Genomic DNA, 115343 nt, shown 5'->3' with positions numbered 1-115343 from the left:
CGATTTTCATTTCCGGATCAGTCGAAAGATCTTCCACATCTTGTTGATTAATACTAACCGTAGTAAATTTAAGGAACCTTGGAATGATTTTTCCCGAATCATTTGCGATGTTTGGGTTCAAATACACACAATAAGTTGTTCTGTGGCTAAGCTTCTTTTCCGGTGTAAATGTATATACAAACGACTTTATGCCATTTGAAATATCAAGAGTGTTTATTAACTTCTCTTTTCCCTTTTCTCCATCTTTTCCGTGTTCTCCGAAAAACGTTATCAATGGTTGAGTTTTAGATAAAGATTCATCACTTCTGATGTCAATTAATATTTGATAACCCACAGGTACCCGAGTCATATCTTCAGCTGGAAGAAAGTGTTCTTTAGTCCAATCCCTTTTCGTATCTGTCGGATCATACAATTTCTCCGAACCCTTTGGAATGAGATACATTTTTGCCATATATGGCCTATTTCTATTTTCCTCAATAGAGGTTTGCATAGTCCCAGGAGTGGAAGCAGCAGATTGACTTGTGGCTTCTTCTTTAGTTGAAGGCTGGCTTGGATCAACCGTCTCATTAAGGGCAGCCGATTGTGTAACTTTATTCCGTTCGGTCACTGTAGTCCTAACAGTAAAGGACTGATCAACACTATTACTAACTCCATCCTTATCGGTGACGAAAAAGGTAAGAGTATGGGGCCCCTCACTGAAATCCCCTGAATAAGAGAAGTCAGCATCTTTATCCTTCGGTGTGATTGAAAGCTTTCCATCCAATGTCATCTCTTTAGGCTGCTCTGAATCACCTGGCAGCTGTTCGAATACCTTTATTGTAAGTAGGTCCGGAGTAGTAGATTCACTGGAAATTTTCCCGGTTAATTCAACCGTTGAAACATTAAACACTGCTCCTTCATCAGGTGTATTCATGGATATTTCCGGGACACCTGTTGCAGAAAGAACATTTGTTTGAGGAGAATATAAAAGGAGGGAACTAAGAAAAACGCTCCAAATAACGATGTATGTGAATAACTTTCGTTTGACGTTCATCCTTTTCATGATATTCATCCTTTTCTCTTTGCCTAAAAAGCAAATGGCTTTTTTATTTGCTAAACGGGTGCTTTTGCTTTTCTTAATTATATCAAGTGAATTAACATTAATTATCGTCGTTAAGTTAAATCTTTTTGACAATTTGTCTCCTAGCTGGAATAATAAAACAAGGCAGTAATAATGACTATTACTACCTTGTTTACCTTACATCCGTTTTTTGGTGAGCTAACGAATAGTGCGGCTATTTGTTAGCTTTTTTTTAGCGGATTTTTGTTTTTCCGCTATAATCTCCACCTGGGACTACAGTAACACCAGGAATCGTATGTGTTGATTGGTGACAAGCCCAACAAACAGCCATGTTGGTGAACTTCTTGTTAGAAGAACCGCCAGCACTTACATCTTTCATGTAATCTTTGGCAACTGCTTCAGTCCAGCCTTTACCACCTTGTGCAGGTGTTTTCGTTAAATCAGCAATTGTTTTTCCAGCAGTATCCATCAACGTGGTAATATCTGTACCGTGAGCATAGTGACAAGCTGCACAGTTTCTGCCTTGTGAGCTGGAGTTAGAAGTATGCGTGTAAAGGAAATCATGATTGGTGTTTCCTGGCGCTTTGTCCTTATTACTATTTCTACCAGCACTTCTGCTAGCAGCATAATCATCATGACAAGCTGCGCAGAATTGAGAATAGTTTACTTTGTCAGCATTGTCCTTAGGACCAATGGATGTGGTGATTTTTAGTCCTGAATTTGTTGTCGATTTATTTATGTCAGCATAAGCAGGATCTTCAGTTAAAGCAAGGTTAATGGTTTTAATTCCATTTTGAACAGGTACCTTTACTCCACCCACAGTACCATAAGCAAATGGCGTATTACCGATCACATTTTCTTTTAATAATCTGTCATTGACAGATCCGTGCGGGTTATGACAGCTTGAACATGTTAATTCGTTTGTATCTTTATTGGTATAGGCACCAGGAGCAGCACCATTTTTGATTCCTGATGATACATTATGCATGGATTCACTTTCATGGGATTCGCTGAAAATTCCGGCTCCACTTGCTTTTTTGACGTTATAAAAGCCCAATGTACCGTCATGACAGGATAAACACATATCATATTCGGCGTTTTTGAATTTAACTAATTTAGCATCAGCACCATTATGTGTACTGTGACAGTTAGCACAAGAGTTTGTATTGTTTTGGAAATTACCATGTGTTCTATGTGCATTTACTTGCCCGAAGTTATCAACTGTGCCGATATTAATTCCTTCTGCCGGGTTGCTTGGTGTTGGGGTGAAATTTCCTTCTGCAGACGCCAAGGCAGCAAACATGCTTAGCAAAACTAGCGTCAACAATGCCGAAAAGCCTAATTTAATCTTGCTCATTTCTAAAAACCTCCCAAATTTCTTTCTCTCTCTCTTTTTTTATCTATCAATAATCTAAAACGGTCGATCGTATTTTTTCGCATCACCTCCTTTAATGTAAGGCTGTGTTAAAAGTGAATGTTGATTTCCGTTCCAGGCGCTTCGCGTTCCGCGGGGCGGGCGGTGAGCCTCCTCGGCGAATTGCGTGCCTGCGGGGTCTCACCTGTCCCGCTGCTCCCGCAGGAGTCTCGCGCCTTCCACTCCAATCAACATTGTGCTAAAAAATCAACAATATTCTTTAACAACAGCCTAATGTAAAATAGAAGATTAATAGAAGACTGAAATTCTTTGGTTAATCGTATCTGTTACGAAAATGGCGTCTCGTTCGTCTATAAATAAGCCGTTAGGTAAGTAAAGCTGACCGTTGTCTGTTCCCATTCCTCCTAATACCCGGACTTCCTTTCCATCCTTGTCATAGGCATAAATATTATGGGATAAATTACTTACCACATAAACAGTGCCTTTGGAATCAACTCCTACGCCCCTTGGATTAACAAAAATCGGTTCACCTTTTCCATCCGTGGAGCCATTAATGATTCTGATAAACTTTCCGTCTTTATCAAAAACTTGAACGCGGTTATTACCGGAATCAGTGACATAAATATGATTATCTTTATCGACAGCTACGGCGTTAGGAGCAATGAACATGCCCTCTTCTTGACCAGCGCCGCCAATTTCCATCAATTTTTTGCCTTCTAAATTAAAGACAAACAACTTGTTTTCTTTAATATCGGTGACATACAACTTTTCTCCGTAGATGCGCAATCCTCCTGGCGACTTAATCGCCTTTTCTTGATCAGGGAAATAGTTAATAAATTCACCTTTGTTATTAAAAATGGAAATGTTGCCATTATATAAATCAGCTACATAAATATTTTCATTTTTATCGCCTGAAATTCCGTACGGGAATTGCAATTGGCCTTTTTCTGTGCCTGCTTTCCCAAATTTCAAGACATTATTTCCAGATTGATCAAATACCTGTACTTGATTGTTATTTGTATCGGTAACGTAAAGGAGCTCGCCAATTTTGGCAACATCCATTGGTTTATTCAGTGGAGCATCGAAGCTGCCATAGAAAGACTGTCTAAATTCAGGTTCACCGCCAACAGGGTTTGCTTTCGCCACGATGGGTTTCAGTGTTGGTCCTAAATCAAAAAAGGTGATGCCCGTGAATAGTGCTGCAGAAAGTACAACCATTGTACTCATCCATATATATACAGTTGTCTTTTTCAATTCTAGTCATCTCCTTTTATTTGCTGTCTTTCGTTTTGGCTGCTAATCTAGTTAACGCTTCTGATGCCGGTTTATAAAGAGGGTCGTAACTCAATGCCTTTTTGTAGAGCTCCTCGGCATCAGTCACTTTTCCTTGATCCTCTGCTACCCTGCCAATCTCAAAGATAATATCATTATTAACTGGCATTAGTTTGTTTGCTTCATCAAGAGATGCCAGGGCATCTTTGTACATTTTTAATTTTCGATAAACCATTCCTTCTAATAAATAGCCCTTATAGTCTTTCGGGGCTAATTCTACTGCCTTTTTGGATTGCTTTAGAGCATCGTCATAGCGCTTTTCATCGTTATAAACAACCCCTAAGTTGAAATACGCTCCGACATTCTTCTTATCTAAATCAATGGCAATTAATAATTGTTTAATAGCATCCTCATTCTGACCTTTTAAATTATAGGAATAACCTAAGTTAACCCGGTGTTCAGGATTGTTGGGTTCTTTACTAACCTGGCCTTCATAAAAGGCAATTTGTTGGTCGATTCTGCTTAGGTCCTTATTTGACCAGATAAATTTGTCACAAATTAAATATCCACCAATCAAGCTTATAAGTAAGGTTGAAATGATGAGCGATAATCCTTGTAACTTTGTAAAGCGGTCTTTTCGTTTCATTTCACGTGTATTTTTGTTGGATTCAGGCTTTTCGATAATCGGGAGTTCTTGGGCTTCCATAAGGATCCTCCTCAAAAAATTCTTATTCATTGCTATTATGGACTAGCCCAAAGATTTGCATAGGCTAGTCTTTATTGCTTTTGTGGCAGCTTGTGCAAGTTTTTTCTGCATGGCAGGTATAGCATCTTGCTTCCGGTTTCTTCACATTCTCCACAGGTATCGGGTGACGGTCACGCCAATTATTTCGATGTTTCATCTGGTGACATGTAGAACAATTAACCGTATTGTCACTAGCAGTATTGGATCGATTAGGCTCATGGCAGGTATAGCATTTTTCTTCGTTTTTACTTGCTTGTGCTCCATGGCTGCCGATAAACGATTGCGTATGGCTTGCAGGACGTGTTTTGTGACAGGCCTGGCAAAAAGTATTTTCTTTTGCATATGTGTGTTCGTTTTTGTTTGATTGCCCGCTATCTTGGTTTAAATATTTGTCAATCACAGAGACCTCTTCATACCCTTCTAACGTCGCTGTAGACATATACTTATGACATGCATTGCAATCCTTTAAGTCTGTTTTCGCGATGATGCCATGCGTTTTCGTTTTGAAATCTGCCTTTTTATGGCTGTCCGGAACCATTCCGGTCGTGTGGCACGCACTGCATTCCGTGGTTATCTTTCTTGCAATATGACAATCCATACACGTTTCCATTTTTGGACGAATGAATTTCAGATCCGCCATCGCCGCTTTACCGACCTTGCTATCCCATTTATCATAGTCAGTCTTGAAGGTCATATTTCGGTCGGCAATTTCCCCATGGGCAACATTGCTATGGCATTGTGTGCACTTAATTTTTTTATCTGTATGCTGTTGATGGGGAATAATGATATCCCCTGATGCTGAGACTTCACGCGTTGCCATATTATGACACTTTTCACATTTACTATTTAAAATTTCTTTCGGCATGCGAATGATCGCTGCTGTTGTCACTTGTTCATTTCGTAAACCCTTGATAACTCCGTCTGCTTTATCCTTCGCTATCTGCTTAATCCCAGGCTCAGTATGGCATTTTACACAATCCACTTCGCTATGGGTGGAGGCTTTCCATGTATAATACTCTGGCTTCATCTCATGACAGGATGAGCAAAACTTTGAGCTTGAGGTTGCATGTAGCCCGTAAACTCCGATAATGAAGAATAGGACTAGAAACAACAATGTTAAGGTTGCAATTTTAATTAACATATAGCGATAACGAGGAGGGAACCGCAGCTGTTTTTTCTCATCATTCATAAAAGCGTCCCTCCAGATTAAAAATTTTATTATTTTGTTTTATCATCTTTAAAACCAGTTCTGTGGCAGTATTGACAATAAACATCTGTGGGTGCTTTTACATTGCCTGAGTCAGCTTTTGGCTTATCACGATCATGGCAGACAAAGCATTCTGCTTTCTGGTCATTTGTTTTTGCATTGGCCGCATGAGATGTTAACCATTGATTGCTATCCCCATGTCCTTTAGGACGGTCGGAGTGACAGGCGCTGCAGAATTTATTTGTTCTAGCTTGATCTTTTACCACTGTCAGGTTAGGTGTATATTTACTTGCTTTTGTTTCCTGCTCTTTCATTTTCAGTAATGACATAATGTCTTCTTTTGGAATTTCTCTTGCCCATTTAGAATCTTGGTGACAGTTCACACATTTATCAAGCTGTTGAACCGCAGTACCACCATGATTTCCACTCCAATCAGCTGCTTGGTGCGTCTTTGGAATTTCTGTTTGTTTGTGGCATGTTTTACATTCCATCGAAATCTTAACGTCTTTCTTTTGCTTTCCAATTGCTTGTAAAATTATTTCCTGGTTTTTTTCATCATGTGCTGCTGCCGTTTCATCTTCCTTCGTTTCCGTTGATGCGGCTTCACCAGATGCTTTTTTCGCTTGTTCGTCCAGCTTGTGCTGGACTTCTTCCGGATTTGGCGGAACGTTGTAAGCAACCTCTTTCCATGGTTCTTCACCGTTGTTTACTTTCTCATGGCAGTCAATACAAGAGCCCATGTTAGGTCTCAAGTATTTCTCCTCCATTAGCTTTTCAGCATTTTCCTTTGTCCAATGGCCGCGAACCTCTTCGGTATTAATTCCGCGGGCAGCGATTTTGGCATGCACAACCCCTGCATGACAGGTAATACAAGGAATATCCTTTTCAATATGACCTTTATGATTCACTTTTAAGTCACCAGATGCAGTGACAAGGCGGTTCTTGGAGTGACATTGTAAGCAGTTCTCGTTAGAAACGGCTTCTTCTTCCGTTTGAACAATTTGTTCAGGTATGCCTGTTACATGGTAGTAAACCTCTTTCATTGATTTCATTTTGTGGGTAATCATGTTGGTAAACCCAGGCTTAATATGACATTGAACACAGGAAATATTACTATGCGCACTCGCTGTAAACGTTGAATACTCAGGTGCCATCTCGTGACAGCTTGAACAGAATGATGGCGAGTTGGTTAAGGAAAGCACTCCGTATCCACCGCCGAAAACAACAATACAACCAACGAGTGAAACGAATAACAGCTTCCACCGGTTGACTGGATTCTTCCAATCTATATTTCTGAACTTTTGCCAAAGTCTGCGAATCAGGCCAACTTTCTTTTTATTTTCTCTTGTTTCGGGATCTGTCTCTTTATTTTTCTTTTTCCCCCAAATGGCCACTATACTCACCCTTCCCATTTTGGTTTTGATTCTCTATTTATTTTCCATATTAACCTCTCTAAAGGTAGTATCTAACATTGTAAGATTATAATCCAATGTACAATTTGTGAATATTTTTTCATAATGATTAATCTTCTCTTTTTCACTAAAAACAACATATAAACGTTGTTATTTCAGGGTTACATTAGCACTATCTTTATAGTATTAACTGACACATAAATGTATTTTTATATAAAATAATTAATATTTATTCAATCATCATTTAAGTTTGAAAGAGATTATTCGGATCCGCTATGAATTATCCGTAAAACGCTACTACTCTGACATATTTGTCTAAAAATCGAACATTGTTCTAAAGTCTGCTGTTAGGGGAGTTTGTCAAATTTTGCTTCCCTGCTAACATTGTTGTCACTGAATTACGGAAGTGGTAAGATAAATAGGGAAATTATCGAATGATTTTGACAGATTTTTTTGAAAAAGTGAATTTTGACACTCGAAAAAAAGGAGCGTTCATCATTGATGGGGATTTTAAATAAAGTATTTGATCTGAACAAACGCGAGCTAAAGCGTTTAGACAAGATAGCTGTGAAAATTGACGCACTTGCTGCTGAAACAGAAAGGCTTACAAACGATCAGCTTCGTGAAAAAACGGAAGAGTTCAAGGCACGTTATCAAAAGGGGGAAACCCTTGACGACCTGCAAGTTGAAGCATTTGCCGTTGTTCGTGAAGGTGCTCGCCGTGTGCTTGGTCTGTATCCATATCATGTTCAATTAATGGGAGGTATTTCTCTTCATGAAGGGAATATTTCCGAGATGAAAACTGGTGAAGGTAAAACATTAACGGCAACCATGCCGGTGTACTTGAATGCCCTTTCTGGCAAGGGTGTTCACGTTGTTACGGTCAACGAATACTTGGCAAGCCGTGACGCTACCGAAATGGGCCAGCTATATGAATTTTTAGGATTAACGGTTGGATTGAATTTAAACAGCATGGATAAGGATGAGAAGCAGGCAGCCTACGCTTGTGATATTACCTATGGTACGAACAACGAATTTGGCTTTGATTACCTGCGTGACAACATGGTCCTTTATAAAGAGCAAAAAGTACAGCGTCCACTGTTTTATGCGGTCATTGATGAGGTTGACTCGATTTTAATTGATGAAGCGCGGACACCACTGATCATTTCAGGTTCAGCGCAAAAGTCGGCTGTCCTTTATATCCAGGCTAATGCCTTTGTCCGGGTCCTGGAGAAGGATACAGATTATACGTATGATGAGAAAACAAAGGGTGTTATGCTGACCGAAGAAGGGATTAGCAAAGCCGAAAAAGCATTCGGGATTGAAAACCTGTTTGACATGTCTCATGTAACCTTAAACCACCATATTAACCAGGCATTGAAAGCGAATGTCAGTATGCACCTTGATATTGATTATGTTGTCCAAGAAGGCGAAATTATCATTGTCGACCAATTTACTGGCCGTTTGATGAAGGGACGCCGCTATAGTGAAGGCCTGCACCAAGCGATTGAGGCAAAAGAAGGCCTTGAGGTCCAAAACGAAAGTATGACGATGGCAACCATTACGTTCCAAAACTACTTCCGTATGTATGAAAAATTGGCTGGTATGACCGGTACAGCAAAAACGGAAGAAGAAGAATTCCGCAATATTTATAATATGAATGTTATTGTCATTCCTACTAACAAACCAATTGCTCGTGATGACCGTCCCGATTTAATTTACTCCTCGATGGATGGCAAGTTCCGTGCGGTTGTCGAAGATATTGCTGAGCGTAATCAAAAAGGCCAGCCGGTGCTGGTTGGTACGGTGGCGATTGAAACATCTGAACTGATTTCTACTTATTTGTTTAAAAAGCGGATTCATCACAATGTCTTGAATGCGAAAAATCATGAACGTGAGGCAGAAATCATTGCCGAAGCCGGTCACAAAGGTTCCGTTACGATTGCGACGAACATGGCCGGTCGTGGTACGGACATTAAGCTTGGCGAAGGAGTTATTGAACTCGGCGGTCTTGCGGTAATTGGTACTGAACGCCACGAAAGCAGACGGATCGATAACCAGCTCCGCGGACGTTCAGGCCGTCAAGGCGATCCAGGTATTACTCAGTTCTATTTATCTATGGAAGATGAGCTCATGCGCCGCTTCGGATCTGATAATATGAAAACGATGATGGAAAAACTCGGCATGGATGATAATCAGCCGATTCAAAGTAAGATGGTGTCCCGTGCCGTTGAATCTGCGCAAAAACGCGTAGAGGGCAATAACTTTGACGCTCGTAAACAGCTGCTGCAATATGATGATGTTCTCCGTCAGCAGCGTGAAATTATTTACACGCAGCGTGATGAAGTGTTAGAATCTGAGAATCTTCGCGACATTGTTCAGAAAATGATCTTAAACTCGATCCAGCGTAATGTCGAAACATATGCTTCCCGCCATGAGAATGAAGAAGATTGGAACCTGCAAGGGATTGTCGATTACGTCCATGGGGCTCTGCTTCATGAGGGCGATATGAGCGTGGAAGACTTTAAGGGCAAGGATACCGACGAAATTGTTGACACTATTTTCGCTAAAGTGAAGGAACGCTACGAGGAGAAAGAACAAATTCTTTATCCAGAGCAAATGCGCGAATTCGAGAAGGTCGTTACGCTGCGTGCGGTTGACTCTAAATGGATTGACCACATTGACGCCATGGATCAGCTTCGTCAAGGTATCCACTTGCGCGCTTACGGACAAATCGATCCGCTTCGAGAATATCAGCATGAGGGCTTTGCGATGTTTGAGGCAATGGTGCAATCGATTGAAGATGAGGCTGCTATGTACATCATGAAGGCCGAAATCCGCAACAATCTGGAGCGTGAAGAGGTAGCAAAAGGGCAAGCGATGAATCCGAAAGATGATGGCGAACCCGTTAAGAAAAAACCGAAAGTTAACCAAGTTAACGTCGGCCGCAACGATCCATGCATCTGCGGCAGCGGCAAAAAGTATAAGAATTGCTGCGGTGCGGTGAAATAATCTTGGTTTGAAGTTGAATTCTAGGCCGTGAAATAATCTAGCTTTGATGTTAACATGCTTTAGAGTTGCAGAATTGAGTTTATTTTGGGGGCTGGCAAGCATTTTGCCGGCTCCTTTTGTGCTTTCATGGGTTTGGTTCAAACTCTATGTTTATTATCTTCAAAGGAGGTGTCGTCCTGGAACAAGAATCTTTTCATCTGATTGGATTTGAGGTCCTAGGCAGAAATGGACTTTAAGGTTACCGTCACACATTCATTAATTTCAGCTCACTCAATACGCAGCCTGTTGGCCTCCTATGAGATTGCAGATGTAATTAGCTGTGATTTTTTAACAAGGGGTTTAAACGATAGTTATGTGATCACAACAGATTCCGTGAAGTATATTTTCCGAGTTTACCGCCATAATTGGAGAAGCGAATCCGACATTCTTTTTGAAATCGATGCTCTAAATTATTTTAAAAAAGCTGGTATCCCGGTATCATCCCCGATAAATACAGTGGAGGGAAATTGGGTTATTGCCCTTCACGCACCTGAAGGAATTAGATATGGGGTATTATTTACCTATTCCCCTGGCGAAAGACCAGTAATTAGCGAAGCAAATTGTTTCACAATCGGCAGGTCGTTAGCCGAACTGCATAAGCATTCAAGTTCGTTCCATTCCGCTCACAGGAGAAATTTCGACTTAGATATGCAGCACCTTTTGGACGAGCCTCTCACGTATCTTTCTCCAGTGCTAGAAAAGGTTTTACATCGGGAAAATTCGTTGAAGGATATCGTCGAAAAAATAAAAAGTGAATTTTCGGGCATAAAGCTTGAATATGGATTTTGTCACGGTGATTTCCATAACTTTAATATGCACATTGACGATCAGAAACTTGAAGTCTTTGATTTTGATTGCTGTGGCTTTGGCTATCGTGCCTATGATATAGCCGTCTTTTGGTGGAATTTAAAAAATAACTACCCTAACCAAGAAAAAGCTTGCTGGGATGAATTTTTAAATGGGTATCTTAGCAAAAAAAATATCCAAGAAGCAGACTTAAAAAGTTTATCCCTTTTTATTTCAGTTAGAAGGATTTGGCTGCTGGGGACGATGATAAAAAATGAGGATGTTTGGGGTACAAATTGGATAAATGAGACCAATCTAAATCGGTTTTTTTTAGATATAGAGCAGGATCAGCAACAATATACTCTGCTATGAACTAAGATCCTGTGTGATTTGTGGATGCTCTCCGAATTTCGTGAACATAAAACATAGAGTTATCCACATGGGGATAACTCTATGTTTGGGCTTATTTTGATATTGGAAAACCTGCATGGTACTTTCTTTCAGAAAAAATGCTGCCCCGGCATGCGGAGCAGCGTTCTCATTCGTTATTGAGCTTCAATTAACCCGTAGCGGCCGTCTTTTCGTTTGTAAACGACGTTTGTACGATTTGTGTCTGCATTGTTGAATACATAGAAATTATGTCCAAGCATGTTCATTTGCAGGATTGCTTCTTCACTGTCCATTGGCTTGAGATCAAAGTGCTTTGTACGAACTACTTCTAATTCGTCTTCATCAACTTCATGAACCTCTGAATGTTCAGAAACGGCAAAGGTAATTGGAAAATCACCTTTTTCACGGAATTTACGGTTTACCTTTGTTTTGTGTTTGCGAATTTGGCGCTCAAGCTTGTCAGAAACTAAGTCAATCCCCGCATACATATCTACGTTTGTTTCCTCTGCACGTAATACTAGTTGCTGCATTGGAATGGTTACCTCTACTTTTGAAGTTTTATCTTGATAAAATTTTAGATTCACATTTACCTTTGCATCTGGAGCTTCGGTAAAATACCGTTCCAATTTTGAAATTTTCTTTTCTACATACTCTCTAATTGCTGGAGTTACCTCAATGTTTTCACCACGAACGTAATATTTCATTTGTGGACTCCTCCTTTTGTTAAGGCTATGTGATAATAATTCTATCTTGCCCTATGATTATCCTGCTAAATCCGGATAAAAATTTTGTCGAATTTTTGACAAAAACGACTGGCAAATAGTAAAAATGTTTTTGATGACCTTTGACTTTAGTAGGCAATGTTTACTAAAATGAAAGATTGTTCTTCTTAATTATAATTGTAAGTGGGATAATTTTCTACAAAAACGCTCACAAGGTGGTTACATTTGCTCATTACACCTGCAACTACCAGATGTCATCCGTCTATCTTGCAATCGTTAGCGATTGGATTCTTGCTGCACCTGCCGCTTTCAAAAGTTTTGCTGCGTGCCTTAGTGTTGAACCTGTTGTATAAATATCGTCTACAAGGACAACTGTTTTTCCTTCTAAAGATATATCAGTTTCAACCGTGAAGACTTGTGGAAGATGGATGCGCTCTGACCTTGATTTCTTTGATTGTTTTTCTAAGTGAATTCGGGTAAGCAGTTCTGATGGCGGAAAGCCTGATTCAATCAGCAGTGCGGCCGCCTGATTAAACCCCCGCTCAACAAGGCGCTCCCTGCTTAATGGAATCGGTACAAGTAAATCTGGAGCTATTCTGGCAAGCACATCTTTGAAAAATGGCGCAAACAACTTCGCCAGTACATAATCACCGCGAAATTTAAACATTGCTATCACTTCTTTTAAAAAATCATTATAGAGGAAAAGAGAGCTGTTTTTGTCGAGGAAGCCCTGCCACTCGGGATCTTCCTCCCATCGGAAGCAGTCATGGCATAAATCACCGTTGCGGAATTTTTCATCGAGCAAACAAAAGGGCCTGCCGCAAATTCTGCATGCCTCACCGTCAATTTTTTCAAGCCTTCTTTCACATGTGGAGCAGATGAGGGTTTCTTTTTCTAATGAGAATAACGCCCCCCAGCCTAAGTTTGGACGGATTGTTTCATGACAGATTAAACAGCGGTCTTGTGGGAAAAGATTCATCGATTACTTTCTCCCTTCATTTGAAGTGATAGATTATCGGTCGAGTAAGCCACGTTTTACGCCCTCCCGATTCATTTCGATTATTTGCCTTCTGGCTTTTATCATTTCTTCGGTTTTTCCGTAATGAAAAAAGGTTACCATTCCGTTCGGATGTTCTTTACTCCTCCCCGCCCTTCCGGCGATTTGCACCAAAGCACTTTCTGTAAAAATAGAATCTTCCGCACCGATAACGGCTACATCGATATTCGGAAAGGTGACCCCGCGTTCGAGGATGGTCGTCGTCAATAGCAGCGGGATTTCTTTGGCACGCATTTTTTGGACCTTTTCTTTCCGGTCAGGATCCTCCGCATGTACGGCTTCAATGGTTGGCTCGAACTGGCGGAGGATTGGGAGTGCTTTTTCCATTAAACGGATATGAGGGAAGAAGACGAGTGCTTGCTTATTTGCTTGGAGTCGCTCATTTATCCAACTGAGGACATTTGCCGGCAGCATGTCCTTATGGAGCCGCTTTTGCCAGTTGCCGCACCAGACAAATTCCGGCACCGGGAGTGGATGGCGATGGAATCGTGCTGGTATAGTGGTAAAGGCTCTCTTGCCGCTGCGGCACTCTCGCTGCCATTTTTCATTTGGCGTCGCTGTCAGGTATATAATCGCGGAGACCTGTTTCCGCGCCTGGATAGCGGCATGCTGGAGCGATTCCTCGACTGTATAAGGAAAGGCGTCGACCTCGTCTAAAATCAGTGCATCAAAGGCCTGGTAAAATCGAAGCAGCTGGTGCGTGGTTGCGATTGTGAGTGGTGCAAATAGATGGCGGTCTTCGCTGCCGCCGTAAAGCGAGGCAACGGTAATCTCCGGGAATGCAGCCTTCAGTCTTGGCGTAAGTTCGAGAACAACATCTGTTCTCGGGGTAGCGATGCAGATTCTTTTTTTCGCAGCAAGAGCGGTCTCGATACCGGCGAAAAGAACTTCCGTTTTTCCCGCTCCGCAAACAGCCCAGACTAGATGGTCTTGATTTTGGTGAATAGCCTCGACCACACGATTTGATGCCTCCAACTGCCCCTGTGAAAGCGTCCCCTGCCATTGGCTGTTGTTTGCAGGAAGAATGGTGTCAGGCACCGGGCCATTCCAGCCCACAAGTGGAGTGCATGCACTGATTCTTCCCATCATGATACACTGGCGGCAATAGCGGCAGGTTTCTCCACAGCGGGCGCAGGGGTAGGAAGCGAACCATTGTGGATCCTTGTTTCCACAGCGCGCGCATGCCGGCTGTTTTCCTTTGTAAACAATCCCTTGCCGGTATGTTACATATCCATTTTCATAATGTGACTGAATTTCATTTAGCGGGAATGGAATATCGTCAAGAAGGAGCTGTTTTCCGGTCAAAAGCAGCTGAAGTTTGCGGTTATATTGGTAGTCTGGGTTGAGCGGCGGCGGCTGGATGGCTGGGATTTGCGAGATTGGCAGTGAATCTTCGATTGTGTTGCTAGAGAATAATATTCCATCTTTTATGGTAAACCGCATGTTGCCACCTTCTTTGGACTTAATTGATATTTACGATTTTTGGTTTTTCCTGTTGCAGGTAAATCTAATCTAATGAGAATCTTTTGCGATGTATGGATAGTTGGGAGGTGCAGGAAGCTTCGAAACTCAAAGTTGGTAATCGTTGGGCCAAATAAGTGGAAGTGGTCACTGAGGGCATCTAGATGGGCATCTTTTGAAGAAGTGTTGCAGACGGAACAAGTCCATTTCCCTCTGTTGTATGTCATCGGGATGTGCCGGCATGTTTCAATTGGGCAACAAACCCCGCTGCGAATATCTTTTTTTGTTAGGTTATATTCTTGTAAAATGTGAATCAGTTTTGGGCTATGCTCACTTAAGAGCAGTTGTCCTATTTGGGTGAGGGTCTGGGTATCCACTCTTTCATGATTAAATCGTTGTTCTATGCTCTCAATTTTATTAAAAAGATCTCTTCCTTTACAGACTTTGCTGAAATCGGTTCGATCTCCAGGATTGGTTTTTAAAATTGTTTTTGTTGCACTTTTGAAAAAAACAAGATGCTCAATCGGCAGTAAATTCAGTCCGTTTTTAACCAGCCATTTTCTAAGGAGGGATTGGAGCCGTTGTGCTTGGACACGCGGGTCCTCAAATGATTCTTCTGTCCCGTCATCATTTTGACGAATCAGCTGTTTAAAGATATTATCAAAAAGCAATGTACCGAGAATATTTTTTGCTTCGATGATTAGGATAAGGTTTTGGGATAGGAGAAGGGTATCAATTTGAAAGTGAATACCATTGACTTGGAGTTGGAGGTCGTGGAAGATAAGGTATTTTTCTTGTGGAAGTTCTTTTACGTAATTGGCTAATGCAATTTCGCCCCAGTATCCAGCCCATCTCTTGGCTAGATCTCTCTCAATTTCTTGATATCGCCTATGGCCAGCGATTAGGCGATTTTTTAATATTTCGGTTAATAATAGCCGTTGGGGAGGTGTTAGTTCTTTCATATTCAATTTATTCGTCACTCCATTTTCTTGGAAATATTTTTACTTTGGATGGATTCTGCATTTCATGGCGAACTTCCTGCTTATTTGTCGAAGACTTTGTGAAGGTTTTATGTCATTTGCATTTCTGTATGGGGGTTCTGCTAGTTTCGAGCCGGGATCTGCTAGTTTCAAGCCTGGATCTCGCCAAACTGAACGGGATTCTCGCCAAACTGAACGGCATTCTCGCCAAACTAGGAACTTATTTCGCCAACTTTCTCTTTGATTTCGCCAAACTCGCTCTCGATCTCGCCATACCCTTTTTATTACNAGGAACTTATCAACTTTCTCTTTGATTTCGCCAAACTCGCTCTCGATCTCGCCATACCCTTTTTATTACCTATTTTTCTGGCCAAGACTCCGATTTTTCAAGAGTTTTGGGCACGCTTATCGATGATTTCGCCAACTCAAGCCGGGATTCTCGCCAAACTGAACGGCATTCTCGCCAAACTAGGAACTTATTTCGCCAACTTTCTCTTTGATTTCGCCAAACTCGCTCTCGATCTCGCCATACCCTTTTTATTACCTATTTTTCTGGCCAAGACTCCGATTTTTCAAGAGTTTTGGGCACGCTTATCGATGATTTCGCCAACTCAAGCCGGGATTCTCGCCAAACTGAACGGCATTCTCGCCAAACTAGGAACTTATTTCGCCAACTTTCTCTTTGATTTCGCCAAACTCGCTCTCGATCTCGCCATACCCTTTTTATTACCTATTTTTCTGGCCAAGACTCCGATTTTTCAAGAGTTTTGGGCACGCTTATCGATGATTTCGCCAACTCAAGCCGGGATTTCGCCAAACTGAACGGGATTCTCGCCAAACTAGGAACTTATTTCGCCAACTATCTCTTTAATTTCGCCAAACTCACACTCGATCTCGCCAAACCCTTTTTATTACCTATTTTTCTGGCCAAGACTCCGATTTTTCAAGAGTTTTGGGAACGCTTATCAATGATTTCGCCAACTCAAGCCGGAATTTCGCCAAACTGAACGGGATTCCCGCCAAACTGAGAACTTATTTCGCCAACTTTCTCTTTGATTCCGCCAAACTCACACTCGATCTCGCCATACCCTTTTTATTACCTATTTTTCTGGCCAAGACTCCGATTTTTCAAGAGTTTTGGGCACGCTAATCGATGATTTCGCCAACTCGTGCTGGGATTTCGCCAAACTGAACGGGATTCTCGCCAAACTGAGAACTTATTTCGCCAACTTTCTCTTTGATTTCGCCAAACTCGCTCTCGATCTCGCCAAACAGACTGTCAATCTCGCCAAACTGTTATTATTACCTTTTTTAATCTAACTGAGACACCGATCCTTTGTAGGTGAGGTGAGCTCCAAATTGATGTTTATGGAACAAAAAAACATCCCAACCAGAGGCCGGGATGGCAGTGCAGGAACTTTTCTGTTATTTTTTCATCCAGCCCATGCCCATTGAGCCTTCGCCGAGGTGGGTGCCGATGACGGCTCCGAAGTAGCCGATGGAGAACTCAACGTTGGGGTACAGGGCTGCTAACTCGTTCTGCCATTCCTTCGCCTCTTCCTCACGGTTGGCGTGAATGATGACAGCTTTGTAGGCAGATCCGCTGGCCACATCCACGTCGAGCAGGTCCACTATTCGTTTCATCGCTTTTTTTCGGGTGCGGATTTTTTCAAACGGAACAATGGTCTTGTCGACGAAGTGGAGCAGTGGTTTGACCTGCAGGAGGCTGCCGATGAAGGCCGCGGCTCCTGAAAGGCGGCCGCCGCGCTGCAAATGTGCCAAGTCATCGACCATGAAATACGCACGGGCCGATTGTTTTAAATCTTCAAGTCGACTGATAATCGCCTCTGGCTCCTCGCCTCTTGCCGCCCACTCAGCTGCTTCTATCGCGTAGAAGCCTTGCACCATGCAGCTGATTTCCGAATCAAATGGATAAACCTTGATGCCTTCAACCATCGTGCTTGCCGTTACGGCTCCCTGATACGTGCCGCTGATTCCACTGGAAAGGTGAACACAAATAACAGCATCGTATTCGATGGCTAGCTGCTCAAAGAGCGCAACAAATTGACCAATCGGCGGCTGAGAGGTAGTTGGCAGCTTCTTTGTTTTTACCTCTTCGTAAAACTGGCTCCAAGTAATATCGATTTCTTCCCGATAAACTTCGTTTCCAAAAATAACATTTAACGGGATCATATGTATATTCCATTTATCGCGTAATTCTTTCGGTATGTACGCGGTGCTATCTGTGACAACTGCCGTCCTCATAACTGTTTGTACCATCCTTGTTTTTTTCTGCAACTGTTTGTATTTTATTTTATATGAAAGCGAATAAAATTGCATTATTTTGGGTAACTATTTCCTAAGTATGAAAAAAGAGCATGCGTCTCGGCATGCTCTTCACTCTATTTCACATAATTATCGGACTTCAACCCAGCCATTTTTGATTGCAACGACCACGGCTTGGGTTCGGTCGTTTACGTTCATTTTTTGCAGAATGTTTGATACGTGGTTTTTGACCGTTTTTTCACTGATAAATAAGGCCTCACCGATTCCGCGGTTGCTTTTTCCATCTGCAAGCATTTGCAGCACTTCGCATTCGCGTCGTGTTAATAAATGGAGTGGACGGCGGATTTCAAGTGTTGGCATATATCCGCCACCGCCACCGACTCCTGCAGCTAATTTACGATATTCGTTGACTAAATTGTGGGTAACCTTTGGATGCAAATAGGAACCGCCATCAGCCACGACACGGACTGCTTCAATCAAAGCATCAGCGTCCATTTCTTTTAATAGATAGCCTCTTGCACCTGTTTTTAAGGCATGGGTTACATAGTTTTCATCATCATGAATTGACAGAATGATAACCTTTGTATCCGGGTATTTTTCAATTAACTCACGGGTTGCCTCAACCCCGTTCATTTGCGGCATATTGATATCCATAATAACGACATCTGGCAGATTTTCTTGCACAAGGCCTAATGCTTCGCTTCCATCATCGCCTTCAGCAACAACTTGGAATGATTTTTCAAACTCTAGTATTCTCTTTACGCCTTCTCTGAATAGTTGGTGATCGTCAATAATGACAATTTTGGTAGTCAATTGCTACGCCCCCTAATCTTTCATTAGTTTTATTAGTCATAGAAATGATATCAATTTCATTTAGTTGTTTAATGGAACCTGAATTAATACAGCAGTTCCTTTGCCAATTTTTGAATCAAAAGTGAGTTCACCGTCTAGCAGGTCGACTCGCTCTCTCATTCCGATTATTCCAAAGGACTCTGGTTTCTTTTGGGTAGTATCAAAACCGGAACCATTGTCCTTGACCAACACGGTAATTGCAGCATTCGTAATTTCTAATCTTACTTTGATTTCACAAGCATTTGCGTGTTTCAGCGCATTTTGTACGGATTCCTGAATCATTCGGAACAGTGCAACCTCATACTTAGTTGGAAGGCGGCGTTCTAGCCCGATATTCACAAACTCAATTTTTGAGTGATTATGATATTCTTCGATTGTTTGTAAATATTTTCTTAGGGTAGGGACAAGGCCTAAATCATCCAATGCCATTGGACGCAAGTCATAAATAATTCGCCGGACTTCGTAGAGTGCAGAGCGGACCATTATTTTGAAGCTGGTAATCTCAGAAAAGGCCTCTTCTACTCCCTTCTCGCGATATACCCGCTCTATTAAATCAGAGCGCATGATAACGTTGGCAAGCATTTGTGCCGGTCCATCGTGAATCTCCCTTGAAAGCCGCTTGCGTTCTTCTTCCTGTGCTTCAATGATTTTTAAGCCGAAGTCTTGTTTGGCTTTGGCATTTTCCAAAGCTTTACCGACCTGCTTTAAATCACTCGTTAAATAATTCATGACAACAGATATTTGCGAAATCAACTGGTCCGCACGATCAATCGTTTCATCCAAACCGATTAGTCTCCGCTCAAGATCATCCCTTTTTTCCAAAAGCTGCTTCTTATACTGCCAGTTAATGGAAAGGTCCATTTGGAGCTGATGAGCCTTTTCGTAGGCATCCCGGACCTCACCCTCCGAATATTTTTTGAAATTCATACTAACCTCGGAAAGCATAACCCGCGCTTCTAGCACCTGATTTTCAAGCTGCTGGCCTTCTTCATTTAATTTGACCATCATTTGCTTAATTGATTTCAATTCATTCGTCATATTTTCGTAGTCTGTTCGACATTGTTCGCCAATTCGAAATATGTCCGATTTACTACATGTAACCGTGTCAATCATTTCTTCGCGAATTTCATCAATCGATTTTGTATTAATTTGCTCAATTTTCATTGTTTTTCCCTCCGGGGAGATTTTTTCCCTTTAGGCCTTCTAACTCATTTTACCTTGGCTTGTAACAATTTACTAACATTAGCACTTTAAAATATAGACTAATGGCTCGGCATTCGAGAAAAAGTAGTATAATAATAGTATTATTTCTACTTCATTTCTCCTGTTAAAGTAAACTTTTTTATTAAAGCTGGCACAATCCAATTAAGCCTATTATACCATTCGAAGGTTACTGACATATTAAAGGTATATTACACAAATATTTTTTTGAAAAAACTTACTAACATATAACTGTTTAATTTCCCCAATTATAAAAGAAGGAAGGAGCTTACTATGCTGAGCCGCTATTGTACAGTGAAACAATCTGGAAACCACGAAATTACTATCCAAAAATCGCGTTTTATCGCCCATATTAAAAGGGTTGAATCAGAAGTAGAAGCGCAGGAATTCATTCAGGCAATTAAGAAGCAGCATTGGAATGCCACCCATAACTGCTCTGCCTATCTCATTGGCGAGCAAGATCAGATTCAAAAGGCGAACGACGACGGAGAACCAAGCGGCACAGCCGGTGTTCCCATTCTTGAAGTTCTGAAAAAAAGAAACCTGAAGGACACTGCAGTTGTTGTCACCCGCTACTTTGGCGGGATTAAATTGGGTGCAGGAGGTCTCATCCGAGCCTACGGAAAAGCAACATCAACAGGTCTGGACTCGGTTGGCATTGTCGAAAGAAAACTAACACAAATCGTCCATGTGAAAATTGATTACACTTGGCTTGGGAAAATTGAAAAGGAACTGCGGTCATCGGTATACAAAATTAAAGAAATACATTACTTAGATACCGTTGAAGTAGAAACTTTTGTTGACGAAAGCAGTGTCCAAACCTTTATGGATTGGATGATTGAACTGACCAATGGCCAATGCACCATGAAAAAAGGCGAAACCGTCTATCTTGAGGAAGATTATGTAAGCTATTCTTAAGAAAGATTATATTCGTTTTGATAGGAGAAAACAATTGGGAAAAAAATCATAGGAAAGTGGAACGAGGAGCCTGTCCCCTCGTCCCATTTAGGAGCGGTTTTTGTTTAGTGTGCGGACGATGTTTAGTAATGGGCGGTTGTTTTGGCCCATTAGGCCGATTTTTTCGGCAATTATTTCAATTAGTAAGACGACAATCCCAATTAATACAAGTGCCCCGCCGATTTTAGCTTGGGAATAAATGACTGCAACTAATCCGAAAAAGGCGGCCATAGCATAAATGAGTAACACGGTTTGCCGGTGTGAATAGCCCATACGGAGCATGCAGTGATGGAGATGAGATTTATCCGGTGCTGATAAGGGCTGTTTGTTAATGATTCTTCTGATAATCGCGAAAATAGTGTCGGAAATCGGCACTCCCAGGATGATCACTGGAATAACAAAGGAAATAAAGGTAACATTTTTAAAGCCTAGGAGCGAAAGGACCGAAATGATAAACCCTAAAAAAAGCGCGCCTGTATCCCCCATGAAAATCTTTGCAGGGTGGAAATTATAAATCAGAAACCCGAGGGTACTGGCAAGGACTATTAAGCCAACGGCTACTACGTAAAAATTCCCCTGAATAATCGCCATTCCTGAAATCGTAATTAAGGCAATCGAAGATACCCCTGCTGCCAAGCCATCAAGGCCGTCAATTAAGTTAATGGCATTGGTGATGCCGACAATCCACAGAATCGTAAAAGGGATACTTAAAAATCCAAATTGGAGTTGCCCGCCAAATGGGAGGTTAATAAATACCATTTGTAAATCCCCTATAAAAACAACAACACAGGCGGCTGCTAATTGCCCGAGGAGCTTATACTTGGCAGGTAATTCAAATATATCATCACAAAAGCCAGTTATGATAATGAGCAGAGAGCCAAGCAAAATCGACCATGAAAATGGGCTTTCTGGTCTTAACAAGATAATACCGATCATAAAACTTATAAATATAGCTAAGCCCCCAAGCCTTGGCATTATCTTCTGATGAACCTTTCGCTGATTCGGACGATCAGTGGCCCCAACCATAAAGGCAAATTTTTTTATCAGTGGTGTAATAAGAATGGAGACGGCAAAACATACTATCAAGGTAAGATAAAGCATCAAAAATCCTCCTTGTTAGTCAGTTTGTCCATTAAAGCTGTATAGAAAACAAAGAATTAATAGTAAAAAACGGAAAAAAATATTAATAAAAAGGCTATGTTAAAGAACATTGTTGATTTTGAGCACAATGTTGCTCTACGTTTCAGGTGCGAGACTCCTGCGGGAGCAGCGGGACAGGTGAGACCCCGCAGGCGCTTGATTCGCCGAGGAGGCTCACCGCCCGCCCCGCGGAATGCGAAGCACCTGGAACGGAAATCAACATTCACTTTTACCACATCCAATAAAAAAGAGGCAATTCCCGAAGGAAATGCCTCTTTTTCTGGAAACGGATTACTTAATCCAAGCTCCGTCTTTACCTACTTTGTATTTGCCGATTGTAGTGTTAGCAGCCATGCTTCCATCATTGTAGAGGAAGTACCACTTTGCACCGACTTGGATCCAGCCTGTTTTCATTTCACCAGATGATGCAAGGTAATACCACTTGTTATTTACCTTTACCCAGCCTGATTGCATGGCACCAGATGATGCAAGGTAATACCAAGTATTCCCATCTTTTACCCAACCTGTTTGCATAGCACCAGATGATGCAAGGTAGTACCAAGTCTTACCGTCTTTCACCCAGCCAGTTTGCATCGCTCCAGTTGAAGCAAGTAAATACCACTTATTGCTCAATTTGATCCAGCCAGTTTGCATGGCGCCAGATGATGCAAGGTAATACCAAGTTTTTCCGTCTTTGATCCATCCAGTTTGCATGACACCGGATTTATTAAAGAAATACCACTTGCCATCAACTTTAGCCCAGTTAACTTTCATATCACCGTTAACTTGGTCTAGTAAGTACCAATTGTTGTTTTCTTTGTACCAGCCAGTTTGCATTTCTCCACTAGATGCAAGATAGTACCATTTAGCACCATCTAAATACCATCCAGTTTTCATAGTTCCATCTTCATTATAGAAGTACCATTTGCCATCTGTTTTAACCCAGCCAGTTTGATCAGGTACAGGAGTAGGAACCTCATCTAACTTTTGAACACGTCCTTCAATTTCGGCAGTGAAACCTTTAGGCAATGTTTTGAAATACGCAACAAACTCATCTAAATCGACACCAGCTGTTACGCGATTTTTACCTTCGCGAAGAACGGTAAATCCATCGCCGCCGTCTGCCATAAAGTTATTAACCGTTATTGAATATTCTGCTTTAGGATCAATTTTCTTTCCATTTGGAAGGTAAATATCAAGAACTTTTTCACCATAATCCTTTTTATTTGTCCAAGTGTAGCGAAGACCGGAAATAGCCATAATCTTGTCATAGCTTGGCGGTGCTTGGAATTGTTGATTCAATAAGATTCTAACTTGTTCACCGGTAATCTTCATTGTCACGTTATCATTACCGAATGGCATAACCTTGAATAAATCACCCCAAGTAACAACACCTTGAGGTACTGGGTTACGAATACCCCCAGAATTCATGAATGCAAAATCAGTATGATTAATTGTACGCATTCCGTCAGCAATCACGTTACCTAGTACAGATTCACCGTCTGGATTAGCCGCTTTGCTTAGTTCTGCACCAGTTTCACCCACTGGTTTGCTTACGATTGGTTTAATATCTTCTTGATAGCCATCAAGCTTGGCTTTGACTTTTGCATCCGGAGTAATCTTCGCATGATCAGTCATTACAATTTCTGCTTGTGAAGCTACGATGTCTTTCGTTACTGGGTCAATCGTTAAATTTACATCAGAGAACGCTTGACCATAAGAATAGGCTTGAACTAGTAGTTTTTCCTTACCAGTGTCATCTTTCACTTTTGCATTTAAATAAGCATGATCATGCGCTCCAAAGATTACGTCAACCTCTGAGTCGACTTTCTTAGCGATATCAACTACATCTCCAGTTGCGCCTGTTCCGTCAGTTTTAGAAGAACCCGCATTGTGGGCAAGAACTACAATTGATTTGATCCCTTGTTCTTTTAATTCTTTTGTATACTTGTTAATCGCTGTTACTTCATCAGTGAATTTAACGCCTGCTACACCGCTCGGAATAACAATCGTTGGTGTACTAGTAGTAACAACACCGATAAAACCAATTTTAACGCCATCTACTTCTTTTACTACATATGGAGGTAAAATAGGCTTATTTGTCTTTTCATCCACTACGTTAGCTACAGTGTATTTCATATCTGCGCCTGTAAACTTACCATATTTTTCTTCATATTGTTTTGTTTTCTCATGGCTTCCACCATTAATTAAACGCAGCATTTCGGCAACGCCTTCATCAAATTCATGGTTACCGATTGTACCTACGTCCATACCGATTTCATTCATGAAACGGATTGTTGGCTCGTCTTGTAATAATGCAGATACTGGAGGACTTGCACCGACAAGGTCACCTGCTTGAACCATTAGTGTATTAGCAGGATTAGTTGCTTTGCGATCCTTCAAGTAAGCAGCTAGATATTCAATACCACCTACTACGGATGTAACATTACCTTGTGCATCTTTATTGGTTTTCCACGTGTCAAGCTGACCATGGAAATCGTTGATGCCTAGTAATTGAACATGAACATTTTGATCTAATTCAAATAGCTCGTATCCTGGTTTTGTTGTTGATGCTCCAAGGTCTTTTACATTTGGCTGTTGCGCAAGGTATGCCTTAGCATCAGGAGCAGAGTGGAATACTAATTTTGCTTTTCCGCCAACTGGAGCAATTCTCCAGTTGTTGTCCGCTACCGGATTAATCGTACCTTTTTCCGAAATATAATCCATTAAAATTTGGCGATTTTCGAATGGAGAATCGACAACAACTTTTGCGTCTTTTAGCTCAGCGAGACCGCCGCTTCCGCCAGCGCGGTAGTTATTTGTAGCTACAATGAATTTTTGAGCTGGATCAACAGCCTTACCATCAAGCAATGTTAAGTTAATGATTCTTTGTCCAACAGGTTTTGTTACATCAATTTCGTATTTAACACCATCAATAACATCATAGTTGTACGGACGGAAATCATAATCAAGTAAATCTTGGTTTCCATCTTTACTCGGGTCGATTGTTTTGAATTGTGAAGCCGAAATTTCTAACCAGCGCTTCACTTGGTCACCGTTAACCTCTACAGCTTTTAAGGTATTATCGAACAAATACAAATCAGCTGCACTCTTGATAGCGACATCACCTTTTGGAATGTTCGTATAATCGCCGACACCGCCACGGCCGCCTTTAAATGGTGCTGCTGCTGAAAGAACAGGAACATTCTTATATTCTGGTGCATTTGCATTAATCCATTTTTTCACGTAATCCATTTGGGCTGCGTTAACAATTTGCGTTGACGCATCATCCATTACGCGGGTGAAGAAGCTGTGCATTGGAATATCAGTTTCACCGATTTTTCCTCGTACATAGTTGACAGTAGCATCATGGACATTTTTCACATCAGCAACGATTTTTTCATCTAAAGCCGTGTTTGCAGATACAGGACGGTTAACTGATTTAGAGTTTGCCTTATCAACGGCCCACTTTCCATGTGCATCCTGAACAAGCGCTAAATCAAGAACGCCGAGGTTATTTCCCCAGAAACCGGCTTCAACAGCTTGTACACCATTAATTTTTCCATTCGTATTATCGATGTTAGCTTTGCCGTTAAAGCCAGCATCTCCAGGGAAGTTCACGTGAGCATGACCAAATAACATCGCATCGATGCCAGGAACTTTGGTTAAATCATATACAGCATTTTCAGCTTCTTCTTTACCTTCTTCGTCGATATCACAGCCAGAGTGCGCAATCGCTACAATTACATCTGCGCCTTCTGCTCTCATTTTTGGAATGAATTTGTTTGCTTCCTTGACAATATCCTTCGTAATGACTTTCCCAGAAAGGTTATCCTTATCCCATCGCATGATTTGCGGTGGTGCAAAGCCGATTACCCCAACCTTAATGACATGCTCGTTCCCAGTATCATCTTTAATTGTTTTAGACAGGATTTTATAAGGGGTAAAATAGTTAACATCATTGGTAGGATCGTTATCATGATCGTCTTTATAGATGTTAGCGTTTACAATCGGGAACTGAACTTCCTCTAAAACATCATTCAAATAGTCCAAACCATAGTTGAACTCATGGTTTCCAACGATACCTGCATCATATTTCAAATAATTCATTGCTTTGTAAATAGGATGAGTTTCATCTGGTGCTAATCTTTTTACTTTCGCAACATAACTGGCAAGTGGATTCCCTTGTATTGTGTCACCAGCATCAAAAAGCATCGAGTTCGTTTTTTCAGACCTAGCTTCTTTGATTAACGTTGCTGTTTTTGCTAGTCCATAATCTGTTACCGGTGCATCTTTGAAATAATCATACGGCATGACATTGGAATGCAGATCCGTAGTTTCCAAGATACGAAGAGTTGCAGTACCTGTGCCTTCTGCTTTTGCTGCATGTGGGAAAATATTCAATGGAACAATTGAAAGCGCTAACGCGACAGCTAAAGAACCATTAAGCATACGTTTCTTTATGCTTCTATTAATCTTTCTCTTCACATTCTTTCCGCCCTTCGACAAAATATTTTTTATTACAAGATTAATTCTACTAATTTTCATTAGAGTTTAATAGTCCTTTTTAAAAATTTTTACAAGATTTTAATAGATAATCTATAGATATTAGTTAGCTGAATTTTCATAATGTTAAGTTATTTTTGAGAAAAAAGGCTTGTTCACTCATGTAACCAAGACACGGATTTTGTCGTCTATTAGAATGTGATTCTTGCGGAAGAATAGTATAGAAGATTGGTATTTTTCAATATTCGACACAAAAATTCAATTTACGTAGTGGCTAAAAAGGAGTAAAATAAAAGCTGGTCTTTAGCTATGATAATGTAAATTAATGATATTTTAATAAAAGGAGAAATCATATGACCGAATTTCAACGCTCAGCGCGGGTAAGCCAGAAGAAAAAGGGGCGGAAAAAACGAATCTTTATCTGGATTTTCGTACCATTACTAATCGTTGTCTTAAGCGGCGCTGGATATGCGACTTTTTTACTTAATAAAGCTGAATCTGTTATTAATAAATCGTATAAACCAGTAAATACAACTTCAAAACGGGCAACCCAAGTTAATCCGGATATGGATAACATCTCCATTCTCCTTATGGGCGTTGATGCGGCTAAAAGCCGAGAAAAACAATACGGAGAAGCCATTAGAACAGATGCCTTACTTGTTGCTACCCTCAACAAAAAGGAGAAATCTGTTAAGCTGTTAAGCATTCCGCGTGATTCCTATGTTCATATTCCTGAAAAAGACACGTATACAAAAATTAATCATGCCCATGCATACGGTGGAGCGAAGTTGACAATTGAGACCGTACAGGAGCTTCTCGATATTCCAATTGATTATTATGTGAAAATCAACTTTTATGCATTTATTGATGTTGTTAATGCTCTAGGCGGGATTGAGGCCGATGTTCCTTATGCGATTTCAGAAAAAGATTCCGAAGATAACCACAATGCAATCCGCTTAAAACCTGGTGTTCAAACATTAACAGGCGAGCAGGCACTTGCACTAGCCAGAACTCGGCATAAAGATACCGATGTTATGCGCGGGATGAGACAGCAGGAGATTATTAAGTCGATTTTTAAAAAGGCACTTTCCGTTGGCTCCTTTTCTAAACACGCGGACATGATTGATGCGGTTGGCAGCAATATGGAAACAAATATGTCGTTCAATGATATGAAATCCTTGATGGATTATGGACTTGCTGGCAGCGGCTTAACGATTGACACCTTGAACCTTAAGGGTGATGATGAATATATCAATAAAATTTACTACTATAAGCTTGATAAACAAAATCTTGAAGAGACAAAATCGATTCTCAAAGCGCATCTTGGTACCGATTCGGCTGCTTCTGAAACCAGCACTAATGCTTCCCATGCCAATGCTCAAAGTAACGGAGATTCATCGACAAGCTCTAACTAAAGCAAAAAGCCGCATCACGCGATAGTGATGCGGCTTTTTTTTGCTTCAATCTTCAAGGCATGAGCTGTCCAGTTCTCTCGCATAAATTCTAACAGCTTCGCTAAACAGTTTTCAGCTCCTTTTCGCTAAATGTCCATTTCTTGTTTAATAGAAAATTTATTGCCAAGCCAATACATGTTGAAATTATCTGAGCTGCGGAGGAATGAATATCCATGTATCTAACCAATATGTAAAGACATATTGTCGTAAAGCCCAGTGTTAGAAAATTAACAACCATGAATTTAATTACAAGAGATAGCCTTCTTGATTTTGCTTGGAACACCCAATTCTTATTCAAAAAAAAGCTGTTCATCATCCCTAATCCATACGCTATGATATTAGCAGCAATATAGTTCATTCCAAAGTACACAAAAACAGTAAAGCTTCCTATTGTAATAAGTGTATTTACAATACCAACAACCCCAAATTTAAGGAATTTTTTCATAGTAATTTGCCCCTATTGTACCTGCGATATAACTATTCTACCCATTTTTTAGTTTCTTAGGATAGATGAGGAAAAAGTTACGTAGAGTGTCCAGTGGTATTCGATTTACAAATGCCTAAAAAGCTTTTCAATCTTCTTGGAAAGACTAAAAGAGCCTGACCACCTCAGGTCAGGCTCTTCCATATTCATCTATTCCGTTCTGAAGTGACGAGTAGAACGCGCATCATTTTGAGTAATGGCCGATAATTTTTTCCAGCAAGGCCAATCATTTCGGCAAACAGTTCAATCATGATCAAAAGAATCACAATGAAGAAAAAACCGCCGAGAAGCTTTGCTTGTGAAAAGATGATGGCCGCAAGTCCAAAGAAGGCTGCCATCGCATAAATCATTAAGACTGTCTGGCGATGGGTAAAGCCTATTCTGAGCAGGCAGTGATGCAAATGTGATTTATCCGGCGCCGATAATGGCTTTTTATTAATAATTCGGCGAATGATCGCAAAGAAGGTGTCAGAAATCGGCACACCAAGAATAATAATAGGGACGATAAAAGAAATCAGGGTGACGTTTTTAAAGCCCAGAAGCGATAATACCGAAATCATATAGCCCAAGAATAAGGCACCTGTATCCCCCATAAAGATTTTTGCCGGATGGAAATTGTAAATTAAGAATCCAAGTGTACTTGCCAGTACAATCGAGGCTACGGCTGTTACATAGCCATCTCCCATAATAATGGCCATCCCAGAAATGGTAATCAAGGCGATGGAAGATACTCCTGCAGCTAGGCCGTCCAAGCCGTCAATCAAATTAATCGCATTAGTGATACCGACAATCCAAATAATCGTCATTGGAATACTAAAATAACCAAATTCAATGTGCCCTCCGAATGGCAGGTTAATAAATTGAACATGTACTCCGCCCCAAATGACCACAATGGCGGCGGCAGCTATTTGGGCGATAAGTTTAACTTTCGCTGAAAGCTCGATTATATCATCTAGTATTCCCGTAATGACAATGATAATACTTCCAATAATAATCGATAGAGCATAAGGATCTTCTGGTCGAAGCACCAGCATACCGATAATGAAGCTTAGGTAAATTGCAAGTCCGCCAAGGCGCGGCATAATTTTCTGATGAACTTTTCGGTGATTTGGTTTATCTGTTGCCCCAATTTTGAAAGCTAGTTTTTTAACTAATGGTGTAAGCAGGATTGAACTGATAAAGCATATAATCAGGGTGATGTAGATCATTATGATCCTCCTCGAAACTATTTGCCTATTTAAACAACTTGCAAACAAGCATAATGAAGTAACTTTATATATACTTAAAAATTAGTTATCTATTTAATAACCATTTGTAAACTTTGTAAACTAACGTACCATGTTGGATTATAACACAGCTAGCCTCTATTTAAAATAGATATTATAAGTCAATCAAGTTACTAAATATTTCATATATTGCATAATTACTAATTTAATAGAAGAAAATCGATAAAAAGGGCATCTTTTTCAGCCCTTTTGCTTTTGTAATTGATAGAGGTTGATTACTTTATCTGTCATAATATTTTGGTCATTTTCCTTCGCCATTTCTAAGCCTTTGCGAATTAGGTTTTGTTTCAGCTCTTCAGACTCTAAGACGGTTTGAAGGGCGTTTTTCAGCTCAGCGGGATTTTTTGCTTCAACAAGCATCCCGTTCTCTTGTTGGAGTAGGTACTTTAATCCGCCTACATTCGAGCCAACCACCGGCGTCCCGCACGCCATTGCTTCTAAGGCGACCAGACCAAACCCCTCAAGATGGGAAGGAAGCACAAATACTTCCGCAGCAGCCATCCATAAAGCAACTTCCGCTTGCTGTTTCGTCCCCAGAAAATGAACACTTTCTTTTAATCCTGTTTCCGCTATCATGGTTTCAAGTTTTCGAAAATAGCCTTGGTCCTTATTCGATCCAATTATGTACAATTCATAATCAGGCTGATCCTTCTTAAGTACTGCGAAGGCTTCAACCAGGTCATTAAGACCCTTTTGCTCAATAATATTGCCAACAAACAACAGCGGCGTTTTATTTTGCGGAATCTCAAGGCGCAAGCGAGCCGCTGACTTATCCACTACTTTAAATACATCCAGATTAACACCCATATTAATGAGGGAAAGCTTGTCGCGCGAGACCCCAAATTCTATTTCTAGTGTCGTGTATAATTCCTGGCCAACAGCAATGATGTGATCAGCTTCTGCTAAAATGGTTTTGGTCATATTAAATATACGACCGCTTTTTTTCGCCATTTTGTCAATATCGCCGCCATGGGCCGTAACAATAAACCTAGCTCCAAAAAACTTTTTGTACCATTTTGCCAGCCAGCCGCTCGGAAATACATAATGTGCGTGGACAACTGATGTTCTGCTTCCTTTAAAAAGTAAATGGACTAGAAATCCGAATGCCCACTTTCCATATTTCTTAAGCAAATTCAGTTTACCTTTATTTGGGTTATCAATCGCAATTACATCAACGGCTAAACCTTTATTTCTTAGTGCTTCTACTTGATTTTGCACAAAGATGCCAAAGCTTTTATGTTCGTTCGTCGGATACATATTTGAGATGACTGTTACTTTATTCTTCATATTTTCTCCTACTGCTTTAATATAAATGTCAATCATTCATCCTAATATATCATGAAATTTGACGAAAAACAGCATGGAAAGGTTACAAAACGCAGAATTTCTACCAAAATTTACTGCTTCCTGCAATGATTTAAACGGATTTGCCGTATATGGAGAATATTGAGATTTGGTGAATTCGATATAGAAAACTCGCCGATTGGCGGTTCATGAGGCATAGTTGCACATATGCCTGATAAGTAAGTTATACCTCCTTATCGGTCAAAAAAGGAGACTCTTTAGAAATCCGAAAATTAGCGAATTTTTATGAGTCTCCTTTTGATTATGCAAATTTAAACTTTATTGTTAATTTCATAGCCATTCGGATTCATTTCCTGCCATTTCCATGAGTCCAGACACATTTCTTCAATTCCTCTTTGGGCCACCCAGCCTAGCAAGGTTTTGGCCTTTTTAGAGTCTGCGTAGCAAACTGCTATATCTCCGGGCCTTCTTTCAACAATCTTATAAGGAATTTCTACACCGGCGGCCTTTTCAAAGGCTTTAACAAGCTCTAAGACACTATAGCCATCACCCGTTCCTAGATTATAAGCCTCTACTCCACTAGTTGATATTACCCGCTCCAGTGCCTTTAAATGCCCATGCGCAAGGTCAACGACATGGATGTAATCTCTTACACCAGTCCCGTCAACGGTTGGATAATCATTGCCAAACACTTGCAGCTCTTTTAATTTTCCAACGGCTACTTGAGTGATATAGGGCATTAAATTATTGGGAATATCGTTTGGATCCTCGCCAATCTTTCCGCTCGCGTGTGCTCCGATTGGATTAAAGTAACGCAATAAGGCAATGCTCCAACTATTATCGGCAATATATAAATCCTTTAATATTTCTTCAATCATTAATTTTGTCCGGCCGTAAGGATTTGTTGCACTCAGTGAGAAATCTTCTGAAATCGGAACTCGTTCAGGCATGCCGTAAACCGTTGCCGAAGAACTAAACACTAGGTTTTTTACAGCAAACTTGGTCATGACTTCACAGAGTATGAGGGTTCCTGAAATATTATTATGATAATAATGGAGGGGGATAGATACCGATTCCCCTACCGCCTTTAACCCGGCAAAATGGATTACAGCGTCGATTTGGTTGGCCGAAAATACGTCTTCGAGACCCTCACGATCAAGCAAATCCATTTCATAAAACAGGAAGTCTTTACCCGTTATCTCTTTTACTCTAGCTAATGATTCAGGCTTACTATTAGAGAAATTATCGATAACAATTATTTCTTTGCCTCCATTTAACAGTTCGACACATGTATGACTGCCAATATAACCAGCTCCGCCCGTCACTAATATAGCCATGACTTATTCCCCCCTCATATCCTTAAATTAATTAACCAATTTAAGTGGTTTTCCTATTTATGTTTCAATGTGTCCGCCGAAAGCCATGATGATAAATTATACCATGAAATTTGATGAATAAACACAGCATAAAAGGTACATTGCCGTTGTTGAAAGCAAAACAAGCCTATCACCTTATGGTAAAGGGTTCCTCGCTTTTATTATTGATTGAATCCATTGCTGTTTCTTTATTTACAGTTTTATTAGCTTCCTCGTCAGTTGGCGGGGGCTGTGAATCTTCCGCTTGTGCTTCAATCAATGCTCCATCCTTATCAAAGCTATATTGCTTCCCTTCAATAGTTTGTGAGCCTGTTACCATCTCTCCGTTGGTGTCTAGATAGTACTTCTTACCCTTATCCTGAATCCAGCCGGTTTGCATCACTCCATCACTATTAAGGTAATACCATTTGTTATCCACCTTGACCCAGCCGATTTGCATAGCGCCATTGCTTTGAAGGTAATACCATCTTCCTTTCACTTTGATCCAGCCGGTTTGCATCGCCCCATCATTATTAAGGTAATACCATTTGCTATCAACCTTTATCCAGCCTGTCTGCATAGCTCCATCATCATTCAGATAATACCATGTTCCTTTCACCATGACCCAGCCGGTTTGCATCGCTCCATTACGATTAAGGAAATACCATTTTCCTTTCACTTTGACCCAGCCTGTCTGCATAGCTCCATCATCATTCAGATAATACCATATCCCTTTCACTTTGACCCAGCCGGTCTTCATAATCCCATTGGCATCAAGATAATACCATTTCCCCTCATCTTTAATCCAACCTGTTTGATTGATGCCATTCTGATAAAAGAACTTCTGTTCATTCTTTTGCACCCATCCCTCATTGCTGCTCTGGCACCGTTTAATGAAGCCATCCCAGCGAGGCAGTAAATTTCGGGGGCAGTTCTTACCCGTCCAATGCTTATGAGGCACAATATAATCAATCGATATTTTAAATCGGCTCATTAAATATTGGACGACTTCGATAGTATTGGAAACCGTCTTCTCGTAATCTCCATCTGCATTCACACACATTTCGATATGAATTGACGTTCGATTTCCCGGTCCATTTCGCCCATCGCCAGCAGCCCAAGCCACCTCATCAAACGGGATTGACTGGATAACTTCGTGGTCATCGATTTGCAAATGCCAGGAGGCTGTACGGTCATTGCCGCGCTGCTGTAGCCTCGCATGTGCCGCAGCATTCGCGCTAGCGGCGGTATTATCGGTTTCATGGATTGTAATGTATTTTGGCGTCAATGCTAGGCCCGGCCGAGTGCTCGTGTTGGAAACAGGAATGAGTCGTTGAATAATATTCATGGCTAATCCTCTCCTTTATATATTATTTATGCAAAAAGGGAGCATTTGGTCAGGGCTTAGGCTTAATTCAGGACTTTCTTCATGCTATTTCAAAGAAAGAGGCAAAACAACAACTAAATTCAACTGAATTTTAAATCCCTATGGAATAAGGTATAATGGAACCACTATCATATAAAGGGGCAAGAACATGTCAGTTAAACATTTATTTCGGAAGGGTGTTAAAGCCATAAAGCAAAATGGCTTGCAAAACACCTTTCAAAAAACGCAAAGAAGACTACTCACTAAAATGGGTGTTAATCGAATCTTCAAACAGGAAAACGTTCAGCTAAACGATGTTTACCAACAAATAATCGATCTTTATAAACATAAAGAAATTACCGGATTCGTTATTTTAACATCTGGCCGTGAATTTGAAGAATTGTATAACCAACGGACGATCAACCTGGCAAAATACTTAGCTGAACAGGGGTTTGCCGTCCTCTTTGTCGCTTGGCAATGGGACGATCAGGAAAAGCTGCAAAAGAGCTACCAAAAGGTTTACAAGAATATCTTCCAGGTTCCGGTTTACGACTTCACGTACCATCTCGAAAAATTGGCGATGCTTGATGAGATCAGTAATAAAACGTATATCACGACCTTCCCTGCCAAGCTATTTTATGGAAGCACAGACCAACTTAAAAGATCTGGTTATAAAATTGTTTATGACATCATGGATGAATGGGAAGAATTCTATAAAACAGGAGATGCATCATGGTACAATCGTGGCATCGAAGAGTCATTTGTGCGATTAGCCAATCTTGTTACCGTGGTTTCCCAGCCATTAAAAGATAAATTTTCTGTTATTAGAAATGACATTGATGTGATTGGCAATGGGTATAATCCAGTCTTGTCCGGTAAAGGGAATATCTCTTTACGCCAGGAACTGCCAGATGGAAAAATTCATATCGGTTACTTTGGACACCTCACACCTTCATGGTTTGATTGGGATCTCATTTTTGCCTTAGCAAAAAATGAGCAGTTCTATTTCCACTTTATCGGTCATGGCGCGCCAGAAGAAATTTTAGCGAAGATAGAATCACTTCCCAACTGTAAGTTTTATGGGAAGGTACATCCAAGTGAGCTTCAAACTTTTGTTGAAAAATGGCATATCGGGATTATACCTTTTAAGCCAAGTAAACTATCAGATGCAGTAGACCCGATTAAAATATATGAATACTTATATTTTGGATTACCGACCGTTTCAACTGGAATTCCTCATATCGGAACATATCCTTTAGTTACACACTGCCAAAGTGAATTAGAAGTAAAGGAAACGATTTTAAAGGATTATCAGCAATTGCTTGATTCACAGCTGCAATACAAGGATTTAGAAGCCTTTTTGGAGAAAACAACATGGGATGAGCGTTTCGCGGAACTAGTAAAAAGACTGAATTCTATCCAATGATAAGGCTGTGTTAGAGAACATTGTTGATTTTGAACACAATGTTGATTGGAGAGGAAGGTGCGAGACTCCTGCGGGAGCAGCGGGACAGGTGAGACCCCGCAGGCGCTTGATTCGCCGAGGAGGCTCANATCAACATTCAAACAAAGCAAATAAAAAAGAGCGGCACTGTCTAACAGTTGCCGCTCTTCCTTAATTAATCAGGGATTTATATAATTGTTTGTAAGCAGAAATCATAATTTGGTTACTGAACTTTTCAGTAAAGTCTTGCTGGGCCTGATGCTCGATGGCAAGACGCTTTTCTGGATGATCAATTAATGTCGTCACCCGATCAACAAATGCTTGAACATCCTTTTTTTCAACAAGAAAGCCGTTAACATTGTCCTGAATCACTTCCGCTGTATTTCCAACGTCCGTTACGACGACTGCTTTCCCGTAGGCCATTGCTTCTAGGAGCGTAAGCGGCGCACCCTCCCATAGGGAGGTCATTGCAAAAATGTCGATAACCTTAAACAATTCATTTACTTTGGAAACATGGCCGATAAATCTTATATTCTCAACACCCTCGGCAATACTTCGTAAGGATTGGCTATATTCTTGCGAACCTTCTCCTGGTATTAAAAAGACAAGCTGATCATATTTTTGATTTAACATCTTCGCAGCTTCAATGAAGTATTCTAACCCCTTTTGAACATCAATTCGTGAGAGCGTACTAATAACGAACGAGTTCTCGGGCAGCCCAAGTTCTCTTTTCAACTCTTCCTTCGGCCGTTCTGTCGGTGACACTCTTTCTGAATCAATTGAATTTCTTATGACAACCGCTTTCTTCTTATTCATGACTTTAAAATTAGCGAAATTGAAATTTTCAACCGTTTTTGAAACGGACACAATCGAGTCCACGAGATTAAGGTAAAAGCTATACTTCAATCTCCCCCATGGGTTTTCGAAAAAATGATAGGTGTTATGGGTTGTTTCGATTACTTTCACACCTGCTAGTTTGGCCGCAAGTATTCCCTCAAAGGAAAAATGGACTTGAACGAGATCAAATTGTCCTTCCTTTATATAGTTTTTCAACTTATTGATTCTAGGGATATTCTTTGGTTCATTGATTTCATTGCAGATAAAGCCATTTTCTTTAAGACGGTCAGCAACAACACCGCCTTTAAAGCAGGCTACACTTGCTTCAAACTCCTGATCATTCGTATTTTTGACAAGATTGTAGATAACCTCTTCTAAACCGCCTTTATCAAGCGAATCACATACATGAAGTACCTTTGTTTTTTTCATTAAAAATTACCTCTTTACTATATTTACACCATAACTTATAAATTATTTTCCTTTAACTTTTGCGCCATAAAATCAAGTAATCCATCTCTAAGTTCTTTTTTTTGCAAGGCAAACTCGATAGTTGTTTCAATAAAACCAAGCTTTTCTCCGACATCATACCGTTTGCCCTCAAATTCATAGGCAAACACGCGCTGAATTTCGTTTAGCTTCTGAATCGCATCCGTCAGCTGTATTTCCCCGCCGGCACCAATTTCTTGTTTATCAAGAAACATGAAAATTTCCGGCGTCAAGATGTACCTGCCAATGATTGCAAGATTCGATGGCGCTGTTCCTGGGCTTGGTTTTTCTACAAATTGGCGCACCTGGTATCTTCTCTTATCTTGTTCCAATGGATCAATGACACCGTAGCGATGTGTTTCTGTTTCGGCTACCTGCATAACCCCAATTACTGAGGAAAGAGTATGTTCATATTCATTAATCAGCTGGCGCAAACATGGCGTTTCTGCTTGGACAATATCATCACCCAAAAGAACAGCAAAGGGTTCATCACCAATGAAATTTCTTGCGCACCAGACAGCATGCCCAAGACCCCTTGGCTCCTTTTGACGGATGTAATGAATATCAACTAGATTCGATGAGGCTTGAACTTTTTCTAGGAGCTCAAACTTTTCCTTTTCAAATAATGTCTGTTCCAGTTCAAAAGCATGATCAAAATGATCTTCAATCGACCTTTTCCCTTTTCCAGTAACAATAATAATATCTTCAATCCCCGATTCTATTGCTTCTTCAACTATGTATTGGATTGTAGGTTTATCGACGATAGGAAGCATTTCTTTCGGCATTGCTTTAGTTGCCGGTAAGAATCGAGTACCAAGACCCGCTGCAGGAATAATTGCTTTTCTAACTTTTTTCATCTCGAAATCCCCTCTTTATTTTTTATATTTTGTAAATTAATTTTCTAAGCAGAATTTATGACCTTACTTTCATTATTCCACAAGAGGAAAATTATGACAAGAATCCCCCAAAAATACAAACGACCTTTCCCAAAAGGTTGGAAAAGGTCCTTTTCATAAATTATACATTTTCTTTCTTATTAAGATATCTAAAGGCATATCCGAGAATGATAAAGTAGTACATCGTAAAGGCATCATTTTCAAGGATATTATAGACTGCCCCGCTTACTACTGCAGCAATAATAAAATAGATAATAATGGGCGAAAATTCATAATCCTTTCTCAGATCCCAAGTTATTTTCATAAGGAAAAAGACAAAGGCGGCTAGAAGAAGGATTCCGATAACGCCTGTTTCCGCAATAACCTGTGTATATTGGTTATCAGAATAAAAATTTCCAATTATCCCATATTGTTTATAAATTGGTGATGAATAAATTAGGGTTGCAGCTCCCCCAAATGTTCCAAATCCATACCCCATTAATGGTCGATCCTTTAAAACTTCCAACGATTTTTTAAAATAGTATACTCTTCCGTCTGCATTACTCAGCGCACGATTTTCAGCAGAAAAGGCACCAGAGAATCGGTCAATACCGCTGCCATTATCATATTCTTCCCCATCTCCCGTTTCAGTTCCTCCCTCAATTGCATGAGATTGATTGGTTTCAACGTAATTAGTGACTTTTCCAACACCAAAAAATAATAGGGTTGCTGAAATTCCGATAATCACCAATGGAATCAAAAACTTAATTCTTTTCGAAACCACCATATATACGGGTAAAAAGACGATGACTGCTAAAAGTGCTCCTCGAGAATAGGTCAGCAGAAAAGCCGTTGCAATCAGAATGAGGCTGGTAAAGATCAATACCTTTCCCTTACCTTTATGTGTATTTAACAAATAAAATCCGATAAAGAATGCAATTAATAGAAGCATTCCAAACTCATTAGGTCCGCCCATTAACCCATAAATGCGTTGTTTATTAGTATAGGATAGCACCATTTCCTGCCAACTTCCAGGAAGAAACAACGTTCGAAGCGAAATTTTCTCCACAAACCCTTGAAGAGACAGGAATACAGCAAAGACTAAAGTAGTGTAACTAAATTCCTTTATATCTTCGGAAGAAACCTTCATTCTCTTTACAATATAAAAGAGCAAATAAAAAAGTCCAAATGCCCGCAGCTGAATGATAATGGATTTAAGTGGCACTTCAGTAATCAATGCAGATATTGCCCCAACCAGCAAAAAGGCAAAGAACGCATATTCAAATGGATGAAAACGGACTAACTCGCGAATATTCTTCCTGTTATTATAAAAGGTTTTCAGTAATAGAAGTAAGATAATCATATCTCCTATCACCCTAAACCCTGAATTATATTCCGATAAAAACGGGCGAATAGGGATAAAGATGATTAAGAATAATATTCCAACTTTTTCATCGTAGAAAACAAACAATGCCAATATTAATGAAATCCCAATACCAACCATTGCATGATGAATGAACAAACCGGCAATAACCAAAACAATTCCGGTTATAAGCAGATATAACCTTTGATTAGTAAAACCTAGCATATTTATATACCTCTTAGTTATGAATTTTTGTATAAGCTAATTTTTATAGGGGGGTATTCTTTACAATAGGATGAACTTCCAATCCTATATTCGGAAACTGATTACAGGATATTTTTCATTTTATTAGTATACCAAGCTAAGAGGCATAAATCTAATAAAATTTGCCTCTTTTGTATTTTGTATTATTTTGGCACTAAAAAACCTAGATATTTCAGAAATCCCTAGGTTTTTTAGAGGATTATTTTTCAACAACAAATGTATTACTTTGCGATAGAATCTTTTCATTCGAATCCATCACCTTAACGATAATATCCAATCGTTCTTTCTTATCCGGAAGCGGCACCCGTATTTCCTTTTCATCGCCGGATACTTTCTTTATATATTGACCATTCACATATACATAGCTTCGACCTGTAAAATACTCCCCTTTTATCACTAGAATCTTATTCCCATCGTTACTCTCTATCAAAGCGTTTGTAATTTTTGGATCCTTATAACCTAAGCGATAATCGGGATTAGGCTGGATTTTCGTTTTATCTTTGATTCCATACATTTTTCCAAAAAGCAAATCATATTGCAGCAGCTTAATATCGGAAATTACACTTTCAGGAATATTTTCCTTAGCAATAAAATCTGGTCTAGTAATTTCTTTTAAACCACCTTCTTGATACTTATTCAACAAATAATTAGTTAAATCATTGCCCTGAACCCCAATTCGGTCTAATAGGACCGATGGCAGCACGGAGGCACCAATTTGCAGGTCTTCATTTTTACCGGAAAAATTATCCCAAACGAGCAGCGGAGTTGAGTACATTTTTTTATGTTCCTCAAACTCACCCGTTTCTTGGTAAAAGCCGGCCTCGCGATAAACCTTATAATCCGTACCCAACAAAGGCAAGTGATCGCCGAAAAATACAACGACGGTTTTCTTGTTCGTGTTCTTTAATTCGGAAATAAGTCTTTCAAGCTGTTTGTCAATTTCAGTAAGGTTATCAGAATAAACCTCAAGTATATTCTTAGCTTCAGGAGAAAATTCCTTACCTTTAGTTGTTAATTCAACTTCGATGTTCGAATATGGCTTTTTTCCCGCTGCTGGATATGGCCCATGATTTTGTGTTGTAACAGCAAAAATAAAATTAGACTTATTTCCCTTATTTATCTTTCGCATAATTTCGTCTGTAATGGTTTTATCATGGATAAAGTTCATGTCCGGGACAGGATTTGGTATATACTCTAAACTTACAAAGCGATCAAATCCAAGATTTTCATAAACAAAGGACCGCTGGTAGAACCAATGGTGAAAGGTATGGATGGCGGTCGATTCATAGCCATTTTGGCGAAAAATATTAGGCAGTGCTGAAATTGGTTTTGTAACATAATTTAAATAAGGTACGGAACCGGCCGGTAAGAATTGGGTTGATACACCTGTTAAAGCTTCAAATTCAGTGTTGGCTGTTGACCCCCCAAATACCGGTACAGAAAGCATTCCCCCTGATTGTTCTTTCTGCAATTGGTGGAAATATGGTAAAGGATCCTTATTGAATTTAACATTTGTTAGTAAGGTAGGATCCCAAAAGGCTTCACTCATAATGACAACGACATTTGGTTTCTCCTCATCAGGGTACGATGGCGATTTTGTTTTCTTATTAATCTCTTCAATTGTCTGTTTTGAATAATTCTTCGGTGTGTCTATCGTTAATAAATCCATATTTTGGAGAAAACCTGCGATAACTCCATCTTGGGCAGTCGTATCCTTCTGATTCCACACAAGCTTTGAAATATGAAGATTTTTCTTTAGAAAGGTCGACTCCTGCTTGGCTTCCACGTGATAAACCCCGACAAAGAAAAGTAAGGAAATAACAGCTAGAGAAATTTGCAGCCCATTTCTTTTTTTCTGATTTGGCACTTTAATTACTATAAATATGAGCAGGGCAACTATGGCTGCCGTTCCGACAAGCAACCATGTCAGCAGGCTGCTCGAAAAGAAGTCAATCATATTGGTTGCCTCTGAGCCAAGAAGGAGATCAGGCGGCAACACAGGCTCTCCACGGATTTCTAGTTTTATCCTACTCGCAACTGCAAGGATGATAAAAGGAACTGTCAGAATAAATGTAAAAACAATATATAATTTTCGCCGAAAGACTCTTAAGACACTAAACAGTAAAAATAAAATTATAAAATTATAGGTAAAAGGCTTAGTACGGCCTTTTATCCATAAGTAAGAATCGTGAAAACTTCCACGGTATATCCATTCCACTACCAAAATAACCAGGTAGACATATAAGCCTGTTATGGCAAAAGAAATCAATGAATCTTTAATTTTCCCTTTCATAGCTTACTCCCCTTAATTTTCCATTAAACATTTTGTTAGATAGACTATTTTAGTAATTAGCAATATTACCCTATATGATAGAATACAGCATTACTAACCTTCAGTAAATGTAAATATACTTGAAAAAATGTTGTTTTTTTCTATTTTAGTGTGCAGACTTTCCTATATTATCCTTGGTAATTTAGCTGGAAATCGGGGGTTACCTGTTGATTTGCTAGCCTTATATGTGTAAAATTTAGTGTTAGTATTGAATACTTTACCCGATTGAAAAAGCAGGAGGGAAACGAATTTGAAGGTTGAAAGTGAACAAAAGAGTCCTTTAAGACAGGCTCAAAATACAATGGTAGAAATGTTGTTAGCCGTTGATCAAATTTGTAAAACAGAGAATATATCATACTGGATAACGGATGGAACACTACTTGGTTCTGAGCGGCATAAAGGATTTATTCCTTGGGATGATGATGCCGATATCGGTATGCTGCGTGAAGATTATACGAGGTTTAAACAAATCGTAGAAGCAAAACTGCCCAAAAAGTTTACAATAGAAACGGAAACAGTTCATACACACGGGAAACACAATTGGTTAAAGATTTTATATCTTGATGATTTTGATTGGATTGATTGGCACGGTATTAAACGGAGAGGCATTTCAATTGATATTTTTCCATATGATTACGTCACTGAAAAAGGTAAAAAGACGGTTACGGAAAAATTAGTCAATCGAATTGCCAGCATTAAATATCCTGCAGAGGCAAAAAATATCAAAAACAAACTGAGAAGAATGATCTATAAGCTGGAGCTTCATAATATTTATTCTCGGTTTAGGACAAAGTCTAATTATGTAACTTACGGGATTGAAACACCTTATTACGGATGGGCCTATTATCATATTAATGATATTTTCCCACTAAATGAAGGCATTTTTGAAGATCACTGGTTTAAAGCTCCGGGCAAGCCGAGCCATTATTTAACGACCAGTTATGGGGAAGATTATATGGAACTTCCCGAGGAAAGCAAACGCCAAAGCCACATGACTGACCTAAAAATGGTAGAAAAATAAACAAGTGCATGTTGATTGGACTCTTCATGAAGAAAGGCAAACTGGTGTCTTATGCAAAAATCATCTCTCATTAAAAATGTTATCTACAAAGTATTATTAAATGTATTTAATATTGTCATCCCTATATTAGTAGGCCCTTATGTATATCGCAAACTTGGACCTGATTCTATCGGAATGGTACAACGATCCGAAACCATTTTTAATTACTTTTTCATTTTTGCTGTATTTGGGGTCTATCAATACGGACTAAGAGAAATGAGCCGAATTAAGGATGATCAGACAAAGGTTAACCAATTCTTTACAAGTATGTTAACGATCAGTATGGGGACAAGTGTCCTTTCCTTAGTGGCTTTCTTACTATTCTCTTTTTGGGGGTATGGAAATCAAGCTCTTTTTCCAATCTTGATGATTTATGCTGTCAACTTAATCGGAAATATCTTTTATGTTGAATGGGTAAATGAAGCGAGTGAAAAGTATAATTTTATTACGATTAAGACTATCTTAATAAAGATGGTCTATCTATCGTTATTATTTACGCTCGTAAAAAGCTCCCATGATTATAAGCAATATGCCATCTTGTTAATTCTCACGACTTTCCTAAATAATATTGTCAGCTTTATTTATATTAAAAGAAAAATTAAACTAGATTTTTCTAATATAACTATCAAAAGGCATATTAAACCGCTATTATTAGTCGTTGCTTTTTCTAATGCAAATATTCTTTATGTTCAATTGGACCGTTTCATGTTAGGTGAGTTTATTAATAATAAGTCTGTCTCCTTCTATGTTATGGCTCAGCAAATCATGGGAATTATTAATACATTAATGCTTAGTATTATTCAAGTGACGATTCCGCGCTTATCCTATTTATCTGGGTCAGCGGATGAGGGCTCTTATCTTAAATTGTTAAATAATATTTCTAAAGTGTATTTTGCTTTTTTGTTCCCTGCCTCTATCGGACTTTTGGTTACTTCTGATGCGGGAATTCTGTTATACGGGGGACATAAATATGCCAGTGCCCAAACTACACTTGCCATCTTTGCCATCTATATGATTTCGTTAGGAATTGAATCGATTTTATCCAATCAAGTAATTTATGTTAAGCGAAGAGAAAATGTTCTTGTGAAATTAGTCTTTATTAGCGGAATTCTTAACTTATTTTTCAATACAGCATTAATTCAGTTGAAATGGTTTTCACCATCAACTGCGATTCTTACCACTGCTATTTCCAATTATATACTAGTAATAATGGAGTATATTTTTATTCGCAAATATTTAAAAGTCGACTACTCAATATTTACTTTTTCCAAAACTAAATATTTGTTGTACTCGTTATTATTTATCCCGATTTCGTTGCTATTACGACTATTTATCACACACTACATTCCCTTGTTTATCGTAACGGTAATCGTTTGTTTGTCTGTTTATGTAGCAATTCTATTTTTTACAAAAGACGAGATCCTTACCTTGTTTATCAATAAGATAAAAGGACGCTTTGGAAAATTAGCATAAATGTATGAAAGAGGGGTGTCCAGAATTTTTGGACACCCCTCTTTTGTTATTTTTTCCAAATACCATCGTTACCAATAAGATAGCCTTGAATCGTAGTATTCTTTGCCATTGAACCATCGCCTAACAGAAAATACCACTTGCCATTTTCATTTAACCAGCCGGTTTTCATGGCTCCACTTGATTGCAGATAATACCATTTATTCCCCAAAAGAATCCACCCGGTTTTCATGACTCCACTGTTATCAAGGTAGTACCACGCGCTGCCTGATTTCAACCAGCCGGTTTTCATGGCTCCACTGTTATCAAGGTAGTACCACGCGCTGCCTGATTTCAACCAGCCAGTTTCCATTGCTCCGCTGCCGTCAAGGTAGTACCACTTTCCGCTTGTCATAATCCAGCCGACCTTCATCGCACCATTGTTGTCCAAATAGTACCATTTTCCATTTGATAGAATCCAACCCGTTTTCATCACTCCGCTGCTGTCAAAGAAGTACCAACTATTATTGTCAAAGCGCTGCCATCCGGTTGCCTTTCCATTTAATTTCAAGTAATACCAATTTCCACGGTCAAGCACCCAGCCGCTTTGCGCACTACCATCCGAACTAAAGTAGTAGAGTACTCCATCAATTTCCTTCCAGCCAATTTCCATTGCCCCATTATCATTTAAATAATATTTCTTTATACCACTTTCATACCAGCCGGTGTGCATGAACCCATCCTTAAGGAATAGGTACCACTGACCATCAATTTTCTGCCAGCCTGTGGCTCTGACACCGTCGCTAAAGAATGTCCATTTTCCTTCTTCCAATTTCCACCCATATAATTTCGGTGTCTTGAAGGAAGCACTTAAACTGGTATCAGAGATATTTTTCCACGCATCAACTGCGAAGATTTCAAGATTGTACGCCGTTTCTGGAGTTACATTGGCGATTTCCACGGAAATTCTTTTTTTCGGAGGACTACTTTCCCAAAATGGCATATTTTTCGTATAAATCACTTTACCATTATTTTCAATGACATATTGATCGATTAATGTATCATCAAGTGCTGCGTCCCAAGAAAGAGTGACCTTATCCCCATTGATATTTTTATCAACTGTAGCTGTTGATCCTGGCAGGAAATATGGATTTTGCTCATCTCCATAAGTCTTTTCAAATGGGGTTTTTACAGTAAATGTTTGAATCAATGTATTATTGGTAAATTCTCTTGCATCTATTTCTACCCTATCTTGATAAACATTCACCAGCAGTCCTTGTGATAACATTGAAGAACCGGAATCAGAATAGGTATAAGCAACAGACCCAGTATTTACCATTGTAAAACCATCCTGATAAATGGTTCGCGGATGATTCAGCAAGTAATGGGAGTGTCCTGAAAACAGAATTACTTGTGGATATTGTTTTAGGATGTCCGAAAGCCTGCTATCACTAAGGCCCGCTCCCCAATCCTCACTGCCATACACAGTATTATCTATGGCTTGGTGTAAAAAGACAAAGATCGGCTTGGCAGGGTCCGCATTCCCCATTAAGGTTTTTTCCAACCAACTATATTGCTCATCTGTAATATTTGCATGATCATGGTCATCATTGCTTGGAAACCCTTCTCCTCCAAGAGCGATAAAGTGATATCCTTCAATCCATTTATCATAATAGATATTGGAGTCTAGACCTGGCATTCCTGTTTTCTCTACAAATCTCTTCATATAAAAATATGGATCCCATTCTTTATTAGAAAATACACCTTCAAAGTACTCATGGTTTCCCATAGTGATTACTTTCTCGGCTCCCTTATTGATATTTGCATTTAAAATCATATTAAAACGATCGTATTCCTGTTCTGATCCATTATTTGTGAGATCCCCGACCATCGCAATCGCTTGATAATTTGGGGCTATCGTCCGAAAATCGAGGAGGGCTCTGGTAAATCTCTCCTTTTGCAATTCGTCTCCAATATGAATATCACTTATAACCGGGAATTGAAGCACGGGATTATCCAATTGTTCGCTTGATCCTGCAGCTTCAGCGATGTGCAGTGGCTTCATCCAGCCTATTAACATCATTAATGACATTAAAGCAACTAATCTATATTTCAAAAGTCTCTCTCCAATTCTACTATATTTTAATTCATAGAGGATTTTACCTCATTTTCCAAGAAAATACTAGACAGTTTTCTATTGAATTTACAAATTATAGCCAAGCATAATACTGAGGAAAAAAGAGACCCACACCATTTTCATGATGTGGGTCTCTTTTTTCGCTATGAATTTTAGTAAAGCCTATTTCTTCAACGTCCTTAGCAGGAATTTCGGCAAAATTAACTGCCGTTTCCAGCGCCATGGTTCTTTGACTAAACGGTAGAACCACTCTAATCCAAGCTTTTGAAAAACCTCTGGGGCACGTTTCAGATTACCGGAAATCACATCATACGAACCGCCTACCCCTTGAAAAACACAAGGAGTCACCTGATTCATATGATTGACAATCCAATATTCCTGAGCCGGACTTCCTAACGCAACAAAGATGATCTCCGGCTGGTGCTGATTAATCGTATCAACGATTACCTGTTCATCTTTTTCATAACCATGTAAGGTCCCGACAATTTGGATACCTGGGAATTGCTTTTCAAGCTCCGCCTTCGCCGCATCGGCAACACCTGGCTTGCCACCATACAAAAAGATTCGTTTCCCTTGCTCAGCTCCTGTTTGGCAAAGCTTGAGCATCATATCAATTCCGGTTACACGGCTTTTCACCCGGCCGCCCTTTAGTTTCGAGGCTAAAATAACCCCAATTCCATCAGGTATCTGGTAATCGGCACGGTTTAAGAGTGTTCTAAGTTCCGTATCCTCTTGGGCCTTCATGATTTTCTCCGGATTGATAGCGACAATAAATGATTTCTTCTTATTTTCGATATCCTGCATTAATAATGAGGCGAGCTGATCGTAATCATAATCACAAACATCAACGCCGAGAAAGTTTTCTTTCATAATGTACCACCTGGTTTTGATTTGGGCATCTTACCTAAACCTTACTGCGGCAAAGTGTGGTTGCCGCAGTTGGATGCAAAATTTATATATTTTTGGAATCCCCTAACACACGCAGGTCAAAGCCTGCTTTGAGCCAAGCATCACGCGGGAGGCAATTTTTTGTATCGAATACAATTTTTGAACGAACGAGATTGGCCATCTGTTTTGGATCGAGAATCTTAAATTCATCGTGCTCGGTTAAAATGAGGATGATATCCGCATTTTTTAATGTTTCTTCGAGCTCCAATGATTGCTGTGGTAATTTCGCTTCATGAATATGCGGATCAAAAGCCGTTAGCTCAAGATTCAGCTCATTTAAATGATGAACGACCTCAACGGATGGACTTTCCCGCATATCGTCAATGTTCGCTTTAAACGATAAGCCTAAAACAGCCACTTTTGGATTTTTAATTTGATGCTGATTGGCAATCTCTTTAACCTGATTCGCCACATAAAGCGGCATTGAATCATTCGTTTGCCGCGCCAGGTGAATGATTTTTGCATTTTGCGGATCCTGCTCAACCAGGAACCATGGATCGACCGCAATACAATGGCCTCCCACGCCGGGACCTGGAAGGTGAATATTGACGCGTGGGTGATGATTGGCAAGCTTAATGGCCTCCCAAACGTTGACGCCAAGATTTGCACTGACACGTGCCAGCTCATTAGCGAAGGCAATGTTTACATCACGGAATGTATTCTCAATCACCTTAACCATTTCAGCGGTTGTCGCATCGGTTAGGAAAATTTCCCCTTTCACAAAAGCACGATATAGGTCTCGGGTTTTTTCTGAGGATTTCTCATTAATACCGCCGACAATCCGGCTGTTATTGACAAGCTCTTCAAAAACTCGGCCTGGAATAACTCGTTCAGGTGAGTGGGAGACAAGCAACTCTGTCCCGATTTCAAGTCCACTTTCTTCTAGAATCGGCATCATCACATCCTCAACTGTTCGCGGTGGAACGGTCGATTCAAGAATGACGAGGTTGCCCTTTTCAATATAAGGAACAATCGACTTGGTGGCTGCTTCCACATATTTCATATCAGCCGTTTTATCAGGTTTGATTGGTGATGGAACTGCGATAATAAAGACATCCGCTTTTTCCGGAGTTGTTGAAACGGTAAGATTGCCGCTGTCAATTGCCGCATTAAGGCGCTCTTGCAATCCGTTTTCTTCTATATGAAGCTGTTTATGCTGAATTTTCTCGACGGCCGCCGCATTTACGTCTACCCCATGCACATGCAAGCCATTATTGGCAAACATAACGGATGTTGGTAAACCGATATAACCGAGACCAACGACACATATTTTATTCATCAAGTAACTTCCTTTCCAACCATTCTTTAAATAACTATAATCTTATATGATACCTTGACGATTGTTCTACCCATCAGTACGTATGACGATTAAATTTTACATCTAATTGTAACAAAAATCATGATTAAAAGAAACTATCAGCCACAAACGATGTCGAACTTTACTCTTTTGTTCAATTGTTCGCTTAATATTTGTTATTTATGTTTTTTTCACAAAACTCATATGTCATTCCAAGCTATTATTTTATTCTTAGCAGGAATATATGGTTAATAATAAAAGCGAAACCGTTTAGACTAGTTTCGCTTTTTATTCATTATCATGTTGTTATTTAATCCAAACTCCATCACTGCCGATTACATATCCATCAATGGTTGTATCTTTGGCCATTGAACCATCGGAATTAAGGAAATACCACTGGCTGCCGGAATACAGCCAGTCTGTAGTCATTGCACCACTTGCGCCTAAGTGATACCATTGATTCTTCCAAAATAACCAGCCTGTTTTCATGGCACCATTTGAATTTAAGTAATACCATGTACCGCCACTTTTTATCCAGTCGATTTGCATTACACCATTAGAATTCATGTAATACCATGTATTACCATCTTTTTGCCAACCTGTTTTCATTGCGCCCGCGTTATAGTAATACCATTTTCCTCCAGATAAAACCCAGCCGGTTTTGCCATTGTCGATTCGTTTTGAACCGATATAGGTACTTGTATAATAAGATTCCGATAAAGAACTAATTTTCACTCCGTTACTAGAAGCATGGACAAACTTTTCGCCGCCTAAGGAAATGCCGACATGTGAAGCTCCAGCTTTATATGTACTGAAGAAAACTAGGTCACCTTTCGTTAAATTACCTTTTGAGACAGCTTGGCCTTTCGTGTATTGATCTGCGGCAGTCCGTGGCAAGGTAAATCCAGCTTGCTTGTATGTATAGCTTGTAAATCCAGAGCAATCAAACCCGCTCGGCGACGATCCACCCCATTCATATGGTACCCCTATATAATCAAGAGCTATGTCTGCAACCTTATCTCCAACAGATGCCGCTTCTGTTTTTTGTCCGCCGATTAATCCGCTCAAGAGTAAAGAACATGATAGTAAACCACTTATGACTAACTTCTTCATGATAACCTCCTTGTATCTTTTTCTCTCTCTCTATTTGTTAATTCAAGTATCTCATAAAAGTTACTAGAGTTAATTTACAGTTCGGTATAAATATTATTACAGGAATGTTTCAAAAACTGACCTTTTTCGACTTTTTTTCGTATTTTTCAGAAAAATAGCAAAAAAAGAGGCAAAATGGCCTTTCGATTTTATGACTATGAAACTATTGAGTTTTGGGCCAGCTGCTTTTTCATGTCGAATGATGTCAAATATCATGTAAGTTGGCCTGTTACCTTATGACTATTTTTTTTGTGAAAATAAAACGGAACCAGCCTCCGATGAGGTGGTTCCGTTTTATCCTTTATAGGGCGCCTATTTATCCTAGAGCATCGCGCCGTCTTTACCTAAACGGTATTTGCCAATCGTAGTGTTGGCTGCCATATGGCCATCGCTGTATAGGTAATACCACTTCTTGCCAACTAATACCCAGCCGGTTTGCATCGCTCCACTGTTGTTCATGTAATACCACTTGCCGCCAGTAGAAACCCAGCCCGTTTTCATCGCGCCGCTAGAGTCAAGAAAATACCACTTGCCGCCGGTGGAAAGCCAGCCAGTTTGCATTGCACCTGATGAATTTAGGTAATACCATTTGCCGCCTGTTTGCAGCCAGCCGGTTTGCATCGCCCCTGATGAATTAAGGTAATACCATTTGCCGCCCGTTTGCAGCCAGCCTGTTTGCATGACGCCTGATTGGTTGAGGAAATACCACTTACCGCCAGTTTGCACCCAGCCTTTAGCAAGCGACCAGTCGCTATTGAAATAATACCACTTGCCGTCTAAGCTTTTCCAACCGTTACTGGCGGCGAATGAGCTAAATTCATTAGCAATTTGCGCAATTTTACTTGCCCACGCTTCGTCGGTTGAGTATTGATGGTAGCTGGAATTAAACCGCATGTTGTCGAGTGTCGGCTGCTCGTAAGGGTCGAGAGCATTCTCCATAAACGTATTCCTATTAACAAACATTTGATTGATAAAAATCGCTCCGGCAACAATTCCGCTGCTTTTTGTAGAATAATCATAGGCATCTGTCAGTGGTCGAAGATCATTTGCATTGATACCATAGTAATTGTATTTATTTGCAACAATCCCCGAAGTACCCCAGCGTGTCTCTAAGCCTGAATGTGCAACAAGGTAAATCGCATTTAACCCATCAGTTTTGTTTTGAGCCTCAATGTAGGAAGAACCCATTCCAGTCATTAATGTATCGGTCCATTTTGTTTTATAGTTAATAAACTGGTTAATGGCATTTGCGGTTACACTCGCTTTTGTGTTTAATGGAGTGAATATGGAAATATTGTTTGTTGTCGTTCCTTCTTTTCCAAATTCATAAGGGATGACATTGCTGCCGCCATTTATGGTCATATACCTTTCATTTTCAAGGTACCAGTTGTAAATCCAACCTTGTTTCTTGGGTTCATCTACTGTTTCTATCTTGTAATATTTTGTATCAGGAGATACCTCAAGAACATATACCTTAGTGTGGTCTCCTATGGAACCTGTAATTGGTTTTGATCCATCTGCTTCGGCTCGTAAATTTCTTTCCTTTTTCACTAGCCAGGTTTGATTTTTGATATCGCTGTTCAAGTAGGCTCTGTGAACCCATCCTTCCCGCCCATCTTCCATCCGGATTTTTACGGCATAATCTTTTTCGCTGAGGATGGTCACCTTGTCGTTATAAGATAATTCCGCATAACGCTTATAAGTTGGTTTCAAATGAATTTGATAGTCTGAAAGTTCCTCGAAACTCCGATAGACCGGCAGTTTGATAGACGTTACTTTCATATTTTTCTGCTCAGCGGCCTCTGCCTTGGTTAATCCTGCGCCATAAAAAACCCCTAGTAATAAAGCAAACATTAGCAAACTACGAATCACTCTATTTTTCAAATTACTGCTCCTCTCGTTTTTAGCATTCTATTAATTAGATTATCATAAATTCCAGCCATTTCCACGTATTTTTATTTGGAAAAGGACTTAAAGCCTTTTGTCCGGTATTGTTGGCATAAATGTCAATAATTGTCCATATCGTCACTCGTTTTCAATACGACTTTTTTGTAAAATGAAGGTGGTTGATGCTATTTCAAATCAGAGAGGATGTGTATTATGGCTTATAAACCACGATCAGAGCGGGAAGAATTAACGATTTTTAGAATCTTGAACAGGAGTATGAATTTGTCTGAAGAAGACCAATGGACCTATTTCAGACTTAATAAGGGATTCGAAGGGGAATTGATGTTTGATTCCTTAACGGAACAGATTAAGAGCGAATGTTTAATTCTAAATGATTTACTCCTTGAGTTAAACAATTCGAAATTCCAAATTGACACTTGTATTATTCAAGACATTATATATCTATTTGATGTTAAAAATTTTGAAGGTGATTATTGTTATGAAAAAGGCGATTTCACGTCAATGAAAACTAGTAAATTAATGCAGAATCCACTTGACCAATTAAACCGCTGCGAAACTTTATTCCGCCAATTGCTTCAAAAATATGGTTATAAGCTCACCAGCGAAGCTCGGGTAGTGTTTATTAACCCCGATTTTACCCTTTATCAAGCACCAAAAGATAAACCTATCATTTATCCAACACAGTTAAATACCCTAATGAAAAAATTAAATACATGGACGGGAAAAATTAATGGGAAACATAAAAAGCTCGCAGACCATTTAATTTCGTTACATCAGGTAGAATCTCCTTATTCCAGGGTTCCCCCTTATAAATATGAAGGGCTGCGAAAAGGCCTAACCTCTTCTTGTTGCAACTCATTTTCGATTTCTGTTAATGGACGGAAGCTTGTTTGTGATGATTGTGGCAGTGTGGAAGAGATTGATGCTGCTGTGCTGCGAAGAGTGAAGGAGTTGAAGCTACTTTTTCCGGATCGGAAGATAACTACTAATGGGGTTTGGGAGTGGTGCGGGGGAGTTATTTCCAAAAAGACTATCAAGCGAATTTTAAAGAATAACTTTATTACTATGGGAAAGAAAAAATACACCTATTTTGTTGATTTAAAGTAAAACCAGACCATTAATCTTTTTTCATTTCATAGTGCCTAAGAACAATCCTTTTTTACCGCCAAGCTGGCACTATGAATCTCCTTTTGTAAATAAAGAGGGGGGGTTTCCTTCACTATTGGATTTTCCATTGCTTTAATGAACCGTTACTGTCTCGATTACTGTTCTAAGGGCTTTATGAACCGTTCTTATTGACCGCTTTGATCTTTTTTCCTCTGGCGCGGGCTTTATGAACCTCTCTTATTGACCGCTTTAACCTTTTTTCCTCCCGCGTGGGCTTTATGAAACGTTCTTATTGACCGCTTTGACCTTTTTTCCTCTGACGCGGGCTTTATGAACCTCTCTTATTGACCGCTTTGATCTTTTTTCCTCTGGCGCGGGCTTTATGAACCTCTCTTATTGACCGCCTTGACCTTTTTTCCTCTGGTTCAGGCTTTATGAACCTCTCTTATGAACCGCTCCTATTAACCGCTGTAAATCTCCGCAAGAAAAAAAACGGACACCCAGTGCCCGCTCATTTTATTTCCCTGCCGCTAGCAGCTTATTCACTTTTTCAAGATCTTCTAATGAATCGATTTCGTAGCTGTCATTTGGGTGAATCTCTTGTAGATGAACATTCAAGCCGCTTAAGTTATTCTTAATGATTTCATCCCACCAGAAATCCTTAAAGTTACCGCTCTCGACGGCTTCCTCCAGTTTTTCAACAATATACCGGCCATCCTCATCGGACCAGTAGGAAACGCCGCAAAGAATGTACTCATGATCACCATCGCCGACTTCAATATTCGTTACCTTATATTGTTCGTCGTAGCGGATCATCCACTCTGCTTTAAAATCCGGCTTGCGTGCGCTAAAATACATCGAGGTTTTTGGACTTTTTAATAAGAAATTGTGATGCAAGTAGACATCCGCATCAATCACATACGTATCGTGGAGGTACTCCCTGACTAAATACATCGTGTACATATTGTTGTAAATCTCGTATTTATCATTGTGAACGAGCGTAATGCCGTACTTCTCTTTTAAATACTCAAATTTTTCCGCTAAATAGCCGGTGACGACAATGATTTCTTCGACGCCTATTTCCTGTAAATATTCAACCTGCTTTTCCAGCATCGGTTTACCATTTACGACGGTTAGTGATTTAGGTGTTGTTAACGTTAATGGACGTAATCTTGTGCCCATTCCTGCTGCAAGTAGAATTGCTCTCATTTATGCTGCTCTCCTGCCTTTACGAATATTCATCCATTTCAGTTCTTCCGGATTGGCGACGGTAATAATCGAGCCAACCAAAACCATTATACTAAAAAAGACAATCTTTGCGGTAATTGGTTCACTTAAAATGATAAAACTTAGAAAGATTCCCCAAGCGGAATACGAAATATTTAAGGCCATTGCCCGGGTGGGACCAATTGCGTAAATTGCATTGTAATAGAACACATACGAAGCCGTTCCTGAAAGGGCAATTACGGCAATGAAGAGCATCTCGCTGCTCTTTAACACGGTCCAGACAAGCGGGTATGCATTGAAAATTGGTAAAATTAAAATTCCATATGTTACAGCTGAAACTAACTGACGAATCTGCAAAGCCTGCTCCGGCGAAACTTCATCATCCTTCATTCCGTAAGCAAGAATAACGCATTCCATTCCCCAGCCAAAAATACTTAACAGAATGAACGAGAAGCCGAGAATATAGCTAGTAGATGGTTCACCACCGACAAATCCCAACAAAAAGATAAAGAGAATACTGATAAACAAGCCGATCCAGTTTTTTACCGTTAAGCGGTCCTTTAGGAGGATGAAGGCGAAAAAAGCACCAACAGCCGGATAAACAGCTGAAATAGAACCCGCTAACGACGAACCCAAATATTTAACGGCAAGCACATACCCTGTCATCCCAATCGGTCCGCCAAGGAGGGCACCCAAAATAACAAACCGGCCGCTGCGAGTTTTTAACTTTTTAAATGGGGCCCTAAATTCCCTTCTAATCGTCATGTATATCATCATCCAAAAGCTTGATAACATATCATGGAAAAATGTACTAACTAATGGTGCTAGAAAAAGCACCATTTCTGTTGAGTTAAACACTGATTTGGATAGAACGATTCCGATTAAGAGCGTGTCAAGCGCCCAAGTAAATCCCGAAGCCAACCCAAAGAATACACCTTTACTTTTGATATTCATACGTCATCTCCCGAATCAAGTCGTGTTGTAAATTCTTTCGACATCTCGCTAAAAGGTCGGTCCCGTAGGTGCCAAAGTCGTCACCCTTCGCTTCTTTGATGACGGTCCAAATCGTCCAAAGGAAATCTTGGAAAATTTTATTCATGATCATCCGCTGCTGAATCTCCAAAGGAACTTCATCTTCCTGCAAGTAAAGCATTAAAAATAATTCCTCTTCCTCTGGTGAAAATTCGCTTTCCATCGCATGCCAAGCGAGATCCCACACTGGATCATTCATTCCGCTGTACTCCCAGTCAATCAGATAGAGTTTATTCTCACCGCTCTTGACGATGTTTTGCGGAAGCGGATCATTGTGACAAGGCGCAAGAGCAATATCCATTCCTTGATAAATTTCTTTCAAGACCATTACTTGTGCCTTTGTTTCTTCATAATGCTCATATGGCTTAGCATTTGCTTCCTGCATCAACCGTTCGTACTCCTCGACTTTTTCAAATACATCAAAGCGGCCGGCCATTTCTAGTCCTGAGAAGTGCAGAATTCTAAAGTTGGTTGTTGTCAGCTCCATGATATCCTGGCGTTTCGCCATTTTCGGGGTCAGCGTTTCCGCCTCCGGAATCAATTCAGCAATTTTCACGCCCGATTCTTCATTAAAATAAACCAGCTCCGTATCAATACCCAGGTCACTCGCAAGCGCTGCATTGAACTTTTCCTCTTTTCGATTAATCATGGATTCAGTCCCGTTCCCCGGAATCCGAAGGACGTACTCTTTGCCTTTAATCACAACTTTAAAGTTTTTATTTGTCATCCCGCCAAAGGGCTGAATGTCCTCAATATCCTCATAGGCCAGATTGAGAGCCTCCATCAGATGGCTTTTAATCCAGATTTCCCTGAACACGGCCTCTTTCCGCTTCAGCATCGGATAGATTTTTTCGGTGATAATGTTATAGTGCTGCAAGCTGTCAATTTCGCCCCAGATAAGATTATGAATTTCCAAATAGCCAATATTATAGTGCCTTGAAATATCTAATAGCATATATTCGTAATGCAGCATTGGATTCCGATTATTTTGCTGATATTCACTGACCATTTTTGTATACACTTCATAGGAAAGTTTGCTGATTCCGATCATTTCACCGTCGATATGATTGAATTGGTGGATATCCTTCGAAATTTTATGAAGATAACCGTTTTTAATTTCAACAAACGCCTCGTCTCCGGAGCCGCTTTCGTTGGTGATCAGGACACAGTCGCGCTGCGGATGGGCAAGGATTTCCCTAATTGCCCGCTCTTCAATGAGAATATCGTCTTCTATTAATAGAAAATCATTGGCAATATAGGGCTGAGCCGCCGCCAAAGAAGCCATCGAGCCGGTCCATTTATATTTTTTATTTTCAACAAATGTTAGATGATTAAATTCAGGATATTCCGCGAAGGTTTCCGGTTTGTAGCCGGTGACAATAACAATGTCGTTGATGCCATTTTCCTGCAAAATATCAAGATTTCTTTTTAGCAAAGTGGTTTCATCAATTGCCATCAGACCTGCTGGTTTGTTAAAATCTTTTCTCATACCCGCTGCTAAAATCACAGCCTGTTTAATTTCTGTCAGCGGTTCCTGATGAATATTCACCTTTTTGTGGTGGTAAGCCTCGATGCCGCTTTGCAGGAAATCGATTCCTTTTTGTGTTAAATAATAGCTGATATTACGGCCTTTTTTTTCGCTAAAAATGTAGTCGCCAAAGGTTAAATCATGGATCAGGTAATTCACCTTGCCGATTGAAATACCGCATATTTCCGCAAGTTTCTTTTGATTCAGGTTAGCATTTTTATTAATGGCCTCTAATAATTGAAATAAGTGTTGTTCCATTGGGGGGTCCCCTCCGATAAGTTCAATAATTGAATGTATTACCATTTTAGCGTAACAAGATCAAACTGTAAATAAAAAAGTTTCCAATAGGAATAGTATTTGCCTCTTTAAATGAAAATAAAAAAGAGCCGCGCATTTGACTGCACAGCCCTTTTTTAGGTTTATTTATAATTTGGAACATCAAAGTACAAAGTATACGAACTTAATGAATCGTAGACTTTTTTAATATTATTTACCTGCTTTACCGCCCAGCCAATATCGGTTGCATATTGATGCCACGGTACATTTGGATTCCATCTCATTTTATAAAGGGTATTCTGTGGTGTGGAAGCATTAATATAGCCTGCTCCAATAAATTCAGCTCCGCCGATGATGGCATCTTCAGGTGTAAACCAGCCCTTCTTATAAGCGGTTTCCGCTCCGCATGTTTCAGGGCAGCTGTCAATTGCACCAATACCGAACATATTATAAACAGTCACGGGTTTATCCAGCTTCTTCCCATCTACAGTATCAACAACAATACCTTTTGATAGTTTGGATGTCCCATTACCAGTCTCAAGCAAGGCATGAGCGACAAGGTAAACCTCGTTCACATTATTTTGCTTGCCTGCTTTCAGGAATGCCTCTCCTTTTCCTGCTAAAATGCCTTTTCCAATAAGGACTTTGGCATTTAAATCCTGAGCCGTTGTTCCCGCACTTTTATTTAATAGAAGGAATTGGAAGTACTCTGGATCTGTTGGGCTAAAGGTAGTTGGATTCAAATAATAAGCAACATCCGTCGTTTTTGCATTCCGCCAAGTAACATACGCAATTTCATACCAAGTTCCCACTTGTGAAACAATCGTTACCTGCGCCCCTTGCTTCAGCGTTCCGTAAACAAAGGCATTATTATTTGTATCTTCACGAACATTAATTGATGTCCCTGTCACGACACCCTTCTTAGGATCCTTTGCATCTTGTAAAACAAAATCTGAACTAACAAATGCTTTGTTATTTCTATATTTATCTGTTTGCGGACTTTGCTTCATTTCGAGATCAAGCACTTGCTCAAAAGTAAGATTGTAATTGGTTTTTTGGATAACCGGTCCAGTATTTAAGACGCCATTTTCGAAAAAGTTATAGAGCTTACCTTCGATAACTTGCTCTCCGGTTACCATCTTTCCATTTGGATCAAAATAGTACTTCTTGTTATCCAAGTCCAGCCAGCCAATTATCATCGCGCCGCTGTTACTCAAATAATAAGTTGCGCCTTTTTCGGTTAACCAGCCGGTCTGCATAATGCCAGCATTGTTCATGAAATATCGTTTTTCATTGACTACAATCCAGCCTGTTGCCATCGCTCCGCTGCTGTTCATATAATACCATTTGTTATTATCTAAGAGCCAGCCCGTCACCATTACACCGTCAGATCCGAGGTAATACTTTTTCGCGCCATCGGTCAGCCAGCCTTTATGGGCAGCGCCGTTGCTTCCAAAATAGTACCACTTGGTTCCAATCTGCTTCCAGCCGACAGCTGTTTGCAACACGCCATCCGTTCCAAAATAATAGATTTGATTATCAATGGTTTGCATACCCTTTTGCATTTTTCCATCTGAACCAAAGTAATACTTTTTATTTCCTTCAGTCAGCCAACCCGTGTACATCGTACCATCAGTTCCGAGGTAATAGGTATTATTACCATCTGTCAAGCGGCCGGTTTTCATAACCCCATCTGCCCCGAAGAAAAAGCGTTTACCCTCATCGAGGATCCAGCCAACCTGCATCTTTCCGTCTTCGGCAAAGAAATACTTTTTATTCTTTTCCGTCAGCCATCCAGTTTGAATAATGCCATCCTGGGAAAAATAATACCTATTTGTCCCGTCGACTAACCAACCTTTGTGCTTGCTGCCATCTTTATCGAAGTAGATGACAATGGAGCCATCACGGAACCAGCCAGTGATTGGGTTGGTGTTCAATGCCCCTGAGTTAGCAAAAACGTAGGGCTCACCGTCAATGTATTTTTGTCCTGTGATCATTTCACCGCTTGGCTTTAGGTAATATTTTACGTTTTTGTCTTCAATCCAGCCTGTCTTCATCGCACCGCTAGAATCAAGGTAATACCAGTTATTCGCATTGGCTAACCAGCCCGTTTTCATCGCGCCGCTAGCGGTAAGGAAATACCATTTTCCTCCAGTTAATAACCAACCTGTCTTCATCGCGCCGCTTGGCTGAAGGAAGTACCACGTATTGCCGGTAAGCAGCCAGCCTGTTTTCATTGCACCGCTTGAATCGAGAAAATACCAAGTGTTACCGTCTTTCAGCCAGCCCGTTTTCATCGCACCACTTTTTTTATCTAGAAAGTACCAGCGATTTTTGTCTAACAGCCAGCCTGTCTTCATGGCACCATTACTGCCAAGAAAATACCAGGTTTTATTATCCAGGACCCAGCCGGTTACGGTCTTGCCTGCAGAGGTCAGATAGTACCAATTATCGTTTTGATACTTCCATGTATAATTACCAGCTGCACTAACACCGGAAGCTGTTGAAGAAAACAGCATGGATGCCAAAGCGAAAGCTGCGATACGTTTTTTCTTCACTATTTCTCCTCCCAGAAAAGTTCTCTCTCTCTTAAACTATTTTTTATTACTCTTATATTCTCTCATTTTGTGGCAATTTTTCAACTAAAATTTGAAATACATGTCGATTTAAGTAATTTTGACAGCCCTTATAAAAGAAAGGCGGGCAGATTGCTCTGCCCGCCTACATGGGTGTCAGGCACCATTTCCCTTTTAATGGAAGAAGGTGTCAGGCACCAATATTATTTAATCCATACGCCGTTTTTGTCTACTTTGTAGCCGTTGATGGTTGTGTTGACGGCCAGTTGACCGGAGTTGTTGAGGTAGTACCATTTTCCGCTAACTAGCTTCCAGCCTGTTGCCATGTCGCCGTTTGCGTTGAGGTAGTACCATTTTCCGCCAACCAGTTTCCAGCCTGTTGCCATGTCACCGTTTGCGTTAAGATAGTACCATTTGCCTTTAAGGGCAACCCAGCCGGTCTTCATTGCGCCGCCGGTGCCAAGATAATACCATTTGCCGCGGTCAAGGACCCATTGGTTTTCAGCCATCGCCCCGCTCTTGTTTAAGTAGTACCATTTGTGATTGTCTTTTAACCAGCCTGTCTGCATTTTTCCGTCTTGGCCAAGGTAATACCATTTATTGCCTTCCTTAAACCACTTGGTTGCTTTGACACTGTTTTTATAGTAGTACCATGAACCATCTTCTTGCTTCCAGCCTGTGACATTGGCACGGTTGATCACGATTTCCTTGAATGTTTCGTTGCCTGACAGGTCAAGAAGTTTTAAGGTAATTTTATTGATGCCTTTTTTAAGCGCTACTTTTACTTCAACATTATCATTGGCAGGTTTCAGAACATCTACAGGCCCGACGATTGCTTTTTCATATTCATGATTATCGTCAACGAATAATGAAAGATAGTTGAAGTTATCCTTTAGGTTAAGCTTCAGGGTAGCTTTATCGGTCTTTTCTGGAACAACCGATGGTGCACTCACATTGATTTGTGGTGCAGTCGTATCAATAAACACTTTGCGGGAAATCGATGATGTGTTGTTCGATTTATCTACAGCCTTGACGATGACGTCGTAGTAACCATCCTTCGCAAATGTTGTTGTCGTTGAAAACTCATACCCTCCTGGTCCTGTATGGGTGAATTTGGTCTCTTTTCCGTTAACCGTCAATGATTTTAATCCTACGTCATTAAAGACATAACCTGAAACAGGAACTTCTTTCGAGTTATAGGCACCATATGGCATGGTTGAAAAATTGATAATTATTGGGTCCCCTTCTACCTCGCCAAAAGTAACAGTATCCCCGCCAAAGTTATACGCATAGTCAACGGCCAGGACATCGATCGAAGATCCCTCCGGAACATCGGTTAATTTATAGCTTTTCTCATCACCAGACACTTCGTCAACAAATTCCCCATTTACAAAAATACCATAGGCCTGGACTCCAGAACCTTTCTCAACCGTTTTCCATTTGACACGAGAGGTGTTCGGGTCAAAGCTTGCGGTTACTTCCGGTGCAGTTGTATCAACGTAAATTGGAATGTCTTTTGTTTGATAGCCGGCCCCTTTGTAATCAATCACCGATTTCACCTGGTAATAATATAAACCGTCTTTAACCACTTGACCTTTAACAGTTCCGTCCCAAGTGCGATCGTAATTATAGGAGAATGGCAATCCGTACCCATCATCAAAATAGGTCTTAAATACGTTCTTCTCCAATTTCACACGACGAAGTAATTGTTTGTTACCGTCTAGAATGTTAATTTGGACTTCGGCCGCATTTCGTAAAAAGGCCGGAAGAACATTGATATCATCATTCATCCAGTCGTCATTTGGTGAGATGGCATAGAAACCTTTGTCAGGAACAGGCTCAGTGAACCAATCATCTGACAACATATCATGGACAGGGACTTCATCTACATTGCCGTCCTCATCTTCCCAATCAAACATGCCTTGAAGATCATAGAAGCGTGATTCTCCAAAATCTTTAAAGCCATCAAGAATGGATGGGCGGTCCCATTTGCCGTAGAAGCCAACATATGGAATGGTCAGGTCAGGGCTTAGTTCTTTCTTGCCGGCAACATTCTTATCGGCATCTATTAATCTAACAAAGCCTTCAACAAACATATCTTCCTTAAGGGCAACGGTCTTTTTGTTCCCTTTCGTGTCAATGGCAGAAACCTTTGCCTTACTAATATCCACCTTGATGGTAATATCTTTCGTTGCTCCGGCTGGAATGGTAACTTTAGCCGGACCGTCAATGACTACCCCTTCAAGATTACCGGCGATTAGGGCATTAGTAGCTTCCCCATCTTTATTTTGCTTTTGGGTATCTGCCAATACATTGGTTTTTACTGTATAGGTGACATCTTTCTTTGAAACGTTTTTAGCAGAAAGCGTCATCGTGAATTGTTTCGCCGTAAAGTCTTTTAATTCTACTTTTGCTTGGCCATTGCTTTTATTGACAACATATACAGGTGTTTTTACCGCATTGTAGGTCTGCATCATCCCTGCACCTTGAAGTCTTGGTGAGAATGGCTGGCCATTGGCATCGTCAATAATTTTTGCCGTGTTCATTAATAATGTTTTTGCCAAATGGGTCCGGTCGCTGACAGAAAGACCTGTGAAGCGCTTGTCCTTTTGCAGGTATTGCTGGACTAGGGCTGCGCCGCCGGCTACATGTGGAGCCGCCATTGATGTACCGCTCATTTCACCATATTGGTTATCATTTAAGGTTGCAATAATTTTCCCGCCTGGTGCTGTGATTTCCGGTTTTAACTCAAGGCCAGGTGTTGTTCCCCAAGAGGAGAACTCAGTGATTCTTCCTGAATCAGGGTCTTGCTGTTTGTTTAGCTGCTTGATTTTCAAAGAAGTATGTCCGGATGCAATTGTTGTTTCCAGCGACTGACCTTCTTTTTTCGAAATCAACATAAACGGAATATCAAAGTCGCCTTGGTTTTTATAGAATGTTGAGCTTCCGGTATCATAGACGATAATGCCGATAGCACCTGCTTCAGCGGCAATCCATGCTTTTTCCGCAAATGAGATTTCACCGCGTTGAACAAGAACCACCTTGCCGATGACATCGACATCTTCATAATCTTCCCAATCACCAAATCCTCCGTTTAGACTGACTACTTGTAAATCTCCATTTTCAGCTGCCACATTCGTCCAATCGTCCGTCCCATAACCAACACCAGTGAATCCGTCAACCGTGATCGCATGCTGGTATAGGGTTGAAATATTATTCGCCGCTGCAACGGAAATTCCATCCGGATTTAATCCCGGTGCTTCAACGACTCCGATATCAGGGTTTTTGTAGAACGGATTCCCCCAGCCATATGAAATCGTTCCTGAGTTTCCGGCCGACATTGAGCACACAATCCCATTATTGGTTGCTCTTGTAATCGCCACATCTTCTGCGCTATCTTTAGAATAAAATGAAGCCACTTCACCAAGGCTCATGTTCAATACATCGGCACCAAGCTTGATTGAATCATCAATGGCTGCGAGGTACACATCTGACCAGGTGGAAGGGAAAAGAATATCATTACTAAATACCTTCATCGCCAGAACCTGTGCTTCCGGAGCTACCCCCTTAACACCGCCATGTTCTTCGTCGCCATTTGCGGCAACGATTCCGGCTACATGCATCCCGTGCATGCCAGTGTCATATCCTTTATCAATGATCGTGTCATTTTGGTCGAAGTAGTTATAGCCGTATGGTACTTTTTTGGTATAAAACTTTCCCTTTAATTTATCCTTCTTGACAATTTGATTAACATCATTCTTGTTTAATCCGGCTGTTGAAGCATCTGATAAAACAAAGTCTTTATGACTCGGGTCCACCCCTGTGTCGATGACAGCGACTACCATTCCCTCGCCTTTTAAGCCTGCATCTGCCCAAGTTTCAGGTGCTTGAACAAATGATTTACTTGTTTTCAGGTCAGGTTTTACTGGACGCTTGTATTCATTTGCTAAATAAACGTGTTTTACACCTTCGACTGCTTCAAGTTTGTCCATATCGCCAAATGTGATTTCACCGCTAAACCCGTTGAAGGCAGTTGAGAAATTGTTTTTATATTTAAGCTTAACTCCCTTGGCCTTAATTTTGTCCTTTACTGTGGCCTGCTGCTTTTCAAGATTAACAGCCATGGAGTCTTTGATGCTTTCTGATAAATCCTTGTACAGTTTCCCTTGCTTTGTCGCTAACTCAACGGGTGTTTGTCCTTCTACTTCGACAATGACCCGGACCTGATCTGTCGCTTTGAACTTGTCTTTAAGCTTCTCGCTGAGCTTGTGGCGATTATTTACTTTTAGATGTTGTTTAAACTGATTGACCATTGAAGCGTAATCTTTTTTTGCCGTTGGTGTTGGCGATGCTGCCGCAACTGGTGCCACGTAAGCGAGATTGGATAAAACCAACGCTGATGCCAACACATATGAAGTCATCTTCTTTTTCTTTTCCCATGACTTTAGGCTCATACTTTTGCTTCCCCCTCTAAATAAATAGCAGCTCAAATTATTTCAATCTAGCAAACAGTTTCCAGAATTGTAGGAAAAATCTAAACGCTAATCCAATTTTAGTAGAGTGAAGGAAAACGGTCAATGTTTTTAAGTAGAATAATAGGAAATAGTAGCGAAATTTTGGCGGGGTGGTGTCAAAAAAAACGCGAACAGATCGAAATCTGTTCGCATTAATAATAGAAGGAACTAATCTTATTTAATCCAAGCTCCGTCCTTGCCAAGCTTATAGCCGTCAACTGTTGTGTTAGCTGCCATTGCACCTGAACTATAGAGGTAATACCATTTGCCGTTTACATACTTCCAGCCTGTGGCCATGGCACCGTTAGTATTGAGGTAATACCACTTACCGCCATCTAATAGCCAGCCTGTGGCCATTGCGCCTGATTTATTTAGGAAATACCAAGTTTTTCCGTCCTTCACCCAGCCTGTAGCCATTGCACCTGATTTATTTAGGAAATACCACTTGCCGCCATCTAATAACCAGCCTGTGGCCATTGCACCTGATTTATTCAAGAAATACCAAGTATTGCCGTCCTTCACCCAGCCAGTCTGCATTTTGCCGTCTTTAGCAAGGTAGTACCATTTGCCGGCATCGAGTACCCAGCCAGTTGCCTTTTTACTATCAACATAGTAGAACCAAGATCCGTTTTCAAGTTTCCATACGGATGGTTCAGCATTGGCACGTTTAATAACAACCTCTTTAACCGTTTCGTTTCCACCAAGGTCAGTGGCTTTCAAAGTAACTTTGTTTTCACCTTCTTTAAGTGGTACAGTTACTTGGTAATCCTTGCTTAATGGTTTTAATACGTCCACTGGGCTAACAAGCGGTACTTCAAATTCGTGGTTTTCACCTACGTAGAAGTTTAAGTAGTTGAAGTTATCTTGGAGATTTACCTTCAAGGTAACTTTGTCAACATTCTTATCTACTCTTACTGGAGCATTCACATTGATCACTGGCTTTGTTGTATCAACATAAACCTTGCGGGCAACAGAGAATACTTTATTCGAGTGATCAGTTGCTTCTACTTGGACATCATAAAGACCATCTTTATCAAAGGTAACAGTCGTTTCGAAGTGGAAGTTTCCATCTGCCCCCTTCTTAAATTCAACATCTTTTTTATTCACTTTCAATGCTTTTAAGCCGATATCATCGGATACAAATCCTTTTACAGCTACTTCTTTTGTATCATAGGCACCCCATGGCTCAGGTGAATTTGCTACATACCCACCTTTTGCGTCTTTTGTACCGTCAGTGATGAAAATCAATGGACTTTCGACATCGCCAATGGCAGCGGTATCGTAACCGTAGTTACCTGCATAATCCCACGCAACAACTTGGATTATTGCTTTATCCGGTGCCCCTTCAAGTTTGTAAGAAGTTGTCTTGCCATCAACTGCAGCAACCTTCTCACCATTTACAAAGATCAAGTACCCTTCCGTACCTGTTCCATCTTCGGTTGTTTCCCAAGAGACAGTTGATTTTTCAGCATCAAATGTTGACTTAACCTTTGGCGCCGTGGTGTCTACATATACTGGAATTTTCTTAGATTGCCATTTAGCTCCAGCATAATCAATTACTGTTTTGATTTCGTAATAGTACAAACCATCCTTCACTGCTTCACCGTTGATTTTACCATCCCAAACACGGTCAGCTTTATAGGAGTATGGATCACCTGAGCCGCCATCAAACGCATTCTTATAAACATCCGATTCTGACTTCAGTCGCTTTAGCTGCTTTCCGTTCTTATCCAAAATATTGAATTGTGCTTCTTTAGCGTTTCTTAAGAAGGCTGGAAGCGGATTAATGCTATCGGCATAGTTGTCCCCGTTCGGTGATAACGCAATAAAGTTCTTTTCAGGAACAGCAGAAGTAAAGTACTCTTCTTTATCCATAACAATATCTGTTGCACCTTCACCAAAGTAATATTCTAAGTCATAATAGCGCTCTTCACCAAGGGCTGTAAATCCATCTACAACTTCTGGTGCATCCCAGTGGCCATAGAAGCCTACATAAGGAGCCGTTAAGTTAGGTGTATCTTTGTCTGTTCCTTCAAGTGTAACTGAGCCTTCAACAAAAATATTTTCTCTTAAATCTAATAGCGTCTTTTTACCATCGGCGTCAAGACCAGGAATTTTTGCGTTTGCAAAATCAACTTTAACAGTAAAGTCTTTCGTCGCACCAGCTGCAACCGTTACGGTTCCAGGAGCTTCCACTTTTGCCCCTTTTAGATCTCCGGCAATTAAGGCATTATATTCAGGGCTGCCATCCGCAAAATCTTGAATTGTATCTGTTAATACATCCGTATTGACTTTATAAGATACGGATTTATTAGAAATATTTTTCACAGTGAAGGTCATTTCAAACTTCTTGGATTGGAAGTCCTTCAATTCTACCTTCGCATCGCCAGTTGCTTTATTGACAAAGTAAGCAGGGGTTGTCACCGCTGCATACGTTTGCATCATACCAGCACCTTGACGGCGAGGTGAGAACGGTTGGCCATTTAGGTCATCAATATTTTTTGCTGTGTTCATTAATAATACCTTTGCGAGATGTGTACGATCAGCAACAGATAAATCTTTAAATCGTTTATCTGACTGCAAGTATTGCTGAACAAGCGCAGAGCCACCGGCAACATGTGGAGATGCCATGGAAGTACCGCTCATAACTGTGTATTTATCATTATTGACAGTCGAATAAATATTTCCACCAGGAGCTGTAATTTCAGGCTTAAGCTCAAGGGATGGTGTTGTTCCCCATGAAGTAAAGCTTGTCATACGGCCCATTTCTGGACTTTCCTTCCTACTTGCTTGTGCAACGTTAATAAATGTTTTACCCTTAGCTACCTGAGCTTCGAGCGTATTTCCTTCAGCACCGGAAATCAACAAGAATGGAACATCCCAGCCGCCTTGATTATCATAAAAGAATCCATTTGTTGCATTATAAACAATAATACCCGCTGCACCCGCATTTGCAGCATTAACTGTTTTATCAACGAAAGTTAGCGTCCCACGGGGAACTAGAACGATTTTACCCTTTACATCCACGCCTTTGTAATCTTCTGGAGAACCAAGCTTACCTCCAAGGCTAACGAGTTCAAGTTTACCCCCGTTGTCTGCAACTAGCTTCGACCAGTCATCAATACCTTTACCAACGCTTGTGAATCCAGCAAGACCATCAACAGTTACATTATGCTCGAACAAGTAGGCTTCGTTACCAGATGCTGCAACAGAAATACCATCAGGATTTAAGCTTGGTGCACCAACTACACCAATATCAGGGTTCTTGGCATATGGATTATCCCAGCCATCACCGATATGGTTTGAGTTACCTGCAGACATGGCACAAACGATTCCATTTGCGGTGGCACGCTGAATGGCAAGATCCTCTGCGCTATCTTCTTGATAAAATGCCGCGACGTCCCCAAGGCTCATGTTTAGAACATCAGCGCCTAGTTTAATAGAGTCATCAATCGCAGCAAGATAAACGTCTGACCAAGTAGATGGATAAATTGGGTCATTACTGAATACCTTCATCGCAAGGACTTGCGCTTCAGGAGCAACTCCCTTAATACCACCCTTAGCTTCGTCACCGTTTGCCGCAACCGTACCCGCAACGTGCATACCGTGCATGCTTGCACCAGGTCCTAAATCAAGGATGATATCGTTTCCATCATAATAGTTATAGCCGAAAGGCACTTTATCCGTATAAAATTTACCCTTTAAGCCATTGTCGGCAACAGATTTAGCAACTTCCTTTTTGGTTAAGCCTTCTTTAGAAGTATCTGTTAATTTAAAATCGCGGTGGGATGGGTCAACACCGGTATCAATAACCGCAACAACCATTCCTTCGCCTTTATATCCTGTTTTCTCCCATGTTGTACGAGATTCGATAAACTGATGGCTCGTTTTCATATTAGGTTCAACTTTAGGACGATTATATTCGTTTGCTAAATAAACACCTTTAACTCCAGCTACTGATTCAATTTTACCTAGATCGCCATATGCAATCTCACCACTGAATCCGTTAAAGGCAGTTGAGAAATTTTGTTTAAATTTAATGTTTACACCTTTAGATTTGATTTTGTCTTTCACTGACTTTTGCTGGCTTTCAGCTTTAGCAGTGAGTGAAGACTTTTTATCTTCAGACAACTCTTTGTACAATTTCCCCTCTTTTGTTGCATATTCAACAGGAGTTTGTCCATCAACCTCTACGATGACACGAACCTTGTCTGTAGCTTTTAGGTCTGCCCTTAAATTTTTTGCTGCTGCTTGCTTTTTAAAGGAATCCCTGATTTGCTGCTGCTTTAATTGTTGAATTTTTGCTTCTATATCCCCAGGCTTATAGGTCGTGGATGCGGATGCTTGAGACACTAAACTGAAGTTCGACAATACTAGAGCTGACGCTAAAGCGTATGTAGCAATTTTGCGTTGCTTATTGTGATTCTTATTGCTCATTAATGATTTCCCCCCTATTAAAATGGTAATAGATAATTTAACTATCAACCTATCAGATCGTATATTTGACCCACTTTTTATTAGAAAAGTCGGAATATACAAATATAATTCTAGTATTTTTTCCTTGTATAGGTCAATAGTTAATTCGGGAAACGAAGAAAAATATTTCGCAATATTCGACAAATTGACCTATGTCGATTGTTGGGTTCGGTTCAAAAGGGGCATTCCAGTGGTTTTTTGGAAAATAGTCGTAGTTTTTATATTCATCGATGTCAGAAAAAGCCGGAATTACTGCACTTTTTTTTGTAGGAAATGATAGAAAAATCGCCGAGGGGAGCCATTCCTTACTGACCAGATTGCCGGCTCCCGACCGTATACTTGATAAAATCCTTCTAAATGTGATTTTTAAAGAATAACAGTCTTATTGTGAAAAAATAACTGTCCCTGTTTCTAGTTATCAGAAGGAGGCAAACTACCTAAACCTATTTACCTAACTTTTTGGGAACTTTAGTAAAAAGAAAGATGTTAAGCTGGGTAGTTTTATATTATGATAAATAGGTATTTATATTTAAAAGGAGTAGAAGTTGAAATGTCATTTTGTCGAAATTGCGGTCATCAATTATCGCCGCACCAAGCATTTTGTAAAAACTGCGGCACCAAGGCGGGAACCGCTTCAAAACCAAGCAGTGGTGGGGAAAAGACCACAATTGTAACTGCGCCGGAGCCACAAATGAGGTCTGGCCATGGGGCAAAAGGATCACTTTCCACACCGGTGAAATGGGTGCTTGCGATTGTACTTATCCTCGCCGCAGGCCTAATTGGCGCCCATTTATATGTATCAAAGCAATTCACTGCGGAAAAAGCGGTTGAAGAATTTGAAAATGCTGTTACTCAAAAGGACTACCAATCATTACGAGCGATTCTTGAAAAAAGCGGGACAGACGCACAGCTTTCCGAAGAGGAACTGAAAGGTTATGCGGCTTTTTTAACAAAAGACAATCATTTCGAACAGATTATCAAAGATCTCAAGGAAGAGGCTGCTGGAACAGAGTTTTCTCCGATTGTTGATGGTGCTGAAAACAAACTGGTCACACTTGTCGAGGGCCCGAAAAAGTTTTTGCTTTATAAACAATATTTTATCAAAGCCTTCCCTTTCACAGTCCAAGCAAGCAGCAATCTAGAGGACACGAAGGTTCCCTTTAATGGCAAGAGCAAGCTCCTGAAAAAGCCAGGTGAAGAGGTAACACTTGGAAAGGTATTACCAGGCAGCCTTACTCTTAAAGGTGTTTACACTGGTAAATATGTCACCTTGACATCCGAGACTGCAGTGGATTTCAAGGAAGCCAGCGATAATATCGTCACGGCTGCGCTTGAACTTGATGGAAAATATGTCACCATCTATTCCAATGGTGATGATGCCGATATTTATGCTAATGGGAAAAAGACAGGGCTGAAAACAGGCAATTTCGATAGTTTTGGTCCGGTGTCTACTGATGGTTCTGTTGAAATCTACGCTGTCCTCAATCGCGCTAGCGGGGCAATTAAAAGTAATGTGGTAAAAATTGAAAGGGAAGGCGAGGTGAATCTCCAATTCAAGGAACTTGCAGCAGAACAGGAAAAGGAAGCGGCAAAGTCCCGTGTGATGGACGTCTTGGCTCGTTATGCGCCAAATGCAAGTCCTAAAGAGCAAATGTATATGTTCATGAGTGAATATGTTTCCAGATCGGTTCAAGCGTTTAATAGCCGAGACTTCAGCATGATCTCATCCTACCTTTCACCGACAGGACCTGCATATGCTGAGACGGAGAAATACATTGCCCACTTAGAACAAAAGGGCATCACTGAGGAATTCGTCAATGTTGAGATTCTTGATATGCAGGCAACAGAAACAGGTTTTAAAGTGACGACAAGAGAAGAATATAATATTTTTTACCAAGACAGTCCTAATAAGCATATGGTCTTCGAATCAATCTATACACTTGAAGCAGAAGATTTCGGCTTGAGAGAATATTCGCTCGACAAGACCACCACGATTAAATCCGAAGATATCCAATAAGGATGACCTATTTGCAGCAGCCCCTTATTTTAGGGGCTGTAAAAAAAATTGAGAATTAATAGATTTTTTGTCACTTTTTGTAGTACGATAGTAATAGTTTCTTTCCATTCTATTACAAACGGAGGGCTGAAGATGCTGACAGCCGCCCAACAAAAAGTGAAGCAGGAGCTGGAGGAACTGCATGCAAAGGGCCATTTCCATAAGGAAGTAGAATGCAGCTCACCTGCCAGCAAACCTTCGAAAAAAAAGTGGATTCTTTCGCTAATTGGAGTCCTGTTATTTTGTTCGTTTATGATCATACATTTTTCGTTTTCCAATCATGAAGAGATCGTTTCCTACTTAACAATCGAGCAAAATTATTCCGAGCAAAGCGTACAATTACTGAATGACATTCTTGAAAAAAGGAATCTTGATCAGGAGGCCCAAGAAGTACAAACGAAGTTTTTATCTAAGGAAATGGAAGTCAAGGCCCCGGCCAGTTTTAAAAACCATCATCAGGATATGATTGCTGCGATGGAACAACGACTTACCATTGTTAGCTATCTAGCAGGTAAAAATATTGACCCGGTTCGGCTTAATAAATATTTAATTGAGCTGGATGTGAAGCAAGAATTAGCCGCCGATAGTTTACTAAAAGCATTTGATCGGGAAAAAATTGAATACGTTGTCAAGGATGACGGAACGGTTCAATATTGGATTAATTCCAAATCCTATCAAATTAATTAAAAAAGAGCTGACGCTAGCAATAATGGCGTCAGCTCTTTCTATGTTCGGCGATTGGTTATTCGGCGTTTTGTAATACTTCGGTCGTTTGCTGTAGCTCAATCGTCTGCAACTCCCGGTTTAATCGTTTTTGATGCACTTTTTCCAGCGTAAATAGGATTAGATGGACAACGAGTACGGCAAGGGCAAATAGTTCGACGGCGTATTCGACATAATACCATGACAGCGTGGCGGTTATATCGTAAAGGGCGTGAACAAGAACGGTTACCCAGAGGTTTCGTGTCCATAATAGGATTAAGCCAAATAAGAGCCCCATGTTGGCGAACGTGACGATTGAGCCAATTTTGATTGACCATGGCTGCGCGGAATCTAGTGTATGATCGATGCCAAACAGGATGGTGGTAAGAAATAGGGCCGCCATCAGGAACATGTCTCTTCGGCCGCTCTCCCAGCGCTTCCGGAAAATCTTTTTAAATAACAAGAGGAAGAGAATGATATAGGCCAGCCGCCAAACCTCTTCTAAACCTGCGAGCGTGTCTGCGAAAATATCGTAGCCCACCAAATCTACCTTTTCAAAAAAGGCCCAAACCGGTTCTGTCGTCGTTTCTTCATCTCCGGGGTCATATGCCTGCATATCGGCATAATCATGAACATACTGTTCATAATGATCACTAAAGTCCTGGAAGGTGTTCGCTGAATACACATTAATCACTGTACTTCCAAGAAAAAATATCAGAAAAGCACCTGTGAATTGAAGCGTTAGCTGCCGTCTTGTTTTCGCTTTGTCCCCTGGACTGCCGAGACGCCGGTAAAGCTTCCAGCCGATAAAAAACGAGGACACCATAAGGGCATCATACAGGGTGCCTGCCATTGAACTGTACCTGGTTAGATAGAGCAGAACCTCTGCGCCAATGGTCACGACAAGGATGGAAAAAAGCAGCTTCTTTGAAATCGGTCTTGTTAAATTCGTTGTCATAACGTCATTCCCTGCTAGTTTTATTTGGTCAATCTATCTTCTTAAAATAGTTACCGCAAGTAGCCCAATCCCATTTAAAAACAGCAGGAAAAGGAAACAGCAAAGCATCCACTTCCATTTTCTTGTCACTATGTTGTCTCCTTCAAATTTATTTGCACGAGCCTTGTGTTGTAATTACAAGATTATAATAGTAATAATTTAACATATCCAATGTCGATTTTCACCAATATATTTTTTCCGCTTTATTCCAGAACCAAAAATACATCAATACTTTTCCCAAAACTCTCGGACCACTGAACTATTAATAACTAGTCCATTTAACCTAGTTATTTTTTAAAAAGTATTTTCCAATACTATTTTCTGATTTATACTTTCTTTATGGTGTTTATAACAATTACCATAATAATCATTTTTTGGGGGTTAAAAAATGCAGTTTTGTAAGGAATGCGGCAGTAAGCTCGAGGACTCCGCAAAGTTTTGTAAGGAATGTGGTACAACTATTAGCGAACAGAATCATAAGCAGCCAAGTATGAGTCCTTCGCCGGCTCCTGTTGCTAAACAGACGATGACAAAGAAAAAGAAAAGGCAGTTAATAGCGGCAGGGATTGCCATTGTTGTTTTATTCGGCGGATACAAAATAGGGGAAACGCTGACTTCAAAGGATCGTTTAATCGAAAAATTTGAAAATGCCTTAATCGAAAAAGATAGCCAAAAGGTGGCCAGCCTGCTTTCTTCATCCGATAAAAAGCTGGAAATTAACAAGGATTCTGTTTCGGGCTTAATGAAATATCTTAATAAAAATCCTGATTTAGCAAAGGAAATCGTTTCAGATTTAAGAGCCCAATCTACACTTATCGATAAATCTGCCGGGAAAGATGCTAAATCGCTGTATGAAGGATTTTTCGAAGATATGGCAGGCAATGACCTCGTTAATTTGAAGAAGGATGGAAAGTTTTTATTTTACGATAATTATAAACTGGATATTCAATCAGTCTATTTAACGCTAAAAACAAACTATAAAGATACGGAGTTATTTGTCGACGGGAAAAAGGTGGGCACGTCTAACAAACTAGATTTCGAAAAAACCTTTGGTCCCTTTGTTCCTGGACTACATACAGCTGAGGCCACGCTAAAAACAAAGTTTGTCGCTTTAGAAACGAAAGATGAATTCAGGTTATCCTCTGATAAGCAGGTTGAGGATCTATACTTAGATGGTCGTGATGTAACGGTAGATTTGCCTGATACAAACACTGGTACCGCAAAACTTTTTATTAATGGCAAGGATGTTGGTGTTGACCTCTTTAAGAACCCGACTTTCGGTCCAATTCTTACCGATGGTTCAATGAAAATGGCTGTCGAGGCAGAGCTTCCATGGGGGAAAGTAAAAACAGATGAAGTCGCGATTGATAGTGAAGAAATGACAGTCAGCTTTGTGAATGAGGAGCTGCAAAAGAACTTGATGGAAACAATTCATAAGAGCATCGATGATGAACTTGAGGCCTTTACAACGCTAGATGCAGGTAAATTAACAACAGCCACTGCAACCTATAAGGATGAAAAGATGGAAAAGGCCAAAGATAATAAGTCGAATGGTTATATCTATAAAGGATCACACCTAAATACAAAATTTGATTTAGATTCCTTCCACCTCTATCACGAGGATGGTAACTGGATTGTGACGGTCGAAGCAGAAGCAGGCTATATGGATGATAAATTTTATTATAATGAAACTCCAGAATTGGAGGAAAATACCACAACCTTTGAATTTGAACTATATTATGATAAAACAAGTAACAAATGGTTACTCAATAACAGATCGGATTCCTATGGTTTTGATGATGAACATGTAAAAGAATTGAAAAACGAAAATCCAAAGCAATATGTATCCAGCTGGATCAATGATGTCCCGGCGGAGGACGTTATTCCGATGGATAATGATTAGCAAAATAAAAAGCTTGATAGGGAATTCCTATCAAGCTTTTATTTTTTAAAAAAACCGTACGGCATCCTCAATTGCAGATACAATTCTTTCGAAGAGCATTTCCCCCATAATCGCAATCGTAATACACGTTAGAATATAAGTGAACAAAGTTCCGTAAATGACATCTAACCCGTCTTGAGTATCCTTCTTAAAGCTCGCAATTACTAATGTTGGTACGATCAATAAGGCAGTTGAAAAGCCCAAAACCAGGAAAATGACAGATATAACCTTTGCTTTTAAAATTGCCAAGACAAATCCAATAAGAAGGATGGCTAAGAACGGAATAAGGAATGAACCAAATCGCGAAATAACCTCCTTATAGGAAGCATTCACTTTTGCTAACTTAACGGCCGCAAAGGCAAACGTTGCTACTAAAAGAATAAAGATCGCATAAGTAAAAGTTGGATAAATAACGGTTTCTAAGAATGGCGGACTTATTTGACCTATACGACCAAACATGGAATCGGCAAAGCTTTTGATTATAAAATACAACATTAATGGAATGATTAATGAATATAGAACAATGGTAATAATGGCATTAGTAAAGTGCTCTGCACCTACTGATTTTGAACTGGCATAAGGTTTTTTCAAAACCTCCATAAAGTAGCCAAAATACATTTTGGAAATATTTTTAGCGCCCTCTAAATATTGGTTTGGTTGTGTGTTCACTTGCTGGTAGCCTTGGGGATGGCCCTGTTGGTAGCCCTGTTGATTACCCTGTTGGTAGCCTTGGGGATTACCTTGTTGATAACCCTGTTGATTGCCCTGTTGGTAACTCTGATGGCTTGTATAGTTTGGCGCTTGATTCATAGTTGGCTCAGCTGTTGGAGCGGCTTCATGGTAGGAAGCAATTTCTAATTTTGTCCCACATTGCTCGCAGAATTTCCCTCCCTCATTATGATGTGAACATACTGGACACTGCATCTAAATCTTCCTCTCTCTAGTAAGTTGTGAATAGGCGATAAGACCCACTTTCTTTAATTCTACAATATTATAATAGAAATGTTCACCTTTTTGTAATACTTTTTACAATTATCCCAAACTTTGTCCCTAAGCCGCCGAGGTTATTTACAAAAACCCGCCTCCAATTTATACTTTATTATATAAAAATTAACAGATGAGAACTTAATGAATAGGAGATTGGCTAAATGAAGCGTCTTTTTTCCATCATTCTCGTGGTCGCGGCTATCTATATTTTATCAGCAACAAATCCTGGTCGTTCAGACTATCTCGAATGGATTAATCACAAGACAATCGATAAGTCTTCAACACTGCTGGAAAAAGGCATTCTAACACTTTCCGGGAAATCCATTTTTGATGCAGGAACAACAAAAGAGGATTATTTTATTTTTTCCATCTACAAAACGGATTTCACTGAGATAGGAATGGGAAAAGTCACTTCAATCGGGATTTTCAATCATTTTATCCCGCTGTCAAGTTCAGAAGAATAATAGCAAAGGCCGGTCTCTCAGAAAGACCGGCCTTTGCTATTATTCAATTTTCTCAATCTGAAAGACGGGGACGCGTATTTGTTCGCCATAATCATCGGTAATGTTTGTGTAGCTAGTAAACGTTCCGATAACGGTATAATCCCTGTAGATTATCAGTGTTGTTTGCCCCTTTAATAAGAGATAGGTTTTTTCCCAGCTGTTGGTACTATAGTTATAGGTTTCCGATAAAGTTACCAGGGCACCGCCGTTTTGATTCGCGGTACTAAAGGCAGTGAAGCGGACCTTTTTCCCGTAGTATTGGGCAATATCGTTAACAGAAATATCGACATAGTCTACTTTTATTTTTGTAAACTGATAGTCTCCGTCGCTGACCGGCTCATAGTAGGCCAGCTGACCTGCTCCGGAACCGGTCGGATTATCAGCTAATAAAACATTTCTCGCTTCAATGGTTAGATTATCCGCTTCGACATCAAGAATTTTCCCCATCGAATTGGCGCGGACTTCATAAGCTAAATAGCGATGTTTCCGTTCCGAAGATTTTGCCTCAATGTATATTACCGGATAGTCGGATTGGCTCAAATTGCTTTGGAAGACAAGCTTACTAATCGTCGCGGAACCCTGAATACTTCCTTCGGTCACCACCATCGCCTCTTCCCCCTTAAGCTTGCCAAGATAAATCTCGCCGTCTTTGGAGATGGCCGCAATCACACTGTCTGCTCCCCATTTGTTTTTCGCGTTCACGAAATTAGGAAATTCCTTACCAGGATACAGCCGCTGGAGGACGCGAATCGGTTCGTATTTATCCCATGCGATGTTGGCATTGGCGAGAAGCTGATCAGTATTTTCTAATGGTCTCAACGCTTCATAAATGCTGATGGCATCCGCGAACTTATTTCCCGAGACGAGTTTCTTTGCATTGGCAAGTAAGTCAGTCTTTGATTTTTCAATAAACGGGAAAACTTTAGCCGCTCCCATGTTTCCTGATAGTCTTTTGACGGTGTTTGCCTGCTCGGCAAAGGTAGGATAATCCTTCTTCGCAAGGGCCGCAGATAGGACATGGACCAAATGACTGTCAAGCGTGTCTGTAAGCCAGCGGGAATCAATCGAAAACTTGGTGAGCATCCCGTATTGGCGCTCTCCCTCGGCAGTAATATCGAAAACCGGAGCGTTTGCTGCGGTTAATTTATTCATTTTGCCCGAGTAATAGGTTTGGAAAACAGTTTGGATTTCTTTCGTTTTTTTAGTATCGCCATCGTAATATTCTGCAGGCACCAGTTTCAAGCTGTTAAAAACACCTTCCTCTTCAGCACTGCTCGTTGGTGAATAATTTTGTAATTTCGCGAGATTCGTCTGCTTAATCTCTGAAAAATAACCAAGCATATCCTGATCAAGCTTCGTAAACGCGACCATTTCTTCATACATCTGCTTTTGAATCGCGGTGCCTGACACCCATTTCTTCCGACTCTCCTGCCAGCGGTTGTACATATCAACAAGTTTGTCGAGGTCGTTTTGCTTGTAATAGCCAGCGGCTTTTTCATCTAAATCTTCGATTACTTCGCGAATGGGTGAAAGAATCGACAGCTTTTGATTGATATCCTGATTATGATCTGTGACTACTACATTCAGCTTTGCTGCCCGGAACTTCTTTTCTGCGGCCCGTAAGTTCCCCGAGTTATATAACTGCATTGCTTCCTTATAGGTCGCGATTTTTTCATGGGCCATGATAATTTTGCCACCGACAAGCACAAGCAGAAAAATCAAAATGAGCAGGAAAAAATTCCGGGACATATTCACTTTTTTATAAACCGTCAATTTAAACATGGCACTTATGTCCTTTCTACGAGACAAACCGCTTGAAATCGGGGTCGTAATGATACTTCATCGCTACCAATTGCTTTGCCTTTTCGCTAAGACCGCCCCAATCCACATCGGGATTGGAATAGAGAATATTGCAAAGCCGAAGGACACGTTCCTTTGGAAAGTATTCAAGAAATTCCTCTATAAACCCAGAGAATTCCACGATGTACAATTTCATTCGTAATGCTGTCCCGGCAACAGCAATGAGCGAATCCATCCCAAAGTCGATGACAATCGCATCACGATAGTGAATAAAATAGGCGATGCACTTCTTCGTGATCAGTGTCCGATTAATTCTTAGCACCTCAAGGGCATATTGCACAAAATCCTTATCATAAGATGAAGGAATAAGCGGTTCAAGTTCAAGCTCCATATCACTTCTAAGGATAATTTCGTTCAATACCATCACGCGGCGGATTTTTAGCTGATCACTATTAATAAAATCGCCAATCTCGCGGAGCTTTTCATAGGCAGGAGCGAGCCGGTCCTCTTTGACATCCGCTTTGGCTAGCTCACTGTCAAACTGGATCCCGGCTTGGATTTTTTTGAAATCAGCCCTGAGGAGCCTTTTGAGCTGGATGAAAAACTCACTTTTCATGAAGACGAACGTCAAGACGACATAACTGATACAAAAAATTAAACCGGCGACTAAGGAATAATACAATGTTTGAACCGTTGGCGCAGCAACAATGCCAATGCTGACAATCATTAAAATCCACATTGCTTCCGTAAATAAACGATTTTTAAAAATCGATTTGACTAATCTATCGATGCCAACATATGCGGAGCCGCATTTCGAGCAGTTCTGATCCTTAAGGACGGAATAGCGATTGCATTTTTTACACATTTTCAGCTTTTGAAAACGATATTTCGTCCGCTTCTTCTTTGATAACTGGACGGCCTGTTTAGCCAATGGAATCACCTTCATTAAGCATAATCACCAATTCATCGTCAATCCCTTCGAAGTCACCGCTGTTCCGTTTATTTTTGAATAATTTATACGTTTTCCAGATAAGGATTACAACTAGAATACTAGTAAACACAATACTATAAATACTCATTCTGCTTCCTCCTATTCGGATAAATACCAGCTATTTCTCGGCAAAAAGTTACATAGATTTTCCATTAAATACATTAATTTATATTATAATAGTAATTTTTTATTATATCTAGGGAATTATTGTTTGGGAATATTCTGGCAGTGGTGGTAAAATGGGGGTATCTCGCAGAAACTTGTTACTTTTGCGCGAAAAAGGAAACTGCTGGTGGGGGTTCTTACAGATGTTAAAAAAATGGTTTTGTAGTTTGATAGTCATCGCTTGGCTTTTCGGCAATTTAAGCTCCATAGTTGTGCACGCCTCAAGCCCGTTAAGTTCCACATCGAGAATGGAAGGGATGCTCGTAGTAGACGTTAGTAACTCAATGAAAAGCAGCGACCCAAATAGCATCAGTAATGAAGCGATGAAGATGTTTATTGATATGGCCTCCCTCAAAGGAGATAAGATTGGCGCCATTGCCTATTCCGATGAAGTCATGCGTGAAAAAGCGCTTGTCAAAATCCAGTCCGAACAGGACAAGAACGATCTGAAAGAGTTCATCGATTCAGTTGAAAAATATATGTATACGGATATATCCACCGGAGTAAAGGAAGCCGTCAAGGTGCTGGATTCCAGCCATGAGCAAGGTTACTTTCCGCTGATTGTCGTCCTTGCCGACGGCAACAATGAACTTGACCCGAAGAAACCGAAAACGGCAAAACAGGCGGATGATGACCTAGCCAAAGCCGTCGCTGATGCGAAGGCCAAGGGATATCCCATCTATACGATAGGCTTGAATGCAGATGGCAAGCTCAACAAGGATGTGCTGACAAATGTCGCTAAAAGCACGAACGGGAAATTCTTTGAGACAAGCTCAGCGGATAAGCTTCCGGCGATCCTCAGTGAGATTTTTGCCAATCATTTAAAGTTAAAAATTGTCCCTGTAAGCCAAGTTGTTGGCAACGGGCAATTCCAGGATATCAAAATTAATGTTCCTAATGAAAATGTTTTAGAAGCCAATATTTCGTTAATTTCAAACGCTCCTGTTGAAGTGAAGCTTATCGACCCTTCCGGTAAAGAGCTGGCGATTCCATCCGACCAAGTCCTCTTGTCGAAATCGAAGACATACTCGATGGTCAAGCTGATGAAGCCTGTTCAAGGCGATTGGACACTGAAGGTTAAAGGGGTGCCAAAGGATAAAATTGATATTAATCTTGTCTTCAACTATGACTTGCAGCTAAAGCTGGCCCCGCTCGCCAAACAGAGCTACAAAGCGGGCGACACCGTCAAGATTGGTGCCTTTTTTGAAGATAACGGCAAAGCGATTAGCGATAAAGATATTTATCAATCCATGAAGGCGACTTTGTTTGTCAAAGACCTCGACAATGGTAAAACAGAGGAATTCGCCTTACAAACGGATGATCAGGGCTTTGCAGGCCAATTCAAGCTTGGGAATGCGGCAAACTATGAAGTCGTTGTCAAGGCCGAGGACAATAGCTTTTTCCGGGAGTCACCGCCGCAAAAGATTAGCGTTCAAAAGACCCAGTCAGCACCTGCCGTGACCAAACCAAGTCAAACGGAGGATGATAAACCATTTCCTTGGCTCAATGTCGTCCTTGCTGTCATCGGTGCCCTCCTGCTCGCGGTACTTGTTTACTTCCTCTTGGCAAAAATGAAAGAGAAGAACCGCGGCTTTAGCGGGCAAATCGTCATCGAAATAAAGGATGAAGATACAGGCGAACGCACCAATCCGCAATTTAAGAAATTGAAAGCATTTAAAGGCAAATTCCGACTGCATCAGCTGTTGTCGCTGTCGCCGGAGTTCGCGGAAACGGAACATATTATCTTCAAGCCGGCTTCCGGTGATACGCTGATGCTCGTTAATAACTCCGACTGCACGATTGAAAAAGGCGGCCGGGCGATTGATGGGAAGCGCGGCCTTGATGTGAAGAAAAACGACCGCCTGCGCATCGTATTAAAAAAGGTTAATAAATCAGTATATATCGAGTATATAAGTTAAATAGACGGTAAATGGTGTCAGGTACCGGGAAGCGGTGCCTGACACCCTCATTGAGAACACAACAGGGAGGAATTTTTGCATGAAAGCAAATGTCAAAGAGCATATCCAGCAATTAGATGTTTCCTTAGGCGGAGGCATTATTTCGGAGAAAATCCGCGTTGATACGATTGATAATCCAATGCTCGTCATCGGCCTCGGCGGCACAGGGATTGATGCCCTGCTCAGACTGAAATATCAAGTAAACCGCCGTTTTAAGCTTCCTCAGGATCCATTATCGAAGAAGAAAAAGGAAAAGCCGAATAATATTGAGTTTCTAGCATTCGAAACCAATGAGCAGGACCGCAACAAAAAATACAAGGGAATTGGACTAGACCCTATTAAAGAATTCGTCCTGCTTTCCAATCCGGAAATCGGGAGCGTTCTTTCCAATCGCAGCACAATGGAGCCCTACATAAAAGAATGGCTGTCACCCGAACTTTCCATTACTGATGGAATCAGCGGCGCCTCCGGGATCCGCCAGGCCGGACGGCTGCTGATGTTTACCAAAATCAATCAAGTCGTCACAACCATTCAGACAAAAATTAATGCCGTCCTCGAAGGGTCCGGGAAGCGCTTATATGTTTTCATCCTTACCGGACTTTCCGGAGGAACGGGAAGCGGCTGTTTCCTTGATATTGCCTACATCGTCCGCGGGATTATGGATCAAAAATTCGGTGTCAAAGGCGCCGACCGCTTGAACATGCTTGGCTATCTTTTCACGCCTGACGTAAATCTGTCCAAAAAAGGAATAAACTATCACACAGCCGAATATATCACGAAAAACGGCTATGCCGCTTTAAAAGAGCTCGACTACTGGATGAACTGTGATGACCGCAAAGAACGGTTTATCCAGAAATACGGCAGCATGCTGACGGTTAATTCCCAGCTGCCGCCGTTTAATCTCTGCCATTTAATCTCCGGAACGAATCTGGAAGGCAAATGGCTTGAGAATGCCTATGACTATTGCATGAATGTCACAGCTGAAAATATCACCAACTTCATGGCCAATGAAGAAAAGCATTCGGATGAATTTGCCATCCACGATTACATCAGCAATATTCGCGCCCTGATTGCCGGTATGGATAAACCGTATTCAGCCAACTATCAATACAGTGTAATCGGCGCTTCGATGGCAGAAATCCCGCTCGAAGAAATGACGACCTATATCGGCTATAAACTGTTTGAGAAAATGAACAACATGTTTGATTCGGTTCCGGGGCAGTCCGAGGTCGAGCAATTTGCTGAGAAACTGCGGATTGACCCAGATTCCGTCCACCAGCGCTTTAATGAGCGTGTGCCTGAGCCATTATCGGGTTTTGAACACAGCGATCGGTTCTCGTACACCAACGTGATTAAAACAGGGGCCGTTAATATCGACGAGGAGCTGGACCGTGAATTTTTGCTGAGAGCGAAGGAAGAGTACCGCAAATGTAAGAAACAGCTGCCGGGACAAATCATGGAAGAGTTCCGCAGCCAGATGGATCGTTTATTTTTGCATCCGAAGAAAGGCCCTATCTATGCATCGCGCCTGATTCACTCCAATGACGGCTTTTGTTTATTAAAAACATTGCAGGCATACATCGAAGGTCTGCGCGATCGCTCAGAACGGCTGCCAAAGGCGATTCAATCGGAGCAGGAACATGCTTCTAATAAATTAGAGGATGCCAGAAGCGCCTTCATTTCAAAGGATAAGAAAAAGAATGCCTATATTGAAGCAAAGCTGAATGAGTTTTATGCCCGAGCAGAAAAGGCCCGCATCGACGAAATGATTGAATTTTACGAGGATCTGTACCAGCTCTTGAACAGCCAGAACAATAAGATTTATGAAGTCTATAAGGAAATCCTCGAAACCTTAAAAGGTATATTTGAAAAAAATGCCGACATTTTGGTAAATGGCGAGGAAGTTAACCGCGAAAACGATGTGACCTATTATTGGCACCTGGTCAGCGTCCCGGATGTGACCCGCGAAATCCAGCGCATGTTTGATTCCAAGGATGGCGAGCTGCTCGTTCAGCAATGGTCGGAAATGCTCCTTGAAAAATCAGCCTACTGGGTCAAGGACGCAGACGTCGACGTTGTCGGCACGGTTTCCGAGTTCCTGACAGACCAGTTCGGCGAATTGATCACGAAATCAATGGAAGACTTTTTATGGTTAAAATACGGCGAGGATATGCCAATCGACCGGATTATCGAAGAAAAAATTGCCGCCCGTCTTGACCATGATGCCTTGCCGGTATTCCACCTAGGACACAGCTCTCTTCACTTCCCTGAATGGGGATTTGTATCTATTCCGGTGAAGGCGCCGAATATTTCGGCAGGGGTAAAAAATTACCAAAAAACCAGCATTTCCCGCTTCACGGTTAAACAAAGTGAGCTAAAGAATCGAATCTTCTGGTTAAATACAAAAAATGGAATTCCGTTATACTCGTATTCACCATTATCACTATACGAGGAATCGTATGAAAAAACGATTTTAGAAAAAGAAGGCGTCGGCCGCCATCTTGTCCAAACGGATAAGGAAAACTGGGCCTATCTCCCGTCACCGATTCCAGAAAAATCATGGGGAGATACGTACGAAAATCAACGCGTCAAGGCGTACAATGCCAGCATTCGCGCCATGTTTGATCAAGCTGTAGAGTTCGGCGCGATTAGCGAGAAGACTTCCGATCAAAACACGAGTGCACGCTTCTCATGCAGGTTTACAAAAGATGTAAACCTAGAGCAGTTATTTTCGGCGCATGAAGTGGATGCAAAACAGTTAGACAAAGCAAGTCTTGGGAATTTAAAGCAAGTCCACCGCCAGCTGAAAGAAATGATGACCGGTGCTATCGAATCCGTTGGTGCCAGTGATATTTTTGGCAGTACGAACGTAGAGATAGCAAAGGAAAACTTCATCCGTTCACCGAAGCTGATTGAAAAGGTGAAATTGGAAGTGAGAAAGTACAGCGAGATCCGTGAAAAAATCGCTGAGATTGAGCAATTTATTGCCTCACAGAATGAAAAAGAAGCATCGTTAAATCAGTTCATCCAGGCCGTTTACACCAAAACCATCCGTAAACGCGGCGCCCTTTACGTCTACGATAAAGAGGTTGAGGAAGATGCCTGGGAACCGTTTGTTAACTTAATGAAGACAACGAAGTTTGTTGATTTCGAGATTTTCCAAACCTTTAGAGCGCTAAGTCCGAAACAGATGGACCAGCTTAAAAAGAAATCAGAGCGGCGCAGCAATGACTTAATTAATCAAGAAACGGCGGCCGAGCTGATTGCGGCATTAGAGGAAATGGCGGCGGCGTATCAAAAGGAAAAAGAAGCACTTGATTACGACTACAAAGACCTTGTCAACGGCGAAGAACTGTACAGCTTCTATAAAGAAATGATGATTAAGGTCCAGGATATGTTAAGGCAGTTGAAATCGTAATTGCTAGTCAATTTGGCGGGTGTGCGCAGCAAACTGTCGTTTGGCGGCGCACAACTGTCGTTTAGCTTATGCCAACTGTCGTCTGGCGGCGCATAACTGTCGTTTAGCTTATGCCAACTGTCGCGGCGCATAACTGTCGTTTGGCTGACGCCAACTGTCGTTTAGCCGACGCCAACTGTCGCCTGGTCAATTTTCTATTATATAAGCAACTATTAAGGCCACATGCGGGATTTGCTGTGGCCTGCCATCTTATCATACCCAGCTTGGGGGGGAACAGCTTGCGAGAACTTCTACAACAGTATGCCAACACCTATGCTAACCAACTTGAGAAAATGACGCTTGAAGAAAATGAGCAGCGCAGTGTCAACCATCCGATTGTCTTTTTATTTTTGGGTGATTCTGTCAAGGATGCGCTCCAGTCGGTTATGACGATTAATGAAGAGAAATGGCATAACAGCTCGGGAGTCTTATATTTTCACGCCCATCAAACAAACACTATTACGAGGGATAACCTGTTATCCATTCAGATCCCTGGCCATGAACTTGACCGTAAATACAAACGCAAGGGCATTTACGATGCATTTTACCGTGATGAAGATTTGTTGATTGAACTAAATAAAAGCTTTCGGAATCTGTCCTCAAAGGTCGCAGAATACGGCAAGGTTTATTCCTCCTTGCAAAAAGTAAATATTTGCGTCGTGACGGCCGTCGACGACCCTGCCAATATCCTGATTCAGGAATTCACGCTGTTATTGAAAAGTATTCTAAAGGAGTCGTTTCGACTTGTTGAGGTCGATTTATATGGATTGATCAAGGAAAAGCAAGATGGCGATAATTTTGCCCTGTCCACGTCGCTCGGGATTAGTTTTTTCAACGAATTAGATTGCTATCAAGCCGATGAATACAGCTTTGAAAAGGACATCCAGCTGACAGAGGATCGCTTAAGGCTGCCGGTTAGTCACCCTCCTTCCCCACTCTTTGACCTGGTCTATTTATTAAGCGACAAAAATGAAGATGGGTTAATTTCAAGTGATGGCGGACGGCAAAACTATGAGATTATCAGCAATCTTAATCTCTTAAAAAACCGAAAAATGATTACCGACTACCATGAAAAGATGGACAGCTATAATCATCAGGATTTCAAAAGAGGCATCAGGGGAAATTCAGCGGAACCGGTTTACGCGTCCGCGGGCTTTGCGAAGGTAAACCGCCCCAACAAGGCGATTGCGCTTCAAGCGGCAAGTCATTTTTTCACTGAAGTGCTTGCATCTTTAAAAGCTTCAAGTACGGAACCGGTTGAAAAAGTACTCAGCCTATTCGGTTTGTCCGAGGCGTCTTTTCAAAAATACTTTCATACCTATTTGCCGTCTGACGAAAAACTAGCAGACATGAATAGTTTAATGGCGGTCTCCCAATCCTATCAAACCGTCAAAAGAATGTCGGTTAAGGAAGCGGAAGAATATTTGTATGAAGGCGGTACGGAAGCGTTCTTCTCCGTCAACTTTGAAGAGCCTGTCCGCACGTTTTTACAAACACTTGACTTAAAAGCGCATATCGAGCGCTGCCTCGCTGACAATGTAATTAATCATGAAAAATACGGCTTATATTGCGCCTATTTATGGACCACCCCGGATTCTTTCCCGTCTGAGGTGAGTGTCATCAATGAAATCCAAAAACGGCTTAGGAGCACAAAAAACGACCGCTTAGCAGCAGAAGCAGAGCTCGAGCAGCTCTACCAGCAAATGGTTGACAGCTGTGATTTCAAAAAGAGTTACCTCCCTTTTGCCGATAAGAAAAACCTAAACAGCTTTATGGGCTACTTTTTCGATGCGGTTTACGGGGCAAAGTACGAAATACTCAAGCTTGAGGTAAAACAAGCGATATTAACGCAATACCTAGAGGTGTTAGAAGCGAGACACCTCTATATCCGCAAGAAGATGGAACTCATTGACGAGGTTGAATCCTGCCTGAAGCAAGCGGCGCTTGAGAGTCTTTATAATGCCGATGATTATTTGGATCAAAATATCGCCGAATACTATGGGGAGATTATTAGTGCGATAACTGGAAAGCTGAAGGAAAAACGCGGGCCAAATTTTCTGATGGATGAACGCTTCTTCGGGAACCTGCTTTCTTTGCTTGAAAACGGCGCTGCCGCCTTGTTAGAAAGAGTCCTGCTCCTGTGCAATTGTGAGGTGTTAACGCAGAAGGAATTCCACCGCAGCTTTGAAGATGAGCTGTTAGAGCGAGCCAATGTCATGACGCGCTATGACAACCGCGATGTTCTTTCCAAAGAGGATTTGTTCAAGCAATTGAATGCCCGCCTGCAAGAAAATTCGGCGATTCATATTGAAGTTTATAACTATACACACGAACATCGCTACGAGGAAAGGTACTTCTTTGGTGATTTTTACAGTAAATTCATGAAGTTTGTCTTAGAAAAGGAGCAGGAAACACGACAGTTCAAGGCGGGCTGTGCCCATGAGAAAAAATCGAGCGGTATTGAAAAGCTGGCGCTGATGGGAGGCTTTCAGCTAAAAGACTTAATGTACTACCGCAACGGCCAACGATACTACAAAGCCTATTGCGAAAATGGTTATCAATTCCACGCGGAATCCGTGAAAACCAACTCTATTTCTTAAGGAGATTGTGAAGATGCCGGTTCGAAAATTTAGTTTCCTCTTTTTAATATTTAGTATTATTGCCGGATTTATCGGTGCTGTGATCGGCGAGTGGTTATTGGAGACCTTTTACGGCGTCTGGCCCAATATTCTGTTAATGGGCGCCTATTTTGGCCAGCTGGCCTTTATTGTCGGCCTCCTAGTTCTGTTGGCAGAAATCATTAGCCCGGTTATTAACGGCCGAAGCTGGCGCTTAGAATATTCTGGCCTATCGTGGAAGTTTCTAGTTCCATCGACACTTGTGATGCTGTTTGCTGCCGGACTTATTTTTCAATTCTTATATTCTCTTAATTTCTCAAGCGTCAAACCGCCGGACGATATTGTCATGGTTATGGATATTTCCGACAGCATGAATAAAACCGACCCTGGGCGCGAAAGCCTGAAGGCGGCTAGTAAGCTGATTTCCAATATGGAGCCGGCGCACCGTGCCTCGATTATTTCTTTTAACGAGAAAGCTTCTATTACTAAATCGATGTTTAGCATTAGCGACAAAACGGAACGCTCTGCTGCCGCAGAGCAAATCAAGGAATTGGAATATTACGGCGGCACTGATATTGCCGGTGCCTTGGACACTGCCATCCACGAGATTGGCGATCATCAAGAGAAGGGCCGGAAACCAATGGTCATTCTGTTTTCCGATGGCTACAGTGAACTTGATCTTGATGCAGTGGTCAAGCCTTACCAAAATGAGGATATTATCATTAATACAATAGGGATGAGCAAAATTGACCGCGGCGGCGCCCAGCTCCTCAAATTGATTGCTTCGCGTACGGGCGGTTCGTTCTATGATGTCAAAAAAGCCGATGAATTAACAAATGTGTTTAAAAAAATTTACTTAGAAAACCAGGATCGTCTGCTCGTCACGGAACGGCACGGCTTGTTTAAAGACAGCCTTTATCTTGCGGTGCTGCGTGTTGTTTTGATGACGTTAATCGGCGGATTGTTTGGTCTCGCGCTCGGAATTGTGTTTGACAACCGTTATCTGGCAAAAAGCTATGGAATCACCGGATTGATTTCCGGACTATTGGCTGGGCTTGTGCTTGAGCTTGGTTTGCAGGACAGCCTGATGTCAGGATTCGCTTACCGCATGGCCGCAGCGATATTATTAACTGCATTGACTGGCCTTGGGACGATGATCATCCCGATTCGTGAGAAATTTGCCGGCCGTCCGGGACGAAACGTAGGCGGGTCTGAGTTTTCAGTTCGTGATTCGTCCTCGAAGAAAAATCATTATAACAAAGGATTTTAAGGCGCTTAATCTTTAAAGAGTTGGAGGTGATATTCGGTGAACTGGGAACCCATTACTTCCCCTGTCCAGGAAATAAGAGACTTACGTAAGACCGTCCGTGATTCTGAAGTTCATCTCACCTGGTTTTGGTCCAACGAGATTGACTTTGTTTATATTTACAAAGCTCCGGCCGATCGTGTCCGAGCAATCAGCGAGATCACCGAACAGGATTTGACGCTCTACACCCGCGAGGAATATAAAGCGAACCAGGGGTATCTTGGCCGAATCGAAGCAATCGGCCGGTATGCGTTTCGTATTTTCCCCTGTCAGAAACGGGACGGAAAGCTCATCATTTACAGGCAGGAAAACGATGAAAATTTTATTTATATTTCCGGCTCGAAAGCGAGGATTTATTTTTCGATCAAGTATAAAAATAAACTCTTTCAGTCTCGGAAAAAGGTAAAAATTTCGATCATGTCTGAGCTTGAGCTTAATAAAGATCTGCTCGTTTATGTGAAAAAAAGCGGGGGCGTTCCGATCTCGATTGATGACGGGACGGTCTATCCATTTGTGCGCGACTTTCCCTCAGGGAAAACGGTAGCGCCAGAAATTGAAGTCGACAAAAATGAGTTTATTCGCATCTTTTTTAGCAACGGAAGGACATCAGCTCAGAATTTCGAGCTAATTCCTGAATAATAGGGGGCCCTTACATGTTTGCATTACTAAAACGTATCTTTGAAAAAAAACAACCGCCGAAAGAAAGATTGCCATTTTACGATATTGTCTGTCCATACTGTTTTTCAAAATTTCATCATGAAGACGTCGTCTTTCGAGCGGCCCACCATCGTGACGATGATGAGGCCCTTGCGCTTCAGGAAGATGAACTATTGAACAACTATCGCGAGAAATTCGGGCTCGCCCCGATTGATGAACTTGAGGCGATTATTTATCCGTCACTGATTCCCGAGGAGAATAAAATTTATTCTGACCGTGTTCTTATGGGTGTCTCCGATAAATATACGGTCGTGACTAGAAACCGCTTATGCCCGGCCTGCCATAACGACCTTCCGGTAACCGCGGGCAAGCATCCAAGCAACATCGTCTCGATTGTTGGCGCTACAAGCGTTGGAAAATCCGTTTATATGACGTCGCTGATTCATACGCTGCAGCATGTGACCGCGAACAATTTCGATGCGGCTTGTATTCCGCTCGATAATGAAATTAGTAAACGATTCCGCCGGGAATACGAGATTCCGCTTTTTGAAAATGGGAAATTACTTAAATCGACAGAAACAACGAACCGGCAGGAGCCGTTTATTTTTCAATTTGTCTTTAAGGATGAGGACCAGGCGCCGCTGACACTCGTATTTTTCGATGTCGCTGGCGAGGGGATGACTGACAAGGAATATATTAAGCTTCATGCGGCCCATATCAAAAATTCAGCGGGTATTCTCTTTCTCGTTGATCCGATGCAGATTCGCGCCATCCGTGAAAAGTTAATCCATCAAATGGGTGAAAATCCCGGGAAGATTGTTGGTTTAGCCGATGAGCCGCGCGAAGTCGTGATTTCATTGTTCGGCGATTTCATTGCCCATCTCGAACATAGTAAAACCGATATCCCAACCGCCGTCGTGTTAACGAAGAGCGATCTCTTAAATGCCCTAAAACACGAAGATGGTGAATATATCCGCACGAACAGCAATGTTTTTCATAATGTCACCCATCGGGGCTTTCTGAACCTTGATGAATATGAAAATATCAACGGCGAAATCAGACGCTTCCTGCAAAAAGTCGATATTCCGTTTGTGAATGCCCTTGATGTTTATTTTAAGGATACCTCCTATTTCGCGGTATCCGCCCTTGGAAGCAACCCGGTCGACCAGGAGGTCAGCGGTATTATTAGTCCGATCCGTGTCGATGAACCGTTTATCTGGCTGCTTTATAAGCTCGGGTATATTGAAGGGAGAAATGAGCAGTGACTGATAAGTTCATTCAACAACAGGTATATACCCGGGAGCGGGGCGGGATTTTCCACGCGACCGACGGCTACGACACGATTGCGATTTCCGAAGGGCTTGATAAAGCGTTTGTGAAGAAGTATCTGCATCCGTTTTGTATGTATCATGCACCCAAAACATTAACCGAGCGCGGTGAAAAGGACGCTTCCCTCTATCCGGAGGCCGTGACGATTTTTCAGCCGGAAACCGGTGAGCTTGTTATCGGTCAGTCCGTGTTCGTGCCCGCTGATTTCACCGGACAGCGGAGCACCTATTTCATGCATAACTATATTATTCCGGAAAGTATGAAGGATGACTGGATCAAGCATCCTAGTAAGCTTTTTCAACTGAATGACTTTAAAACCTCCTATGATGTCGGATTAGGAAAGGTCCTGGCGGAACGGGAGACTGTTGGTCATGTAGGGAAGGATATTCTTTCCGTGAAAAATACCCTTCTTGATGTGTTAGGGATTACTGAAGTGAATTTTAAGCAGCTATTGTTCGCGGTGATGTCGTCGATCGCCGGAAAGAAAAAGGTATTCATCTCGCTTGGCGTGCCAGTGGAGGAATATTCGAAATATGCCTTGCAGTTACTAGAGCTGATCTATCTGTATTTACCGTATGCCCACCGGAGGAAATTAGGGGCGCTGACTTTTTCGAGTGAGCCGGCTGGAAAGAATTATCTGCATGTGGTGTTTTATGAGCCGGGCACGTTAAATGTCGCCGATCGTTCAATTGAAAAGCAGTTTATTTTTGATTTTGCCGGTGGCGGCCGTATTTCCGGCGTTGAGATCGATGGCCAGGAGCACGAGTATTTGGACTTTGCCCTCCACCATTTCTCTCAATCAAAGCGGATTGATAGGTTTCTCGAGTTCGCGGAGATGTCGTTATCAGGCTTGAGCGGCGAGCAGAAACTGGAATTAGCAAGCTATTACCAGCTAACGGCTATTTATTTAACGCTAAACTATGGCGATCTCTCTTTATATCAGAAGAATAAAATTGGCTTTTTACATAGTTTGCTGAAATTTTTCCAGGCTAAAATCGAAGCGAAACCAGAGTTGGTTCAGCTATTTTTGCAGCTGTTAGCGGAGGAGAAATTAGCGGCAGATCCCGGGTCAGCGCTCGATTACATCGGTGCGGTCATTGCCATCAACAAATCTTTGCGTTGCGATGAGGCGCTCACCTTCATCCTCGAGACGCTTGAGTACTATCAACATGACCCGTTGTTCGATAAATTATGGAAAGCGATTGAACAGGACAAGCTCTGCCATGAGGCGTTATTGATGTTTATTAACGAGCATCCAGATTATGACGTCCTCCTTGAGCTGTATCTTGATAAACGTTTTAAACAGCTAGTCCGCATTGAAGACATCCTTAACGAGCTGAAAATAATGCTGGGTTCACCCTATCTTTTGTGTATCGAGAAATTTAAAACGACAGCAATTAAAAAGGCCATCTCCGCAATCAGCAATGAAAAGAAGCCCTTTAAGGCGGTGCTGGCCGTGAAGGATTTTAAAATCGAGCAACAAACTGCTCCGTTTGCGGAATTTAAGAACAAATTGCTCGCCAATGTTAAGATGGCCCTGTTGCGTTCGATTCGTTTACGGGAGATTTCAACAGAGGACATTCTGTCGTTTGGGACAATTTTTCCGAAAAAATTAAATGTAATCGACATAAAAGATGCGAAGGTTAAGAGTAACTATCAGGTTGCCAATGTCCTTTATCAGCTCATTAGCAGCCCGTCGCAAGCTGATTTGATTAATTTAAGATTGTTAACTGTCGTAGAGCGCGAACAGCTGCGCGATGTCCTGTTGCGGATATTACGAAATAATCCTGCTCCTGAACAAATTCCCCTGCTGTTAATTGCCTTTGGCTCGGAATATGATGGGGTTGATTATCAAGGGTTATTCGAACACCTGATAAGACACAGTAATGAAAAGATGATGCTTGCCTTTATTCGCGGGAATGCAAGACTGGTTGAATCTGACCCGAGCTATAAACGGTCAATAAGAAAATATTTAATCACGCATCCAAAATCGATTTGGAAAAATAGAGCGCTCCGCAATGAGCTGAAGGAGATCAAAAACTACAGTCTTCAAAAATTACTAAAGGACGTTGAAACCGAAACGGCAAGCCCGTTTATTAAATTTCTGAAAAGGAATGGCTTGAAATTGGGGTTGGCGATCGTCATCCTTGGTGGAGTCGGCGGCGGGGCTTGGTTTGGACTTCATTTGTTTTTTGGGGAAGAGGCAAAACCTAAGGTTCCGAAAACGAGTGAAACGGCTGCGGCTAAAAAGAAGGAACCTGTTGAGGAGAAAAAGGCAGATGTTCCGATCTCTTTGGAGCAATTTAAAAAGGCGGTTGTGGGTGTGGATGGTAAGTCTTTTGATATCGCCATTGAAGGAAGCCAAGTAAAGAAAATATACGGACAAGTTCAACCAAATGGTGAGCAAAGTCTATTTTTGATTGATAGTACTGACCATTCATGGCCAATGGATTTAGGCTCATATTTCAATCCCAGCCCTTTTGATCAAAATGGGATGTTAATAGAGGGGTTTTCATTTTCTTCTGCTGAATATGATTTAACAGGCGACGAAATCCCGGAAGTAGTCATGGCGGCTAGCAATGGAACCTCGGAAACATATGTCTGGGTTTATTCCATTAATACCGATGAGCTAAAGCAAGAGCCGGCTATCCTCAAACCGATTTATACGGTTAAAGGACAACAGGATGTAAAGCTCGTTGACAAAAAACTTATTCTACCAATCGATGGTCAAGATATAGTCCACGAATACTCAAGCGTAAGCAAAACATTTGAAGAGCAAAAAAACAACCAATAAAGCTGAAACATGCAAAGGCGATGGAAAAATCCATCGCCTTTGTTATTTTTCACTGTCTACCCCAGGCGGACAAATGTCCACGGGTGGTGCCTGACACCTTATTTTTTACACCCTGATTGACACCTTATTCCACACTTTTCCTTCTTCTGACGATGACTGCACCGCCTGCTGTTAGGAGTAGTGCAATTCCGGCGATGGAGCCGGCGAAGAGTGGTTTGTTTTCGTAGTATTTGACGAGTGCACTCTTTTCGGCGATTTCGAATGAAAGCGTTGAAGTGCTCTCATTTCCCGCCTGATCGGCTGCAAGGACTTTAATTTCATAGGGCTTGATCTCTTTAAGCGTTGTTTTAATCACTTGAAAGCCATCTCTTGTCACCGCATCACCAGTAAAGGACTCACCATTCACTGTGATGGATTTGATCGTATCCTCCGGATTATCAAGACGGATTCCGACCTTTACCGCTTCGTAATACTTCTTCTTTTCCTTTACGCCTTCGAAAATTGCCTTTGGAGGCGTTCTATCAATAATAAATTCAACACTCATCTGCTGAATATTCCCGGCTTTATCCTTCGCCTCAATGAAAAGAACATGCTTCCCATCCGTTTCAATCGGCGTACCGATTGTATACGGCTCACCGTTTAAAGTCAGGGAAATAATATCGTAATCACTCAAGTCTTCAATAATAAGACCAGGGATGATGCTCTTATTAAAATACTGACTGGAAATCGGCTCCTTAAAGGTAATCTTCGGCGCTGTTTTATCAATCGTAAAGACAACAGTTTGGGCATTGACATTCTTTGCTTTATCGAAAATGTTCGCTTTTAACACATAATCGCGTTCGTTTTCAAGCTCTTGGCGATTTTTAAATTCGCCGCCATTAAGGGTTACCGTTGAATGGCTCTCATCTAAATTCTTATCGGAGTACCTTACCCATGGCGTGAGATTCATATTAAAGAAGCCATCTCCTATCCCTGAAATGGTTAATTCCGGTCTTGTCGTATCTAAAGTAAAGCTAATATCTAACGTCGCTTCGTTTCCGGCTTTATCCTTGGCAGCAATATGATAGCTGTATTTCGTTTCTATTGCCGCGATTGGAATATGACCGTTGATATTCGCCCCGCCGTTTAGCGTAACAGAGACAATCGAATCTTCTGGCTGATCCAAGACAAATTGCGGCGTGAAGATTTTATTAATAAACTCCCCGTCTTGAATCACCCGATTTTCACCCTTAAATTTAGCCGTGATGACTGGCGCCGTTTTATCAATCGTAAATTTCACCTTACGGCTAAAGCTGTTGCCTGCCTGGTCAACCGCTTCGACAAGGACTTCATATATGCCTTCCTTGCTAAACAAATGGCTTAGCACAGCTGTATCGCCATTTACGCGGAAGCTTCCGGCATTGTAGCTGCTGCCGTCCCTTGTCACCTGAATCGTGTTCAGTTTCAAGTTTTTATCCTTGATCGTTACATCCATTTGCTTATCGGTATTATAGTAGGCATCTTGTTCTACCCCTTGAATCTCAATGGTTGGCTTTGTTTGGTCAATCGTAAAGCCAAATGGCGGAATCGTCGAACGGTTGCCGGCTTTGTCTTTCAAACTTAGGGAAATCGTATAGTCGCCGTCTCCGCTGAGTGTCTTTGCCAACAGTGCCTTGACAAGTACGCGGCCTGTCTTGGTGAATTCGTATCCTGTATTCCATTCTCCCATCGGAACCGTGACACCATCTTTTGTTACCTTAAGGTCGATATCAGCTAAGGCAAAATTTCGATCTTCAACTGCAATTCTGATTTGCTTTGGCTCAGGATAATAATGGTGATTGTTCGGATTAATGTCTACCCCGGAAATGGTCAACTTCGGCGCGGTTTGGTCGATGATGAAATCCCTGACCACTTTGGCGCCTTTATTGCCAGCCTTATCAGTCGAAGCAAGCGTTACCGAGTAATCGCCATCCTCGTTAAACGTATAGGCGCCAACTCCTGTATCACTGGAACCAGCCTGCAGCTTAATGTTACCAACCTTTGAAAAAACAGAACCATCCTTCAGAACTGTTAACTCATTACCGGTTAAATCGATGTTCGGATCGGTTATTTTAAAATTAAAACTTGTATTTTTATTAAAATAAACCTTGTCGGAAAATTCAGGATCGATGGCTAACACTGGGGCACTGTGGTCAATTGTGAAACCAATCGATTTTTGCTCGGCTGCATTCCCCGCCTTATCCTTGGCATCAACTGTAACTAGATAATCGCCTTCATTGTCTACAGCATCTTTCGTAAAAACAATCCGGTAAACGGCCCGCGTCGGACTCTGTGTCCAGGTTCCGCTGATGCCCTCTGCCGGTTTAAACAAGGTACCGTCTTTTTTCTTAATATCAATCCTGACATCGTTCGTCTCAAAATTCTCTTGCGGCTCATCGACGATGATGGAAACCGTTCCAGACTGAGCGTAATGCCCTTTATTAAACTCTGAGCTTAATTCCGTTGCCACAACCGGGGCCGTCGCATCAATCGTAAATTGAACGGTTTGTTCCACTTCATGTCCGGCAGCATCCTTCGCTGTTACAGTCACACGATATTCCCCATCATAGCGGCTATCTGCCGTTTCATTCGTCCCAAATGGCAGTGCCAGAGTGGAATTTTCAGCTGTATTTTCCCAATTAGCGAAGCGCTCGTCCTGATAGGCCGCGTATTGACCGTCGTCATTCCGTTTTTCTACCTTATAAGTAACGAGATTAGTTTGATAATTTTTTTCCTTTACATGGATCGTAAGCGTTCCGTTTTTAACAAAAGCACCCGGTTCGATTCCGGTTAGCGCCACTTCTGGTGCTCCGGTATCCACAACAAAAGTTAGCGGTCCGAGCGATTCACCATTTTCTAATCCGTCAGCCGAGCTTAAGGAAAGTTGGTAATCATCATCAGCTAATATCATATCTTGTTTTAATACAGCATTCGTCCCTGATTTATCTACTATCAGGGGCACTTTTTTACTATTGATTGTCAAGGTCGTTTTGTTTATATCTAATGTCAAATCGGTAACCTTGACACTAAGCTGTCCACTGGCATAATGCTTTTGATCCGTTACGGCCTTTCCATCGATAAGCACCTCAAGCTCAGGCTTTTGTCTGTCAATGGTAAACTGAACCGTTTTCTTCGTTTTATTGCCGGCACTATCGCTTGCTAGAATCGTCAACTCATAAATGCCATCTTCGACCTCTTGTTTTACGGTGGCCGTCTTGCCATCCTCAGAATAGTCCAGACTCAACGATTGGTTTTCAAGCTTGCCGCCGATCGATTTCTTTTGCAGGCTCACTTCCGATGCTTCCGGATTAAGCTTAAGGTCTTCCGTCATGTTGATTTCAACTGCTTTTTTCTCGTTATATTTCTGCTGGTGCTCCACTCCTGTAACCGAAATCACGGGTGCGGTTTTATCAATCATAAATGAGAGCTGATAGCTAAATTCCTGTCCCTGATTATCAGTAATCGTGACCGTTCCTTCGTAAGAGCCTTCTTCCTTCAAAGTGAGTTCGGCTTTTCTATTCAACCGCCAGCTAAGATGTTTCGGGGTAAAATCGATTTCCTGTTCAAAGCGTTCGCCGTTATACGTCCGCACCAATGTGGCAACTGCCTTTGTAATGCGTCCGTCATCCTCAAACATGATCGCGACATCCCGATTGTATAACCCGTCTTTCTCGACTCCGGACATTTTCGGATCGCCTTTATCGATCGTAAACGTAACTGATTCTTTGTCGCTTTCGTTGCCGGCTTTATCGACAAGGAAGGCGGTAACACTGTATTTCCCGGAATCGGTAAACGGGACTGTTCCTTTATTAGCGTTTTTCTCATCCCAGCTAATTTCAGCCGGCTGCCCTTGCCCCTCTTCATCATCCGTAACAACGAGAACAGTAACATCTTCATGGAGATAATTTTTCTCCGTTACGAGGAGATTTAACTCAACCTGATCTGTATAGAGGGATTTGTTAATCCCGGAGAGCTTGAGTTTCGGCTTGACGGTATCTCTTTCAATGCTGAAGCTTGCCGGTTTTCCTGAAAATCCCCATGTATTTTCGGAAAAATCAACAGTTACATCTAACCGGCCATCTTTTTGCGAAGGCAAAGACACCTCAACCTTATACTCTCCTTTAAAAATAGCATCCTCATTGATTTTGCTTACCTTAATGGTGTTTGCCGCTTTTCCATCGTATGTTGCGCCGATGGTAAAGGGCTGTGCGACATCGGCCGGTGCTGATGCTGGCGGCGGTGCCGGATCTTCTGTTCCATCATCGCCAGGCGCCGGTGCTGGTCCTTCCGTTCCCTCATCATCAGGCTTCTCAATCGAGCTTAGATAGTTTTGATAATCCTCTTTCAAATCGATTGTAAAAGTCACCATCTCTTGTTGGTTCGTAAACCATTCCGGCTTCGGGTCCTTATCGATCTCCCACGTTTTGCCGTTCAACTTTATATATCTGCTCGTTTCGTTCTGAGATCGGGCATGGTTTGTAAACAAAAGTACAAAGCTGAGCAAGATGATGGCAAAGCTAATCCATACGAACCATTTATTCTGCTTATAGCTTTTATTAATCAGTTCTCCCATCTTATTAGTCTCCTTTTATGGTTGCATTCGTATGAACGATAACAACGTCACGCTCTATAATAAATTCGCTTTCTGAATCTGGTCCTGTTAATACGGTCGTTTCCTCTGTCGCTACATCCAGCAGCACCGTTTCGTCATTCTCGATAGATAATAACTCTGTTGCCGCTGCGTCATCTGCCAAAAGTTCAGTTTCATCGGTGCCTGGTGCTGCTGCCAATAGTTCGGTTTCATCGGTGTCCGGTGCTGCTGCCAATAGTTCGGTTTCATCGGTGTCTGGTGCTGCGGCTAAAAGCCCAGGCGGATCTGCGTCAGCTGACGCCAACAGTTCCGTTTCGTCATCGTCAGCTACTGCTGCCAGAAGTTCCGTTGCATCAACACGACCAATGGTGATCGCCACTTCCATTTCGACATCGCGGCGGGGCTGAATCTCCCGAGTGATTGGTTTAACACTTTGTTCGCGTTTAGAACGGCCGCGGCCCTTCAGCTTTTTGATCCATTTATTGAAACTAAATCCGGTTAAATCCTCGATCACTTCTGAAATATTTAATTTAATAAAAAGGAAAATCGAGATCATGAGCGAGAGGAAGGCACCGGCAAGGCCGCCATAAAAGATTGTTTGATATTCCACCTTTATCCCCCCTGCCCTACCAGATTCAAATTCATATACCTTTTTCTCAGCTTTATAAAGCCCTCATCCTTGACAGCATCCTTTAATTTTGCTGCCTGCTCGTACACCTTTAATGCGTCCGCATAATTCCTTCTAGCCTCTTCTTTCGGCTGCTCGATATCAAGGAGTAAGTTTCCTAGTTTAATATAAGCATCAAGACTTGCGGGAAAATGCTTGATCGTATCCTCAAATTGTTCAACCGCCTGCTCCGACTTGCGCATTTCCTGATAAATCGTCCCGATTTTAATCATGTACTCCTCTTGATTCATATCGTTGCCATCATCAAGGAGATTGGTGTAATGGCTGATTGCTTCCTCAAAGTCCTCAGTGGCTGCCGTTTTATCCACTGAATTAATGCCTTTGCTGTAATAGGCCTGTGCTAATTTCAGTTCAAAATCCCGGGCATATTTGTCAGCCAAGAAATCATCATCCAATTTCGATAACACACTGTTGGCCCTGTCGATTAGTTGAATCGCCCTCGTGTTCGCATTCGGAATTTGACCTTTATATGATAAGTAAATATTCGCTAATGAATTGTAGTTGGCAATTTTTTTAGCATCATTGCGCGCTTTATCGGTGAATGCTTCAAAATCGTCTAAGTCATGGGCAAACTTTTTATAGTCAATGTCTAAACTCCCCATTGTTGTAGCTAAAGACCTGTAGTACTCGACCTCCGGCTTTGCCTTTACCTCCACCTTGTTAAAAAATTCCTTAGCGCGGAAATAATCCTTTTCGACATCGAAATATGTCATCCCTACTTTGAACAGAACCTCGTTATTTCTGTCAACATTGCCATAGCCTTCATCGATATATCGTTCAAGATTCGAAAGTCCTTTATCTGCTTCTCCTCTACGAATATAGATATCTAGTAAATTGTTATAGGCCATCGCCTTGCTCTTATCAAGCTTAATCGCATTTTCAAGAATTTTAATAGCATCTGCATCGCGGCCGTTTTGGAGATAGCCGTTTGCGTCATTAATTAAACTCATATAATCCTGGAGCTGTTCATTCTTCATCCCTTTATAGCCCATGACAGAGGTCGTCGAAAATCCGAGGAACAGAACGCCCGGAATCAGGAAAACAGCCAATTTTTTAAAAAGCTTCCGTTTATAGCCCTGAGTTAATTTGTTGATGTTCACAAGATCATAGGTTAGCTCTTCACAGCTTTGATAACGATTCCCCGGCTCTGCCTGAGTACATTTTGCAATAATATGTTCAAGCCCCTCCGGCAGAGAAGAATTCCAAGTTCGAATCGGCTTTAATTCATAGGGCGGATCACTTAAGGTTTTTCCCGTCACCAAATGGTAGAGGGTCACACCTAAACTATAAATATCGGTTCGCGCATCCGTCTGTGCACCGGATATCTGCTCGGGAGCGGCATACCCTTTTGTGCCGAGGTTCGTGGTATCGGTCGTATTTTCAGTCTTAAACTCCCTCGCAATCCCAAAGTCAATCAGCTTGATTTTCCCCTCAGGGGTCAGCATAATATTATCGGGCTTCATATCGCGATAAATAATCGGATTTGGCTTTCTCGTATGTAAGTAGCCGAGGACATCACTTAACTGCTTCGCCCAATCGATGACCTCATCAGCGGAAGCCGTTTTTTCACGATGCAGCTTCTCCTTCAGAGATTCGCCTTCAATATAATCCATCACCACGTAAATTTCGCCTTGGCGGTCAATTACATCATAAATGCGCGGCAAGGCGCCGTGGTCCAATCTTTTTAGCATATTCGCCTCAACGACAAGACTGTTAACAAGTAATTCGTCATTCTTATTGGCTCGTTTGCGAATATCCTTTATGACCAGCGATTTCTTGAGCCTGTTATCCATTGCAAGATAAACAATACTCATGCCGCCGCGGCCGATTTCTTTTAAAATTTCATAACGTTCATCAATAATGGTGCCGATTTTAATCAAGATACTTCACCCGCAGTTACTTTCGTTATTAATACGGAAATATTATCTTTTTCCTTACGTTTCTTTACCAGGTCGACCAGCCTGACAAGCGTTTCCTTCATCTGCTTCTCTTTTGAAAAACGGTCCGGTCTGAGACTGGTGAATATCTCTTCCTCGCTGATTTCATGGTAAAAGCCATCCGTGCAGAGCATGAACAGATCACCTTCTTTTACTTCACCTTGTGATATGGCAGGGTCTAGCTCCTGCGAGGCACCGACACATTGCAGCAAGATATTGCGGCGCGGATCGATTTCCGCTTGCTCTTCGGTAATATTGCCGCGTTCAAGCTCCCGGGCCACTAGAGTTTGATCGTTCGTTAATTGAAAAAGGTCCTCTCGAATCCGGTAGGCTCTGCTGTCGCCGACCTGTAAAAGGAAATAATCGGAATCAATTATCAGTAACGCTGTGATAGTCGTTCCCAGCTTAATATTTTCGGCTTCTCCGTACGCTAAAATTTTTTGATTCAGCGCCTTTACACTGTCCACTAACTGCTGCTGGATGTCTGTATCGATTTGCTCGTTGTCTGACAGGAGCAGCTCGGGAAGCTCCGTTTCAAACCAGTCCGACATCCCATTGATGACAGTGGCACTCGCCAATTCGCCTTGGCTGAGCCCGCCCATACCATCACAAACGGCAAACAGACCGACTCTTCCCTTTGGCGACTTTGCTGTTTTAATTAGCAAGGCATCTTGATTCGTTTTCTTTCTAATTCCAGCGTCTGTATGATAAGCAATTTGAAATGACATGCATTCACCGCCTTTCTTAAGCGAATTATTGGATCTATCGGCGATTTTTCCAGTTCTATCGGCGAGTTTCGCAGTTCTATCGGCGAATCTTAAAACACCTTAAAAATAAACTCTTCGTTGGCAAGCGTGATGCGGTCGTCATGCTTGATTTTCACCTTTTGATTCCTGGCGAGCTTGATATCGTTGACAAAGCTTCCGTTTGTCGAGCGGTTGTCCTTCAAATAGTACTCGCCGTCCTCTGTCAGGATATGGGCATGAACACGGCCAACCGCTTTATTATTAGAAATATAGTCGACATTTTTAGCATCACGGCCAAGCTTAAATACATCCTTAGCAATCCCGATTTTCTCGCGATTCACAACAGTTAACAGGAACGGCTGGGGAGCATCGATTCCCAGAGTAGTCGTGCCTTCATCAGCCACAGCTATAACGCGGGATTGTTCGTCAGCCACACCTAAAACGGTTGTTCCTTCATCCTGATGTTCAATTTCAACGGAAATTCCTTGACCATTACGGGGAACGACATTAATTTGAGTCGCAGCCAACGCTGCCGCCACTTCCCTAGCGGCCCGTGTTTCCCCGAGCTCCGTTCTTGTTACCCGTTTGTATTGAATTTCTTCCTCAATTTCAAGCTTTTGGCCTGTTTGCTTATCTTGCGTCACACTCCGATTATGTGAGACGAGGCCCTCATTTTGATCTTCAAGAAGAACTTCACCTTTGCCAGGACTATAGAAACTAGTCTTTTTGCCAGCAGGCTGCTTTTTTGCCGGCCTTGAAGGGGAGCTTTTTCCGGAGGAACTGCCAGTTGATTCTTTCCCCTCGGGCTTCCTATTTCCATCTTGCGGCTGTTCAGACTCGTCCGGAACACTCGCAAGCGCCCCTAGCGTTTCTTTAAAGTCCAGCAAATCAATCTCCTCTGCCTGAACAAGGTAATTATGAATTTTCATAAAGAAAGACAAATCGTCCTCCTCGTCATACGGTGCCATCCAAAGTAAACTTATTAAAAAATCCTTTACGGTGCCGGTTTCATATTGGTTATTTTTAATCGGCATATAGAAAAATAACGGCCTTCCCGATAATGGGTCAATATAGATGTATCTTTTATCCGCGACAATATTACCGAGCTGCAGACCGATTTTTTTTGAATGAAGAAGGGTTTCTACTATATCTATTAGAAATTTGTGTAACCGTTCCTTGGAGAATCCTTTAAAAAATAGTGGTCTGATATTTTCCCATGCAGACAAATCATACCTAAAATAAACATCCTTCTCTTTTTCGATGACAACCATCGACAGCAAACCGAAGACTTGGCTATTTTCCAGCAAGCCAATTTCATTCGTGGCCACTTCTATTTCGCCGTTCACCTTAAAAAATAAGTATTCACGGCAATTTTCCACATTTAAATTCATTTGTTTGATCAAGGCTGTCCGACCCCTTTTGTTGGATTCCTATTAGCAGGGAAGGGCAGCTTGCTCATGACAGCTTTGCCCTTCCATGGATTTAACGGTTACTTAAATTGGCTGGCGTTATTGTTAATCGCCGCTTCTGTGGCATCGTAGTTGGTGACTGTCACATCTAAAAATTTCGAGTAACTTTCCACCACTTCACGATAGTTATCAAACCGTGTTGAAAATGCGTTGAAATTGGCACGAATCGTATTGGATGCATCACTATTCCATGTCTGGCTCAGCGCATTCATTTCTTTCTTAATATCTTGTAATCTAACATACAAGTTGTTGTTTAAATTTCTGATTTGGTTGGCTGTTTTACTAACCTCACCAAGTGAAATTTTAACTCCCTCAATCGTCATCAGGTCCACCCCCTTGTTTTAAAAATCACTCATTTGTTGAAAAGAAAAAATTAGTTCGATAATCGTTTCGCACCGCTAATAACTTCATTTTGCGTTTCGCGGTATGTTTTTGCTGATGTCTTCAGGAAATGAGAGAACTCATCCATTTTCGCCTTCATTTTCATGAAATCATCGGTAAAGCCTTTGATTTGGGTCACGTAAGCAAGATTATCTGCCCCTTGCCAAGCAGCACCCATTGCCTCTACTTCCGTAAACAACTGTTTATAGAGTCTTTCATAATCAGCTGCCTGCTGATCAATGCCTGTTGCTGCCTTTTCAAGCTTTGCCGGATCCACCATAATCGATCGAGCCATTTTGATCACCTCCTTTCAATACGAAAAGCGCAAGCGCCCTGGAGCTGGACAATGCTCAAAGCCAATACCCCTTTTCCTTACATCTTTCTTAATTCTTGAATAACCGCCTGATACTTCCCTGCCGTGCTTTGCAGGCTTGAAGCGCATTTAACGGCACCTATCCCTTTGAATTCGCGGTTAATACCTTGGGAGATGTCGTCCAGCTCCCGGGCAAGGGCATTAAGTTCGGCGATAATGTTATTAATCTTATTTTTCACCTTTGCATCCATAGAAACACACCCCCAAAAAATTAGCGAATCGCTTCTGCTTTTTGCAGTAATGCCGCCTCGCCTTTTTCCAATAATTCCATTGTCCTGTTAAGGTACTGGATATTATCATTGAGTCTGAAAAGAAAGGTCGTGAGCATATCTGCCTTTAACACATGCCCTAAATCCAACAGGTCGGCTTCAAGATACAAACTATCAATCATGCTGTTCACGTGCTGCGTCCTACGCTTCAATGCTTGCAATCTCGAAGAATAGTAAGCGAGCCTCGAAAGATCGACTTTTAGAATTGGCTCCACTGCGAAACCATGGCCGCCGGTAAGTTTCCCCCATAGCAGTGCAGCAAACGATTTTGCTTTATCGATGAATCGATCGAAAAATTGGCTTAATTCCTGCTTTAATTTCTGCGAAACCTTCATAACAGTAAAAATATAACGAATACACTCTATTTTGATTTGCAACAGCTTCTCATCCAATTTGTGCTTAATTTCCACCGCTGTTGCCCCTGTAACAATCAACATTTGGAACACGGCCTGTTTGACGGAAGCCATTGCTTTATCCGTAAGAGCCTCAAAGGATAAGGGAAGCATAATCCCGGAAAAAACAAAGTTTCCAGCCATTCGGCCGCCAGATGCCCCGTCAGATGCCCCAATGAAGTTTCCGAATTCATCAAACTCAACTGCCTTCAAGTCATGGGCATCGAGGGCAAGGACACCATAAGCAAGGACTGCTGAGATCACTGCCAATTTACCCATCTTATTCTTTGTTTTTACCGTCTTGTTTACATAGGGTACATGCCCCAGCTGTGAAACCGCATCGTCTTCATGAACGATAAACACATTCCGCTCGCTTTTTAAAATCTCCTTCTGTTCCTTTGAGAGAATCCACCAGTTAATCGGAGCGCCATTGACAACATAGGATTTGAGTTTTTCATCTTTATTGAAATAATTAACTAATACATGATTGGCTAAATTTCCGCCTTTGGAGTGTCCCATGACAAAGGTGTCGCCCTCGGCCCCTAAAATATAATCCTTATAGAATTGCACTGCTTCTTTCTGCTGCTGGATTTCCTGGCCGATACCTGCTTCAATATTGGAGGTCCAGTCTGTCAAAAAATTCAGTGGATTAAAGGGATTTTCACTGCCTCTAAATAATGCGGTGGCGTTCCCTTCCTCATCCTGCAAAGCATAACCGACAAAGCCGGAATTAAACTTACCTTGAAAAGCCTCTTTCCACGATGGGTTGTTGTTTTGGTAACCTGTTAATTGAATATTTGCCAGGTTGCTGCCTTTTGGATCGTTAACATATTTCAAAATTGCTTGAAAGGATTCATTATCTTTTAAATCCCCCTTTGCTTCAAGCATTCTAGGAAGTAAAGATTGGATATCAGTATGGATTTCCGGATCAATTGATATCGAGCTTGGTATATCTATGTAGGAAAACTGCAGCAGTAAATATTTCTCCTCATCTGTTAATTTAGATAATGACATCTCATTACTCCTCAGCTACCTTATAATATTTCATTAATTCTTCCGGACTATGAAAATTATATCGATCATCAACCATTAAATAACCGTAAACCTGCGCATCTAAGTTGGACCAAGGAAGATTATTAACATTTGAGGTTCTAATATAATCGGCCATTTTATCTTCAGATTTGTCAACAAATCCCACAGAAAGAGTACAGTATTTTGTTTGTAAATTTTTTATCACTTCAAAAGCCTGATATAATCCAGTACTGTATTCATCTAAGTTAGGTTCTCCATCCGTTCTAATCGCAACTTCTAAAACAACCATAAGTTTATTGTTTTCATTTTTAATATAATCATAAAGAGATAGGTCCTTAAATCGAGCATCATCCTCTGAGGAATTAACAAAAACCCGATAAATGCTCTCTTTTGGCAGATATTTTTCTAATTGATCATTCAAGCTTTTCGTTAGCTCATCACCCCAAATGGCAGATATATAGCCATCATAATAATGAATCTCTTTTGACTGACTTTGTCCCGCCTCAAAAATTTGTTCAGGTTTTCCCTCTGGATAAACATAGAGCTTATCTCGCCCATACATATTGGGAAACAGGAGACTGCCTTTTTGTTTACCTTCGACAGCAAACTTTTCACCGTACTTACCTTCCAAATAATTCAAAATATTTCCTTCTGAACTCATACAACCCGTTCCTCCTATCACGACAAGGATTAGTAGGATGATCATCGTAATCCTTTTATTGGTTTTCATCGGACACCTTCCTTCCCAAGCTCTTTTTTCAAAGCAGCATCAGCTTTGTCCCGTTTTTGAAGCCGAGTTCTTCAACAGTGCTGTTAATATTAAAGATTTCCCCTGTGTACCGGCTGCAAAGAATGGTCTGTTCCGTTCCTGTAAAATACCCTTGCGACAATTCGGTCATCGTATTCGCTAGTAACAGCACAACTTCGTGAAGCGGGCTTTTGAGCGGGAGGAAGGTATCAAATGACTGATTGGCAGCAGGGATAAATACTTCCACTAATACCTTATCCATAAACTAACTCCTCCTCGCTTGCAGCTGCTGAAGATAACAGCTTCACCAATACCGGCTTCCCTTTTTTAATGACATAACCAAAGTCGTTCGGTATTTCCTGATACATTTCGCTAGTGGTCTTATTTGTCTTCAATACATATTGATCGGTTATGCCGCTGCCAACCCAAATTCCATCGCTTTGTGAAACTTGGTTTTTAAACCAGCTTTCATAGGATATCGAGTTGATGCGGTCGGCCTGGTCGCCAATAATGAGATGGACGGCGAGCGAGCTGCCCTTCTCTAAAAACACCTTCAGCTTATCCTTGCCATCTGCTGATAACGCCAGATTCATCTCAATGAACGAATCAATCACACAGAAAATGGGCTCAAACACCGGAGGCGTTACGCCGTCCGCGATCGCATCCTTTGTCGTGTTATTACGGTAGACAAGGGTGTTGAATAGATACACAACCGTCTCTTCGATTGGATTGGTCCCGGTCACATAGCGATAATTCCGGTTCGAATCTGGCCGGAAGTTATGAAGCGGGTCAATCGCAATCACTTCGCTCTTCCCGCTCGCCGCCAGCACTTCGGCGGCACCTTGGATAAACTGAGTGCATTCTTCATCACTGCTGCTGGTAAGGACAAGATTGACCAGTGAGTCGCTAAAGTCATAATAAGAAATCGCCAGCGAGTTTTTCTCAACCGCTACCGGCACTTTTCCCGGCATAGTGGTTTTCAGTTCAGCGGCGGCAAAAAAGTCGCGATCGACTTTTTCCGGAAGAATTGGAATCCTTCTTGCCCTCGCCTTATGCCACCCCTTGCTTTTCTCCAAGCAATAATTGGTCATAAAACGATACATATCCGTTGTCGCATCTGTGATCAGGGCGGTCTGGAATTCATACACACTACTCGTTTTAAAAATGCCTCGGCCTTTATGCTTCGAAGGATAGACCCCGTCAACACTGCCCAATACACCTGAGTATTCGGTTGTATCGTTCAATTGCAAGACTAACAGCTGCTTAAAGTTTTGCAGCAAACGATAGCGGATTGCTCCCGTGTTTGCCGCGGTGACGACAAAGTAAATTCCGTATTTGAGTCCTTCACGGGTCAAGAAGGAAATGGCTTCTTCATAATCCTCATACATCTCCGAAAAAGCAGCATAGTTATGTATCACGACAACAATCGAAGCGAGCGCTTGATTGGCAGAGTGATTGTAAGTGCCGAAATCGCCGCCATAATTGGAAAGTAATTTTTTCCTGCGTTCGATTTCCTTCGTTAACATTTTAAATAAATTGCTAACCTTTTCGCTTTCATGTGACAGCACGACATCACCGACATGCGGCGCTTCTTTGAACCAGCTTAATGTTTCACTGCTAAAATCTAATAGGTACAGATTAACCTCTTCCGGCGTGTGCTCTTCCATGAGTGAATAAATCATTGTCGCCAAAAGGCTAGTTTTTCCGCTTCCGGCGACACCATAAAGGACGGTGTTCCCTTCCGCTGTTAACGGCAGTCTCAGGATGTGCTGGCTTTGATTTGCCGGGTCATCGTACTCGCCAATCAGCGGATTTAAGACAAAGCTTTGTTCTCCCGTCACGCGGTATTTTTCTTGCAACTTCTCCAAATAGATTTGACTTGGAATCGGCTCGAGCCAGAGCTGTTTTACCTTAACCTGTTCTTGAGACGCCAAATGGGCTAGGTAATTTGTAATTTCATCCAATTGCTTTGGCGGGTTTTTCATCATTGTGTTTCGCTTGTCAATTCTGGCGCTCTTTAGAACACGGCCGATATTGTCGATCACGACAATACTGTCATCACGGCGAGTTTCCAATTTTTCCTCTGGATAATACGGCGCACCGCCCCAGGCTGACTGCCCGAGCATAAACACTTCATTGAAGCCAACCTGGAGGTAAAAGCGCCCAGTTGTCGAGAGCTCGGCAGCATCCGGCCGCTTAATGACCTCCATGCTGTCTGCCTTCTCCTGCACTTTCAGGCTGATTCTAAATTTGCTGTTACTCCAAATCTGGTCATCGACAACCCCGGACGGCTTTTGCGTCGCTAGAATTAAGTGAATCCCGAGACTGCGGCCAATCCTTGCTGCACTGACAAGCTGCGCCATGAATTCCGGCTGCTGGGTCTTCAGCTCGGCAAATTCGTCAGAAATTATCAATAAGTGCTGCAGCGGCTCGGAAACCCGGCCTTCCCGATACAGCTTCTGGTATTTATAAATATCGATATTGCTTTCATTCACCCGTTTGCTCGTTTCGCTAAAAATCGCCTGGCGCCGCTTCAGCTCACTTTGAATCGAAATCAGCGAACGTTTAACAGCGGCACCGTCGAGGTTGGTGATTGTTCCGGCTAAATGCGGCAGGTTCACAAACGCATTCGCCATGCCGCCGCCCTTATAATCGATTAAAATAAACGCCACTTCATCCGGGTGATAATTTACCGCGAGAGACATAATAAGCGTCATGATAAACTCACTTTTCCCCGATCCGGTCATCCCGGCAATCAGTCCATGCGGACCGTGGAATTTTTCATGGAGATCGAGCTTGAATAATTCCCCCGCTTGATCGACCCCGATAGGTGTTTCCAGTGTTTTCACCGGATCATTTTCTTTCCATTTTGTCAGCACATTTAGATGCTCAATTTTACTAACACCAAACATTTCTAAAAAGGTGAGCATCTCCGGCAGCGCATATGCCTTATTTAATGAAGAAAGCTTGATGTTTGCAAGCTGAATCGCCAGCTTCTCCGGGTCCTCCTGCAAATATATATCGGGGCGAAATGCCGTATATTGACCCGTAATATCATCTTTATCAAAAATCTTTGCCGCTTCGTCATCCAGTTCAATGACCGCTGAGCATTCTTTCGGCAAGTTTTTCAATTCTTCATAAAGGGTAATTAAGCTAAATCCAATATTCTGTTTTGCTTGTAACATCATCGTGAACATTTCCGCTTTTGCTGCTAAATTTTTATCCATCGAAAAAACAACAAAGTGCGGTGCTGCTGATTCGTCCGCTTGCTCTAGCCGCTGGGAAAGTTCTTTTTCAAGTATAGCTGACAGCTCTTTTAATTCATTGGCATCAGTGGCCATAAAGCGAATGGTTTTCGTATCATCCCACACATGTGGCAGCCATTTCACAAAATTCCATATGTCTTGTTCCCGTTTATCGTAAACAAACACCATTTTTAATTCGTCATAACTATGTAAGGCTGTTAATTGAAAGATCAGTCCCTCGACAAAATCCTTTACCTTTGCCCTGCTGCCAATAATCCCGCTGACCTTTTCCTCCATGAGTGAGAATGTAACGGGTACATCCGTTAACACCTTAGGCATATCTGCCAGTTTATAGAGCTCTACTTGCAGCTCATCATCCTCAAGAGTAAAGCGTTTTTCCGGAAATTTGATGTCAGCATTGAGCGGCATATTGCCAAGACCTAACCGAAGCTTTAAAAAGTCATTCTGGCCAAGCGTGCGTTCCCACAGGTTTCGCTGCCGCGCTTGAATCCTTGCGATACAATGCCCAATTGGGACATGGTTCTCATGCAAAATCACGCTTTGCCGCTTCTGTTCTTCTTCGATGACCTTCGCCATTTCCACTAAGTAGGCGCGATATTTTTCCTGTCTAATTTTTTCCTGTTTAATCCTAGTCTTTTTCTCATGCCGTTTCGTTAATATCGGCCAAAGTATCGTCCCCACCAGCATACTAAAGGACATCACCAACATTGGCATCGCATGCATGATGTTCCCATCTGATGACATGACATTTTGTAAAGTAAACAGACCCATAAATAAAGAGGCCATTCCCATTGTGAGCGACGGCCCTAATAGCAGCATCAACGGGGTTTCTTCTGGGTTCGCTGGCTGTGGCGGGGGATCAATTTTGATTTCGGCTGTTGCGATTTCTCTTTTAAAACGAGGAGAGCGGTAAAAAAGCTCGTCTGCTGCCTCTTCCTGTTGAAATTCATCTAGCTCTTCCTCTTCCGTTATTTTCGGCTGCTCGGCAGCGAACGGCTGAAACGCATTCCGCTCCAAAAGAACTAGCTGATGCGGGTTGTTTAACGACAGCAGTTTTCCGTTGTAAATAATTTTTAACCCCATTATGTAGATACAATCGCCAATTTTAAGGGTGTGCTCGATGATCTTTTCTCCGTTGACATATGTACCATTGGAACTTTTTAGATCACGGACAACCGCTCTGCCGTTTTTGTCATATTCAATGACACAGTGGGAATTGGACACTAATTTATTGGCGAAACAAATTTGACTGTCTTTCGACCTGCCGATTTTCACTTCATTTGTGGTAACGTAGTGCTTTGTATATACATATTGATCTGGTTCCGCAGGCTCGGCATATAAAAGCGACGGCTTTTCATTTTCCCGCTTAATCGTATAGGTTTTGAAAGGTTCAATCGGCTGCTTGCTGAGCTTTTGCCCCTCGGCATTGCTTAAGAACGCATATTTATTGGACTTTATGAACCATTGTCCATCTTCAGCCTCAACTGCCATCAGCTCGATTTTGCTGCCGCTTTCGTCTTCCGTAGAAAGCACATACCGACCTGTCACTCGCTCCGGCAATACATACGTGAGTGCTTTCTTCCGGTCAAATAATGTTAAAATCACGTAAATCTCTCCCCAGTTTTCTAGCATTCTTACGGTATAAAGTATATTTTCACAATGCGTATAGGTTTAATGGAGTATGGAGATAGATGTCTCCTAGCTGCAATACCGTCCAATGGAATTAGGTTTATGTTAACAATTGGTATTCCTAAATTTTTACTTCTTTATCATATCATGTTTTTCATAGGGCTAAATTCCTTTACTGATAGGACCAAGGGACCGTTTTTTCGATCCCTTGGTTATATGAGGAGGGGTGTTGGGAGAGGGGGACGAGAGCCTATATATTAGCGTAATAATTAGCATAATAAAAATGATTTCTGATATGATTCAACTCAGAAAAATTGATTGAAGTAACCCCTAAAGGGCATTTAACATCAAATACCCATATTTTCTGTAAATCATCAATGACTATATCTATATTGAGTTCATGGGTGTACTGGAATATCTCCTTTTTGATTTGCGCCAATTGCGAAGCAAATTGAAGAGCAAAGTGCTCAATATTTTGTTTGATTTTGTAATGATTTTCCCCAAACTGTTGTTTGAGAAAGGGTTCAATTTCCTGAGTAGATCCACCGGAGTTCATATTAGTAATAATACTTCCTTTGGGTGCAATTTTTGGGGATATAGAGGTTACTGTCCATTCACTAAATAAATTTTTCTGAAGCTGTATTTGAAGGTTATAGCTATTTCCCTCAGTAGTGTTACATAAAAGGTAAGGCTGAATAAAGAAGCGTTCTTCTGTAATTTTATGTCTTATTAAAATTCGCAGCTGTTCCGGGTCCCTCTCCAATAGTTGTCCATCTTTCCAAACAAAGCATGTCTCCTCCTTCCTTTCGATAAGAAGCATGTTTGTACTATTGTTACTTTCAAATGGCTTTACGATAATTCTCCCGTATTGATTTAAAATACGAAAGAAATCTCCCGAAGTTTTAATGGGGTAAGTTGGGATTAAATTTTGGTTAAATTGAACTTCATGTTGTAATGTCTCATATAAATCAAGCCAATTTTCTAGAGGAAAATTTAAGATGGGAATGTCCCTTATTAGATCATGTAGTAAGGACATTTCCTTCTTAGAATGTGAACTTAAATTATAAATAACATCTGGAAAAGTTGTATCCCTTTGTCTCCATTCTCCATATTCATAAACAAATCCGCGAACAATCCGTTTCTTTATATCCATCTGTGAAGGAGTGAAATAAAAGATATCCGCACTTTCTGCTTTTGCAATTAGCCAATAAGCATACAATGGACTATAATCATTAGGATTCTGATGATGATGCAGTAAACCAATTCGTACCAAAATTTATTCACCTCTGTTTTTCTAGGTTCACTTTTTCATTGTATGAATTTTTAATCCTGAGGATTGTACAAACACCTAAAGTATTTGTAAACTTATGTAACCCTCCGAAAAAATTCCAATTCTTTTACATAGATAGTACTCTGTGGAAATTCCAATGAATTGCTTGGCCAAATTGTTGCACAATAAGTGTGCGACTATTTTATTTGGAGGAGTTACGATGAAAAGATTTATTCTGGTTTTAATAGGGGTCTTTCTATTAACAAGTGGTTCATTTGGTATCGTATTTGAAAAAAACAAAGTGAATGCAGCACCAATTATCGGTCCAAATCAAACAGCCGATCAGATTGCTGATGCTATCATTAAAACAGGGGTTAGTTTAATTGGAAAAGCAACATATAGTCGGGCTGAATATAAAACTACATATCCCTACAAATTTTCTTGTGCGACTTTTATTGATTTTATCTTTAAACAAAATGGGGTAGATTTAGCAACTTATAATGAGGACTACATGTTAAAGCTCGGTGTGCCCGTCAATAAAGATCAACTTAAAAAAGGGGATTTGTTTTTCTTTGATGTGGACAAGACAGACAGCAATCCCGCCGATCATATTGGGATTTATATGGGGAATAACAAACTTCTGCATATGGCTGACCCGACGCAAAACATCGTGATATCAGATATGACTGCTAAACCTTACTACACAGAAAATTTTGTCGGAGCAAGACGTGTCATACCAAGCTATATGCCTTCAAGTCCGCTTTCAACGGCGGATAAGATTGTAAACACGGCTTACACATTACAGGGACATGTCACCGTAAGCAATAACGTTAATAACCCTGCAACCAAAACGTTTACAAACGGTGGATTTGTGAACTACATTTACGGACAAAATGGAATCACTCTTGGCACCAGCAGCCTAAGCGAGCTCGTTAAAAAAGGAACCATTGTGTCAAGGTCAAACCTTAAAAAAGGGGATCTTGTATTTTTCACCAACACAATTGGTTCAAATACACCTAATATCGTCGCCATTTACGGAGGAAATAATAAAGTTATTTTCACCAATCCGACTCAAGGCGTTGTATCGAGAGTGTTGTTTTATCCTTGGTACGACACACATTACCTAACCGCACGCAGGGTGATTAAGTAATCGCGGTTTAGTCTTGTTTTTTATAAAAAGACTGTGTTAAAAGAAAATGTTGATTTCCGTTCCAGGCGCTTCGCTTTCCGCGGGGCGGGCGTGAGCCTCCTCGGCGCTAAAGCGCCTGCGGGGTCTCACCTGTCCCGCTGATCCCGCAGGAGTCTCGCGCCTTCCACTCCAATCAACATTGTGCTAAAATGCAAGAATGTTCTTTAACACGGCCTATAAAAAAACACAAAAAAGGGCAGCTATTCAGCTGTCCTTTTTCGTGCCTGGCAACGTCCTACTCTCACAGGGGCGCATGCCCCAACTACCATCGGCGCTGAGAAGCTTAACTTCCGTGTTCGGTATGGGAACGGGTGTGACCTTCTCGCCATTACTGCCAGACTATATGAACTTGAGGTTTCATTCCCTCAAAACTAGATAATGCAGAAGAAGTGTTGTAAAAACGAGTTCGCTTTAAAAATTTGGTTAAGTCCTCGAACGATTAGTATCAGTCAGCTCCACATGTCACCATGCTTCCACCTCTGACCTATCAACCTGATCATCTTTCAGGGTTCTTACTAGCTTGACGCTATGGGANGCTTCCACCTCTGACCTATCAACCTGATCATCTTTCAGGGTTCTTACTAGCTTGACGCTATGGGAAATCTCATCTTGAGGGGGGCTTCATGCTTAGATGCTTTCAGCACTTATCCCGTCCGCACATAGCTACCCAGCGATGCCTTTGGCAAGACAACTGGTACACCAGCGGTGCGTCCATCCCGGTCCTCTCGTACTAAGGACAGCTCCTCTCAAATTTCCTGCGCCCACGACGGATAGGGACCGAACTGTCTCACGACGTTCTGAACCCAGCTCGCGTACCGCTTTAATGGGCGAACAGCCCAACCCTTGGGACCGACTACAGCCCCAGGATGCGATGAGCCGACATCGAGGTGCCAAACCTCCCCGTCGATGTGGACTCTTGGGGGAGATAAGCCTGTTATCCCCGGGGTAGCTTTTATCCGTTGAGCGATGGCCCTTCCATGCGGAACCACCGGATCACTAAGCCCGACTTTCGTCCCTGCTCGACTTGTAGGTCTCGCAGTCAAGCTCCCTTGTGCCTTTACACTCTGCGAATGATTTCCAACCATTCTGAGGGAACCTTTGGGCGCCTCCGTTACTCTTTAGGAGGCGACCGCCCCAGTCAAACTGCCCGCCTGACACTGTCTCCCACCCCGATTCAGGGGTGCGGGTTAGAATTTCAATACAGCCAGGGTAGTATCCCACCGACGCCTCCACCGAAGCTAGCGCTCCGGCTTCTCAGGCTCCTACCTATCCTGTACAAGCTGTACCAAAATTCAATATCAGGCTGCAGTAAAGCTCCACGGGGTCTTTCCGTCCTGTCGCGGGTAACCTGCATCTTCACAGGTACTATAATTTCACCGAGTCTCTCGTTGAGACAGTGCCCAGATCGTTACGCCTTTCGTGCGGGTCGGAACTTACCCGACAAGGAATTTCGCTACCTTAGGACCGTTATAGTTACGGCCGCCGTTTACTGGGGCTTCGATTCAGAGCTTCGCGTANGGAATTTCGCTACCTTAGGACCGTTATAGTTACGGCCGCCGTTTACTGGGGCTTCGATTCAGAGCTTCGCTTAGCAGCTAACCCCTCCTCTTAACCTTCCAGCACCGGGCAGGCGTCAGCCCCTATACTTCGCCTTGCGGCTTCGCAGAGACCTGTGTTTTTGCTAAACAGTCGCCTGGGCCTATTCACTGCGGCTCTTCAGGGCTATGAACCCTAAAGAGCACCCCTTCTCCCGAAGTTACGGGGTCATTTTGCCGAGTTCCTTAACGAGAGTTCTCTCGCTCACCTTAGGATTCTCTCCTCGCCTACCTGTGTCGGTTTGCGGTACGGGCACCTTTTATCTCGCTAGAGGCTTTTCTTGGCAGTGTGGAATCAGGAACTTCGGTACTAAATTTCCCTCGCTGTCACAGCTCAGCCTTCACGGTAATGGGATTTTCCTCATTAGCAGCCTAACTGCTTAGACGCGCATATCCAACAGCGCGCTTACCCTATCCTCCTGCGTCCCCCCGTTGCTCAAACGATAAAGAGGTGGTACAGGAATATCAACCTGTTGTCCATCGCCTACGCCTTTCGGCCTCGGCTTAGGTCCCGACTAACCCTGAGCGGACGAGCCTTCCTCAGGAAACCTTAGGCATTCGGTGGATGAGATTCTCACTCATCTTTCGCTACTCATACCGGCATTCTCACTTCTAAGCGCTCCACCAGTCCTTACGGTCTAGCTTCAACGCCCTTAGAACGCTCTCCTACCACTGACATCTACGATGTCAATCCACAGCTTCGGTGATACGTTTAGCCCCGGTACATTTTCGGCGCAGAGTCACTCGACCAGTGAGCTATTACGCACTCTTTAAATGGTGGCTGCTTCTAAGCCAACATCCTGGTTGTCTAAGCAACTCCACATCCTTTTCCACTTAACGTATACTTTGGGACCTTAGCTGGTGGTCTGGGCTGTTTCCCTTTTGACTACGGATCTTATCACTCGCAGTCTGACTCCCACGGATAAGTCTTTGGCATTCGGAGTTTGTCTGAATTCGGTAACCCGATGAGGGCCCCTAGTCCAAACAGTGCTCTACCTCCAAGACTCTAACAACGTGAGGCTAGCCCTAAAGCTATTTCGGAGAGAACCAGCTATCTCCAAGTTCGATTGGAATTTCTCCGCTACCCACACCTCATCCCCGCACTTTTCAACGTGCGTGGGTTCGGGCCTCCATCCAGTGTTACCTGGACTTCACCCTGGACATGGGTAGATCACCTGGTTTCGGGTCTACGACCACATACTAAAACGCCCTATTCAGACTCGCTTTCGCTGCGGCTCCGTCTCTTCAACTTAACCTTGCATGGGATCGTAACTCGCCGGTTCATTCTACAAAAGGCACGCCATCACCCATAAACGGGCTCTGACTACTTGTAGGCACACGGTTTCAGGAACTATTTCACTCCCCTTCCGGGGTGCTTTTCACCTTTCCCTCACGGTACTGGTTCACTATCGGTCACTAGGGAGTATTTAGCCTTGGGAGATGGTCCTCCCTGCTTCCGACCGGATTTCA

At 41.6% G+C, this 115343-nt stretch carries 73 protein-coding genes and 2 rRNA genes (2 of these 75 running past the window's edge); 20 read left to right on the top strand and 55 right to left on the bottom strand.

Annotated features, from left to right (window positions below; translation table 11 throughout):
* The 6 genes from AA980_RS08085 to AA980_RS08060 form a co-directional block, all read right to left on the bottom strand.
* A protein-coding gene (locus tag AA980_RS08085; protein WP_024030740.1) for a cytochrome c3 family protein crosses the window boundary here: on the bottom strand, positions 1-1174 show its 5' portion. The gene continues 881 nt to the left of window position 1, outside the view; only the first 1174 of its 2055 coding nucleotides appear in the window; the start codon lies at positions 1172-1174; its stop codon lies beyond the left edge, outside the window.
* 118 nt (positions 1175-1292) lie between these two features.
* Complete coding sequence (locus AA980_RS08080) at positions 1293-2417, bottom strand: cytochrome c3 family protein (RefSeq protein ID WP_024030741.1); 1125 nt, start codon at positions 2415-2417, stop codon at positions 1293-1295.
* 306 nt (positions 2418-2723) lie between these two features.
* Positions 2724-3689, bottom strand: a complete 966-nt coding sequence (locus AA980_RS08075; RefSeq protein ID WP_024030946.1) for a 6-bladed beta-propeller — start codon at positions 3687-3689, stop codon at positions 2724-2726.
* Between the two features lie 16 nt (positions 3690-3705).
* Positions 3706-4413, bottom strand: a complete 708-nt coding sequence (locus AA980_RS08070; protein ID WP_024030945.1) for a tetratricopeptide repeat protein — start codon at positions 4411-4413, stop codon at positions 3706-3708.
* 64 nt (positions 4414-4477) lie between these two features.
* Entirely contained in the window at positions 4478-5641 is a 1164-nt protein-coding gene (locus AA980_RS08065) for a NapC/NirT family cytochrome c (RefSeq protein WP_024030944.1), read from the bottom strand.
* Between the two features lie 29 nt (positions 5642-5670).
* Complete coding sequence (locus AA980_RS08060; protein ID WP_024030943.1) at positions 5671-7053, bottom strand: cytochrome c3 family protein; 1383 nt, start codon at positions 7051-7053, stop codon at positions 5671-5673.
* Positions 7054-7569: 516 nt separating this feature from the next.
* On the opposite strand from AA980_RS08060, the gene secA reads away from it, so the two are divergent.
* Both secA and AA980_RS08050 read left to right on the top strand, forming a co-directional pair.
* Complete coding sequence (gene secA / locus AA980_RS08055; protein WP_024030942.1) at positions 7570-10083, top strand: preprotein translocase subunit SecA; 2514 nt, start codon at positions 7570-7572, stop codon at positions 10081-10083.
* 225 nt (positions 10084-10308) lie between these two features.
* Positions 10309-11280, top strand: a complete 972-nt coding sequence (locus AA980_RS08050; RefSeq protein ID WP_024030941.1) for a phosphotransferase enzyme family protein — start codon at positions 10309-10311, stop codon at positions 11278-11280.
* Positions 11281-11453: 173 nt separating this feature from the next.
* On the opposite strand, the gene hpf is transcribed toward AA980_RS08050, so the two are convergent.
* From hpf to AA980_RS08010, 7 genes are all read right to left on the bottom strand, one after another.
* Entirely contained in the window at positions 11454-12002 is a 549-nt protein-coding gene (hpf, locus tag AA980_RS08045; RefSeq protein WP_024030940.1) for a ribosome hibernation-promoting factor, HPF/YfiA family, read from the bottom strand.
* A 280-nt stretch (positions 12003-12282) separates the two neighbouring features.
* Positions 12283-12999: a ComF family protein gene (locus tag AA980_RS08040; RefSeq protein ID WP_024030939.1), complete on the bottom strand. Its 717-nt coding sequence runs from the start codon at positions 12997-12999 to the stop codon at positions 12283-12285.
* Positions 13000-13032: 33 nt separating this feature from the next.
* Positions 13033-14520, bottom strand: coding sequence for a DEAD/DEAH box helicase (locus AA980_RS08035; RefSeq protein WP_024030938.1), 1488 nt, complete (start codon positions 14518-14520; stop codon positions 13033-13035).
* Positions 14505-15500: a nuclease-related domain-containing protein gene (locus AA980_RS08030; protein WP_152681112.1), complete on the bottom strand. Its 996-nt coding sequence runs from the start codon at positions 15498-15500 to the stop codon at positions 14505-14507. Before AA980_RS08030 ends, AA980_RS08035 begins: the two co-directional genes overlap by 16 nt.
* Positions 15501-16943: 1443 nt before the next feature.
* On the bottom strand, positions 16944-17783 hold the full coding sequence (locus tag AA980_RS08020; RefSeq protein ID WP_024031203.1) for a DegV family protein: 840 nt from the start codon (positions 17781-17783) through the stop codon (positions 16944-16946).
* A gap of 150 nt (positions 17784-17933) precedes the next feature.
* A complete protein-coding gene (locus AA980_RS08015; RefSeq protein WP_024031202.1) occupies positions 17934-18617 on the bottom strand; it encodes a response regulator transcription factor in 684 nt (227 codons plus the stop codon).
* A gap of 60 nt (positions 18618-18677) precedes the next feature.
* Positions 18678-19820 carry a sensor histidine kinase gene (locus AA980_RS08010; protein WP_024031201.1) on the bottom strand — a complete coding sequence of 381 codons (1143 nt, stop codon included), beginning with the start codon at positions 19818-19820 and terminating at the stop codon, positions 18678-18680.
* Between the two features lie 330 nt (positions 19821-20150).
* On the opposite strand from AA980_RS08010, the gene AA980_RS08005 reads away from it, so the two are divergent.
* Positions 20151-20795: a YigZ family protein gene (locus AA980_RS08005; RefSeq protein ID WP_024031200.1), complete on the top strand. Its 645-nt coding sequence runs from the start codon at positions 20151-20153 to the stop codon at positions 20793-20795.
* Positions 20796-20882: 87 nt separating this feature from the next.
* On the opposite strand, the gene AA980_RS08000 is transcribed toward AA980_RS08005, so the two are convergent.
* Both AA980_RS08000 and AA980_RS07995 read right to left on the bottom strand, forming a co-directional pair.
* Positions 20883-21935: a glycosyltransferase family 4 protein gene (locus AA980_RS08000; RefSeq protein WP_024031199.1), complete on the bottom strand. Its 1053-nt coding sequence runs from the start codon at positions 21933-21935 to the stop codon at positions 20883-20885.
* Between the two features lie 330 nt (positions 21936-22265).
* Positions 22266-26462: a bifunctional 2',3'-cyclic-nucleotide 2'-phosphodiesterase/3'-nucleotidase gene (locus AA980_RS07995; protein WP_152681110.1), complete on the bottom strand. Its 4197-nt coding sequence runs from the start codon at positions 26460-26462 to the stop codon at positions 22266-22268.
* 371 nt (positions 26463-26833) lie between these two features.
* On the opposite strand from AA980_RS07995, the gene AA980_RS07990 reads away from it, so the two are divergent.
* Positions 26834-27895, top strand: coding sequence for an LCP family protein (locus tag AA980_RS07990; RefSeq protein WP_024027433.1), 1062 nt, complete (start codon positions 26834-26836; stop codon positions 27893-27895).
* 100 nt (positions 27896-27995) lie between these two features.
* On the opposite strand, the gene AA980_RS07985 is transcribed toward AA980_RS07990, so the two are convergent.
* The 5 genes from AA980_RS07985 to AA980_RS25735 all read right to left on the bottom strand — a co-directional run bounded on the left by AA980_RS07985 (position 27996) and on the right by AA980_RS25735 (position 33712).
* Complete coding sequence (locus AA980_RS07985; RefSeq protein WP_024027432.1) at positions 27996-28379, bottom strand: GtrA family protein; 384 nt, start codon at positions 28377-28379, stop codon at positions 27996-27998.
* A 185-nt stretch (positions 28380-28564) separates the two neighbouring features.
* On the bottom strand, positions 28565-29626 hold the full coding sequence (locus AA980_RS07980; RefSeq protein ID WP_024027431.1) for a glycosyltransferase family 4 protein: 1062 nt from the start codon (positions 29624-29626) through the stop codon (positions 28565-28567).
* Between the two features lie 258 nt (positions 29627-29884).
* Positions 29885-30991 (bottom strand): glycosyltransferase, encoded by a 1107-nt coding sequence (locus AA980_RS07975; protein WP_235815123.1) that lies wholly within the window; start codon positions 30989-30991, stop codon positions 29885-29887.
* A gap of 329 nt (positions 30992-31320) precedes the next feature.
* Positions 31321-32346, bottom strand: a complete 1026-nt coding sequence (gene galE, locus AA980_RS07970) for a UDP-glucose 4-epimerase GalE (RefSeq protein WP_024027429.1) — start codon at positions 32344-32346, stop codon at positions 31321-31323.
* A 169-nt stretch (positions 32347-32515) separates the two neighbouring features.
* A complete protein-coding gene (locus tag AA980_RS25735) occupies positions 32516-33712 on the bottom strand; it encodes an N-acetylmuramoyl-L-alanine amidase (protein WP_024027428.1) in 1197 nt (398 codons plus the stop codon).
* A 187-nt stretch (positions 33713-33899) separates the two neighbouring features.
* On the opposite strand from AA980_RS25735, the gene AA980_RS07955 reads away from it, so the two are divergent.
* Positions 33900-35156, top strand: a complete 1257-nt coding sequence (locus AA980_RS07955; protein ID WP_024027427.1) for a glycosyltransferase — start codon at positions 33900-33902, stop codon at positions 35154-35156.
* A 189-nt stretch (positions 35157-35345) separates the two neighbouring features.
* On the opposite strand, the gene AA980_RS07950 is transcribed toward AA980_RS07955, so the two are convergent.
* The 4 genes from AA980_RS07950 to AA980_RS07935 all read right to left on the bottom strand — a co-directional run bounded on the left by AA980_RS07950 (position 35346) and on the right by AA980_RS07935 (position 41292).
* Entirely contained in the window at positions 35346-36440 is a 1095-nt protein-coding gene (locus tag AA980_RS07950; protein ID WP_024027493.1) for a glycosyltransferase family 4 protein, read from the bottom strand.
* 35 nt (positions 36441-36475) lie between these two features.
* A complete protein-coding gene (galU, locus tag AA980_RS07945) occupies positions 36476-37354 on the bottom strand; it encodes a UTP--glucose-1-phosphate uridylyltransferase GalU (RefSeq protein WP_024027492.1) in 879 nt (292 codons plus the stop codon).
* 160 nt (positions 37355-37514) lie between these two features.
* Positions 37515-38960 (bottom strand): O-antigen ligase family protein, encoded by a 1446-nt coding sequence (locus AA980_RS07940; RefSeq protein WP_024027491.1) that lies wholly within the window; start codon positions 38958-38960, stop codon positions 37515-37517.
* A 238-nt stretch (positions 38961-39198) separates the two neighbouring features.
* Positions 39199-41292, bottom strand: coding sequence for an LTA synthase family protein (locus AA980_RS07935; protein ID WP_024027490.1), 2094 nt, complete (start codon positions 41290-41292; stop codon positions 39199-39201).
* Between the two features lie 289 nt (positions 41293-41581).
* On the opposite strand from AA980_RS07935, the gene AA980_RS07930 reads away from it, so the two are divergent.
* Positions 41582-42352 (top strand): LicD family protein, encoded by a 771-nt coding sequence (locus AA980_RS07930; protein ID WP_024027489.1) that lies wholly within the window; start codon positions 41582-41584, stop codon positions 42350-42352.
* A gap of 51 nt (positions 42353-42403) precedes the next feature.
* Positions 42404-43864 (top strand): oligosaccharide flippase family protein, encoded by a 1461-nt coding sequence (locus tag AA980_RS07925; RefSeq protein WP_024027488.1) that lies wholly within the window; start codon positions 42404-42406, stop codon positions 43862-43864.
* A gap of 46 nt (positions 43865-43910) precedes the next feature.
* Here the strand turns inward: AA980_RS07925 and AA980_RS25730 are convergent, their stop codons facing one another.
* The 5 genes from AA980_RS25730 to AA980_RS28135 all read right to left on the bottom strand — a co-directional run bounded on the left by AA980_RS25730 (position 43911) and on the right by AA980_RS28135 (position 51258).
* Positions 43911-45956 carry a metallophosphoesterase gene (locus AA980_RS25730; protein WP_024027487.1) on the bottom strand — a complete coding sequence of 682 codons (2046 nt, stop codon included), beginning with the start codon at positions 45954-45956 and terminating at the stop codon, positions 43911-43913.
* A gap of 183 nt (positions 45957-46139) precedes the next feature.
* Positions 46140-46847 carry a WecB/TagA/CpsF family glycosyltransferase gene (locus AA980_RS07915; RefSeq protein ID WP_024027486.1) on the bottom strand — a complete coding sequence of 236 codons (708 nt, stop codon included), beginning with the start codon at positions 46845-46847 and terminating at the stop codon, positions 46140-46142.
* Between the two features lie 82 nt (positions 46848-46929).
* The gene (locus tag AA980_RS07910) at positions 46930-48207 is read right to left on the bottom strand and encodes a nucleotide sugar dehydrogenase (RefSeq protein ID WP_152681109.1); all 1278 of its coding nucleotides are present in this window, start codon (positions 48205-48207) and stop codon (positions 46930-46932) included.
* Positions 48208-48528: 321 nt separating this feature from the next.
* A complete protein-coding gene (locus AA980_RS28140; protein WP_024027484.1) occupies positions 48529-49335 on the bottom strand; it encodes a C40 family peptidase in 807 nt (268 codons plus the stop codon).
* 360 nt (positions 49336-49695) lie between these two features.
* On the bottom strand, positions 49696-51258 hold the full coding sequence (locus tag AA980_RS28135) for a glucosaminidase domain-containing protein (RefSeq protein WP_024027483.1): 1563 nt from the start codon (positions 51256-51258) through the stop codon (positions 49696-49698).
* Between the two features lie 216 nt (positions 51259-51474).
* On the opposite strand from AA980_RS28135, the gene AA980_RS07895 reads away from it, so the two are divergent.
* Positions 51475-52389 (top strand): nuclease-related domain-containing protein, encoded by a 915-nt coding sequence (locus AA980_RS07895; RefSeq protein WP_024027482.1) that lies wholly within the window; start codon positions 51475-51477, stop codon positions 52387-52389.
* A gap of 516 nt (positions 52390-52905) precedes the next feature.
* Here AA980_RS07895 and AA980_RS07890 read toward each other — a convergent pair.
* From AA980_RS07890 to AA980_RS28125, 6 genes are all read right to left on the bottom strand, one after another.
* A complete protein-coding gene (locus AA980_RS07890) occupies positions 52906-53598 on the bottom strand; it encodes an NTP transferase domain-containing protein (RefSeq protein WP_024027481.1) in 693 nt (230 codons plus the stop codon).
* Positions 53599-54570 (bottom strand): DMT family transporter, encoded by a 972-nt coding sequence (locus AA980_RS07885; protein WP_024027480.1) that lies wholly within the window; start codon positions 54568-54570, stop codon positions 53599-53601.
* On the bottom strand, positions 54554-56434 hold the full coding sequence (locus AA980_RS07880) for a phosphotransferase (protein WP_024027479.1): 1881 nt from the start codon (positions 56432-56434) through the stop codon (positions 54554-54556). Before AA980_RS07880 ends, AA980_RS07885 begins: the two co-directional genes overlap by 17 nt.
* Before the next feature lie 161 nt (positions 56435-56595).
* Positions 56596-59010 (bottom strand): glucosaminidase domain-containing protein, encoded by a 2415-nt coding sequence (locus AA980_RS25715; RefSeq protein ID WP_024027478.1) that lies wholly within the window; start codon positions 59008-59010, stop codon positions 56596-56598.
* Positions 59011-59231: 221 nt separating this feature from the next.
* On the bottom strand, positions 59232-63482 hold the full coding sequence (locus AA980_RS28130) for a S8 family serine peptidase (RefSeq protein WP_024027477.1): 4251 nt from the start codon (positions 63480-63482) through the stop codon (positions 59232-59234).
* A gap of 234 nt (positions 63483-63716) precedes the next feature.
* Positions 63717-67979, bottom strand: coding sequence for a S8 family serine peptidase (locus AA980_RS28125; RefSeq protein WP_024027476.1), 4263 nt, complete (start codon positions 67977-67979; stop codon positions 63717-63719).
* Between the two features lie 589 nt (positions 67980-68568).
* Here AA980_RS28125 and AA980_RS07860 point away from each other — a divergent pair.
* Both AA980_RS07860 and AA980_RS07855 read left to right on the top strand, forming a co-directional pair.
* On the top strand, positions 68569-70035 hold the full coding sequence (locus AA980_RS07860) for a zinc ribbon domain-containing protein (protein WP_024027475.1): 1467 nt from the start codon (positions 68569-68571) through the stop codon (positions 70033-70035).
* A gap of 132 nt (positions 70036-70167) precedes the next feature.
* Positions 70168-70761 carry a hypothetical protein gene (locus AA980_RS07855; RefSeq protein WP_024027474.1) on the top strand — a complete coding sequence of 198 codons (594 nt, stop codon included), beginning with the start codon at positions 70168-70170 and terminating at the stop codon, positions 70759-70761.
* 55 nt (positions 70762-70816) lie between these two features.
* On the opposite strand, the gene AA980_RS07850 is transcribed toward AA980_RS07855, so the two are convergent.
* Positions 70817-71734 carry a CPBP family intramembrane glutamic endopeptidase gene (locus AA980_RS07850; RefSeq protein ID WP_047771443.1) on the bottom strand — a complete coding sequence of 306 codons (918 nt, stop codon included), beginning with the start codon at positions 71732-71734 and terminating at the stop codon, positions 70817-70819.
* Positions 71735-72161: 427 nt separating this feature from the next.
* Here AA980_RS07850 and AA980_RS07845 point away from each other — a divergent pair, with 427 nt between their 5' ends.
* Entirely contained in the window at positions 72162-73676 is a 1515-nt protein-coding gene (locus AA980_RS07845; protein ID WP_024027472.1) for a zinc ribbon domain-containing protein, read from the top strand.
* Between the two features lie 45 nt (positions 73677-73721).
* Here the strand turns inward: AA980_RS07845 and AA980_RS07840 are convergent, their stop codons facing one another.
* Positions 73722-74639, bottom strand: a complete 918-nt coding sequence (locus tag AA980_RS07840; RefSeq protein ID WP_024027471.1) for a zinc ribbon domain-containing protein — start codon at positions 74637-74639, stop codon at positions 73722-73724.
* A 224-nt stretch (positions 74640-74863) separates the two neighbouring features.
* Here AA980_RS07840 and AA980_RS07835 point away from each other — a divergent pair, with 224 nt between their 5' ends.
* Positions 74864-75166, top strand: a complete 303-nt coding sequence (locus AA980_RS07835) for a DUF4359 domain-containing protein (protein ID WP_024027470.1) — start codon at positions 74864-74866, stop codon at positions 75164-75166.
* 39 nt (positions 75167-75205) lie between these two features.
* Here the strand turns inward: AA980_RS07835 and AA980_RS07830 are convergent, their stop codons facing one another.
* The 3 genes from AA980_RS07830 to AA980_RS27170 are packed head-to-tail and all read right to left on the bottom strand — an operon-like array spanning position 75206 to position 78084.
* Entirely contained in the window at positions 75206-76987 is a 1782-nt protein-coding gene (locus AA980_RS07830; RefSeq protein WP_024027469.1) for a hypothetical protein, read from the bottom strand.
* Positions 76988-77003: 16 nt separating this feature from the next.
* Complete coding sequence (locus AA980_RS07825) at positions 77004-77951, bottom strand: hypothetical protein (RefSeq protein ID WP_024027468.1); 948 nt, start codon at positions 77949-77951, stop codon at positions 77004-77006.
* On the bottom strand, positions 77929-78084 hold the full coding sequence (locus AA980_RS27170) for a hypothetical protein (protein ID WP_156351169.1): 156 nt from the start codon (positions 78082-78084) through the stop codon (positions 77929-77931). The genes AA980_RS07825 and AA980_RS27170 overlap by 23 nt, the downstream gene beginning before the upstream one ends.
* Positions 78085-78304: 220 nt before the next feature.
* Here AA980_RS27170 and AA980_RS07820 point away from each other — a divergent pair, with 220 nt between their 5' ends.
* From AA980_RS07820 to AA980_RS25710, 7 genes are all read left to right on the top strand, one after another.
* Complete coding sequence (locus AA980_RS07820) at positions 78305-80080, top strand: VWA domain-containing protein (RefSeq protein ID WP_024027467.1); 1776 nt, start codon at positions 78305-78307, stop codon at positions 80078-80080.
* Positions 80081-80159: 79 nt separating this feature from the next.
* Positions 80160-83537 (top strand): tubulin-like doman-containing protein, encoded by a 3378-nt coding sequence (locus AA980_RS07815; RefSeq protein ID WP_024027466.1) that lies wholly within the window; start codon positions 80160-80162, stop codon positions 83535-83537.
* Between the two features lie 278 nt (positions 83538-83815).
* Positions 83816-86176: a hypothetical protein gene (locus AA980_RS07810; protein ID WP_024027643.1), complete on the top strand. Its 2361-nt coding sequence runs from the start codon at positions 83816-83818 to the stop codon at positions 86174-86176.
* A 13-nt stretch (positions 86177-86189) separates the two neighbouring features.
* Positions 86190-87464: a vWA domain-containing protein gene (locus AA980_RS07805; protein ID WP_024027642.1), complete on the top strand. Its 1275-nt coding sequence runs from the start codon at positions 86190-86192 to the stop codon at positions 87462-87464.
* Positions 87465-87500: 36 nt separating this feature from the next.
* A complete protein-coding gene (locus AA980_RS07800) occupies positions 87501-88139 on the top strand; it encodes a hypothetical protein (RefSeq protein WP_024027641.1) in 639 nt (212 codons plus the stop codon).
* Between the two features lie 14 nt (positions 88140-88153).
* Entirely contained in the window at positions 88154-89422 is a 1269-nt protein-coding gene (locus AA980_RS07795) for a TRAFAC clade GTPase domain-containing protein (RefSeq protein WP_024027640.1), read from the top strand.
* A complete protein-coding gene (locus tag AA980_RS25710) occupies positions 89419-92280 on the top strand; it encodes a GAP1-N2 domain-containing protein (protein WP_024027639.1) in 2862 nt (953 codons plus the stop codon). Before AA980_RS07795 ends, AA980_RS25710 begins: the two co-directional genes overlap by 4 nt.
* 124 nt (positions 92281-92404) lie before the next feature.
* Here the strand turns inward: AA980_RS25710 and AA980_RS07785 are convergent, their stop codons facing one another.
* From AA980_RS07785 to AA980_RS07725, 13 genes are all read right to left on the bottom strand, one after another.
* Positions 92405-96871 (bottom strand): Ig-like domain-containing protein, encoded by a 4467-nt coding sequence (locus AA980_RS07785; protein ID WP_024027638.1) that lies wholly within the window; start codon positions 96869-96871, stop codon positions 92405-92407.
* A gap of 4 nt (positions 96872-96875) precedes the next feature.
* Positions 96876-97499: a hypothetical protein gene (locus AA980_RS07780; protein WP_024027637.1), complete on the bottom strand. Its 624-nt coding sequence runs from the start codon at positions 97497-97499 to the stop codon at positions 96876-96878.
* Between the two features lie 2 nt (positions 97500-97501).
* Entirely contained in the window at positions 97502-99457 is a 1956-nt protein-coding gene (locus AA980_RS07775; protein WP_024027636.1) for a serine/threonine-protein kinase, read from the bottom strand.
* Positions 99454-100242: a PP2C family protein-serine/threonine phosphatase gene (locus AA980_RS07770; protein WP_024027635.1), complete on the bottom strand. Its 789-nt coding sequence runs from the start codon at positions 100240-100242 to the stop codon at positions 99454-99456. Before AA980_RS07770 ends, AA980_RS07775 begins: the two co-directional genes overlap by 4 nt.
* An 89-nt stretch (positions 100243-100331) precedes the next feature.
* Positions 100332-101663 carry an FHA domain-containing protein gene (locus AA980_RS07765; protein WP_024027634.1) on the bottom strand — a complete coding sequence of 444 codons (1332 nt, stop codon included), beginning with the start codon at positions 101661-101663 and terminating at the stop codon, positions 100332-100334.
* An 86-nt stretch (positions 101664-101749) separates the two neighbouring features.
* Positions 101750-102052: a pore-forming ESAT-6 family protein gene (locus AA980_RS07760; protein ID WP_024027633.1), complete on the bottom strand. Its 303-nt coding sequence runs from the start codon at positions 102050-102052 to the stop codon at positions 101750-101752.
* A 50-nt stretch (positions 102053-102102) separates the two neighbouring features.
* On the bottom strand, positions 102103-102405 hold the full coding sequence (locus AA980_RS07755; protein ID WP_024027632.1) for a WXG100 family type VII secretion target: 303 nt from the start codon (positions 102403-102405) through the stop codon (positions 102103-102105).
* Between the two features lie 77 nt (positions 102406-102482).
* Complete coding sequence (locus tag AA980_RS07750) at positions 102483-102674, bottom strand: hypothetical protein (protein WP_024027631.1); 192 nt, start codon at positions 102672-102674, stop codon at positions 102483-102485.
* Positions 102675-102694: 20 nt separating this feature from the next.
* Positions 102695-104158 carry an Mbeg1-like protein gene (locus AA980_RS07745; RefSeq protein ID WP_024027630.1) on the bottom strand — a complete coding sequence of 488 codons (1464 nt, stop codon included), beginning with the start codon at positions 104156-104158 and terminating at the stop codon, positions 102695-102697.
* A 4-nt stretch (positions 104159-104162) separates the two neighbouring features.
* Positions 104163-104906 carry a hypothetical protein gene (locus AA980_RS07740; RefSeq protein ID WP_152681108.1) on the bottom strand — a complete coding sequence of 248 codons (744 nt, stop codon included), beginning with the start codon at positions 104904-104906 and terminating at the stop codon, positions 104163-104165.
* 28 nt (positions 104907-104934) lie between these two features.
* Positions 104935-105186: a hypothetical protein gene (locus AA980_RS07735; protein ID WP_024027628.1), complete on the bottom strand. Its 252-nt coding sequence runs from the start codon at positions 105184-105186 to the stop codon at positions 104935-104937.
* The gene (gene essC / locus AA980_RS07730) at positions 105179-109795 is read right to left on the bottom strand and encodes a type VII secretion protein EssC (protein WP_024027627.1); all 4617 of its coding nucleotides are present in this window, start codon (positions 109793-109795) and stop codon (positions 105179-105181) included. The genes AA980_RS07735 and essC overlap by 8 nt, the downstream gene beginning before the upstream one ends.
* A gap of 274 nt (positions 109796-110069) precedes the next feature.
* Positions 110070-111092, bottom strand: a complete 1023-nt coding sequence (locus AA980_RS07725) for a YheC/YheD family protein (protein ID WP_024027626.1) — start codon at positions 111090-111092, stop codon at positions 110070-110072.
* Between the two features lie 217 nt (positions 111093-111309).
* Here AA980_RS07725 and AA980_RS07720 point away from each other — a divergent pair, with 217 nt between their 5' ends.
* Positions 111310-112239 carry a C40 family peptidase gene (locus tag AA980_RS07720; RefSeq protein WP_024027625.1) on the top strand — a complete coding sequence of 310 codons (930 nt, stop codon included), beginning with the start codon at positions 111310-111312 and terminating at the stop codon, positions 112237-112239.
* Positions 112240-112500: 261 nt separating this feature from the next.
* On the opposite strand, the gene rrf is transcribed toward AA980_RS07720, so the two are convergent.
* Positions 112501-112617: ribosomal RNA gene (gene rrf, locus AA980_RS07715) — 5S ribosomal RNA — on the bottom strand.
* An 80-nt stretch (positions 112618-112697) separates the two neighbouring features.
* Positions 112698-115343, bottom strand: a 23S ribosomal RNA gene (locus AA980_RS27575); it runs 471 nt beyond the window's last position.

This window comes from Neobacillus vireti, assembly GCF_001026695.1.
Classification (GTDB): Bacteria; Bacillota; Bacilli; order Bacillales; family Cytobacillaceae; genus Neobacillus; species Neobacillus vireti.
This window is presented reverse-complemented; position numbering and strand designations above follow the sequence as displayed.

What these genes read in the sequence shown, in the direction of transcription:
- AA980_RS07980 (WP_024027431.1), bottom strand. Translation starts at nt 29,626, where the DNA reads ATGATCTACATCACCCTGATTATATGCTTTATCAGTTCAATCCTGCTT.
- AA980_RS07795 (WP_024027640.1), top strand. Translation starts at nt 88,154, where the DNA reads ATGTTTGCATTACTAAAACGTATCTTTGAAAAAAAACAACCGCCGAAA.
- AA980_RS25735 (WP_024027428.1), bottom strand. Translation starts at nt 33,712, where the DNA reads ATGAATATTATTCAACGACTCATTCCTGTTTCCAACACGAGCACTCGG.
- AA980_RS28140 (WP_024027484.1), bottom strand. Translation starts at nt 49,335, where the DNA reads ATGAAGAAGTTAGTCATAAGTGGTTTACTATCATGTTCTTTACTCTTG.
- AA980_RS07860 (WP_024027475.1), top strand. Translation starts at nt 68,569, where the DNA reads ATGTCATTTTGTCGAAATTGCGGTCATCAATTATCGCCGCACCAAGCA.
- AA980_RS07925 (WP_024027488.1), top strand. Translation starts at nt 42,404, where the DNA reads ATGCAAAAATCATCTCTCATTAAAAATGTTATCTACAAAGTATTATTA.
- AA980_RS08030 (WP_152681112.1), bottom strand. Translation starts at nt 15,500, where the DNA reads ATGAAAGAACTAACACCTCCCCAACGGCTATTATTAACCGAAATATTA.
- AA980_RS07985 (WP_024027432.1), bottom strand. Translation starts at nt 28,379, where the DNA reads ATGAAAAAATTCCTTAAATTTGGGGTTGTTGGTATTGTAAATACACTT.
- AA980_RS08035 (WP_024030938.1), bottom strand. Translation starts at nt 14,520, where the DNA reads ATGCGGTTTACCATAAAAGATGGAATATTATTCTCTAGCAACACAATC.
- AA980_RS07895 (WP_024027482.1), top strand. Translation starts at nt 51,475, where the DNA reads ATGGCTTATAAACCACGATCAGAGCGGGAAGAATTAACGATTTTTAGA.
- AA980_RS07890 (WP_024027481.1), bottom strand. Translation starts at nt 53,598, where the DNA reads ATGAGAGCAATTCTACTTGCAGCAGGAATGGGCACAAGATTACGTCCA.
- AA980_RS07855 (WP_024027474.1), top strand. Translation starts at nt 70,168, where the DNA reads ATGCTGACAGCCGCCCAACAAAAAGTGAAGCAGGAGCTGGAGGAACTG.
- AA980_RS08005 (WP_024031200.1), top strand. Translation starts at nt 20,151, where the DNA reads ATGCTGAGCCGCTATTGTACAGTGAAACAATCTGGAAACCACGAAATT.
- galE (WP_024027429.1), bottom strand. Translation starts at nt 32,346, where the DNA reads ATGGCTATATTAGTGACGGGCGGAGCTGGTTATATTGGCAGTCATACA.
- AA980_RS07760 (WP_024027633.1), bottom strand. Translation starts at nt 102,052, where the DNA reads ATGACGATTGAGGGAGTTAAAATTTCACTTGGTGAGGTTAGTAAAACA.
- AA980_RS07745 (WP_024027630.1), bottom strand. Translation starts at nt 104,158, where the DNA reads ATGTCATTATCTAAATTAACAGATGAGGAGAAATATTTACTGCTGCAG.
- AA980_RS08000 (WP_024031199.1), bottom strand. Translation starts at nt 21,935, where the DNA reads ATGCTTTATCTTACCTTGATAGTATGTTTTGCCGTCTCCATTCTTATT.
- AA980_RS07805 (WP_024027642.1), top strand. Translation starts at nt 86,190, where the DNA reads ATGCCGGTTCGAAAATTTAGTTTCCTCTTTTTAATATTTAGTATTATT.
- AA980_RS08020 (WP_024031203.1), bottom strand. Translation starts at nt 17,783, where the DNA reads ATGAGGACGGCAGTTGTCACAGATAGCACCGCGTACATACCGAAAGAA.
- hpf (WP_024030940.1), bottom strand. Translation starts at nt 12,002, where the DNA reads ATGAAATATTACGTTCGTGGTGAAAACATTGAGGTAACTCCAGCAATT.
- AA980_RS07990 (WP_024027433.1), top strand. Translation starts at nt 26,834, where the DNA reads ATGACCGAATTTCAACGCTCAGCGCGGGTAAGCCAGAAGAAAAAGGGG.
- AA980_RS07885 (WP_024027480.1), bottom strand. Translation starts at nt 54,570, where the DNA reads ATGAATATCAAAAGTAAAGGTGTATTCTTTGGGTTGGCTTCGGGATTT.
- AA980_RS07950 (WP_024027493.1), bottom strand. Translation starts at nt 36,440, where the DNA reads ATGAAAAAAACAAAGGTACTTCATGTATGTGATTCGCTTGATAAAGGC.
- AA980_RS07815 (WP_024027466.1), top strand. Translation starts at nt 80,160, where the DNA reads ATGAAAGCAAATGTCAAAGAGCATATCCAGCAATTAGATGTTTCCTTA.
- AA980_RS08040 (WP_024030939.1), bottom strand. Translation starts at nt 12,999, where the DNA reads ATGAATCTTTTCCCACAAGACCGCTGTTTAATCTGTCATGAAACAATC.
- AA980_RS07840 (WP_024027471.1), bottom strand. Translation starts at nt 74,639, where the DNA reads ATGCAGTGTCCAGTATGTTCACATCATAATGAGGGAGGGAAATTCTGC.
- AA980_RS07740 (WP_152681108.1), bottom strand. Translation starts at nt 104,906, where the DNA reads ATGAAAACCAATAAAAGGATTACGATGATCATCCTACTAATCCTTGTC.
- AA980_RS08065 (WP_024030944.1), bottom strand. Translation starts at nt 5,641, where the DNA reads ATGAATGATGAGAAAAAACAGCTGCGGTTCCCTCCTCGTTATCGCTAT.
- AA980_RS07915 (WP_024027486.1), bottom strand. Translation starts at nt 46,847, where the DNA reads ATGAAAGAAAACTTTCTCGGCGTTGATGTTTGTGATTATGATTACGAT.
- galU (WP_024027492.1), bottom strand. Translation starts at nt 37,354, where the DNA reads ATGAAAAAAGTTAGAAAAGCAATTATTCCTGCAGCGGGTCTTGGTACT.
- AA980_RS27170 (WP_156351169.1), bottom strand. Translation starts at nt 78,084, where the DNA reads ATGAGTATTTATAGTATTGTGTTTACTAGTATTCTAGTTGTAATCCTT.
- AA980_RS07750 (WP_024027631.1), bottom strand. Translation starts at nt 102,674, where the DNA reads ATGGATGCAAAGGTGAAAAATAAGATTAATAACATTATCGCCGAACTT.
- AA980_RS07785 (WP_024027638.1), bottom strand. Translation starts at nt 96,871, where the DNA reads ATGGGAGAACTGATTAATAAAAGCTATAAGCAGAATAAATGGTTCGTA.
- AA980_RS28125 (WP_024027476.1), bottom strand. Translation starts at nt 67,979, where the DNA reads ATGAGCAATAAGAATCACAATAAGCAACGCAAAATTGCTACATACGCT.
- AA980_RS07850 (WP_047771443.1), bottom strand. Translation starts at nt 71,734, where the DNA reads ATGACAACGAATTTAACAAGACCGATTTCAAAGAAGCTGCTTTTTTCC.
- AA980_RS07820 (WP_024027467.1), top strand. Translation starts at nt 78,305, where the DNA reads ATGTTAAAAAAATGGTTTTGTAGTTTGATAGTCATCGCTTGGCTTTTC.
- AA980_RS07935 (WP_024027490.1), bottom strand. Translation starts at nt 41,292, where the DNA reads ATGAAAGGGAAAATTAAAGATTCATTGATTTCTTTTGCCATAACAGGC.
- AA980_RS07720 (WP_024027625.1), top strand. Translation starts at nt 111,310, where the DNA reads ATGAAAAGATTTATTCTGGTTTTAATAGGGGTCTTTCTATTAACAAGT.
- AA980_RS07770 (WP_024027635.1), bottom strand. Translation starts at nt 100,242, where the DNA reads ATGTCATTTCAAATTGCTTATCATACAGACGCTGGAATTAGAAAGAAA.
- AA980_RS08050 (WP_024030941.1), top strand. Translation starts at nt 10,309, where the DNA reads ATGGACTTTAAGGTTACCGTCACACATTCATTAATTTCAGCTCACTCA.
- AA980_RS08070 (WP_024030945.1), bottom strand. Translation starts at nt 4,413, where the DNA reads ATGGAAGCCCAAGAACTCCCGATTATCGAAAAGCCTGAATCCAACAAA.
- AA980_RS07830 (WP_024027469.1), bottom strand. Translation starts at nt 76,987, where the DNA reads ATGTTTAAATTGACGGTTTATAAAAAAGTGAATATGTCCCGGAATTTT.
- AA980_RS08080 (WP_024030741.1), bottom strand. Translation starts at nt 2,417, where the DNA reads ATGAGCAAGATTAAATTAGGCTTTTCGGCATTGTTGACGCTAGTTTTG.
- AA980_RS07940 (WP_024027491.1), bottom strand. Translation starts at nt 38,960, where the DNA reads ATGCTAGGTTTTACTAATCAAAGGTTATATCTGCTTATAACCGGAATT.
- AA980_RS07755 (WP_024027632.1), bottom strand. Translation starts at nt 102,405, where the DNA reads ATGGCTCGATCGATTATGGTGGATCCGGCAAAGCTTGAAAAGGCAGCA.
- AA980_RS07955 (WP_024027427.1), top strand. Translation starts at nt 33,900, where the DNA reads ATGTCAGTTAAACATTTATTTCGGAAGGGTGTTAAAGCCATAAAGCAA.
- AA980_RS07880 (WP_024027479.1), bottom strand. Translation starts at nt 56,434, where the DNA reads ATGGAACAACACTTATTTCAATTATTAGAGGCCATTAATAAAAATGCT.
- AA980_RS07825 (WP_024027468.1), bottom strand. Translation starts at nt 77,951, where the DNA reads ATGAAGGTGATTCCATTGGCTAAACAGGCCGTCCAGTTATCAAAGAAG.
- AA980_RS07735 (WP_024027628.1), bottom strand. Translation starts at nt 105,186, where the DNA reads ATGGATAAGGTATTAGTGGAAGTATTTATCCCTGCTGCCAATCAGTCA.
- AA980_RS07845 (WP_024027472.1), top strand. Translation starts at nt 72,162, where the DNA reads ATGCAGTTTTGTAAGGAATGCGGCAGTAAGCTCGAGGACTCCGCAAAG.
- AA980_RS07975 (WP_235815123.1), bottom strand. Translation starts at nt 30,991, where the DNA reads ATGAAGAATAAAGTAACAGTCATCTCAAATATGTATCCGACGAACGAA.
- AA980_RS28130 (WP_024027477.1), bottom strand. Translation starts at nt 63,482, where the DNA reads ATGAGCCTAAAGTCATGGGAAAAGAAAAAGAAGATGACTTCATATGTG.
- AA980_RS08010 (WP_024031201.1), bottom strand. Translation starts at nt 19,820, where the DNA reads ATGAAAATTGAGCAAATTAATACAAAATCGATTGATGAAATTCGCGAA.
- AA980_RS07835 (WP_024027470.1), top strand. Translation starts at nt 74,864, where the DNA reads ATGAAGCGTCTTTTTTCCATCATTCTCGTGGTCGCGGCTATCTATATT.